The sequence below is a fragment of the Pseudomonas sp. M2(2023) genome, assembly GCF_030263955.1.
Lineage (GTDB): Bacteria > Pseudomonadota > Gammaproteobacteria > Pseudomonadales > Pseudomonadaceae > Aquipseudomonas > Aquipseudomonas asiatica.
Map to the genome: position 1 here is coordinate 3,863,789 of NZ_CP127114.1, position 113,840 is coordinate 3,977,628.

At 62.9% G+C, this 113,840-nt stretch carries 107 protein-coding genes, 1 other RNA gene and 2 pseudogenes (2 of these 110 running past the window's edge); 55 read left to right on the forward strand and 55 right to left on the reverse strand.

Annotated features, from left to right (window positions below; all coding sequences use genetic code 11):
- Positions 1-2,212, reverse strand: partial view of a non-ribosomal peptide synthetase gene (locus QN085_RS17790; protein ID WP_196184028.1) — the beginning only. Its footprint begins 10,742 nt before the window's first position; the window shows 2,212 of its 12,954 coding nt (coding positions 1-2,212); its start codon is at positions 2,210-2,212; the stop codon falls past the left edge of the window.
- A gap of 342 nt (positions 2,213-2,554) precedes the next feature.
- On the opposite strand from QN085_RS17790, the gene QN085_RS17795 reads away from it, so the two are divergent.
- On the forward strand, positions 2,555-3,085 hold the full coding sequence (locus QN085_RS17795; protein ID WP_015271130.1) for an RNA polymerase factor sigma-70: 531 nt from the start codon (positions 2,555-2,557) through the stop codon (positions 3,083-3,085).
- A gap of 119 nt (positions 3,086-3,204) precedes the next feature.
- Here QN085_RS17795 and QN085_RS17800 read toward each other — a convergent pair whose 3' ends face one another.
- Together QN085_RS17800 and QN085_RS17805 are read right to left on the reverse strand one after the other, a co-directional pair.
- The gene (locus tag QN085_RS17800; protein ID WP_023661033.1) at positions 3,205-4,218 is read right to left on the reverse strand and encodes a GNAT family N-acetyltransferase; all 1,014 of its coding nucleotides are present in this window, start codon (positions 4,216-4,218) and stop codon (positions 3,205-3,207) included.
- A 63-nt stretch (positions 4,219-4,281) separates the two neighbouring features.
- Entirely contained in the window at positions 4,282-5,082 is an 801-nt protein-coding gene (locus tag QN085_RS17805) for a substrate-binding periplasmic protein (RefSeq protein WP_023661032.1), read from the reverse strand.
- A 172-nt stretch (positions 5,083-5,254) separates the two neighbouring features.
- On the opposite strand from QN085_RS17805, the gene QN085_RS17810 reads away from it, so the two are divergent.
- Both QN085_RS17810 and ppnP read left to right on the forward strand, forming a co-directional pair.
- On the forward strand, positions 5,255-5,806 hold the full coding sequence (locus tag QN085_RS17810) for a 3'-5' exonuclease (RefSeq protein ID WP_003259919.1): 552 nt from the start codon (positions 5,255-5,257) through the stop codon (positions 5,804-5,806).
- Between the two features lie 74 nt (positions 5,807-5,880).
- Entirely contained in the window at positions 5,881-6,165 is a 285-nt protein-coding gene (gene ppnP, locus QN085_RS17815) for a pyrimidine/purine nucleoside phosphorylase (RefSeq protein WP_013973489.1), read from the forward strand.
- Positions 6,166-6,278: 113 nt separating this feature from the next.
- Here ppnP and QN085_RS17820 read toward each other — a convergent pair whose 3' ends face one another.
- Positions 6,279-6,971, reverse strand: a complete 693-nt coding sequence (locus QN085_RS17820; RefSeq protein WP_031324423.1) for an alpha/beta family hydrolase — start codon at positions 6,969-6,971, stop codon at positions 6,279-6,281.
- Between the two features lie 50 nt (positions 6,972-7,021).
- Between QN085_RS17820 and ccoN (QN085_RS17825) the strand changes: the two genes are divergently transcribed.
- The 16 genes from ccoN (QN085_RS17825) to QN085_RS17900 all read left to right on the forward strand — a co-directional run bounded on the left by ccoN (QN085_RS17825) (position 7,022) and on the right by QN085_RS17900 (position 22,719).
- The gene (gene ccoN / locus QN085_RS17825) at positions 7,022-8,446 is read left to right on the forward strand and encodes a cytochrome-c oxidase, cbb3-type subunit I (protein WP_013973491.1); all 1,425 of its coding nucleotides are present in this window, start codon (positions 7,022-7,024) and stop codon (positions 8,444-8,446) included.
- Between the two features lie 13 nt (positions 8,447-8,459).
- Complete coding sequence (gene ccoO, locus QN085_RS17830) at positions 8,460-9,068, forward strand: cytochrome-c oxidase, cbb3-type subunit II (RefSeq protein WP_013973492.1); 609 nt, start codon at positions 8,460-8,462, stop codon at positions 9,066-9,068.
- A gap of 5 nt (positions 9,069-9,073) precedes the next feature.
- On the forward strand, positions 9,074-9,268 hold the full coding sequence (locus tag QN085_RS17835) for a cbb3-type cytochrome oxidase subunit 3 (RefSeq protein WP_023661030.1): 195 nt from the start codon (positions 9,074-9,076) through the stop codon (positions 9,266-9,268).
- Positions 9,265-10,206, forward strand: a complete 942-nt coding sequence (gene ccoP, locus QN085_RS17840; protein ID WP_041505751.1) for a cytochrome-c oxidase, cbb3-type subunit III — start codon at positions 9,265-9,267, stop codon at positions 10,204-10,206. Before QN085_RS17835 ends, ccoP (QN085_RS17840) begins: the two co-directional genes overlap by 4 nt.
- A 443-nt stretch (positions 10,207-10,649) precedes the next feature.
- A complete protein-coding gene (gene ccoN, locus QN085_RS17845) occupies positions 10,650-12,092 on the forward strand; it encodes a cytochrome-c oxidase, cbb3-type subunit I (RefSeq protein ID WP_015271137.1) in 1,443 nt (480 codons plus the stop codon).
- Positions 12,092-12,700, forward strand: coding sequence for a cytochrome-c oxidase, cbb3-type subunit II (gene ccoO, locus QN085_RS17850; protein ID WP_013973496.1), 609 nt, complete (start codon positions 12,092-12,094; stop codon positions 12,698-12,700). The genes ccoN (QN085_RS17845) and ccoO (QN085_RS17850) overlap by 1 nt, the downstream gene beginning before the upstream one ends.
- 5 nt (positions 12,701-12,705) lie before the next feature.
- Positions 12,706-12,903 carry a CcoQ/FixQ family Cbb3-type cytochrome c oxidase assembly chaperone gene (locus QN085_RS17855; RefSeq protein ID WP_015271138.1) on the forward strand — a complete coding sequence of 66 codons (198 nt, stop codon included), beginning with the start codon at positions 12,706-12,708 and terminating at the stop codon, positions 12,901-12,903.
- Entirely contained in the window at positions 12,900-13,880 is a 981-nt protein-coding gene (ccoP, locus tag QN085_RS17860) for a cytochrome-c oxidase, cbb3-type subunit III (RefSeq protein WP_038410021.1), read from the forward strand. The genes QN085_RS17855 and ccoP (QN085_RS17860) overlap by 4 nt, the downstream gene beginning before the upstream one ends.
- A gap of 321 nt (positions 13,881-14,201) precedes the next feature.
- The gene (gene ccoG, locus QN085_RS17865) at positions 14,202-15,617 is read left to right on the forward strand and encodes a cytochrome c oxidase accessory protein CcoG (RefSeq protein WP_015271140.1); all 1,416 of its coding nucleotides are present in this window, start codon (positions 14,202-14,204) and stop codon (positions 15,615-15,617) included.
- A gap of 15 nt (positions 15,618-15,632) precedes the next feature.
- The gene (locus QN085_RS17870) at positions 15,633-16,157 is read left to right on the forward strand and encodes a FixH family protein (RefSeq protein ID WP_003259657.1); all 525 of its coding nucleotides are present in this window, start codon (positions 15,633-15,635) and stop codon (positions 16,155-16,157) included.
- A 155-nt stretch (positions 16,158-16,312) separates the two neighbouring features.
- On the forward strand, positions 16,313-18,787 hold the full coding sequence (locus tag QN085_RS17875) for a heavy metal translocating P-type ATPase (protein WP_024087433.1): 2,475 nt from the start codon (positions 16,313-16,315) through the stop codon (positions 18,785-18,787).
- Positions 18,766-18,981, forward strand: coding sequence for a cbb3-type cytochrome oxidase assembly protein CcoS (ccoS, locus tag QN085_RS17880; RefSeq protein WP_013973501.1), 216 nt, complete (start codon positions 18,766-18,768; stop codon positions 18,979-18,981). Before QN085_RS17875 ends, ccoS begins: the two co-directional genes overlap by 22 nt.
- Entirely contained in the window at positions 18,974-19,657 is a 684-nt protein-coding gene (locus QN085_RS17885; protein WP_013973502.1) for a sulfite exporter TauE/SafE family protein, read from the forward strand. The genes ccoS and QN085_RS17885 overlap by 8 nt, the downstream gene beginning before the upstream one ends.
- Positions 19,658-19,814: 157 nt before the next feature.
- Positions 19,815-21,197: an oxygen-independent coproporphyrinogen III oxidase gene (gene hemN / locus QN085_RS17890; RefSeq protein WP_013973503.1), complete on the forward strand. Its 1,383-nt coding sequence runs from the start codon at positions 19,815-19,817 to the stop codon at positions 21,195-21,197.
- 184 nt (positions 21,198-21,381) lie between these two features.
- Complete coding sequence (gene fnrA, locus QN085_RS17895; protein WP_015271145.1) at positions 21,382-22,116, forward strand: Crp/Fnr family transcriptional regulator FnrA; 735 nt, start codon at positions 21,382-21,384, stop codon at positions 22,114-22,116.
- Between the two features lie 54 nt (positions 22,117-22,170).
- Positions 22,171-22,719 (forward strand): adenine phosphoribosyltransferase, encoded by a 549-nt coding sequence (locus QN085_RS17900; RefSeq protein WP_009683910.1) that lies wholly within the window; start codon positions 22,171-22,173, stop codon positions 22,717-22,719.
- Between the two features lie 141 nt (positions 22,720-22,860).
- Here QN085_RS17900 and recR read toward each other — a convergent pair whose 3' ends face one another.
- From recR to QN085_RS17925, 5 genes are all read right to left on the reverse strand, one after another.
- Complete coding sequence (gene recR / locus QN085_RS17905; RefSeq protein ID WP_003259670.1) at positions 22,861-23,463, reverse strand: recombination mediator RecR; 603 nt, start codon at positions 23,461-23,463, stop codon at positions 22,861-22,863.
- Between the two features lie 293 nt (positions 23,464-23,756).
- Positions 23,757-24,092: a YbaB/EbfC family nucleoid-associated protein gene (locus QN085_RS17910; RefSeq protein ID WP_003259671.1), complete on the reverse strand. Its 336-nt coding sequence runs from the start codon at positions 24,090-24,092 to the stop codon at positions 23,757-23,759.
- Positions 24,093-24,156: 64 nt separating this feature from the next.
- Positions 24,157-26,229: a DNA polymerase III subunit gamma/tau gene (dnaX, locus tag QN085_RS17915; protein ID WP_013973506.1), complete on the reverse strand. Its 2,073-nt coding sequence runs from the start codon at positions 26,227-26,229 to the stop codon at positions 24,157-24,159.
- Positions 26,230-26,344: 115 nt separating this feature from the next.
- Positions 26,345-27,244, reverse strand: coding sequence for an EamA family transporter (locus tag QN085_RS17920; RefSeq protein ID WP_023661283.1), 900 nt, complete (start codon positions 27,242-27,244; stop codon positions 26,345-26,347).
- Positions 27,245-27,364: 120 nt separating this feature from the next.
- On the reverse strand, positions 27,365-27,865 hold the full coding sequence (locus QN085_RS17925; RefSeq protein WP_023661284.1) for a DUF2938 domain-containing protein: 501 nt from the start codon (positions 27,863-27,865) through the stop codon (positions 27,365-27,367).
- 82 nt (positions 27,866-27,947) lie between these two features.
- Here QN085_RS17925 and QN085_RS17930 point away from each other — a divergent pair, with 82 nt between their 5' ends.
- Entirely contained in the window at positions 27,948-28,370 is a 423-nt protein-coding gene (locus QN085_RS17930; RefSeq protein ID WP_023661285.1) for a helix-turn-helix domain-containing protein, read from the forward strand.
- Between the two features lie 55 nt (positions 28,371-28,425).
- Here QN085_RS17930 and QN085_RS26035 read toward each other — a convergent pair whose 3' ends face one another.
- Positions 28,426-28,665 (reverse strand): pirin family protein, encoded by a 240-nt coding sequence (locus QN085_RS26035; protein WP_372241122.1) that lies wholly within the window; start codon positions 28,663-28,665, stop codon positions 28,426-28,428.
- Positions 28,666-28,685: 20 nt separating this feature from the next.
- Positions 28,686-28,817 (reverse strand): annotated as a pseudogene (locus QN085_RS26040) (pirin family protein); the annotation flags it as partial.
- Between the two features lie 282 nt (positions 28,818-29,099).
- On the opposite strand from QN085_RS26040, the gene QN085_RS17940 reads away from it, so the two are divergent.
- The 4 genes from QN085_RS17940 to QN085_RS17955 all read left to right on the forward strand — a co-directional run bounded on the left by QN085_RS17940 (position 29,100) and on the right by QN085_RS17955 (position 30,982).
- The gene (locus tag QN085_RS17940; protein ID WP_013973511.1) at positions 29,100-29,426 is read left to right on the forward strand and encodes a hypothetical protein; all 327 of its coding nucleotides are present in this window, start codon (positions 29,100-29,102) and stop codon (positions 29,424-29,426) included.
- 242 nt (positions 29,427-29,668) lie between these two features.
- Positions 29,669-29,923: a Pathogenicity locus gene (locus QN085_RS17945; RefSeq protein ID WP_023661286.1), complete on the forward strand. Its 255-nt coding sequence runs from the start codon at positions 29,669-29,671 to the stop codon at positions 29,921-29,923.
- The gene (locus QN085_RS17950; protein WP_041505749.1) at positions 29,916-30,629 is read left to right on the forward strand and encodes a helix-turn-helix transcriptional regulator; all 714 of its coding nucleotides are present in this window, start codon (positions 29,916-29,918) and stop codon (positions 30,627-30,629) included. The genes QN085_RS17945 and QN085_RS17950 overlap by 8 nt, the downstream gene beginning before the upstream one ends.
- 44 nt (positions 30,630-30,673) lie before the next feature.
- Positions 30,674-30,982: a hypothetical protein gene (locus QN085_RS17955; protein ID WP_023661288.1), complete on the forward strand. Its 309-nt coding sequence runs from the start codon at positions 30,674-30,676 to the stop codon at positions 30,980-30,982.
- 274 nt (positions 30,983-31,256) lie between these two features.
- On the opposite strand, the gene ffs is transcribed toward QN085_RS17955, so the two are convergent.
- The 5 genes from ffs to QN085_RS17980 form a co-directional block, all read right to left on the reverse strand.
- An RNA gene (gene ffs, locus QN085_RS17960) (signal recognition particle sRNA small type) lies at positions 31,257-31,353 on the reverse strand.
- Between the two features lie 329 nt (positions 31,354-31,682).
- The gene (ligA, locus tag QN085_RS17965; RefSeq protein WP_041505748.1) at positions 31,683-34,013 is read right to left on the reverse strand and encodes an NAD-dependent DNA ligase LigA; all 2,331 of its coding nucleotides are present in this window, start codon (positions 34,011-34,013) and stop codon (positions 31,683-31,685) included.
- Between the two features lie 238 nt (positions 34,014-34,251).
- Positions 34,252-35,142, reverse strand: a complete 891-nt coding sequence (zipA, locus tag QN085_RS17970) for a cell division protein ZipA (RefSeq protein ID WP_015271153.1) — start codon at positions 35,140-35,142, stop codon at positions 34,252-34,254.
- 205 nt (positions 35,143-35,347) lie between these two features.
- Positions 35,348-38,836 (reverse strand): chromosome segregation protein SMC, encoded by a 3,489-nt coding sequence (smc, locus tag QN085_RS17975; protein ID WP_013973521.1) that lies wholly within the window; start codon positions 38,834-38,836, stop codon positions 35,348-35,350.
- A gap of 3 nt (positions 38,837-38,839) precedes the next feature.
- Positions 38,840-39,499: a GntR family transcriptional regulator gene (locus QN085_RS17980; RefSeq protein WP_013973522.1), complete on the reverse strand. Its 660-nt coding sequence runs from the start codon at positions 39,497-39,499 to the stop codon at positions 38,840-38,842.
- A 268-nt stretch (positions 39,500-39,767) separates the two neighbouring features.
- On the opposite strand from QN085_RS17980, the gene xdhA reads away from it, so the two are divergent.
- The 4 genes from xdhA to guaD all read left to right on the forward strand — a co-directional run bounded on the left by xdhA (position 39,768) and on the right by guaD (position 45,893).
- Positions 39,768-41,222, forward strand: a complete 1,455-nt coding sequence (gene xdhA / locus QN085_RS17985) for a xanthine dehydrogenase small subunit (RefSeq protein ID WP_013973523.1) — start codon at positions 39,768-39,770, stop codon at positions 41,220-41,222.
- Complete coding sequence (gene xdhB / locus QN085_RS17990; protein WP_041505746.1) at positions 41,215-43,614, forward strand: xanthine dehydrogenase molybdopterin binding subunit; 2,400 nt, start codon at positions 41,215-41,217, stop codon at positions 43,612-43,614. The genes xdhA and xdhB overlap by 8 nt, the downstream gene beginning before the upstream one ends.
- A 118-nt stretch (positions 43,615-43,732) precedes the next feature.
- Positions 43,733-44,578 (forward strand): xanthine dehydrogenase accessory protein XdhC, encoded by an 846-nt coding sequence (gene xdhC / locus QN085_RS17995; protein WP_013973525.1) that lies wholly within the window; start codon positions 43,733-43,735, stop codon positions 44,576-44,578.
- A 10-nt stretch (positions 44,579-44,588) separates the two neighbouring features.
- The gene (gene guaD, locus QN085_RS18000) at positions 44,589-45,893 is read left to right on the forward strand and encodes a guanine deaminase (RefSeq protein ID WP_013973526.1); all 1,305 of its coding nucleotides are present in this window, start codon (positions 44,589-44,591) and stop codon (positions 45,891-45,893) included.
- On the opposite strand, the gene aqpZ is transcribed toward guaD, so the two are convergent.
- Both aqpZ and QN085_RS18010 read right to left on the reverse strand, forming a co-directional pair.
- A complete protein-coding gene (aqpZ, locus tag QN085_RS18005; RefSeq protein ID WP_013973527.1) occupies positions 45,890-46,588 on the reverse strand; it encodes an aquaporin Z in 699 nt (232 codons plus the stop codon). The two genes, guaD and aqpZ, sit on opposite strands and share 4 nt — an antisense overlap.
- Before the next feature lie 232 nt (positions 46,589-46,820).
- Entirely contained in the window at positions 46,821-47,576 is a 756-nt protein-coding gene (locus QN085_RS18010) for a GntR family transcriptional regulator (protein WP_003259493.1), read from the reverse strand.
- Between the two features lie 282 nt (positions 47,577-47,858).
- On the opposite strand from QN085_RS18010, the gene QN085_RS18015 reads away from it, so the two are divergent.
- Positions 47,859-49,208: an NCS2 family permease gene (locus QN085_RS18015; protein WP_013973528.1), complete on the forward strand. Its 1,350-nt coding sequence runs from the start codon at positions 47,859-47,861 to the stop codon at positions 49,206-49,208.
- A gap of 485 nt (positions 49,209-49,693) precedes the next feature.
- Here QN085_RS18015 and QN085_RS18020 read toward each other — a convergent pair.
- Positions 49,694-49,936 (reverse strand): annotated as a pseudogene (locus QN085_RS18020) (RHS repeat-associated core domain-containing protein); the annotation flags it as partial.
- A 179-nt stretch (positions 49,937-50,115) separates the two neighbouring features.
- Positions 50,116-50,469, reverse strand: coding sequence for a hydroxyisourate hydrolase (gene uraH / locus QN085_RS18025; protein ID WP_003259496.1), 354 nt, complete (start codon positions 50,467-50,469; stop codon positions 50,116-50,118).
- A gap of 398 nt (positions 50,470-50,867) precedes the next feature.
- On the opposite strand from uraH, the gene puuE reads away from it, so the two are divergent.
- The 7 genes from puuE (at position 50,868) to QN085_RS18060 (ending at position 57,879) form a co-directional block, all read left to right on the forward strand.
- Positions 50,868-51,794, forward strand: coding sequence for an allantoinase PuuE (puuE, locus tag QN085_RS18030; RefSeq protein ID WP_013973531.1), 927 nt, complete (start codon positions 50,868-50,870; stop codon positions 51,792-51,794).
- Entirely contained in the window at positions 51,794-52,309 is a 516-nt protein-coding gene (gene uraD / locus QN085_RS18035; protein ID WP_013973532.1) for a 2-oxo-4-hydroxy-4-carboxy-5-ureidoimidazoline decarboxylase, read from the forward strand. The genes puuE and uraD overlap by 1 nt, the downstream gene beginning before the upstream one ends.
- 56 nt (positions 52,310-52,365) lie before the next feature.
- On the forward strand, positions 52,366-52,869 hold the full coding sequence (locus QN085_RS18040) for an ureidoglycolate lyase (RefSeq protein ID WP_003259500.1): 504 nt from the start codon (positions 52,366-52,368) through the stop codon (positions 52,867-52,869).
- A 59-nt stretch (positions 52,870-52,928) separates the two neighbouring features.
- Complete coding sequence (locus tag QN085_RS18045; RefSeq protein ID WP_013973534.1) at positions 52,929-54,257, forward strand: urate hydroxylase PuuD; 1,329 nt, start codon at positions 52,929-52,931, stop codon at positions 54,255-54,257.
- Between the two features lie 209 nt (positions 54,258-54,466).
- Entirely contained in the window at positions 54,467-55,822 is a 1,356-nt protein-coding gene (locus tag QN085_RS18050; protein ID WP_013973535.1) for a nucleobase:cation symporter-2 family protein, read from the forward strand.
- A gap of 137 nt (positions 55,823-55,959) precedes the next feature.
- On the forward strand, positions 55,960-56,745 hold the full coding sequence (locus QN085_RS18055) for an outer membrane protein OmpK (RefSeq protein WP_013973536.1): 786 nt from the start codon (positions 55,960-55,962) through the stop codon (positions 56,743-56,745).
- Between the two features lie 351 nt (positions 56,746-57,096).
- The gene (locus QN085_RS18060; RefSeq protein ID WP_003259506.1) at positions 57,097-57,879 is read left to right on the forward strand and encodes an outer membrane protein OmpK; all 783 of its coding nucleotides are present in this window, start codon (positions 57,097-57,099) and stop codon (positions 57,877-57,879) included.
- Positions 57,880-58,017: 138 nt separating this feature from the next.
- Here the strand turns inward: QN085_RS18060 and QN085_RS18065 are convergent, their stop codons facing one another.
- The gene (locus QN085_RS18065; protein ID WP_038410029.1) at positions 58,018-58,932 is read right to left on the reverse strand and encodes a DUF808 domain-containing protein; all 915 of its coding nucleotides are present in this window, start codon (positions 58,930-58,932) and stop codon (positions 58,018-58,020) included.
- Positions 58,933-59,064: 132 nt separating this feature from the next.
- On the opposite strand from QN085_RS18065, the gene QN085_RS18070 reads away from it, so the two are divergent.
- Complete coding sequence (locus QN085_RS18070; RefSeq protein WP_013973538.1) at positions 59,065-59,676, forward strand: TetR/AcrR family transcriptional regulator; 612 nt, start codon at positions 59,065-59,067, stop codon at positions 59,674-59,676.
- A 122-nt stretch (positions 59,677-59,798) separates the two neighbouring features.
- On the opposite strand, the gene QN085_RS18075 is transcribed toward QN085_RS18070, so the two are convergent.
- On the reverse strand, positions 59,799-60,239 hold the full coding sequence (locus QN085_RS18075; RefSeq protein ID WP_013973539.1) for a GlcG/HbpS family heme-binding protein: 441 nt from the start codon (positions 60,237-60,239) through the stop codon (positions 59,799-59,801).
- Positions 60,240-60,496: 257 nt separating this feature from the next.
- Between QN085_RS18075 and gcl the strand changes: the two genes are divergently transcribed.
- From gcl to QN085_RS18115, 8 genes are all read left to right on the forward strand, one after another.
- Positions 60,497-62,272, forward strand: a complete 1,776-nt coding sequence (gcl, locus tag QN085_RS18080; RefSeq protein ID WP_023660951.1) for a glyoxylate carboligase — start codon at positions 60,497-60,499, stop codon at positions 62,270-62,272.
- A 68-nt stretch (positions 62,273-62,340) separates the two neighbouring features.
- Complete coding sequence (gene hyi / locus QN085_RS18085; protein WP_003259508.1) at positions 62,341-63,123, forward strand: hydroxypyruvate isomerase; 783 nt, start codon at positions 62,341-62,343, stop codon at positions 63,121-63,123.
- A 180-nt stretch (positions 63,124-63,303) separates the two neighbouring features.
- Positions 63,304-64,197: a 2-hydroxy-3-oxopropionate reductase gene (locus tag QN085_RS18090; RefSeq protein ID WP_003259509.1), complete on the forward strand. Its 894-nt coding sequence runs from the start codon at positions 63,304-63,306 to the stop codon at positions 64,195-64,197.
- Positions 64,198-64,440: 243 nt separating this feature from the next.
- On the forward strand, positions 64,441-65,715 hold the full coding sequence (locus QN085_RS18095; protein ID WP_039614445.1) for a glycerate kinase type-2 family protein: 1,275 nt from the start codon (positions 64,441-64,443) through the stop codon (positions 65,713-65,715).
- Entirely contained in the window at positions 65,712-67,127 is a 1,416-nt protein-coding gene (gene pyk, locus QN085_RS18100) for a pyruvate kinase (protein WP_013973542.1), read from the forward strand. Before QN085_RS18095 ends, pyk begins: the two co-directional genes overlap by 4 nt.
- A gap of 187 nt (positions 67,128-67,314) precedes the next feature.
- Positions 67,315-68,187, forward strand: a complete 873-nt coding sequence (locus QN085_RS18105; RefSeq protein ID WP_039614447.1) for an urea transporter — start codon at positions 67,315-67,317, stop codon at positions 68,185-68,187.
- A 45-nt stretch (positions 68,188-68,232) separates the two neighbouring features.
- A complete protein-coding gene (locus QN085_RS18110) occupies positions 68,233-69,054 on the forward strand; it encodes an ion transporter (RefSeq protein ID WP_013973544.1) in 822 nt (273 codons plus the stop codon).
- A gap of 217 nt (positions 69,055-69,271) precedes the next feature.
- The gene (locus QN085_RS18115; protein WP_023661740.1) at positions 69,272-70,273 is read left to right on the forward strand and encodes a sulfate ABC transporter substrate-binding protein; all 1,002 of its coding nucleotides are present in this window, start codon (positions 69,272-69,274) and stop codon (positions 70,271-70,273) included.
- Between the two features lie 124 nt (positions 70,274-70,397).
- On the opposite strand, the gene QN085_RS18120 is transcribed toward QN085_RS18115, so the two are convergent.
- Both QN085_RS18120 and QN085_RS18125 read right to left on the reverse strand, forming a co-directional pair.
- Entirely contained in the window at positions 70,398-71,324 is a 927-nt protein-coding gene (locus tag QN085_RS18120) for a class I SAM-dependent methyltransferase (protein ID WP_031324626.1), read from the reverse strand.
- Positions 71,325-71,472: 148 nt separating this feature from the next.
- Entirely contained in the window at positions 71,473-72,366 is an 894-nt protein-coding gene (locus tag QN085_RS18125) for a DMT family transporter (RefSeq protein WP_023661016.1), read from the reverse strand.
- Positions 72,367-72,500: 134 nt separating this feature from the next.
- Between QN085_RS18125 and QN085_RS18130 the strand changes: the two genes are divergently transcribed.
- The 3 genes from QN085_RS18130 to QN085_RS18140 all read left to right on the forward strand — a co-directional run bounded on the left by QN085_RS18130 (position 72,501) and on the right by QN085_RS18140 (position 75,773).
- Entirely contained in the window at positions 72,501-72,938 is a 438-nt protein-coding gene (locus tag QN085_RS18130; RefSeq protein ID WP_003260363.1) for an Lrp/AsnC family transcriptional regulator, read from the forward strand.
- Positions 72,939-73,495: 557 nt separating this feature from the next.
- Positions 73,496-75,028, forward strand: a complete 1,533-nt coding sequence (locus tag QN085_RS18135; RefSeq protein ID WP_013973549.1) for an NCS1 family nucleobase:cation symporter-1 — start codon at positions 73,496-73,498, stop codon at positions 75,026-75,028.
- A gap of 16 nt (positions 75,029-75,044) precedes the next feature.
- A complete protein-coding gene (locus QN085_RS18140) occupies positions 75,045-75,773 on the forward strand; it encodes an aspartate/glutamate racemase family protein (RefSeq protein WP_013973550.1) in 729 nt (242 codons plus the stop codon).
- A 203-nt stretch (positions 75,774-75,976) separates the two neighbouring features.
- Here QN085_RS18140 and QN085_RS18145 read toward each other — a convergent pair whose 3' ends face one another.
- The 17 genes from QN085_RS18145 to ccmA all read right to left on the reverse strand — a co-directional run bounded on the left by QN085_RS18145 (position 75,977) and on the right by ccmA (position 88,675).
- Positions 75,977-76,636, reverse strand: coding sequence for a hypothetical protein (locus QN085_RS18145; RefSeq protein ID WP_013973551.1), 660 nt, complete (start codon positions 76,634-76,636; stop codon positions 75,977-75,979).
- A gap of 238 nt (positions 76,637-76,874) precedes the next feature.
- Positions 76,875-77,381 carry a hypothetical protein gene (locus tag QN085_RS18150; RefSeq protein ID WP_023661660.1) on the reverse strand — a complete coding sequence of 169 codons (507 nt, stop codon included), beginning with the start codon at positions 77,379-77,381 and terminating at the stop codon, positions 76,875-76,877.
- 289 nt (positions 77,382-77,670) lie between these two features.
- Positions 77,671-78,009, reverse strand: coding sequence for an FKBP-type peptidyl-prolyl cis-trans isomerase (locus QN085_RS18155; protein ID WP_013973553.1), 339 nt, complete (start codon positions 78,007-78,009; stop codon positions 77,671-77,673).
- Between the two features lie 112 nt (positions 78,010-78,121).
- Positions 78,122-78,529, reverse strand: a complete 408-nt coding sequence (locus tag QN085_RS18160; RefSeq protein ID WP_024087448.1) for a GFA family protein — start codon at positions 78,527-78,529, stop codon at positions 78,122-78,124.
- Positions 78,530-78,622: 93 nt separating this feature from the next.
- Positions 78,623-79,411, reverse strand: coding sequence for a PhzF family phenazine biosynthesis protein (locus QN085_RS18165; protein WP_023661667.1), 789 nt, complete (start codon positions 79,409-79,411; stop codon positions 78,623-78,625).
- Positions 79,412-79,461: 50 nt separating this feature from the next.
- Positions 79,462-80,400 (reverse strand): 2-hydroxyacid dehydrogenase, encoded by a 939-nt coding sequence (locus QN085_RS18170; protein WP_013973556.1) that lies wholly within the window; start codon positions 80,398-80,400, stop codon positions 79,462-79,464.
- A 38-nt stretch (positions 80,401-80,438) separates the two neighbouring features.
- Positions 80,439-80,633: a hypothetical protein gene (locus QN085_RS18175; protein ID WP_285687689.1), complete on the reverse strand. Its 195-nt coding sequence runs from the start codon at positions 80,631-80,633 to the stop codon at positions 80,439-80,441.
- 690 nt (positions 80,634-81,323) lie between these two features.
- Complete coding sequence (locus QN085_RS18180; protein ID WP_013973557.1) at positions 81,324-81,740, reverse strand: hypothetical protein; 417 nt, start codon at positions 81,738-81,740, stop codon at positions 81,324-81,326.
- A gap of 12 nt (positions 81,741-81,752) precedes the next feature.
- Positions 81,753-82,943, reverse strand: coding sequence for a c-type cytochrome biogenesis protein CcmI (gene ccmI, locus QN085_RS18185; RefSeq protein ID WP_196184176.1), 1,191 nt, complete (start codon positions 82,941-82,943; stop codon positions 81,753-81,755).
- Positions 82,936-83,424: a cytochrome c-type biogenesis protein gene (locus QN085_RS18190; RefSeq protein ID WP_023663392.1), complete on the reverse strand. Its 489-nt coding sequence runs from the start codon at positions 83,422-83,424 to the stop codon at positions 82,936-82,938. Before QN085_RS18190 ends, ccmI begins: the two co-directional genes overlap by 8 nt.
- Positions 83,421-83,957 (reverse strand): DsbE family thiol:disulfide interchange protein, encoded by a 537-nt coding sequence (locus QN085_RS18195; RefSeq protein ID WP_023663391.1) that lies wholly within the window; start codon positions 83,955-83,957, stop codon positions 83,421-83,423. The genes QN085_RS18190 and QN085_RS18195 overlap by 4 nt, the downstream gene beginning before the upstream one ends.
- On the reverse strand, positions 83,954-85,927 hold the full coding sequence (locus tag QN085_RS18200) for a heme lyase CcmF/NrfE family subunit (RefSeq protein WP_015271186.1): 1,974 nt from the start codon (positions 85,925-85,927) through the stop codon (positions 83,954-83,956). The genes QN085_RS18195 and QN085_RS18200 overlap by 4 nt, the downstream gene beginning before the upstream one ends.
- Before the next feature lie 11 nt (positions 85,928-85,938).
- Positions 85,939-86,394 (reverse strand): cytochrome c maturation protein CcmE, encoded by a 456-nt coding sequence (gene ccmE, locus QN085_RS18205; RefSeq protein WP_015271187.1) that lies wholly within the window; start codon positions 86,392-86,394, stop codon positions 85,939-85,941.
- A complete protein-coding gene (ccmD, locus tag QN085_RS18210) occupies positions 86,391-86,567 on the reverse strand; it encodes a heme exporter protein CcmD (protein WP_013973562.1) in 177 nt (58 codons plus the stop codon). The genes ccmE and ccmD overlap by 4 nt, the downstream gene beginning before the upstream one ends.
- Complete coding sequence (locus QN085_RS18215) at positions 86,564-87,331, reverse strand: heme ABC transporter permease (RefSeq protein ID WP_012273476.1); 768 nt, start codon at positions 87,329-87,331, stop codon at positions 86,564-86,566. The genes ccmD and QN085_RS18215 overlap by 4 nt, the downstream gene beginning before the upstream one ends.
- Positions 87,332-87,377: 46 nt before the next feature.
- Entirely contained in the window at positions 87,378-88,055 is a 678-nt protein-coding gene (ccmB, locus tag QN085_RS18220) for a heme exporter protein CcmB (RefSeq protein ID WP_013973563.1), read from the reverse strand.
- Positions 88,043-88,675: a cytochrome c biogenesis heme-transporting ATPase CcmA gene (gene ccmA, locus QN085_RS18225; RefSeq protein ID WP_013973564.1), complete on the reverse strand. Its 633-nt coding sequence runs from the start codon at positions 88,673-88,675 to the stop codon at positions 88,043-88,045. Before ccmA ends, ccmB begins: the two co-directional genes overlap by 13 nt.
- 407 nt (positions 88,676-89,082) lie before the next feature.
- On the opposite strand from ccmA, the gene QN085_RS18230 reads away from it, so the two are divergent.
- From QN085_RS18230 to QN085_RS18245, 4 genes are all read left to right on the forward strand, one after another.
- Entirely contained in the window at positions 89,083-91,950 is a 2,868-nt protein-coding gene (locus QN085_RS18230; RefSeq protein WP_023662348.1) for a dermonecrotic toxin domain-containing protein, read from the forward strand.
- Positions 91,951-92,127: 177 nt separating this feature from the next.
- The gene (gene fliK / locus QN085_RS18235) at positions 92,128-93,684 is read left to right on the forward strand and encodes a flagellar hook-length control protein FliK (RefSeq protein WP_013973566.1); all 1,557 of its coding nucleotides are present in this window, start codon (positions 92,128-92,130) and stop codon (positions 93,682-93,684) included.
- Positions 93,681-94,022, forward strand: coding sequence for an EscU/YscU/HrcU family type III secretion system export apparatus switch protein (locus QN085_RS18240; RefSeq protein ID WP_013973567.1), 342 nt, complete (start codon positions 93,681-93,683; stop codon positions 94,020-94,022). The genes fliK and QN085_RS18240 overlap by 4 nt, the downstream gene beginning before the upstream one ends.
- Positions 94,023-94,112: 90 nt before the next feature.
- Positions 94,113-95,084, forward strand: a complete 972-nt coding sequence (locus QN085_RS18245; RefSeq protein WP_023663289.1) for a GlxA family transcriptional regulator — start codon at positions 94,113-94,115, stop codon at positions 95,082-95,084.
- A gap of 10 nt (positions 95,085-95,094) precedes the next feature.
- On the opposite strand, the gene QN085_RS18250 is transcribed toward QN085_RS18245, so the two are convergent.
- The 6 genes from QN085_RS18250 to QN085_RS18275 all read right to left on the reverse strand — a co-directional run bounded on the left by QN085_RS18250 (position 95,095) and on the right by QN085_RS18275 (position 100,255).
- Positions 95,095-96,009, reverse strand: a complete 915-nt coding sequence (locus QN085_RS18250; protein WP_285687702.1) for a dienelactone hydrolase family protein — start codon at positions 96,007-96,009, stop codon at positions 95,095-95,097.
- An 83-nt stretch (positions 96,010-96,092) separates the two neighbouring features.
- Positions 96,093-96,320 (reverse strand): hypothetical protein, encoded by a 228-nt coding sequence (locus tag QN085_RS18255; protein ID WP_023663288.1) that lies wholly within the window; start codon positions 96,318-96,320, stop codon positions 96,093-96,095.
- The gene (locus QN085_RS18260) at positions 96,313-97,578 is read right to left on the reverse strand and encodes an aminotransferase class I/II-fold pyridoxal phosphate-dependent enzyme (RefSeq protein WP_023663287.1); all 1,266 of its coding nucleotides are present in this window, start codon (positions 97,576-97,578) and stop codon (positions 96,313-96,315) included. Before QN085_RS18260 ends, QN085_RS18255 begins: the two co-directional genes overlap by 8 nt.
- A gap of 50 nt (positions 97,579-97,628) precedes the next feature.
- A complete protein-coding gene (locus tag QN085_RS18265; RefSeq protein WP_024087451.1) occupies positions 97,629-98,858 on the reverse strand; it encodes an MFS transporter in 1,230 nt (409 codons plus the stop codon).
- Between the two features lie 23 nt (positions 98,859-98,881).
- Positions 98,882-99,604: an iron-containing redox enzyme family protein gene (locus QN085_RS18270; RefSeq protein ID WP_023663286.1), complete on the reverse strand. Its 723-nt coding sequence runs from the start codon at positions 99,602-99,604 to the stop codon at positions 98,882-98,884.
- 75 nt (positions 99,605-99,679) lie between these two features.
- Entirely contained in the window at positions 99,680-100,255 is a 576-nt protein-coding gene (locus tag QN085_RS18275) for a GNAT family N-acetyltransferase (protein WP_013973573.1), read from the reverse strand.
- 234 nt (positions 100,256-100,489) lie between these two features.
- On the opposite strand from QN085_RS18275, the gene QN085_RS18280 reads away from it, so the two are divergent.
- From QN085_RS18280 to QN085_RS18290, 3 genes are read left to right on the forward strand one after another with little or no spacing between them, the layout of a single operon-like run.
- On the forward strand, positions 100,490-103,243 hold the full coding sequence (locus QN085_RS18280) for a dermonecrotic toxin domain-containing protein (RefSeq protein ID WP_023663285.1): 2,754 nt from the start codon (positions 100,490-100,492) through the stop codon (positions 103,241-103,243).
- A complete protein-coding gene (locus QN085_RS18285; protein ID WP_285687708.1) occupies positions 103,240-104,364 on the forward strand; it encodes a dermonecrotic toxin domain-containing protein in 1,125 nt (374 codons plus the stop codon). Before QN085_RS18280 ends, QN085_RS18285 begins: the two co-directional genes overlap by 4 nt.
- Before the next feature lie 54 nt (positions 104,365-104,418).
- Complete coding sequence (locus QN085_RS18290; RefSeq protein WP_285687710.1) at positions 104,419-106,104, forward strand: glycosyltransferase; 1,686 nt, start codon at positions 104,419-104,421, stop codon at positions 106,102-106,104.
- A 56-nt stretch (positions 106,105-106,160) separates the two neighbouring features.
- Here QN085_RS18290 and QN085_RS18295 read toward each other — a convergent pair whose 3' ends face one another.
- The 8 genes from QN085_RS18295 to QN085_RS18330 form a co-directional block, all read right to left on the reverse strand.
- Entirely contained in the window at positions 106,161-106,556 is a 396-nt protein-coding gene (locus tag QN085_RS18295) for a DUF2802 domain-containing protein (RefSeq protein ID WP_023663283.1), read from the reverse strand.
- Between the two features lies 1 nt (position 106,557).
- Positions 106,558-107,037, reverse strand: coding sequence for a chemotaxis protein CheW (locus tag QN085_RS18300; protein ID WP_003254393.1), 480 nt, complete (start codon positions 107,035-107,037; stop codon positions 106,558-106,560).
- Positions 107,038-107,078: 41 nt separating this feature from the next.
- A complete protein-coding gene (locus QN085_RS18305) occupies positions 107,079-107,972 on the reverse strand; it encodes a CheW domain-containing protein (RefSeq protein ID WP_196184029.1) in 894 nt (297 codons plus the stop codon).
- A complete protein-coding gene (locus QN085_RS18310; RefSeq protein ID WP_024087454.1) occupies positions 107,972-108,760 on the reverse strand; it encodes a ParA family protein in 789 nt (262 codons plus the stop codon). Before QN085_RS18310 ends, QN085_RS18305 begins: the two co-directional genes overlap by 1 nt.
- Positions 108,761-108,974: 214 nt before the next feature.
- The gene (gene motD, locus QN085_RS18315; RefSeq protein ID WP_013973579.1) at positions 108,975-109,832 is read right to left on the reverse strand and encodes a flagellar motor protein MotD; all 858 of its coding nucleotides are present in this window, start codon (positions 109,830-109,832) and stop codon (positions 108,975-108,977) included.
- 3 nt (positions 109,833-109,835) lie between these two features.
- Positions 109,836-110,576 carry a flagellar motor protein gene (locus tag QN085_RS18320; protein WP_013973580.1) on the reverse strand — a complete coding sequence of 247 codons (741 nt, stop codon included), beginning with the start codon at positions 110,574-110,576 and terminating at the stop codon, positions 109,836-109,838.
- On the reverse strand, positions 110,576-111,715 hold the full coding sequence (locus QN085_RS18325) for a protein-glutamate methylesterase/protein-glutamine glutaminase (protein ID WP_013973581.1): 1,140 nt from the start codon (positions 111,713-111,715) through the stop codon (positions 110,576-110,578). The genes QN085_RS18320 and QN085_RS18325 overlap by 1 nt, the downstream gene beginning before the upstream one ends.
- A 46-nt stretch (positions 111,716-111,761) precedes the next feature.
- On the reverse strand, positions 111,762-113,840 hold the 3' portion of the coding sequence (locus QN085_RS18330; RefSeq protein ID WP_013973582.1) for a chemotaxis protein CheA. Its footprint extends 156 nt past the window's final position; only the last 2,079 of its 2,235 coding nucleotides appear in the window; the start codon falls outside the window, past its right edge; it ends in the stop codon at positions 111,762-111,764.

Consider the following 113,840-nt stretch of genomic DNA (forward strand, 5'->3'; position numbering starts at 1 on the left):
CCTGGCCGTTCTCTTCGGCAAACAGGGTGCGCAGCGATTCATGGCGCGCCACCAGCGCCTGGAAGGCTGTTTCCAGGGCGTTTTCGTCCAGCTCACCGCGCAACTGCAGGCCGGCCGGAATGTTGTAGGCCGCCGACTGCGGGTCCAACTGCCACAGCAACCACAGGCGGTTTTGCGCCAGCGACTGGGGCAGCGCCTGGGTGCGTTCCAGTGTAGCGATGGCACCGACCCGGTCACCGCCTTCGGCGATGATCGCGGCCACGGCCTTGGCGTAATCAGCCAGTATCGGCGCTTCGAACAGGGTGCGCAGGCCCAGCTCGATGCCCAGTTCATCGGCCAGGCGTGCGGTGGCGTGGGTGGCGGCGATGGAGTTGCCGCCCAGCAGCAGGAAGTGGTCGTCCGCCGCCACCGCCTCGACCTTGAGGATGTCGCGCCACACACCGGCGATGCGTGCCTGCAGTTCATCGCCTTCGCCCACTGAAGCAACGGGCTCGCCCACCTCAGGGAAGCGGGCATAGCAGTCCAGGCTGCCATCGTCCATGCGCAGGCGGCAGGCCGAACGCTGCAGCTTGCCGCTGGAGGTCTTGGGTAGCGCCCCCGGGTTCAGCAGCAGGACCACGGCCGGGGCCTGGCGGCAGGCGTCGGCAACCACCTGGCGCAGGGTCTTGATCAGCTCCTGGGGCTTGATCGCCTTCTGCACGTTGCGGCTGATTTCCACCGCCACGCCAATACCCTCCTCGCCTTGCTGCTCGACGGCGAACACTGCCACCCGGCCTTTGCGCAGCACCTCCACTTCGCGCTCGAGGGTCTTTTCCAGGTCCTGCGGGTACAGGTTCTGCCCGCGCACGATCAGCATGTCCTTCAGGCGACCGGTGACGAACACTTCCCCTTCGCGCATGAAGCCCAGGTCGCCGGTACGCAGCCAGGTCTGGCCGCCCATCTCGACGAAGGTGCGGGCGCTGGCCTCGGGGTTGCGCCAGTAGCCCAGGGCGATGCTCGGGCCGGCGGCCCAGATCTCGCCCACCTGGTTGTCGCCTAGTACTTGCAGGCGTTGTGGTTCGACAATGCGCACGGCATGCCCGGGCTGCGGGTAGCCACAGCTCATCAGCACACTGCCCTTGCCTGGCTCCGCACGGTTGGCGGCGAAGGCTTCGGCGTCCAGCTCCAGCGCGGCGATGCCCTGGCCACGGCGGCTGCCGCTGACGAACAGGGTCGCCTCGGCCAGGCCGTAGCTGGCGAAGAAGCTCTGCGGGTCGAAGCCGCAGGCCTGGAACTTGTCGGCAAAGGCCGCCAGGCTGTCCTGGCGGATCGGCTCGGAGCCAGAATAGGCCACCCGCCAGCGGCTGAGGTCGAGCCCGGCCAGGGAGGCCTCGCTGACCCGCTCGCTGCACAACCGGTAGGCGAAGTCGGGGCCGCCGCTGATGGTGCCGCCGTACTCGCTGATGGCCTGCAACCAGCGCAGCGGCCGGGCCAGGAAGTAGCCCGGCGACATCAGCACACAGGGCACGCCGCTGAAGATCGGCTGCAGCAGGCCGCCGATCAGGCCCATGTCGTGGTACAGCGGCAGCCAGCTGACGATCACGTCGTCGGGGTTGAGGTCGATGCCAAAGCCTTGGCGGATCAGTTGTTCGTTGGCCACCAGGTTGCCATGGCTGACCTGCACGCCCTTGGGCAGTGCCGTGGAGCCGGAGGTGTATTGCAGGAAGGCGATGTCATCACCCTTGAGCGCGGGTTCGCGCCAGTTTGCAGCCAGTGCCGGGTCCAGGCCATCCACCGCCAGCAGTTCGGGGGCGTTGGCCGCTGTCAGGGCTTCCAGGCCCTGCAGGCTGTCGTGCAGGGCCGCGACAGTCAGCAGCAGGCGCGGCTCGGCGTCGTCGATGATCGACAGTAAGCGCTGCTGGTGGTGCTGGCGCGCGGACTCCGGCGGGTAGGCCGGCACCGCAATCACACCGGCATACAGGCAGCCGAAGAATGCCGCCACATAGTCTGGCCCGCTGGGGAACAACAGCACTGCGCGGTCGCCGAAACCGGCCCGGCTTTGCAAGGCAGCAGCGATGGTGCGTGCGCGCTGGTCGAGGTCCCGGTAGCTGAGCACGGCCTGCTCGCCGGGAGCGTCGGCCAGAAAGCGCAAGGCGACTTTGTCCGGGGTCTGCACGGCGCGCTGCGCCAGGGCCTGGACCAGCGAGAGCGGGAGTTCGAAGGCGTCCGTCATGGGGTGTTCCTGCCAGTGTCTGGTTGGGTCGGGCCGGCTGCTGCGCGAACGTGGGCGCAGCGGCATGTGGCGGCCTGAGGTGTACACAGGGGACGGATGGGCGGGGGGAGAAATTAGCGGTGGTGAGGCTTTGGGGGCACGTGAGGGTTGCCAGGTGTTTGCCTTGAGAAATGTTGCGCCTGACATGCACCCAGCCATCTCTGCGCTTTAGAACTGAAATCACATGAAACCAATTACATTTCGCATTTGACAATCATTATCATTCTGAATAGCTTGTCGCCCGTCGTAGGAAGCTTCCCAAATTTGGGTGCGTCCTTTCCCCTCTGTGACAAGGTGATTTCCATGGCGGAACAACTATCCACAAGTAAGTGCGATTCACCATTACTGCAGGCCTTCGTCGACAACCGCAGCATTCTGGTCAAGATCGCTGCCCGCATCACCGGCTGCCGATCGCGCGCCGAAGATGTGGTGCAGGACGCCTTTTTCCGGCTCAGCGCGGCCCCGCAGATCACATCGTCGTTCAAGGCGCAGCTGAGCTACCTGTTCCAGATCGTGCGCAACCTGGCCATCGACCACTACCGCAAGCAGGCCATGGAGCTGAAATACTCCGGCAGCGAGGAGGAAGGCCTGAACGTGGTCGTGCAAAACGCCTCCCCCGAAGCCACCCACATCAACCTTGCCGCGCTGGATGACATTGCCGAGGCGCTGAACGAACTGCCCCAGCGCACCCGCTATGCCTTCGAGATGTACCGCCTGCATGGCGTGCCGCAGAAGGACATTGCCAAGGAGCTGGGAGTGTCGCCGACGCTGGTCAACTTCATGATCCGCGATGCGCTGGTGCATTGCCGCAAGACGGCCAGTCGGCAGGCCTGAACCTTCAAGGTTGCTGAGGGCGTGTGGGAGCGGGTTTACCCGCGACGGTGCCATGCACCATGTCGCATTCTTCGCGGGTAAACCCGCTCCCACAGGGCCGCACAGCGGCCCCCTGGCACTCAAGCCAATTTACACTTATCGAAGAACCGCTCCCGCCCCAGAATCATCAACGCCGCACGCTTGTGCGGGAAGTCGAACTCCTTGTCGCAATGGAAGCACTGGTCGTGCATGTAGCCGATCATCTTGCCGTTGTCGGCACGCGGCTCGGCCACCACCCGCTGGGTGCGTGGGTCATCCAGGAACAGGTAGTGCACCAGCGCCGATAGCCAGCTGGCCACCTTGTGCGGCCCGCGGTGGCTCTCCTCCCCCACCAGCATGTGGATGCCACGGTCGTAGTCATCGGCCGGGTAGAACGGCGCAATGCGGTCTTCCTTGGCCCAGTACGCCTCGAAGTAGGCAAACGGCTGGTCATCGAAGCAACCGATCAGCGTCAGGGCATGCGGGTCGGCCTCGAGCTTGCCCAGGTATTCGCGATGCTGCGCAAGGGTGCCACCCTCCTGCCAGAACGCCTCCACCCGCGGGTTGTTCTGCCAGCGGTTGAAGCGCTCCAGGTCATGCTCGATCTCCAAGGTACGCAGCGATACCCAACTGCCCAGGCGCGTATCGAAGCGCCGGTACACCTCGCCACGAGGCTTGGGCGCGCGGCGTGGGTGGCGCTTGCCGTTGCTGATCTGCATCTGCTGTGGGTAGGCGACGCTGGTCGACTCGCCCAGCCACGGCTGTGGCAGCTGCCAGAACAGCGCCCGCTCGCACAGGTATTGGCCAGGCTGCTCGCCGGCCAGCAGCAGGCCACTGGTCAATGCCTGAGGCAACGGCTCGGGCAGGTGCCAGGCAAGACGCTGGCAGGCCGCATCGCGGGCCAGCAGCCAATAACAGGCGGCCCACAAGGCCACATAGGGGCGCTCGGGGCACAGCCGCTCGAGGTGGACATGCAGAGAAGCACCCATCTCCAGGCGCAACTGGATCAACGCGCGGCCTTCGAGGGAGAGGCTCAGCCAGCTGTCACCCTCCTCGGCACTGAGGCTGCGCCAGCGTGGCGCTGACTGGGGCTGTGATGCGGCATCGAACGGCATGGGCTTGACTCGCGGCAATGAAGAAAAGGCTCACTGCTGAGAACGTTGCCGCATCACGGGAATTTAGTCGCGCGGGGCCGCCACCGTGATGCGGTATGGCTCGAAGATACGCGCCAGCTCACCACTGTCGCGCAGGGCACGCAGCAGCGCCGCGAACGATTGTTCACCGATGGGTGCCCCCGGGCGTAGCAAGGCGTAGTGATGATAGACCTGGTCAATGCGCTGCGAGGGCATCAACTGCTCCCGACTGGCCGGGTTGCGCGCCAGGAAATCGCTGAGGTAGGAACGCGTGACCAAGGCGATGTCGGCGCGGCCGGCCTGCACCATTAACAGGTTGCTGTCATGGGAATACGTCAGAGTCGCGTTGTAGGCGTTGCGCAGGTAGTCGGGGTCGGAGTTGAAGCCGGCGAACGCATAGTGGTAGCCGTTGAACAGCGCCAGGCGCTTGCCGCGCAGGTCGTCGAAGTAATGCGGGTCACGGCCATTGGCCTTGCGGGCGACGAACACCTCGGCATCTTCCAGGCCCATGTCCACGCTCTGGTGGGCAATATGCTGCCAGCCCCATGCCGGGTTCTCGAAAATGGCCATGTCGGTGCGGCCTTGCTGGAGGTCACCAAAACGCCGCTGGATGGAGGTGGGCACCACGACGAAGTGGTAGCGCTGCTGCGCGCGATTGAGCGCGTCGACCAACTGCCGCAGCAAACCGCTGTCGGCGCCCTGCTCCGGGCGTACCGTGTACGGAGGGAAATGCGCAGCGCCAATCTTTACCTCGACGGCATCGGCAGCCCATGCCGGCGCCGCCAGCCAGAACACGGCTAGCAGCATCAGGGAAGACAGGGCCTTCAGGCCGGTCGCTGGAGTCAAGACGGACACTCATCACGGTTCATGCCGGGGTCCGCCTAAGCTAGGCGTTTTCCGGGCCGGACACAACTGCCGGTTAGTGGCACTTTGCGCCAAAGCTGCGGGCAAACTGCCAGGGGATGCCGGATGCCCGGAGTTTCGCTACGCTCTAGCAGGATCTGCAAGGGAGCCTGGTATGGGCCACTGGTTGGTGATCGACCTGGAAGCCACCACCGACGATGGTGGGTGGCCGGTCACAGAGATGGAAGTCATTGAAATCGGCGCAAGCCTGGTTACCCGCGATGGCCGCGAGGTCGACCACTTCCAGCGCTTCGTGAAGCCTCGGCGACGGCCGCAGCTGACCCCGTTCTGCCGTGAGCTGACCCACATCAGCCAGGCCAGCGTGGACAGTGCCGCGTCGTTCCGCGAGGTATGGGCAAGCTTCGAGCGCTGGCTCGGGCACCACCGCGGGCAGCTTCAGGCCTGGGTCAGCTGGGGCGACTACGACCGCCAGCAGTTGCACCAGGAGTGGCAGCAGCATGGGCTGGACAGCCTGCTGCGGACCCTGCCGCACATCAACCTCAAGCAACGCTTCGCCAAGGCCCGCCACCTGCAGCGCCCCGCTGGGCTGAACGGTGCACTGCAGCTGGCCGGCATGCACTTTTGCGGGCAGCAGCACCGGGCCCTGGAAGATGCGCGCAATACCGCGCGGCTGCTGCCGTTGAGCCTGCCGGCAGACGCTACCTGAAAGCAGATGACGGGGCCGGTGGGCTTGGGCATACTGGCCAGCCGTTTTTCATCCCCCCTTTTCAGGAGTCGCCCATGTTCCAGGTCAACGAGTACTTCAACGGCACCGTCAAGTCGATCGCATTCGCTGGCGAAGAAGGCCCGGCCACTGTCGGTGTGATGGCCCCGGGCGAATACGAATTCGGCACTGCCAAGCGCGAAATCATGCACGTGGTTTCGGGTGCGCTGACCGTGAAGCTGCCAGGTAGCGACAACTGGGAAACCTTCAATGCGGGCGACAAGTTCAACGTGCCGGCTGACAGCAAGTTCCAGCTGCAGGTGAAGGTGGATACCGCTTACCTGTGCGAGTACCGCGACTAAGCGTCAGCCTGGTCCGGCCTCTTCGCGGGTAAACCCGCTCCCACAGGTCCACTACAAGCTTGCAGGCCTGTGCAGTACCTGTGGGAGCGGGCAAGCCCGCGAAGAATCCAGCACTATTGCGACAGGAATGCCGCAACCTTCTCAGCCGCCGCCTGCAAGTGCTGCTCATGACTGAACCCCGAGGCCTTCAGCGGCTTCAAGTCATGGTCCCCCGCCACCAGCCAGCTCACCTCGATCGCCGGCGATAACGCATACCCTGCCACCGCCTCGCGGTTACCCAGTGCATCCCGCTCGCCCTGCACGATCAATGTCGGCGTCTTCAATTCGGCCAGGTGCTCGACCCGTGGCTTTTCCGGTTTGCCCACCGCATAGAACGGATAGCCCAGGCACACCAGTGCATCCGCTTCCAGTTCATCGGCCAGCAGGCTGGCCATGCGCCCGCCCATGGATTTGCCACCCACCGCCAATTTGCCCGCGACCAAAGGTCGCACCTGCCGGTACACCTCGCGCCAGCATTCCAGCAACACCTTCTGCGGGTTCGGCGGCCGCTTGCCGCCGGCAACCCTGCGCTCGGCCATGTACGGGAACTCGAAGCGCACTACCGCTACCCCAAGCGCCGCAAGCCTTTGCGCCATTTCGTCCATGAACCCGCTGTCCATCGGCGCACCTGCGCCATGGGCCAGGATCAGGCAGCCCTTGTAGCCGTCCTTGCCCCGAACGTGCGGGGGATCGCAGCGCAAGCCTGGGACATTTCCGACCTTCGCCCATTGATCCCCGTCAATACCGGCACTTTGCCCATTAATCATGCTTGCCTCGCTGTAAAGCCTGCCAAATAACCGTGGATGGGAACCCATACATGAACACAACCAGCAGTACCGCCTATAACTACAAGGTGGTCCGCCAATTCGCCATCATGACGGTGGTGTGGGGAATCGTCGGGATGGGGCTCGGCGTCTTCATCGCCGCCCAGCTCGCCTGGCCCTCCCTCAACTTCGACCTCCCCTGGACCAGCTTCGGCCGCCTGCGCCCCCTGCATACCAATGCGGTGATCTTCGCCTTCGGCGGCTGCGCGCTGTTCGCCACCTCCTATTATTCGGTGCAACGCACCTGCCAGACCACCCTGTTCGCACCGGGCCTGGCCGCGTTCACCTTCTGGGGCTGGCAACTGGTGATTCTGCTGGCGGCCATCAGCCTGCCGCTGGGCTACACCAGCTCCAAGGAATACGCCGAACTGGAATGGCCGATCGACATCCTGATCACCATCGTCTGGGTGAGCTACGCCATCGTGTTCTTCGGCACGCTGATGAAGCGCAACACCAAGCACATCTACGTCGGTAACTGGTTCTTCGGCGGCTTCATCCTCACCGTGGCGATGCTGCACGTCGTCAACAACCTGGAACTGCCGGTCAGCCTGACCAAGTCCTACTCGGTCTATGCCGGTGCCACCGATGCCATGGTGCAGTGGTGGTATGGCCACAACGCCGTGGGCTTCTTCCTGACCGCAGGCTTCCTGGGGATGATGTACTACTACGTGCCCAAGCAGGCCGAACGCCCGGTGTATTCCTATCGCCTGTCGATCGTGCACTTCTGGGCGCTGATCACCCTGTACATCTGGGCCGGCCCGCACCACCTGCACTACACCGCCCTGCCCGACTGGGCGCAGTCGCTGGGCATGGTGATGTCGCTGATCCTGCTGGCACCAAGCTGGGGCGGCATGATCAACGGCATGATGACCCTGTCCGGCGCCTGGCACAAACTGCGCAGCGACCCGATCCTGCGTTTCCTGGTGGTGTCGCTGGCGTTCTACGGCATGTCCACCTTCGAAGGCCCGATGATGGCCATCAAGACGGTCAACGCCCTGTCCCACTACACCGACTGGACCATCGGCCACGTGCACGCCGGCGCCCTCGGCTGGGTGGCGATGATCTCGATCGGCGCGCTGTACCACACCATCCCGAAAGTGTTCGGCAAGGAGCGCATGTACAGCATCGGCCTGATCAACGCGCACTTCTGGCTGGCCACCATCGGCACCGTGCTGTACATCGCCTCGATGTGGGTCAACGGCATCGCCCAGGGCCTGATGTGGCGCGCGGTCAACAGCGACGGCACGCTCACCTACTCGTTCGTGGAAACCCTGGTGGCCAGCCACCCAGGCTTCATCGTGCGCTTCGTCGGCGGTGCGATCTTCCTCAGCGGCATGTTCCTGATGGCCTGGAACACCTGGCGCACCGTGCGTTCGCCGGCGCTCGATGTCGCCCCTGCGAACGCCCAGCTGGCTTGAGGAGACCTGCCTGATGAAACATGAAGTCATCGAGAAAAACGTCGGCCTGCTGGCCCTGCTGATGGTGTTCGCCGTCAGCATCGGCGGCCTGACCCAGATCGTCCCGTTGTTCTTCCAGGACGTCACCAACAAGCCGGTGGAAGGCATGAAGCCCTACACCGCGCTGCAGCTGGAAGGCCGCGATATTTACATCCGCGAAGGCTGCGTGGGCTGCCACTCGCAGATGATCCGCCCGTTCCGCGCCGAAACCGAGCGCTATGGCCACTACTCGGTGGCTGGTGAAAGCGTGTGGGACCATCCGTTCCTGTGGGGCTCCAAGCGTACCGGGCCGGACCTGGCCCGCGTCGGTGGCCGCTACTCGGACGACTGGCACCGTGCGCACCTGTACAACCCGCGCAACGTGGTACCGGAGTCGAAGATGCCGTCGTACCCATGGCTGGTCGCCCAGCAGGTCGACAACAGCCATACCGACACCAAGATGCGCACCCTGCGCACCCTGGGCGTGCCGTACACCGACGATGACATCGCCGGGGCCCGCGACGCGGTCAAGGGCAAGACCGAAATGGATGCCCTGGTCGCCTACCTGCAGGTGCTAGGCACCGCGATCAAGAACAAGAGGTGAATGCGATGGGAATGGACATCGGCATGATCCGCGGCCTGGGCACCCTGGTGGTGATGATCGCCTTCATCGGCCTCACCCTGTGGGTATTCAACCGCCGCCGCGACCGTGATTTCGCCGAAGCGCGCCTGCTGCCCTTCGTCGACGACCGCCTGCCCTCTGCCGGACAGGAACCTGCTGCAAAAAGGAGTAACGGGCAATGACCACCTTCTGGAGTACGTACATCTGCGTACTGACCATCGGTAGCCTGATTGGCCTGACCTGGCTGCTGCTCGCCACCCGCAAGGGCCAGAGCAACAACACCACCGACCAGACCATGGGCCACAGCTTCGACGGCATCGAGGAATACGACAACCCGCTGCCCAAGTGGTGGTTCTGGCTGTTCGTCGGCACCCTGGTGTTCTCGGTCGGCTACCTGATCCTCTACCCGGGCCTGGGCAACTGGAAGGGCATCCTGCCGGGCTATGAAAATGGCTGGACTGGCGCCAACGAATGGCAGAAGGAGATGGAGAAGGCTGACGCAAGATTCGGCCCGATCTTTGCCAAGTACGCCGCCATGCCCGTGGAAGAAGTGGCCAAGGACCCGCAGGCACTGAAGATGGGCAGCCGCCTGTTCGCCTCCAACTGCTCGGTTTGCCATGGCTCGGATGCCAAGGGTGCCTATGGTTTCCCCAACCTCACCGACAAGGACTGGCGCTGGGGCGGCGAAGCGGAAACCATCAAGGCGTCGATCATGAACGGTCGTCACGGCGTGATGCCGGCCTGGGCCGAAGTGATCGGCGAGCAGGGCGTGGCGGATGTGGCCGCGTTCGTGCTCACCAACCTCGATGGCCGCAGCCTGCCGGAAGGGGTCAAGGCTGACGCCGCCAAGGGCAAGGAGATCTTTGCCGGCAACTGCGTGGCCTGCCACGGACCTGAAGGCAAAGGCACCCCGGCCATGGGCGCACCAAACCTGACTCACCCGCAGGCGTTCATCTACGGATCGAGCTTTGCCCAGCTGCAGCAGACCATTCGCTATGGTCGCCAGGGTCAGATGCCGGCGCAGGCGGAGATCCAGGGCAACGACAAGGTGCACCTGCTGGCGGCGTATGTGTATAGCCTGTCGCAGGATCAAGCTTCGCCAGACCTGACTGCCAAGTAACACCCATTCGCGGGCTCGCCCGTTCCCACAGGTTAACCACAGATTTCAAGCATTGTGGTGAACCTGTGGGAGCGGGCAAGCCCGCGAAGGGCTGCAAAGCAGCCCCTCTCCTCGCTCTACCCCTCCTTGCACCCCCTCCGAACACAACTAAGCTTGTTGCCTCAGTGGGCCTCGCTCCGAAAGGAGCGAAGCAGACGCGGCGCGTAGCCTGTCGCCGTCCCGATAAAAAGCTTGACCGATCGATCAGAAAAAGGCGAAAAACGGTACACATTACAAATATTTATTTGTGTACAATCGTCCAGACCCGATCGCTGCGGGACATCAGTGAACGGGCTCGGGCACGGGTCGGCGTACCAAAGTTGCGTTGCGGTAACCCCGGTGGTTATCAATACTGGCGCCGATTTTTCGACCAACAAGAACATCAAAACCGTGGAACCTTAGCAATGAGCACAGCAATCAGTCCGACTGCTTATAACTATAAGGTCGTCCGCCAGTTCGCCATCATGACGGTGGTCTGGGGGATCCTTGGCATGGGCCTCGGCGTCTTCATCGCCTCGCAGCTGGTATGGCCGCAACTGAACCTGGACCTGCCCTGGACCAGCTTCGGCCGCCTGCGCCCGCTGCACACCAACCTGGTGATCTTCGCCTTCGGGGGCTGTGCGCTGTTCGGCACCAGCTACTACGTGGTGCAGCGCACCTGCCAGACCCGGCTGATCTCCGACAGCATGGCCGCCTTCACCTTCTGGGGTTGGCAGGCGGTGATCGTCGGGGCGCTGATCACCCTGCCGATGGGCTACACCACCACCAAGGAGTACGCCGAGCTCGAGTGGCCGCTGGCGATCCTGCTGGCCATCGTCTGGGTCACCTACGGGTTGGTGTTCTTCGGCACCATCGTCAAGCGCAAGACCAAGCATATCTATGTCGGCAACTGGTTCTACGGCGCCTTCATCGTGGTTACCGCGATGCTGCACATCGTCAACCACATCTCGCTGCCGGTAAGCCTGTTCAAGTCGTACTCGGCCTACTCCGGCGCCACCGACGCGATGATCCAGTGGTGGTACGGCCACAACGCCGTGGGCTTCTTCCTCACCACCGGCTTCCTGGGGATGATGTACTACTTCGTACCCAAGCAGGCCGAACGCCCGATCTACTCGTATCGCCTGTCTATCGTGCACTTCTGGGCACTGATCACCCTGTACATCTGGGCTGGCCCGCACCACCTGCACTACACCGCCCTGCCAGACTGGGCACAGTCGCTGGGCATGGTCATGTCGATCATCCTGCTGGCGCCAAGCTGGGGCGGCATGATCAACGGCATGATGACCCTGTCCGGTGCCTGGCACAAACTGCGCACCGACCCGATCCTTCGCTTCCTGGTGGTGTCGCTGGCGTTCTACGGCATGTCCACCTTCGAAGGCCCGATGATGGCCATCAAGACCGTGAACTCGCTGTCGCACTACACCGACTGGACCATCGGCCACGTGCACGCCGGCGCCCTCGGCTGGGTGGCGATGATCTCGATCGGCGCCGTGTACCACATGATCCCGCGCCTGTATGGCCGCGAGCAGATGCACAGCGTCGGCCTGATCAACGCGCACTTCTGGCTGGCCACCATCGGTACCGTGCTGTACATCGCCTCGATGTGGGTAAACGGCATCACCCAGGGCCTGATGTGGCGCGCCATCAACGACGACGGCACCCTCACCTACTCCTTCGTCGAAGCCCTGCAGGCCAGCCACCCTGGCTATATCGTCCGCGCCCTGGGCGGTGCGTTCTTCGCCACCGGCATGCTGCTGATGGCCTACAACGTGTTCCGTACCGTACGTGCCGCCAACCCGGCACAGGCTGAGGAAGCCGCCAAGATCGTCGTCGTGGGAGCGCACTGATGAAGCATGAAGCCGTCGAGAAGAACATAGGCCTGCTGGCCTTCTTCATGGTCATCGCCGTGAGCGTCGGTGGCCTGACCCAGATCGTCCCGCTGTTTTTCCAGGACGTCACCAACAAACCCGTGGAAGGCATGAAGCCGCGCACCGCGCTGGAGCTTGAAGGCCGCGATATCTACATCCGCGAAGGCTGCGTGGGCTGCCACTCGCAGATGATCCGCCCGTTCCGTGCCGAAACCGAGCGCTACGGCCACTACTCGGTGGCCGGCGAGAGCGTGTGGGACCACCCGTTCCTGTGGGGCTCCAAGCGTACCGGGCCGGACCTGGCGCGGGTCGGTGGCCGCTACTCCGATGACTGGCACCGTGCGCACCTGTACAACCCGCGCAACGTGGTACCGGAATCGAAGATGCCGTCGTACCCGTGGCTGGTCGAGCACAAGCTCGACGGCAAGGACACCGCGAAGAAGATGGAAGTGCTGCGCACCCTCGGCGTGCCGTACACCGACGCCGACATCGCCGGGGCCCGCGACGCGGTCAAGGGCAAGACCGAAATGGACGCCATCGTCGCGTACCTGCAGGGTCTTGGCACCATCATCAAGAGCAAACGGTGACGCTGATGGATATCGGGATGATTCGCGGCCTGGGCACCGTCGTGGTGATGGTGGCCTTCGTGGGCCTGGCGCTGTGGGTGTTCAACCCACGGCGCAAGAAGGACTTCGACGAAGCGACCCAACTGCCCTTCGCGGATGACCCCGAGGCCTGCCGCCACGTCGAGCAAGAGCACGCAAAAGCTTCTGGGAGCAAGAAACAATGACAACCTTCTGGAGTCTGTACGTTACCGTCCTGACCCTGGGCACCATCTTCTCGTTGACCTGGCTGCTGCTGTCGACCCGCAAGGGCCAGCGCGAAGAGGTCACCGACGAAACTGTCGGGCATGCCTTCGATGGCATCGAGGAGTACGACAACCCACTGCCGAAATGGTGGTTCTGGCTGTTCGTCGGTACCATCATCTTCGCCCTCGGCTACCTGGTGCTGTACCCGGGCCTGGGCAACTGGAAAGGCGTCCTGCCAGGCTACTCATACCTGGATAACGACAAGCAGACCGAGTTTTCCAACGGCCAGCCGGGCTGGACCGGCGTGCACGAGTGGGAAAAGGAAATGGCCAAGGCCGACGCCCGCTTCGGGCCGATCTTCGCCAAGTTCGCCGCCATGCCCATCACCGAGGTGGCCAAGGACCCGCAGGCCCTGAAGATGGGCGCACGGCTGTTCGCCTCCAACTGCTCGGTATGCCACGGCTCCGACGCCAAGGGTGCCTATGGTTTCCCCAATCTTACCGACAACGACTGGCGCTGGGGCGGCGAGCCGGACACCATCAAGGCAACCATCATGGGCGGCCGCCACGGCGTGATGCCGGCCTGGGCCGAAGTGATCGGCGAGCAGGGCGTGGCCGACGTGGCTGCGTTCGTGGTCAGCAAGCTCGATGGCCGCACGCTGCCAGAGGGCGTGAAAGCCGATGCCGAAAACGGTCAGAAGATCTTCGCCGCCAACTGCGTGGCCTGCCACGGGCCCGAGGGCAAGGGCACGCCAGCCATGGGCGCGCCGAACCTGACCCATCCGCAGGCGTTCATCTACGGCTCGAGCTTTGCCCAGTTGCAACAGACCATCCGCTACGGTCGCCAGGGGCAGATGCCGGCCCAGGAGCAGCTGCAAGGGAATGACAAGGTGCACTTGCTGGCGGCTTATGTGTACAGCCTGTCGCACCAGGACCAGGCACCGGCCAAAGCCGAGTAAGCAGGCCAGGCCTCTTCGCGGGTAAACCCGCTCCCACAGGTACTGCGCTCGCGTCAGGATCTGTGCGATCCCTGTGGGAGCGGGTTCACCCGCGAAGAGGCCGGTACTGAAAACACATTTGTTGCAGGCCCCATGACCTGGATCAATTGACACCTGCCATAACACGATTCATACCACGAACCCAACGCGACTAAAGGTCGCAGTGCAGCCCCATACTGCCATCAGCGGCGTATCATGGGCCGCAGAGCGCTAGCAGATTGCGCGAGACTGCGGCCGGCATGCACTGGCTGCGGCACTTCTCCACTGCCGTGGGACTTGATGATGAGCAAGCAAATTCCGGTACATGACGTCACCCCGCCTGCCAACAAAGGGAAGGATTCCGTCGACCTCTACGCCTCCCGGGAAAAGATCTACACCCGCGCTTTCACCGGCCTGTTCCGACGCCTGCGCATGGTCGGCGGGGCTGTGCTGTTCCTGCTGTACTTCGGCACGGTGTGGTTGAACTGGGGCGGCCACCAGGCCGTGTGGTGGAACCTGCCCGAACGCAAGTTCTACATCTTCGGCGCCACCATCTGGCCGCAAGACTTCATATTGCTCTCGGGCATTCTCATCGTGGCCGCCTTCGGCCTGTTCTTCATCACCGTGTTCGCCGGCCGGGTATGGTGCGGCTACACCTGCCCGCAAAGCGTGTGGACATGGATTTTCATGTGGTGCGAGAAGGTCACCGAGGGCGACCGCAACCAGCGCATGAAGCTCGACAAAGCCCCCATGAGCGGCAACAAGTTCCTGCGCAAGTTCGCCAAGCACAGCCTGTGGCTGCTGATCGGTTTCGTCACCGGCATGACCTTCGTCGGCTATTTCTCGCCGATCCGTGAACTGGCCATCGAATTCTTTACCGGCCAGGCCGACGGCTGGGCCTACTTCTGGGTCGGCTTCTTCACCCTCGCCACCTACGGCAACGCCGGCTGGCTGCGCGAGCAGGTGTGTGTGTACATGTGCCCCTACGCGCGCTTCCAGAGCGTGATGTTCGACAAAGACACGCTGATCGTTTCCTACGACCCGCGTCGTGGCGAAACCCGCGGCCCGCGCAAAAAGGACCTGGACTACAAGGCCGCGGGCCTGGGCGACTGCATCGACTGCACCATGTGCGTGCAGGTCTGCCCCACCGGCATCGATATCCGTGACGGCCTGCAGATCGAGTGCATCGGCTGCGCCGCGTGCATCGATGCCTGTGACAACATCATGGACAAGATGAATTACCCAAGGGGGCTGATCAGCTACACCACCGAGCACAACCTGTCCGGGCAGAAGACCCACATGCTGCGCCCGCGCCTGATCGGCTATGCCGTGGTACTGCTGGTGATGATGGTCGGCCTAGCCACCGCCTTCGCCACCCGTTCGCTGGTCGGTTTCGACGTCAGCAAGGACCGCGTGCTGTACCGCGAGAACGCCCAGGGCCGGATCGAGAACGTGTATAGCCTGAAGGTGATGAACAAGGACCAGCGTGACCACGTCTACGTGCTGGACGCCACCGGCCTGCCGGACCTGAAGCTTGAAGGCCAGCGCGAGATCCGCGTGGACGCTGGTGATATCGTCAGCCTGCCGGTGCAGCTGTCGATCGCGCCCGAGAAACTGCCATCGACCACCAACGAAATTACCTTCATCCTCAAGAGCGCCGATGACAGCGACGCCCAGGTTGAAGCCAAGAGCCGCTTCATCGGCCCACAGATCCGCTAAGAGAGATAACCCACAATGCCTGCCACCGCCGCCAGCCCCTGGTACAAGCACCTCTGGCCCTGGATCATCATCGGCATTCTCGCCACCTCGGTGTGCCTGAGCCTGACCATGGTCAGCATCGCCGTGCACAACCCGGACAACCTGGTGAACGACAACTACTACGAGGCTGGCAAGGGCATCAACCGCTCGCTGGACCGAGAACTGCTGGCGCAGACGCTGGGCCTGAAGGCCGGCGTGCACCTGGACGAGCTGACCGGCGAAGTGGACGTGCGCCTGACCGGCAACAGCGACCCGCAGAGCCTGGAGCTGAACCTGATCTCGCCAACCCAGCCGGAGAAAGACCGCAAGGTGCTGTTGAGCCGGGTCGAGGCTGGGCGCTATGTAGGGCAGCTGGAGGACAAGGTTGACGGGCGGCGCTTCGTTGAGCTGCTGGGTAGTGAAGGTGGCCAGGTTTGGCGCTTGTTCGAGGAAGAAAAGGTCGAGCATGGTGTGACCTTGCAGCTGGGTGATGAAGCACTGCAAGGTGCCGAGCACCAATAATCGCACCTCCGCCGCTCCTTGTACTTGTAGGAGCAGGTTTACCCGCGAATGCGTCTAACCTGAAAACATCATTGCCTGATCTGACGCATTCGCGGGTGAACCCGCTCCCACAGGTGCTGTGCCCAACCAGCCGATTTGTGTAAGGCAATGATGTGATGACCCAGCCCACCCCTTGCTACCACTGCGCAATGCCCGTCCCTGCCGGCAGCCGCTTCAACGCCGTGGTCCTCGGTGAGTCCCGGCAGTTCTGCTGCCCCGGCTGCCAGGCGGTGGCCGAGTCGATCGTCGCCGGTGGCCTGGAGCACTATTACCAGCATCGTAGCGACAACAGTGCCAACCCCGAGGCCCTGCCCAAACAACTGCAGGACGAGCTCGCCCTCTATGACCGCAGCGACTTACAGCAAACCTTCGTTCGCCATGCTGGCGACCTGGCCGAGACCACCCTGCTGGTCGAAGGCATCAGCTGCGCCGCCTGCGGCTGGCTGATCGAAAAGCACCTGCGCAACCTGCCCGGCGTCGCCGAGGCGCGTCTGAACCTGTCCAACCACCGCCTGCTGCTGAACTGGGATGACAAGCAACTGCCGCTCTCGCGCCTGCTCGCCGAGCTGCGCCAGATCGGCTACGCCGCCCACCCCTATCAGCCCGACCAGGCCGCCGAGCAACTGGCCCGCGAGAACCGCAGCGCCCTGCGCCGCCTTGGCGTGGCTGGGCTGCTGTGGTTCCAGGCGATGATGGCAACCATGGCCACCTGGCCGGAATTCAACATCGACCTGTCGCCCGAACTGCACACCATCCTGCGCTGGGTGGCGCTGTTTCTCACCATCCCCATCGTGTTCTACAGCTGCGCACCGTTCTTCAAGGGCGCGGCACGCGACCTGCGTACCCGCCACCTGACCATGGACGTTTCGGTGTCGCTGGCCATTGGCCTGGCCTTTGGCGCCGGCATCTGGACCGCCATCACCGGCAGCGGCGAGCTGTATTTCGACACCGTGGGCATGTTCGCGCTGTTCCTGCTCACTGGCCGTTACCTGGAGCGCCGCGCCCGCGAACGCACCGCCGCGGCCACTGCGCAGCTGGTCAACCTGCTGCCGGCCTCGTGCCTGCGCCTGGACGCCGTCGGCCGCAGCGAACGCATCCTGCTCAGCGAACTGCAGCGCGGTGACACGGTGCAGGTGCTGCCAGGCGCGGTAATCCCCGCCGACGGGCGCATCGTCGAAGGCCGCTCCAGCGTCGATGAATCGTTGCTGACCGGTGAATACCTGCCGCAACCACGGCGGGTCGGCGAGCGGGTCACGGGCGGTACCCTGAACGTCGAAAGCACCCTGAACGTGGAAGTCGAAGCCCTCGGCCACGACTCGCGGTTGTCGGCCATCGTCCGCCTGCTGGAACGCGCCCAGACCGAAAAACCCCGCCTGGCCGAAATCGCCGACCGGGCCTCGCAGTGGTTCCTGCTGTTCTCGCTGCTGGCCGCCGCGGCCATCGGCCTGTGGTGGTGGCACCTGGACCCGACGCGGGCGTTCTGGATCGTGCTGGCCATGTTGGTAGCGACCTGCCCCTGCGCGCTGTCCCTGGCCACGCCAACGGCGCTTACCGCAGCCACTGGTACGTTGCACAAGCTCGGCCTGCTGGTGACCCGTGGCCATGTGCTGGAAGGCCTGAACCAGATCGACACGGTGATTTTCGACAAGACCGGAACGCTGACCGAAGGCCGCCTGACCTTGCGCAGCATTCGACCGCTCGGCAGCCTGCCCGCCGACCGCTGCCTGGCCCTGGCCGCAGCGCTGGAGAACCGCTCCGAACACCCCATCGCCCGTGCCTTCGGCCGCACCGCCACGCCTGCTGACGACGTGCAGACCGTGCCGGGCCTGGGCCTGGAAGGGCTGGTCGACGGCCAGCGCCTGCGCATTGGCCAGGCCACCTTCGTCTGCGCCCTGAGCGGAGCGGAAATCCCTGGCGTGCCAGAGCCGCGCGGCCAGTGGCTGCTACTGGGCGACCGCCAGGGCCCACTGGCCTGGTTCGGCCTGGACGACCGCCTGCGCGACGATGCCCCTGCCCTGCTGGCAGCCTGCAAGGCCCGTGGCTGGCGCACGCTGCTGCTGTCGGGCGACAGCTCGCCGATGGTCGCCGAAGTGGCCGCGCAGCTGGGCATCGACCAGGCCATCGGCGGCCTGCGCCCGGACGACAAACTGGACCGGCTGAAGGCGCTGCAGGCGGCCGGGCGCAAGGTGCTGATGCTGGGTGACGGGGTCAACGACGTGCCGGTACTGGCCGCCGCGGACATCAGCATCGCCATGGGCAGCGCCACCGACCTGGCCAAGACCAGCGCCGACGCCGTGCTGCTGTCCAACCGCCTGCAGGCGCTGGTACAGGCCTTCGAGCTGGCCCGCCGCACCCGCCGCAACATCCTCGAGAACCTGCTGTGGGCGACCCTGTATAATGGCCTGATGTTGCCGTTCGCCGCGCTCGGCTGGATCACCCCGGTATGGGCAGCCATCGGCATGTCGGTCAGTTCGCTGATCGTGGTGCTCAATGCCCTGCGCCTGACCCGCCAGCCCCCGGCATCGGGTTTGCCATCGACCGAAGCGCCCCTGCCTGGGAGGAAGACGCCATGCCCGCCCTCTATGTCATGATTCCCGCGGCCCTGCTGCTGGTCGGCGTGGCCGTGTACATCTTCTTCTGGGCGGTGGACAGCGGCCAGTACGACGACCTGGAAAGCCCTGCCCACAGCATCCTGTTCGACGACCAGGACCCGCGCCATCAGGCGGCGGTGAAGCCTGACGACAGCAAGGCCGACACCGACAAGGAAAACCCGCCCCGTGCCTGACCTGCTGCCCCTGCTGGGCTCGGCGTTGATCCTCGGTTTGCTCGGCGGCGGCCACTGCCTGGGCATGTGCGGCGGCCTGATGGGCGCGCTGACCCTTGCCATCCCGCCTGAACAACGTGGTCGGCGCATGCGCCTGCTGCTCGCGTACAACCTTGGCCGCATTCTCAGTTATGCCTGTGCCGGCCTGCTGCTGGGCCTGGCCGGCTGGGCCGTGGCCAGCAGCCCGGCGGCGCTGGCACTGCGGGTGGTGGCGGCGCTGCTGTTGATCGCCATGGGGCTGTACCTGGCCGGCTGGTGGAGCGGGCTGACCCGCATCGAGGCGCTGGGCCGGGGACTGTGGCGGCATATTCAGCCAGTGGCGTCGCGCTTGCTACCGGTATCCAGCATGCCCCGGGCGTTGCTGCTGGGGGCCTTGTGGGGATGGTTGCCATGCGGGTTGGTGTACAGCACCTTGCTGTGGGCGGCCAGCCAGGGCAATGCCGGGTACAGCGCGGCGCTGATGCTGGCGTTCGGCGTGGGAACCTGGCCGGTGCTACTGGCCACGGGACTGGCGGCTGAGCGAGTAAACCGGTTGTTGAAACGGCGCAGTGTGCGGGTGGCTGGCGGGGTGCTGGTGATGCTGTTTGGGGTATGGACCCTGCCCGGGCCGCATCAGCATTGGTTGATGGGGCATTGATGGGGGCCGCCGTGCGGCCCTTTGCGGGCATGCCCGCTCCCACAGGGCCCTGCGAACGGCTGATAGCAGCCCCTATGCCCTTGATACAAATCAACACCGGTTCCTGCAGACAGCCATAGACTCCGGGGCACTGCTGCTCTTTCCGGGGACCACCCTCATGCTCGACGACCTACGTTGGGATACCGACCTGATCCGCCGCTACGACCTGGCCGGGCCACGCTACACCTCCTACCCGACCGCCGTGCAACTGCACAGCGAAGTGGGCTCGTTCGACCTGCTCCACGCCCTGCGCGAGAGCCGCCGGGCCGTGCGCCCGCTGTCGCTGTACGTGCACGTGCCGTTCTGCGCCAACATCTGCTACTACTGCGCCTGCAACAAGGTCATCACCAAAGACCGCGCCCGCGCTGCGCCCTACCTGCAGCGCCTGGAGCAGGAAATCCAGCTGATCGCCTGCCACCTCGATCCCAAGCAGCGTGTCGAGCAGTTGCACTTCGGCGGCGGCACGCCAACCTTCCTCAGCCATGTGGAACTGCGCCAGCTGATGGCCACCCTGCGCCAGCACTTCCACCTGCTGGACGACGACTCCGGCGACTACGGCATCGAGATCGACCCGCGCGAAGCCGACTGGTCGACCATGGGCCTGCTCCGCGAACTGGGCTTCAACCGCGTCAGCCTGGGCGTGCAGGACCTCGACCCAGCCGTGCAGCGCGCGGTCAACCGCCTGCAGAGCCTGGAGCAGACCCGCACCCTGATCGAAGCCGCGCGCACCCTGCAGTTCCGCTCGATCAACCTCGACCTGATCTACGGCCTGCCCAAGCAAACCCCGGAAGGCTTTGCCCGCACTGTCGAAGAAGTGATCCGCCTGCAACCCGACCGCCTGTCGGTGTTCAACTACGCCCACCTGCCCGAGCGCTTCATGCCGCAACGGCGCATCGACAGCAATGACCTGCCCAGCGCGGCCGCCAAGCTGGAGATGCTGCACGCCACCATCGACCAGCTGACCGCAGCCGGCTACCGCTACATCGGCATGGACCACTTCGCCCTGCCCGACGACGAGCTGGCCATCGCCCAGGAGGAAGGCACCCTGCAGCGCAACTTCCAGGGCTACACCACCCATGGGCACTGCGACCTGATCGGCCTGGGCGTGTCGGCCATCAGCCAGATCGGCGACCTGTACTGCCAGAACAGCAGCGACCTCAACACCTACCAGGACAGCCTGTCCAACGTCCAACTGGCCACCCAGCGCGGCCTGCTGTGCAACCACGACGACCGTATCCGCCGTGCAGTGATCCAGCAACTGATCTGCCATTTCGAGCTCGATTTCGAGCCGATCGAACAGGCATTCACCATTGATTTTCGCGGCTACTTCAACGACCTCTGGCCAGAACTGCTGACCTTGCAGCGCGACGGACTGATCCGCCTGGACGACAAAGGCATCCGCATCCTGCCGGCCGGCCGCCTGCTGGCGCGCTCGGTATGCATGGTGTTCGACGCTTACCTGGCGATGCACAACCGCCAGCGCTTCTCGCGGGTGATCTGAACCGAGTCGTTCAACCGCATGGACAAAGTTCCTTGCCAGGCACACCATGGGCACAGCGAAGGCCCCGGCGCACACCCGCCGGGGCCGGGCCAGCTCGCACCACAACAGCGCACGCTGGCCTACAACCTATGCCGTGAGTTACCCTTACGTCTTATGTGTGCTTTCCCACAAGGATCGAATGAAAATGTCCGAGCCAGTCAAACTGCGCCCACACAACCAGGCCCATTGCAAGGACTGCAGCCTGGCCCCCCTGTGCCTGCCTCTGTCGCTCAACCTGGAAGACATGGATGCACTGGATGAAATCGTCAAACGTGGGCGGCCGTTGAAAAAAGGCGAGTTCCTGTTCCGCCAGGGCGACAATTTCGGCTCGGTCTACGCGGTACGTTCCGGCGCGCTGAAAACCTTCAGCCTCAGCGACAGCGGCGAAGAGCAGATCACCGGCTTCCACCTGCCCAGCGAGCTGGTCGGCCTGTCGGGCATGGACACCGAAGCCTACCCGGTGTCGGCCCAGGCCCAGGAAACTACCTCGGTGTGCGAAATCCCGTTCGAACGTCTCGACGAGCTGTCGGTGCAGCTACCGCAGCTACGCCGCCAACTGATGCGGGTAATGAGCCGGGAAATCCGCGACGACCAGCAGATGATGCTGCTGCTGTCGAAAAAGACCGCTGACGAGCGTATTGCCACCTTCCTGGTCAACCTGTCGGCACGCTTCCGCGCCCGCGGCTATTCGGCCAACCAGTTCCGCCTGAGCATGTCGCGCAACGAAATCGGCAACTACTTGGGCCTGGCGGTGGAAACCGTGTCGCGGGTGTTCACCCGCTTCCAGCAGAATGGCCTGATCCGCGCCGAAGGCAAGGAAGTGCACATTCTCGACCCGATCCAGCTGTGCGCGCTGGCCGGCGGAGCAATGGAGGCCTGAGGCCGGCGTTTAGCGGGTATACTTGGGCATTCGTTTCCCAGGATACCCGCAACAATGCACAGCGACGCCTTCGACCTCAAAGCCCTGATCCGCCCGGTAGTGGACTTCCCCAAACCGGGTGTGATCTTCCGCGATATCACCCCGCTGTTCCAGTCGCCGCGCGGGCTGCGCTATGTGGCCGACCAGTTCATCGAACGCTATGTCGAAGCCGAGTTCAGCCACATCGGTGCCATGGATGCCCGGGGCTTCCTGATCGGCTCGATCATCGCACACCAACTGAACAAGCCGCTGATCCTGTTCCGCAAGCAGGGCAAGCTGCCGGCTGATGTGCTGAGCGAGGGTTACCAGACCGAGTACGGCGAAGCCTTCCTGGAAGTGCACGCCGACAGCCTGTGCGAAGGGGATTCGGTGTTGATCTTCGATGACTTGATTGCTACGGGCGGTACGCTGCTGGCAGCGGCCAACCTGGTGCGCCGGACCGGTGCGCAGGTGTTCGAGGCGGCAGCGATCATCGATCTGCCGGAGCTGGACGGGTCGCGCCGGCTGCAGGCGGCCGGGGTACCGACTTTCTGCCTGACCGAGTTTTCTCTTAGCGAGTACTGAGTTGGGTTTTGGGGCTGCTTTGCAGCCCATCGCGACACAAGGCCGCTCCTACAGAGACCGCGAATACCTGAATATTGCGCGGTGCCTGTAGGAGCGGCCTTGTGTCGCGATGGGCCGCAAAGCGGCCCCAACAATTCTGAATCAGAGCGAAATCGGCCGACGCCCCGCAAAGGCATGGGCCAAGGTCCCACCATCCACCAGCTCAAGCTCGCCGCCCAGCGGTACACCATGGGCAATCCGCGACGCCACCAGGCCCTTCTCGCTCAGCAACTGGGCAATGTAATGGGCCGTCGCCTCCCCTTCCACCGTCGGGTTGGTCGCCAGGATCACCTCGGTGAAGGTGCCCTGCTCCTCGATCCGCGCCATCAGCTGCGGAATCCCGATCGCCTCGGGCCCCAGCCCGTCCAGCGGCGACAAGTGGCCCTTGAGCACGAAGTAGCGGCCACGGTAGCCGGTCTGCTCTACTGCATACACATCGGTCGGCCCTTCGACCACACACAACTGGGTATCGTCACGGCGCGTGTCGGCGCATTGCGGGCACAGCTCCTGCTCGGTCAGGGTACGGCACTGACGGCAATGCCCAACCCCTTCCATGGCCTGGGTCAAGGCCTGTGCCAGGCGCAGGCCGCCGCTGCGGTCACGCTCGAGCAGTTGCAGGGCCATGCGCTGGGCGGTTTTCTGGCCGACACCCGGGAGAATACGCAGGGCATCGATCAGTTGGCGGATGAGTGGGCTGAAGCTCATGGGAAAGGCCTGACAAATCAATAAGAGGCGGTTTATACCCAGCAGGGGCAGTGGCGTCAAATCAGCCATGCGACCTGCGCGGTCTGTTTTCTGTGGGAGCGGCCTTGTGTCGCGAAAGGGGCGCGAAGCGGCCGCGCGATTTCAGCTTCGCAGCGTGAATTGCCGGGGCTGCTGCGCAGCCCTTTCGCGACACAAGGCCGCTCCCACAAAAAAACAGACCGCGCCTGGGTTGAAATCTCTGTAAAAAAAACCGCCGCTGGTATCAGCGGCGGTTTTCGGTAACGCAAATGCCCTTAGAACGGCATCTTGAAGCCCGGCGGCAGCTGCATGCCGGCGGTCATGCTGCCCATCTTGTCCTGGCTGTTCTGCTCGACCTTGCGCACAGCGTCGTTCAGTGCCGCGGCAATCAGGTCTTCCAGCACTTCCTTGTCGTCTTCATCAGTCGACATCAGGCTCTGGTCGATGCTGACACGCTTGACGTCGTGACGACCGGTCATCACCACGCTCACCAGGCCACCACCGGACTGGCCGGTGACTTCGGCGTTGGCCAGCTCTTCCTGCATCTTCTGCATCTTTTCCTGCATCTGCTGGGCCTGCTTCATCAGGCCGGCCATGCCACCTTTCATCATGGGGGTATACCTCGATTGGGTCATGTGATGCGGCCCGGCACCGGGCCGGCCGCATGGTTATCCGTTACTGGCCCTGATTAACCAGGGCTTCTACAGGCTCAATAGTATCCTGCCGCACCTTGGCGCCGAACAACTTGATCATCTGCTGGATCAACGGATCCTGCTCGATCGAGGTGACCGCGTCCTGCTGGCGCTCGGCGCGTTTGCGCGCCGCTGCCTGGGCCGGGGTTTCCTGCTCGGGCAGGATCAGCTCGATGCGCAGGTTCAGCGTGCGCCCCAGGTGCTGGTTGAGCGCTTCGTTAAGGCGCCGTTGCTGGGTGGCGTTGAACAGCGCACCCTGGCCAGGGTCCAGGTGCAGCAGCCAGTCGTCGCCATCGACGGCAATCAATGTACAGTTTGCCGCGATGTTGCCTGTCATCCCGGATACAGGCAACTGTGGGAATAATTCCAGCCATTGCAGGGCCAGGCCGGTAGCCGGCTTGGCTGCGGGCAGCGGTACGGCTGCCGGCTTGGGTGCTTCTTCCTGGACGTGTTCGGCCAGTTCGTCCAGGTAGCTGAAGCCGACCGGGTCGCTTTCGCCGCCGTAATAGTCTTCGTCCAGTGGCGGTTCATCGTCGCGGTCCATGCCCACGGCGGCATAGGCGGACGGGTCGAAGGGTGGCTCGTCGTCGTGTGCCGGGGCGGCAGGTGCCGGCGTGGGCACAGCGGCCGGTGCAGGAGCCGGCGCAGGCTCGGCCACTACCGGTGCGGGCGTTGGCGCGGGCTCTTCCCATGGCAGGTCAACCACCTCTGCCACGGGTTCTGGTGCTGGCTCAGGTTCACTGACCGGGGCAGGCTCAGCTGCCACCACAGGCTCGACAACCGGCTGTGGCGCTGGTTCGACCGGTGCGGGCGCCTGCACTTGTTGCTCGGCAACCGGTGCAACCGGCGCCACGACAGCAGCGGCCGGCGGCGCCACGGCAACCGCCGGCGCTGCCACCGGTGTTGCAGGATCAGCTGTGGCCTGGCTGATCCCCACTGGCTTTAGTACCGGCTTCGGCGCGTCGTCGGTGTCAGCGGGGCGGAACGCGAGCATGCGCAGCAGGACCATTTCGAAGCCGCCGCGCGGGTCCGGCGCAAGTGGCAGGTCACGGCGGCCTATCAGGCCCATCTGGTAATAGAACTGCACGTCCTCGGCTGGCAATGCCGAGGCCAGCGCCAGCACCCGCTCACGGTCGCCCTGGCCGTTGTCCACCGCTTCCGGCAGCGCCTGGGCAATGGCCACGCGGTGCAGCACATTGAGCATCTCGGCCAGCACGCCAGCCCAGTCCGGGCCCTGCTCGGCCAGGTTGCGCACGGCCTCGAGCAAGGCCCGGGCATCGCCTTCGAGCAACGCCTGCAGCACCCCGTAGACTTGGCCATGATCAAGGCTGCCGAGCATGGCCCGCACATCGGCGGCCAGTACCTTGCCTTCGCCAAAGGCGATGGCCTGGTCGGTCAGGCTCATGGCGTCGCGCATCGAGCCATCGGCCGCGCGCCCCAGCAGCCACAGGGCATCCGGCTCGAACGGCACGTTCTCGGCGGCCAGAACATGGCTGAGGTGCTCGACCACCCGCTCCGGGCTCATGTTCTTCAGCGAGAACTGCAGACAGCGCGACAGGATGGTGGCCGGCAGTTTCTGCGGGTCAGTGGTGGCGAGGATGAACTTGACGTAGGGCGGTGGCTCTTCCAGCGTCTTGAGCAAGGCGTTGAACGAGTGAGTCGAGAGCATGTGCACTTCGTCGATCAGGTAGACCTTGAAGCGCCCACGACTCGGGGCGTACTGCACGTTATCGAGCAGTTCGCGGGTGTCCTCGACCTTGGTGCGGCTGGCGGCGTCGATCTCGATCAGGTCGACGAAACGGCCTTCGTCGATCTCCCGGCACACCGAACAGGTACCGCAGGGCGTTGAGGTGATGCCGGTTTCGCAGTTCAGGCACTTGGCGATGATACGGGCAATGGTCGTCTTGCCCACACCTCGGGTACCAGTGAACAGATAGGCATGGTGCAGGCGCTGGTTGTCCAAGGCATTGATCAAGGCCTTGAGCACATGGGTCTGGCCGACCATTTCGCGGAACGAGCGCGGACGCCATTTACGTGCAAGAACCTGATAACTCATCGAAAAACCATCGCAGCCTGATCGAGCGGAAGATCGCTAATGCTAGCGGAGCGGGGGCAAAATTGCACCCTGCGCAGGTGGTCCAAGCAATCGACAGGTGTGTATCAGCTTTCACTCAGGGCCTACGCGCGATGCGCCCGCCATACGTCGAGAACCCGTGGCCACAGAAAAATATCATGATGCCGAACAAGATCAGGCAGATGGCCAGCCATTGCCCGGCACTCATCTGCTCGTCAAAGAACAGCCAGGAAGTGGCAAGGCCGGATACCGGTATCAGCAACGACAAGGGCGCAACGTGGGTAGCCGGATATTTCTTCATCAGGTTGTTCCACACGCGATAACCCAGGATGGTCGTGATCAGGCTCTGGAAAAGCACGGAAAACAGGGTTGGCCACGCCAGGCCACCGCCTAGGACTTCGAACGCCGCCCATCCTTGCGAGGCAAGCGTGAGGAGCACAAGGACCGGCAGCGCGCACAAGCTCGACCAGACGATGAAGGCCGTCATTTGACCAGGGCGTTTGAGCTTGATCAAAAGATTGCACAAAGCCCAGGCGAGCGCAGCAAGCAGCACCAGAAGCAGGCCGACCACCGTTGACGACTGGCTGCTCGCCAACAGCATCAGGCCTAACCCGCATGCCGCGAAGACCATACCCCAGGAATGGGCGGCGGTGATACGCTCACGCAGAAAGACAGCGCTCAGCAGGATGGTGAAGAACGCACTGAACTGCAGGAATACCGAGGACATACCCGGACTCAAGCCTTGGTGCATGGCAAGATTGACCACCCACCAGATACCTACGGCGAACAGCACGCCATATACCGCCATGGCAGCTACTGAAACGCTGGCCGGACGCCGGATGAAAAAAACCAGCGGCACCGCACAGAAGGTGAAGCGTAACAGCGTCAACAAATAGGGATCGAGCTCTCGCAAGCCAAGTTCGATGACACTGTAGTTGCCACCCCACAGGACCGTCACCAGAAGACCAATGGTCAAGTCACGCCTGCTCATTTTCATGCCTGCTCTCCAAGATTAGCAGGCACCACTCTATTTTCGTCACAGCAGGGTAGATGTAGGCGCACTCGACTCGGCTTGTGAGAAACCTACTCGGCGTGAATACAAGCGCTGGTGGTGATGTCAGCAGGCTGATTGCGCGCTCGCCAGCAAACCCGCACTCAAGAACATCCCCACGCCAAACACAAAATGCGTGGCCAGGCTCTTCAGGCAGTTGCGCACAGGCGTCGGCGTCCTCGACACAAAGAACCCCGCGCCCATCGCCGGCTGCATGAAGCACAAAGGCGCCACGACCGTCACCACACCAACAACCAGCGCGGGCAACAATGTAGGTGCCAGCAACCAGCCCTCCCCCACGATCACGACCAGCAGCATCGCGAACAGCACGCCGATGGCGTAATGAATCCCCCACCCCAACGCCAGCTCATGCCGCACCGGTTCCGCCTTGGCAATCGCCTGGTGCCGCACACGCCCGTGCAGCAAATGCCCCGCCCAACGCCCGACCATGGCGAAGTTCAGCGTGGCAACACCCATCCGCCTAAGCAGCAGCCCCCACAAGTCCATCACCATCGTGGCACCGATACCAATCGGCAAGGCAGCGGAAAACATCGCAGTAAGGGTCATTGAACAAGCCCTCCAAGATTGACGGTCATCACCATGCCGCGCAGCATAGAAGTTGAAGTCAACTTCAAGTCAAGGGCCCGAAATGGACATTGCCGACGTCGCCAAGCGCACAGGCGTACCCGCCTCGACGCTGCGCTACTACGAGAAGAAAGGCCTGCTCAAGTCACTCGCCGGGCCTGGCCAGCGGCGGCAGTTCGCAGCCGATGTTGCAGACCGGCTGGCGCTGATCGCCCTGGGCCAGGCTGCGGGGTTTTCGCTGGATGAAGTGGGGGCGATGCTGGTGGACCTGCAGGTCGACCGGCAGATGCTGATCGCCAAGGCCGACGAACTGGACGCACGAATCAGGCGCTTGCAGGCGATGAGCAAGGGCCTGCGGCATGCGGCGCAGTGCCCTGAGGAAGATCATCTGGAATGCCCGAAATTCCAGCGGCTGATGAAGCTGTCGGCGGCGGGGCATGGAAAGAAACAAGGCAGTTCAACAGTTGTCTTGAAGCGCCCAGATTGAATCATCACCCGACCGCATCGGCACGGTCGCGGCAGGAATGGAAGGCAGATGGCACCTAGCGGCGCCGGGCACATGCCTGCGTCTTGCAGCCCCCGAAAGATTGCTTTCTGGAAGGTGCCGACTCCTTTGCCCGAAGATCGAATACAAGCACCTGCGCATCCGTAGCGTGGCTGAACGTGACCGCCTGGGTTTCCGTCAGCTTCAATCCGTCGCCTTCCACAACACTTTCTCCGTTCACCCGGAGCTTGCCAGCGACAACATGGACATAGGCCTGTCGTCGCCCTGCGAGGGCCAGAGTATGCGACTCACCTTGCGATTTATGACGCGCAGATCGGAGAAACCGTTCTCTTGCGGGTTTCTACAGCTTCCAAACGAGAAGGAATGCCGGGATTTCAGCCACGGCAAACGGGTGGCACCCCGATCACCTGCCTTGCGGATCTCTTTCATGCTCACACCGAAATGCATTGCTTCAAAGAGAGCGCAGCTTAGAGAAGAGTATGATCGAAGAAAAACATCAGAAACTGGTCTAAACCATCGCTTAAACAGATTGAATAGACGCTGGGCTATCCTTGGCACCTGAGACCACACCTGCAACGCCCCTGATTCTGAAGCCCCGCGAGGCGCCTGTTAATCATCAAGATCAATGATAGGTAACATCGATATTCACCTATTTTCTATCAGCTAAATGAAATGGAGAATAGCGGCTGAACTCAAGCCTGGAACTGTCTGATGCGCTTTCTGCCTCTCGCTGCTGCCTCCTTCACTATCACTCTGCTGGCGGGGTGCGCATCCGCGCCTAACCAGCCGACAAAGGAACTGGTGACCGCGAAATCTCCTGAAGCTTTTTCCACCTGCGTCATGCAGAAGCTGCAAGAGAATCAGCAATCACCGAACGTCACCCATACGAGCCAAAGCTATCGCGTGGTTCTGAGCAGCCCTGTTGCGGCGGATAACGTGATCGAGACGTTCAAAGGGGACACGGGCGGGAAAGTCTACATTTATCAGCGGGGGCTCTTTTCAGAAGATCTCGTTCGCCTAGCTTCCCAATGTGCCTGAGGTGAGGGGAGCTCTCACCAAGTTGAAATTGTCGAGTTGGGCAAACGCAGGACGCCAGGACACGCGCATCAGCCAGTTGCAGCAGTCAGGCCAATGCCAACCCTCTGCAATCAGGTTTGTAAGCGTTTGCCGAACCCACCTTCCTGATGCCTACGCGTAGGGCGATGGAACCATATATTGAGATGCCATCTGCCGTCGGGCAAACTCCGGTTGCTTCATTGGCCGATAACAGGAGTTTACGGATGCCATTTCCACTGAAGGAACATAATGCTTTGTTGGCCCTAAAGGGCGTAGGGCCGGCCGTCATTGCTCGCCTTGAGCAGATGGGCATTGACTCGCTAGCTGTGCTCAGCAGAGCGAATGCTGGTGACATCCTGGCTCAGGCGTCGGCAGCAGTGGGATCGACTTGCTGGAAGAATAGCCCCCAAGCTCGGGCCGCCATTGACGCAGCCATTGAGCTTGCAAAGGACTCTCAGTTGAGCACACCAAGTGCGTAAAGCTGATCGTTTATTTCAGTTGGTAAATCTGATTCGAGTCCATCAGCCAATCTCTGCTGAACGACTGGCTAGCCGAATTGGCGTTTCCGTTCGCTCAATCTATCGATACATCGACGACCTTTCCTTCAGTGGAATCCCAATCTATGGTACCGCTGGCGTGGGGTATGCCTTGGATGCCGATTTTGAGATGCCGCCACTAACGTTGAACAGGCTCGAACTGGATGCACTGATGCTCGGGATGGAAATGCTTTCCGCTTGCGCCGATAACGATCTAAGTGCTGCTGCAAGGATGTTGTTGAGCAAAATCTCAGCGTCCATAGTCCATCATCAGGTTGACCCCAGCACGGCAAAAATCAGGGCACTTGGAACCACTCCTTCCTCGACGCGTGGCCATCTGGCAACCCTTCGAAATGCCATCGAAAACGCTCAGGCGCTGACGATAACTTATACCAGCTTGGATGATGCAGTTTCGCAACGCCTCATTTCCCCCCTTGGCCTTTTCTACTGGGGAGGAAAGTGGACGGTTGGAAGCTGGTGTAGTACCAGGGCAGCTTACCGCGATTTTCGGGTCGATCGCATAGCCTCCATCGCTATTGCTCAACAACCATCACCCGACAATCCTGCCCTTGATCTCCAAGCGTATATGAAGCACCAGGCAAGCCAGTGGAAAGCGATCACCACTACTGACACTACGCTGTCAGTATGAACCACTGATCATTGGGACTCCCTAATACATCGAAGGTCATCCCTATGCAGCACTCATCTCATGTACTCGAATTAGCCATTTTCAAGGTCAAACAGGAATGTGTTGCGCAAGTGCCGGTGCTCCGCGCAGGACTTCGTGAAACATTAAAGACCTTTCCTGGCTTGATTGAATACCGTGCCTACTGCCCTATGAGCGACGAACGAATCTTCGCGGATTTAGCAATGTGGGACAGTCTTGAGAACGCACAAAAAGTGGCAAAGGCGTTCAACGATGGAGATCCGAGATTCTCTGAGTATATGTACGCTATTGAAAACCTGACGTTCATGAGTCACCTCGTTCCAGAGATGAGTTGACCCCGGCGGACTGCCAGAGCAGGCAAGAGACACCGATGCCTTTGCTGTCAGGCATCGGTGTCGTCGCTTCCAGTGTAAGTGTTCTCAGATCACCTATTGCTACCCTGCCACCATGATTAGGTTCTTATAGCTTGAGGCCTGAGTCATCAGTTTTTCGTTGAGACGAGCTAACATGCCGTTTACGGTGCACCACTCAGGTGTACCTAAACGCTGTCACACTTCGAGATTTTAGGGCGAGAAATCCTTGAAAATTCAAGGACCTGAATGGAGGCGGCCCCACCAGCCACACCCCGGCACTCGATGTTCCCGCTATGGCTGCTCCCTTCCGGGCCTGACCAGGTTAACGGGTAATCAATGCGGGGGGACCGATGGGGCCACCACTACAAGGCTCGCTGAACAGCGAGTGGCGCCATTGTACCGGTCTTGGGGGCAGATACAACCTCTGGAGGAGAAAAAGTCATCATTTCTCAATGACTTGTCCAGGTCGGGGTGGCCTGGAGCTGGCAATTCGCGGGTGAACCCGCTCCTACAGGGTTAGCGCTGACAGCAAGACCAGCGCAGGACTTGTGGGAGCGGGCGTGTCGAGGCGTCGAACCGCCGCGAAGCAGGCGCCGCGATGGATGGCACGGGCTTCGCCCGTGTTCGCGGGCATGCCCGCTCCCACAAGGACCGCGCAAGCCACAGGGGATTGCGCAGGGCGTCAGACAGCGATGCCCTGTTCGCCCAGGAAGGTGACGAAGGCATCTTCATCAAGCACCTTCACGCCCAACTCACTGGCCTTGGCCAGCTTGGACCCCGCACCCGGCCCCGCCACCACGCAGTGGGTCTTGCCGGATACCGAACCCGCCACCTTGGCCCCCAGGCTTTCCAGCTTTTCCTTGGCGATATCACGGCTCATGCGCTCCAGGGTGCCGGTCAGCACCCAGGTCTGGCCGGCCAGCGGCAAGCCTTCGGCCACTTTCTTCTCGCTGCTCCAGTGCATGCCGAACGCCAGCAACTGTGCCTCGATGTCCCGGGCCAGCTTCTGGTTGGCTTCATCCTTGAAGAACTCGCGCACGGCTTCGGCCTGCTTGGCCGCCAGGGCCTGGCGCAGGTCGATACCATCGGCGGCGATGATCTTGTCCAGGCTGTCTAGCTTGGCCACCAGCTTCTCGGCACCGGTCGGGCCAACCGAGGCGATGTCGAGCTTGGCGATCATGCCGGCCAGGGTGGTGCTGGCGGCGAACTCGGCAGCCAGCTCGCCTTCGTCCTGCAGTTGCATGCCGCTGTCGAGCAACTGCTTGATGACCTTGCGGTTGTGCTCGTCCTCGAAGAAGTTGTGGATCTCGTACGCCACCTCCAGGCCGATGTCCGGCAGGTAGGTGAGCACCTGCGGCAGCGCCTGCTGCACCCGCGCCAGGCTGCCCAGCGAGCGGGCCAGCACCTTGGCGGTCTCCTCGCCTACGTCCGGGATGCCCAGGGCATAGATGAAACGTGCCAGGCCCGGGCGCTTGCTGGCTTCGATGGCATCCAGCAGCTTCTTGCTGGACACTTCGGCAAAGCCTTCCAGGCCGACGATCTGGTCGAATTCCAGCTTGTACAGGTCGGCCGGCGAACCGATCAGGCCTTCGTCCACCAGTTGCTCGACGCTCTTCTCGCCCAGGCCATCGATGTCCATGGCGCGGCGTGACACGTAGTGGATGATCGCCTGCTTGAGCTGGGCGCCACAGGCCAGGCGACCGACGCAGCGGTACACCGCCCCCTCGCTGGTGGTTTCCTTGCCCTTGCTACGCTTGACCAACTGGGTACGCTCGACCTGCGAGCCGCATACCGGGCACTCACTCGGCACCTGCACCGGGCGCGCATCTTCCGGGCGGCGCTCCAGCACCACCTGCATCACCTGCGGAATCACGTCACCGGCGCGGCGGATGATCACCGTGTCGCCAATGCGCAGGCCCAGGCGGGCGATTTCGTCCATGTTGTGCAGGGTGGCGTTGGACACGGTCACACCGGCCACCTTGACCGGCTTCAGGCGTGCCACGGGCGTTACCGCACCGGTGCGGCCGACCTGGAACTCGACATCCAGCACCTCGGTCAGCTCTTCCATGGCCGGGAACTTGTGGGCAATCGCCCAGCGGGGCTCACGGGCACGGAAGCCCAGTTCGCGCTGGGCGGCCAGGCTGTTGACCTTGAACACCACGCCGTCGATTTCGTAGGGCAGGCTGTTGCGTCGCTCGCCGATGTCGCGGTAGTAGGCCAGGCATTCTTCGATACCGGCGGCATGCTTGAGTTCGCGGCTGATCGGCAACCCCCACGCCTTGAGCTGTTCGAGGATGCCGATGTGGCTGTCGCCAATGCTCGCAGACACCTGGCCGACGCCATAGCAGCAGAACTCCAACGGGCGGCTGGCGGTGATTTTCGAGTCCAGCTGACGCAGGCTGCCGGCTGCGGCGTTGCGCGGGTTGGCGAAGGTCTTGCCGCCGGCTTCGGCCTGGGCGGCGTTGAGCCGGTCGAAACCGGCCTTGCTCATGTACACCTCGCCGCGCACCTCCAGCACCGCAGGCCATCCCTCGCCTTGCAGCCTGAGCGGGATGTTGCGCACGGTGCGTACGTTGGCACTGATGTCTTCGCCGGTGGTGCCGTCGCCACGGGTGGCGCCCTGTACGAGCAGACCGTCGCGGTACAGCAAGCTCACGGCCAGGCCGTCGAGCTTGGGCTCGCAGCTGTAGTCGACCGCACCGGGCTGGTCGAGGCCGTCTACCACGCGGCGGCCGAACTCACGCAGGTCGGCTTCTTCGAAAGCGTTGCCGAGGCTGAGCATGGGCACTTCGTGGCGGACCTGGCTGAACGCGGCCAGGGCTGCGCCACCGACACGCTGGGTGGGCGAGTCGGGGGTTACCAGGTGTGGGTATTCGGCTTCAAGCGCCTTGAGCTCGTTGAACAGGCGGTCGTATTCGGCATCGGGCACGCTTGGCTCATCGAGCACGTAGTAGCGGTAGTTGTGCTGGTCGAGCTCGGCACGCAGTTCGTGGATACGGGTTTCGGCGGTCATGGGATTTGTCTTCTCTTGCAAAGCAAAAGAGCAGCCTGGGGGTGGTGCCGGGGGTTTGAGGTATTTATTGCCTGTGCCGGCCTCTTCGCGGGTAAACCCGCTCCTACAGGGGCACCACAAACCTCAAGGGCTGTGGTGTCCCTGTAGGAGCGGGTTTACCCGCGAAGAGGCCGGCACAGTCGATAACAACACCCGAACCGACCAGCACGCCCTGAGGCTGCTCTTTCGTCTGGATCTGTCAGCGCTTCTGGGTCAGCGCACGGCGCTCGAACTCGACGATGCGCTGGCGATAGTGCTCGATGGTCTGGGCGGTCAGCACGCTGCGCTGGTCGTCCTTGAGCTCACCGTTCAGTTCGTGCGCCAGCTTGCGCGCCGCAGCCACCATCACGTCGAAGGCCTGCTTCGGATGACGCGGACCCGGCAGGCCGAGGAAGAAGCTCACCGCGCGGGTGCTGAAGTGGTCGATGTCGTCCAGGTCGAACACGCCGGGCTTGACGGCGTTGGCCATGGAGAACAGCACCTCGCCGTGACCGGCCATGCTTTCGTGACGGTGGAAGATGTCCATTTCGCCGAAACGCAGGCCGCTTTCCAGAATGTTCTGCAGCAGCGCCGGGCCCTTGAAGCCACCCTCGTCGCGGGAGATGACGCTGATCACCAGCACTTCCTCGGCCGGCGGCAGCTCCTTGACGCTGCTGCTGGCAGGCGCCGCACCGTTGCTGCGGGTATTTTCCGCGGCAAAGTCATCATCGCTGTCGGCAAACAGGTCGGGCTCGCGTGGCTCGGCACTCAGGTTCAGGTCGCCCTGCTGTGCATCCGCGGCAGCGGTGGCGCGCTTGCCGCGCTTGGCAGCCTTGGCCGGCTTGGGCTCGCGCTCGCGATCACGCGCAGAAGCACTGAGCGACGGCAGGTCGCTTTCATCCAGCTCAGGCTCCTTGTGGGTATCCAGCACCCGCGACGGGCCAAGCACTTCGGCATTGCCCTCTTCGTCCGGCAGGTTGGAATAACTGCGATCCAGACGGAATTTCAACTTGCCTTTCCCGCCGCGCATGCGGCGCCAGCCGTCGAAAAGAATCCCGGCAATGACAATGATGCCGATGACGATCAGCCACTCGCGCAGACCGATTTCCATGTAATCCCGTGCCTCTATAAAAATATGCTTGAAAACAAAGGGTTCAAAGCCCTTTAACACGTGGCGCCAACTCTATGTTCTGACAGGCGTTTTACCCACGCAAAAAACGAGTGACATTAAGCTAGCACGACCAAAGACAACTTTACACCGTCTGTCGCACATGGCGGGGGCATTTCGCTACGGAATATGCCCTTATCGTCGAGCATCAGGCATCGACCATGGCCATGGCCTCCTCCACGTCGACGGCAACCAGACGTGAACAGCCCGGTTCATGCATGGTCACCCCCATCAATTGATCCGCCATCTCCATGGCAATCTTGTTATGGGTGATGTAGATGAACTGCACGCTTTCACTCATTTCCTTGACCAGACGGGCGTAGCGCCCGACGTTGGCATCGTCCAGCGGCGCGTCGACTTCGTCGAGCATGCAGAACGGTGCGGGGTTCAACTTGAAGATGGCAAACACCAGCGCCAATGCGGTCAGTGCCTTCTCGCCGCCGGACAGCAGATGGATGGTGCTGTTCTTCTTGCCCGGTGGTCGCGCCATGATCGTTACCCCTGTATCGAGTAGATCTTCGCCCGTCAGTTCCAGATAAGCGCTGCCACCACCGAAAACTTTTGGGAAAAGTGCCTGTAATCCGGCATTTATCTGATCAAAGGTATCCTTGAAGCGGTTGCGGGTTTCCTTGTCGATCTTGCGAATGACGTTTTCCAGGGTCTCCAGGGCTTCGACCAGGTCGGCGTCCTGGGCGTCCAGGTAGCGCTTGCGCTCGGACTGCTGCTCGTACTCTTCGATGGCCGCCAGGTTGATCGCCCCCAGGCGCTGGATACGCGCCTCGAGCTGCTCCAGCTCCTGTTCGGTACCCTGCTCGCTGGCTTCGGCCTCGAGAGTGGCGAGCACACCTTGCAGGTCGTAGCCGTCGGCCAGCAACTGCTCCTGCAAGGTCTTGCGCCGCACATCCAGGCCCTGGCACTCCAGGCGCAGCTGCTCCAACTGGCCACGCAGCAATTGGGCCTGCTGCTCGGCCTGGGTACGACGCTTTTCGGCGTCACGCAGTTCGCGGTCGGCTTCGTCCATGTGCAGGCGGGCCTGGCGCATTTCCTCATCGACGCTCATGCGCCGCTCCAGCAGCTCTTCCAGCTTCAGGCGCAGTTCTTCCTGCGGGGCCTCACCCTCTTCCAGGTTCAGGCTCAGTTGCTCCTGGCGCTCGGTCAGGCGCGCGGCCTGCTGCTCCAGGCGCTCCAGTGCCTGCCGGGTGGAGTCGTGCTGGGCACGCAGCGAGCCCAGACGGACAGCCAGCTGGTGGGCGTGATCCTTGTGCTGGCGGGCCTCCTGGCGCACGCGATCGAGGCTTTCGCGCAAAGTGTCGCGGCGGGCCATCAACTGCTCGCGCTGCTCGGTGTCCTGGGCCATCAGCTCCAGGGCCTCCTGCAGCAGCAGGCGGGCTTCGCCCAGTTGCTCATGTTCCAGAGCGCGCTGCTCTTCCAGTTCGGCCAGCTCTTCCTGCAGGCGCCGGCGGCGCAGCTCGACCTGCTCGGCACGTGCGCGGCCAGCCGACAGGTTGGCCTTCAGCTCGCCATGCAGGCGGCTTTCTTCCTGGGTGCGACGGCGCAGTTGTTCCCGCTGCTCTTCAAGGTCCAGCTGCTGCTCGCGCAGGGCCTGCAGTTGCTGTTCCAACTGCTCCAGCGCCGCTTCCTGCTCCAATTGCTCCTGGCCGAGGCGCTCGATCTCCTGGCCGCGTGCCAGCAGGCCGCCTTCGGCTTCGCCGCCACGGCGCACCCGCAGGAAGTGTCGGCCAACCCAGTAGCCATCGCGGCTGACCAGGCTCTGGCCTTCGCCGAGCGAGGCGCGCTGCGCCAGTGCCTGGGCAAGGTCTCCCACGGGTTTGACCTGGCCCAGCCAGGGCGACAGGTCGACACGGCCTTCGACCTTTTCCAGCAGGCTGCCGGGCAGCGACGAGCCGGTACCGCTCGCCAGCAGCAAGCGCAACTCGCCCTGCTCCAGGCCGGCAAAATCCAGATTACTGAAGTCGTCCACCAGTACAGCCTGCAGGTCGGCGCCAAGCACGGTTTCTACCGCAAGCTCCCAGCCCGGCTCAACCCGCAACCCTTCAGCCAGCCGCGGCCGTTGCTCCAGGCCCTGGCCCTGGAGCCAGTCCGCAGCACCTGCACCGGGCTCCAGGGCAGCCTGCTGCAAGGCTTCGAGCGAGGCAAGGCGCCCGCCCAGGCGTTGCAGGTCGCCCTGCGCCTGCTGTTGGGCCTGGGTGGCCTGCTGCAGTTGCTCACGCGCGCCTTCCAGGCGCTCGACCACCTGCTCTTCGGACAACTGCAACTCTTCCAGCAACATTTCGCTACTGGCCAGCTGCTCGGCCAGTTCGAGCATGGCCGCATCCTGCGGGTCGCTGCCCAGCAGCTCGCGCTCCTCGCCCAGCTTGCGTTGGCGCTCGGCCTGGCGTTCCAGGCTGGCTTCCAGCTGCTGCAGACGCGCCTGCTGCACTTCGGCCTGGCGGCGCGGCTCGGCAGAACGGCTGTTGAAGCTGTCCCACTGTTCCTGCCAGCCGTGCATGCCCAGCTCGGCCTCTTCAAGGGCAGCGGCGGCTTCTTCGGCAGCGGCCAGGGTCATTTCCTGCTCGGGTTCGAGCATTGCCAGCTCTTCGCCCAAGGTAGCCAGCAGGGTGCGGTCGTGCCCGAGGTGCGACTCGGTTTCCAGGCGCGTGCGCTCGGCTTCCTTGAAGTCATCCTGCAACTGGCGCAGGCGCTGCTGGCCGTGCTGGATGCTCTGCTCGACCCGGGCGATGTCACCGGCCACCGAGTAGAAGCGGCCCTGCACCTGGTTGAAGCGCTCGGACAATTCGTGATGGCCATCGCGCAGGCGCTCGATGCTGGCATCGGCATTGCGCTGCTCGGCCACCAGCGCCTCATGGGACACATCCTGGTCGCCGATCACCGCCTCGCGCTGGCGCACCCGTTCGTCCAGATCACGCCAGCGCAAGGCCGACAGGCGCGCCTTCAACTGGCGTTCCTGGGCTTTGTATTCCCGGTACTTCTCGGCTGCCTGGGCCTGGCGGTGCAGGCGCTCCAGCTGGCGTTCCAGCTCTTCGCGCAGGTCGGTCAGGCGCGCAAGGTTTTCCTGGGTGCGGCGGATGCGGCTCTCGGTTTCCCGGCGGCGTTCCTTGTACTTGGAAATACCGGCGGCTTCCTCGATGAAGTTGCGCAGCTCCTCGGGCTTGGCCTCGATCAGCTTGGAGATCATGCCTTGCTCGATGATCGAGTAGCTGCGCGGCCCCAGGCCGGTGCCAAGGAAGATGTCGGTGATATCGCGCCGGCGGCACTTGGTACCGTTGAGGTAATAGCTGTTCTGCCCGTCGCGGGTGACCTTGCGGCGGATCGAGATCTCGGCGTAGGCGGCGTATTCGCCGACCAGGGTGGTTTCGCTGTTGTCGAACACCAGCTCGATGCTGGCCTGGCTGACCGGCTTGCGGCCACTGGAGCCGTTGAAGATGACATCGGTCATCGACTCGCCGCGCAGGTTCTTCGCCGAACTCTCGCCCATCACCCAGCGCACGGCATCGATGATGTTGGACTTGCCACAGCCGTTGGGGCCGACCACGGCCGCCATGTTGCTGGGGAAGTTGACCGTGGTGGGGTCGACGAACGACTTGAACCCGGCCAGGCGAATGCACTTCAGGCGCATCGGTCAGCCTCGGGCCAACGCCGCCAGCACCAGTTCGCAGCTGCGCTGGCCATAGGCGGTGAGCACCTCGCGAATGCGCGGCAGGTCACGGGCGATCACGGCGTCGAGCAGGCGGGCGAACAGGTCCAGATAGTCGATCATGCTGGCCTGGCGCTGGTCCAGCGACAGGTAGTAGGCACGGCTCATCGCCGGCTGCAGGTTTTCCACGGTTTCCTGCAGGAACGGGTTGTCGGCGAACGGGTAGGCCGCCCGCATGACTGCGAAGCTGTCGGCGACGAAGGCCTTGATGTCCAGCTGGTCATGGGCTCGCTGCAGGCGCTGCTGGATCTCCAGGAACGGGCGCAGGTCGGCATCGGTGCGCCATTTTTGCGCAACCGCGTTACCCAGCAGGATGTAGAACTCGCCCATCAGTGCACACAGGCTGCGCACACTGCGCTCGTCGAGCTCGGTCACATGGGCACCCCGGCGCGGCAGGATCGCCACCAGGTGGCGGCGTTCGAGGATCAGCAGCGCCTCGCGCACCGAGCCGCGGCTGACGTTGAGTGCCTGGGTGACCTTCTGCTCCTGGATACGCTCGCCTGGCGCCAGCTCGCCACGGATGATGCGTTCGGCCAGGTAATCGGCAATCTGCTCGGAGAGGCTGTCCGGGGCCTTGAACGTCATGGTTTTCCTTCAAAATCATTGAACTGGGCACAAGGAGCGGATTGTAGCGTACTTGGCCGCTGATCGCGCAGAGGGGCCTGGCGGTTTATTTGACCTGCAAGGCAACCACACGCCCGGCGCGATCTATGCTTGGAATATGGGCAATGTGTGCGGCCGGGCTTGGACATGAGCAATTTCTTGACCTTTGAGTCAGAAAAATATTGACCAGCTGGACAGCTCTTGCTTAGAGTCCGCCCAACAACAATAAAACCATTGCGAGGCCATCCCCGTGATCCAGTTTCTCGTAAACCAGGAGCTGCGTAGTGAGCATGCCCTGGACCCGAACATGACGGTGCTGCAGTACCTGCGCGAGCACCTGGGCAAACCTGGCACCAAGGAGGGCTGCGCCAGTGGTGACTGCGGTGCCTGCACCGTGGTGGTCGGCGAACTGACCCAGGACGACCAAGGCAACGACAGCATCCGCTACCGTAGCCTCAACTCGTGCCTGACCTTCGTCTCGTCGCTGCACGGCAAGCAACTGATCAGCGTCGAGGGTCTCAAGCACCAGGGCCAGCTGCACAGCGTGCAACAGGCCATGGCCGATTGCCATGGCTCGCAGTGCGGCTTCTGTACACCCGGCTTCGTCATGTCGCTGTTCGCCCTGCAGAAGAACAGCAGCGGCCCCGACCTGCACCAGGCCCAGGAAGCCCTGGCCGGCAACCTGTGCCGCTGCACCGGCTACCGGCCGATCCTCGACGCCGCCGAGCAGAGCTGCCGCCAGCCCTGCCGCGACCAGTTCGATGCCCAGCAGGCACAGACCATCAGCCGCCTCAAGGCCATTGCCCCAACCCAGACCGGCGAACTGAACAGTGGCGACAAGCGCTGCCTGGTACCACTGACCGTGGCCGACCTGGCCGACCTGTACAGCTCGCACCCCGAAGCGCGGCTGCTGGCCGGCGGTACCGACCTGGCACTGGAAGTCACCCAGTTCCACAAGACCTTGCCGGTGATGATCTACGTCGGCCATGTGGCCGAGCTCAAGCGCATCGAGAAAACCGCCAGCCATCTGGAAATTGGCGCCGCCACACCGCTCACCGACTGCTACGGTGCGCTGAACGAGGAATACCCGGACTTCGGTGCCCTGCTGCACCGCTTCGCCTCGCTGCAGATCCGCAACCAGGGCACCCTGGGCGGCAATATCGGCAACGCTTCGCCAATCGGTGACTCGCCACCCCTGCTGATTGCCCTGGATGCGCAGATCGTCCTGCGCCAGGGCGATCGCCAGCGGGTGATGCCACTGGAAGACTACTTCATCGACTACCGCATCACCGCCCGCCAGGACAGCGAGTTCATCGAGAAGATCATCGTGCCGCGCGCCACCAGCGATTGGGCGTTCCGCGCCTATAAAGTGTCCAAGCGCCTGGACGATGACATTTCTGCCGTATGCGGCGCCTTCAACCTGAGCATCGAAGACGGCGTGGTCAGCGGTGTGCGCATCGCCTTCGGCGGCATGGCGGCAGTCCCCAAACGGGCCCGTGCCTGCGAAGCGGCGCTGCGCGGCAAGCCGTGGAACCAGGCTGCCATCGAGCGCGCCTGCCAGGCCCTGGCCGAAGACTTCACCCCGCTCAGCGACTTCCGCGCCAGCAAGGAATACCGCCTGCTGACCGCCCAGAACCTGCTGCGCAAGTACTTCATCGAACAGCAAACGCCGTACATCGAAACCCGGGTGACCGCTTATGTCTAACCATCACGTAGCCAAGAGCCAGGCCGAGATGGCCGAACTGTTCAGCCAGGACCTGACCACCGGGGTCGGCCGCAGCGTCAAGCATGACAGCGCCGACAAGCATGTGTCCGGCGAGGCGGTGTACATCGACGACCGCCTGGAATTCCCCAACCAGCTGCACGTCTATGCGCGCACCGCCGACCGCGCCCACGCGCGCATCCTGCGCATCGACACCACGCCGTGCTATGCCTTCGAGGGCGTGCGCATCGCCATCACCCACGAAGACATCCCTGGCCTAAAGGACATCGGCCCGGTGGTAGCCGGCGACCCGCTGCTGGCCATCGACAAGGTCGAGTTCTTCGGCCAGCCGGTGCTCGCCGTGGCCGCCCGTGACCTCGATACCGCGCGCCGTGCGGCCATGGCCGCCATCGTCGAGTATGAAGACCTGGAGCCGGTGCTGGATGTGGTCGAAGCACTGCGCAAGAAGCACTTCGTGCTCGACAGCCACACCCACCAGCGTGGCGATTCCGTCGCTGCCCTGGCCAGTGCACCGCACCGCATCCAGGGCACCCTGCACATCGGTGGCCAGGAGCACTTCTACCTGGAAACGCAGATTTCCTCGGTGATGCCCACCGAAGACGGCGGCATGATCGTCTACTGCTCCACGCAAAACCCCACCGAAGTGCAGAAACTGGTCGCCGAAGTACTCGACGTGCCAATGAACAAGGTGGTGCTGGACATGCGCCGCATGGGTGGCGGTTTTGGTGGCAAGGAAACCCAGGCCGCCAGCCCGGCGTGCCTGTGCGCAGTGGTGGCGCGCCTGACCGGCCAGCCGACCAAGATGCGCCTGCCACGGGTCGAAGACATGACCATGACCGGCAAACGCCACCCGTTCTACGTCGAGTACGACGTGGGCTTCGACGACGACGGGCGCCTGCACGGCATCAACTTCGACCTGGCCGGCAACTGCGGCTACTCGCCCGACCTGTCCGGTTCGATCGTCGACCGCGCCATGTTCCACTCCGACAATGCCTACTACCTGGGCGATGCCACCGTGCACGGCCACCGCTGCAAGACCAACACAGCCTCCAACACTGCCTATCGCGGCTTTGGCGGCCCGCAGGGGATGGTCGCCATCGAGCAGGTGATGGACCACATCGCTCGCCACCTGGGCCGCGACCCGCTGGCGGTGCGCAAGGCCAACTACTACGGCAAGACCGAGCGCAACGTCACCCACTACTACCAGACCGTCGAGCACAACATGCTCGAAGAGATGACCGCCGAACTGGAAGCCAGCAGTGACTATGCCGAGCGCCGCGAGTCGATACGCCGCTTCAACGCCAACAGCCCGGTCCTGAAGAAGGGCCTGGCACTGACACCGGTCAAGTTCGGTATTTCGTTCACCGCCACCTTCCTCAACCAGGCCGGTGCGCTGATCCATATCTACACCGACGGCAGTATCCACCTGAACCATGGCGGCACCGAGATGGGCCAGGGCCTGAACACCAAGGTGGCACAGGTGGTGGCGCAGATCTTCCAGGTCGATTTCAGCCGTATCCAGATCACCGCCACCAATACTGACAAGGTGCCCAACACCTCACCGACCGCTGCCTCCAGTGGTGCCGACCTGAACGGCAAGGCAGCGCAGAACGCTGCGGAGATCCTCAAGAAACGCCTGACCGAGTTCGCCGCACGGCACTACCAGGTGACCGAGGAAGACGTCGAGTTCCGCAACGGCCATGTGCGCGTGCGCGACCAGATCGTCAGCTTCGAGCAGCTGGTGCAGCAGGCCTATTTTGCCCAAGTGTCGCTGTCCAGCACCGGTTTCTACCGCACGCCAAAGATCTACTACGACCGCAGCCAGGCACGTGGCCGGCCGTTCTACTACTTCGCCTTCGGCGCCGCCTGCGTGGAGGTGGTCGTCGACACCCTGACCGGCGAATACAAGATGCTGCGCGCCGACATCCTGCACGATGTGGGTGATTCGTTGAACCCGGCCATCGACATCGGCCAGGTGGAAGGCGGCTTCATCCAGGGCATGGGCTGGCTGACCACCGAAGAACTGGTGTGGAACGCCAAGGGCAAGCTGATGACCAACGGCCCGGCCAGCTACAAGATCCCGGCAGTGGCGGACATGCCGCTGGATTTGCGGGTAAAGCTGGTGGAAAACCGCAAGAACCCGGAGGACACGGTGTTCCATTCCAAGGCTGTGGGCGAACCACCGTTCATGCTCGGCATCGCCGCCTGGTGCGCGATCAAGGACGCCGTGGCCAGCATCGCCGACTACCGCGTGCAGCCACAGGTGGATGCGCCGGCGACGCCGGAGCGGGTGTTGTGGGGTTGCGAGCAGATGCGCAAGGCAGTGGCTGCAGCGCAACCTGCCGAGCCGGAGCTGGAAACCGTGTCTCACTGACAATGCAGGGCCCTGTGGGAGCGGGTTTACCCGCGAATGCGATAGTGGTTTCACCGCCGCATTCGCGGGTGAACCCGCTCCCACAGGGATCGCGACGCGACTATAGAGAGGTTGCATCATGCACCAATGGATCAACGCCCTCGCCGACCATCAGTCCCGTGGCGAAGCCTGCGTGCTGGTTACCATCATCGAGGAGCGCGGCTCGACCCCGCGCAATGCCGGCTCGAAAATGGTCGTCAGCGCCAGCGGCCTGTTCGACACCATCGGCGGCGGCCACCTGGAATACAAGGCCCTGCACATCGCCCGGCAAATGCTCGAAGAGCACCGCACCACCCCGCATCTGGAGCGCTTCAGCCTCGGTGCCAGCCTTGGCCAGTGCTGCGGCGGCGTCACTGTGCTGCTGTTCGAACCCATGGCCGCGGTGCAGGCGCAGATCGCGGTGTTCGGCGCGGGCCATGTCGGCCGGGCTCTGGTACCCTTGCTCGCCGCGCTGCCCTGCCGGGTGCGCTGGATCGATTCGCGCGAGCAGGAATTCCCTGCCCTGATCCCCGACGGGGTGACCAAGGTGGTCAGCGAGGAGCCGGTCGACGAAGTGGCAGACCTGCCGCCAGGCTGCTACTGCATCGTCATGACCCACAACCACCAGCTCGACCTGGAATTGACCGCCGCCATTCTCAAGCGCAACGACTTCACCTGGTTCGGCCTGATCGGCTCGAAGACCAAACGGGTCAAGTTCGAACACCGCCTGCGCGAGCGCGGCTATGACGAGGCCGTGATGTCGCGCATGCGCTGCCCGATGGGCCTGGCCGAGGTCAAGGGCAAGCTGCCCATCGAGATCGCCGTGTCCATCGCCGGTGAAATCATTGCCACCTACAACGCCTGCTTCGGCCAGCACGACGCTGCCGCCAATGCCGGCCCCATTGCCCAGTTGCTGCCGCCCTCCCGGCGCAGCCAAGCCATTTGACGAGTGTGTTATGACCGTTACCCGCAAAGCCTACCGTGCCGCCATCCTGCACAGCATCGCCGACCCGGCCGAGGTGGGCCTGGAGGCTTCCCATGAATACTTCGAGGACGGCCTGCTGGTGGTCGACAATGGCCGCATCAGCGCCGTAGGCCACGCCGCCGAACTGTTGCCGACCCTGGATGCCGATATCCCGGTCGAGCACTACCAGGACGCACTGATCACCCCAGGCTTCATCGACACCCATATCCATTTCCCGCAGACCGGCATGATCGGCTCCTACGGCGAACAGTTGCTGGACTGGCTGAATACCTACACCTTCCCCTGCGAAAAACAGTTCGCCGACAAGGAACACGCCGACCAAGTGGCGAAAATCTTCCTCAAGGAACTGCTGCGCAACGGCACCACCACCGCCCTGGTGTTCGGCAGCGTGCACCCGGAATCGGTCAATGCCCTGTTCGAAGAAGCCGAACGCCTGGACCTGCGCCTGATCGCCGGCAAGGTGATGATGGACCGCAACGCCCCGGATTACCTGACCGACACCGCAGAGTCCGGCTATGCCGAAAGCAAGGCGCTGATCGAGCGCTGGCACGGCAAAGGCCGCCTGCATTATGCAGTCACCCCGCGCTTCGCCCCGACCAGTACGCCTGAACAGCTGGCGCTGGCGGGCCAACTGCTCAAGGAGCACCCGGGCGTGTACATGCACACGCACCTGTCGGAGAACCTCAAGGAAATCGAGTGGGTCAAGTCGCTGTTCCCCGAGCAGAAGGGTTACCTCGACGTCTACGACCACTTCGAGCTGCTGGGCGAACGCTCGGTATTCGCCCATGGCGTGCACCTGTGCGATGACGAATGCCAGCGCCTGGCCGAAACCGGCTCGGCGGTGGCCTTCTGCCCCACCTCCAACCTGTTCCTCGGCAGCGGCCTGTTCAACCTGCCCCAGGCCGAGCGCTTCAAGGTCAATGTGGGCCTGGGCACTGACGTTGGCGCCGGCACCAGCTTCTCGCTGCTCAACACCCTGAACGAAGCGTACAAGGTGATGCAACTGCAGGGCGCACGCCTGCACCCGTACAAGTCACTGTACCTGGCCACGCTCGGCGGCGCCCGCGCGCTGCGCCTGGACGACCGCATCGGCAGCCTACGCCCGGGTAACGATGCCGACTTCGTGGTGCTGGACTACAAGGCCACGCCACTGCTGGACTACCGCATCCAGCAGTCCAACAGCATCGAGGAAACCCTGTTCGTGCTGACCACCCTAGGCGACGACCGCACCGTGCGTGAAACCTACGCCGCTGGGCGTTGCGTGCACCAGCGCTAAGGTTCTTTTGCCAGGCCCCGGTACAGTGCGCCGCCGATCGCAGCACCAATCAGCGGCGCCACCCAGAACAGCCACAGCTGTTGCAGGGCCCAGCCACCGACGAACAAGGCCGGCCCCGTGCTACGCGCGGGGTTGACCGAAGTATTGGTCACCGGGATAGAGATCAGGTGGATCAGGGTCAAAGCCAAACCGATGGCGATCGGCGCAAAACCCGCTGGCGCCCGGGCGTCGGTAGCGCCCATGATCACCACCAGGAACATCGCCGTCATCACCACTTCACTAACAAAGCCCGCCCCGAGCGTGTAGCCGCCAGGCGAGTGGTCGGCGTAGCCGTTCGAAGCCAATCCCGCAGACAGCTCGAAACCTGACTTGCCGCTGGCGATGAGGTAGATCACACCTGCCGCCAGAATGGCGCCGATCACCTGGGCGATCACGTAGGGCAGCAGCTCTTTGGCCGGAAAGCGCCCGCCCACCACCAGCCCGAACGACACGGCGGGGTTGAGGTGACAGCCGGAGATATGGCCGATGGCGAAGGCCATGGTCAGCACGGTCAGGCCGAAGGCGAAGGCGACGCCAAGTACACCGATGCCGATGGGCGAGCTGGCGGCGAGTACCGCACTGCCGCAGCCGCCAAGCACCAGCCAGAAGGTGCCGACCAGCTCGGCCCCCATGCGTTTACCGAGGGACATGCTCATGAGTCCATTCCTCAAGAAGTTGAACGCAACGAATGCGCAAGCCCAACTGCTTGATGAAGGTTTGCTCACAAGAATTTAGCAGACCTTTGATCAATGACCAGAAATGGCCGTGCTTCTTGTGGGAGCGGGTTTACCCGCGAAGAAGGCGACACGGTGAATGGCACCGGCTGCGCCGGTGTTCGCGGGTGAACCCGCTCCCACAACGGCGCACTACGCTCACTTGAGCAAACGATCAACCCTTGACCGATACCTTGGGCTTTTTCAGCAAGTGCGAGAACACCGCATGCAGATCGTCCGAGGCACTCTCCTCGTCCAGGTTCAGCTTGCTGTCGATGTGGTCCATGTGGTGCATCATCAGGCTCACCGCCTGCTCGGCATCGCGTGCCTCGATGGCATCGATCAGCTGCATGTGTTCGTCATACGAGCAATGCGAGCGGTTGCCGCTTTCGTACTGGGCAATGATCAGCGAGGTCTGCGACACCAGGCTGCGCTGGAAGCTGACCAGCGGCGCATTGCCCGCAGCCTCGGCCAGCTTGAGGTGGAATTCGCCGGAAAGACGAATGCCGGCACCACGGTCACCACGCGAGAAGCTGTCGCGCTCCTCCCGCACCATCTGCCGCAGCTCGTTGAGCTGCTCGAGGGTAGCGTGCTGCACGGCCAGTTCGGTAATGGCCCGTTCGACCATGCGCCTGGAGAAGAACACCTGACGGGCTTCTTCCACCGTAGGGCTGGCCACCACTGCGCCGCGGTTCGGCCGCAATAGCACCACGCTTTCATGGGCCAGCCGCGACAACGCGCGGCGAATGATGGTGCGGCTGACGCCGAAGATCTCGCCCAGCGCTTCCTCGCTCAACTTGGTACCCGGTGCCAGACGCTGCTCGAGGATTGCCTCGAAAATATGCGCGTAGACGATGTCGTCCTGGGTACCACTGCGGCCAGCCTTGCCGGTACGCGCAGGTTTCTTCAGAGGTTGCAGCTGTTCGTTCATGGGCTCTCGAGGCACGAAGGAAAGTATGGCGCCATTGTACACAGGCTGAGCCGTTTCTGCAGGTGGCCTTTTACCTATATAGCCGTTGTACGACGTATTGCGCACACAAAAGATAAAACATTATTTGCTTTATTTGTACACAAAAGCATAATCCACCGAGCAACTTCTTGACCCATAAGTCAACAAACCGGTCAGACGTCTGCCTTCCCTCGCGGAGCCGCCAAGTGCATTGCGCAGGCCCATGGTTCCAGAACAACAAGAAAGACTTGAGGAGTACTCGCTGTGGAAAGCCGCAAATCCGAAGCCCCTACGCTGGATCTTGCTCCACCGCTCGAAACGAGCTGGCTGGAGCGGATTTTCAAACTCAAGCAGCACGGCAGCACCGTCAGAACCGAAATGATCGCCGGCGTGACCACCTTCATCACCATGGCCTACATCATCTTCGTCAACCCCAACATCATGGCCGACGCAGGCATCGACCACGGTGCCGCCTTTGTCGCCACCTGCATCGCCGCCGCGCTGGGCTGCCTGTTGATGGGCCTGTACGCCAACTGGCCGGTGGGCCTGGCGCCGGGCATGGGGTTGAATGCCTTCTTTACCTACACCGTGGTTGGCACCATGGGCTACAACTGGGAAACGGCGCTGGGGGCAGTCTTTGTCTCGGGTGTGCTGTTCATGTTCCTGACCTTGTCGAAAGTGCGCGAATGGTTGCTCAACAGCATCCCGGTCAGCCTGCGCCATGCCATGGGGGCCGGCGTCGGATTGTTTCTCGGGCTGATCGGCCTGAAGACCGCCGGCATCATCGTCGACAGCCCGGCCACCCTGATCAAGCTGGGCTCGCTGCATGAGCCGGGGCCACTGCTGGCGGCGGTGTGCTTCCTGTTGATTGCCATCCTCAGCTACAAGCGGGTATTCGGCGCGATCCTGATCAGCATCATCGGCGTCACCCTGGCCGGCTGGGGCCTGGGCCTGGTGAAATTCGGCGGGGTGATGTCGATGCCGCCGAGCCTGGCACCGACCTGGATGGCCATGGATGTGGCTGGCGTATTCAACGTCAGCATGATCAGCGTGGTGCTGGCCTTCCTGTTCGTGCACATGTTCGACACCGCCGGCACGCTAATGGGCGTGGCGCAGCGAGCCAACCTGGTGGCACCGGACGGGCGTATCGAGAACTTGTCGAAGGCGCTGAAGGCTGACAGCGCTTCGAGTGTGTTCGGTGCCGTGGTCGGTGTGCCGCCGGTGACCAGTTATGTGGAAAGTGCTGCCGGTGTGGCCGCTGGTGGCCGTACCGGCCTGACGGCGGTGGTGGTCGGCCTGCTGTTCATTGCCGCCATGTTCTTCGCGCCATTGGCCGGAATGATTCCGGCCTATGCCACCGCGGGCGCACTGATCTACGTGGCAATGCTGATGATGGGCAGCATGGCGCATATCCACTGGGACGAAGCTACCGACAGCATTCCGGCGATCGTCACGGTGATCATGATGCCGCTGACTTTCTCGGTGGCCGACGGTATTGCCCTGGGCTTCATCAGCTATGTGGCATTGAAGGCAGGTACCGGCAAGTACAAGGAAATCTCCGCCAGCCTGTGGGTGCTGTGCGCAATCTTCATTGCCAAGTTCGTGTTCCTCTGAACCCTCCACATCCAAAAAGGGCGCTCCGGCGCCCTTCTCTTTTATTTAGCCGGTGCTGGTTTTTTCGCGAAGATGCCCGTTCGAGGGAGTTCAGCTGGCGTCACGCCTGAAGGAACGGTTTCCCGCACGCTTACAACCTCAAATGCCGCCGGCAAGATCGCTACTACATCAAATACATCCTTTTTATAACCTACACCGGGGACCAGATTAAGATCCTTGCGCACGAGTACCGGCAGGACAACACCATCGTCGTAGGCATTAGCGTATGTTTTGGCGTGTTCAGGGGTTGGCGCGACATAGAAGCCTTGCCCTTGGGCTCGCCTATGAGGCTCTGAATACACTGGCGATAGCCCCTTAGCCAATGAAGGAATATTTTTTCGGCTCGTCCCGTGCCAGCCAACCAGTTTTGTAAATACCCCCTTGTTAGCAACTGCAGCCAGAACCTCTACTCGCTTGGGCGGCTTTGCAACCCCCATCAGCATTTTCCAAAGGCTATGACCGCTTGGATCCTGGTAATTCACTGGGTCCCCCTGGCAGTAGGCATACGCGTTCAAGCCACCTTGATCGAACGGACTCAAGCTGTCCGGGCTGTTGAACCGCATCAAAGAGGGATTGAATGCTCGATAACCATTACCCAAGTGGTAATGCTCGGTGACTGGGTCCAGTTGTTCACCGTTGAAGCCGAGTACACCCTGATCAGGCAGATGGTAGCCATAGGGCGCATACGCATTTTTTGTGTCCATCAGGCCGGCTCCTCAACTTGGTAGCTGATCATCCCAGATGAACCAAAAAGAGAGTACTGGCAGAAATGTGAGTGATTTGAACTGATATAAAAAACGCAGACGAAAAAAAGCCCGCCAGTGTGAGAGCGGGCCAAAGGACCTACGAAGATTCTTCTAGCGACCAACTAGCTTCCACGATAGGTCGAATAGCTGTACGGCGAGATCAGCAGCGGCACGTGGTAGTGCTCCTGCTGCTCGTCGATGCCAAAGCGCAGCACGACAACATCCAGAAACGCCTGGGCCGGCAGCTGTACACCGCGAGCGCGGTAGTAGTCACCAGCGCTGAACTGCAGCTGGTAGACGCCGGTACGGTAGTCGTCACCCTGCAGCAGCGGCGCATCGACGCGGCCATCGCTGTTGGTCAGGGCGGTGTTCACCAGCTCCAACTGCTGGCCTTCGACACGGTACAGCTCGACCTTGATCGAGCTGCCCGGGCAGCCATGCGCGGCATCCAGTACGTGTGTGGTCAAACGTCCCATTGCTTGTCGCCTCTTGTTCAATCTGTGGGCAAAAAATACTCAGCCGTCGCACCAGCATAGCGCCTGCGGCAGGCGGGAATGACGTCATTAAGACATTCCGAGCCAAGATTGTACACAATTTTTTCAACCCATCTGTCGCCCGCAGCAAATCTTGCCACTGAGCGACCCACCGATCGCAAAGACAGGCCTGGTAACGACACCAACATCATTAGCTGACCAATCAGGCAGGTTTCTTGCACTGTTTTTCCAGGTCGCTACGAGGCGACAAAAGGGAAGAAATGCGGAAAAACAGGCTTACAAAAGATTTCAGAAGTTGTATACAATCAGCCCATCCGGTGGTGCGACATCCCGACGCGGTCCGCCCACCCCCGCACAAACGCACAAGAAGGAAGACTGCAGTGAGCGCTGACTACCCTCGCGACCTGATCGGTTACGGCAACAACCCTCCTCACCCGCAATGGCCGGGCAACGCTCGCATCGCGCTGTCTTTCGTCCTCAACTACGAGGAAGGTGGCGAACGCAACATCCTGCACGGTGACAAGGAGTCCGAAGCGTTCCTCTCGGAAATGGTCGCCGCCCAGCCACTGCAGGGCGTGCGCAACATGAGCATGGAATCGCTGTACGAGTACGGTAGCCGTGCCGGCGTGTGGCGCCTGCTGAAGCTGTTCAAGGACAGCGGCGTGCCGTTGACCATCTTCGCCGTGGCCATGGCCGCCCAGCGCCACCCCGACGTGATCCGTGCCATGGCCGAGGCCGGTCATGAAATCTGCAGCCACGGTTACCGCTGGATCGACTACCAGTACATGGACGAGGCCCAGGAGCGCGAGCACATGCTCGAAGCCATCCGCATCCTCACCGAAATCACCGGCGAGCGCCCGCTGGGCTGGTACACCGGCCGCACCGGCCCGAACACCCGTCGCCTGGTGATGGAGGAAGGCGGCTTCCTGTATGACAGCGACACCTACGACGACGACCTGCCCTACTGGGAGCCGAACAACCCTACCGGCAAGCCGCACCTGGTGATCCCCTACACCCTCGACACCAACGACATGCGCTTCACCCAGGTACAGGGCTTCAACTGCGGCGAGCAGTTCTTCCAGTACCTGAAGGACGCCTTCGATGTGCTGTACGCCGAGGGCGCCGAAGCACCGAAAATGCTGTCCATCGGCCTGCACTGCCGCCTGGTCGGCCGCCCGGCGCGCCTGGCCGCACTGAAGCGTTTCGTCGATTACGCAAAAAGCCATGACCAGGTCTGGTTCGCCCGTCGCGTGGACATCGCCCGCCACTGGCACGCCACCCACCCGTACAAGAAAGAGAACGCCTGATGACCGCCTTCAAGACCCTCAAGCCATCCGCCCTGGACCGCGACGCCTTCGTGAAGGCCTTCGCCGACATCTACGAGCATTCGCCGTGGGTAGCCGAAAAAGCCTATGACCTGGGCCAACTGGGCGAACTGGACGAGATCGAGGCGCTGCACCAGCGCATGAGCGACATCCTGCTCAGCGCCAACCACGCCGACCAGTTGGCGCTGATCAACGCTCACCCGGACCTGGCCGGCAAGGCCGCCATCCAGGGCGAGCTGACCGAATCGAGCACCAACGAGCAGGCCGGCGCCGGTATTCACCAGTGCACCGCCGAAGAGTTCGCCCGTTTCACCGAACTGAACGACGCCTACAAGGCCAAGTTCCAGTTCCCGTTCATCATGGCGGTAAAAGGCAGCAACCGGCACCAGATCCTCGCCTCCTTCGAAAAACGCATCCACAACGATGCCGATGCCGAATTCAAGGAAGCCCTGGCGCAGATCAACCTGATCGCCCTGTTCCGCCTGCTGCAGCTGTAAAGCCGCCGCAACGCTTGAGCCTTATCCAGAACAACGAACATAGAAGAGATATCCGCATGCGCACCCTGATGATCGAGCCCCTGACCAAAGAAGCCTTCGCCCCCTTCGGAGACGTTATCGAAACCGACGGCAGCGACCACTTCATGATCAACAACGGCTCGACCATGCGCTTCCACAAGCTCGCCACGGTCGAAACCGCCGAGCCTGAAGACAAGGCGATCATCAGCATCTTCCGCGCCGACGCGCTGGACATGCCGCTGACCGTGCGCATGCTGGAACGCCATCCGCTGGGCAGCCAGGCTTTCATCCCGCTGCTCGGCAACCCCTTTCTGATCGTGGTCGCGCCAGTTGGCGATGCACCTGTATCAGGTTTGGTCCGAGCCTTCCGCAGTAATGGCAGGCAGGGCGTTAATTACCATCGCGGCGTCTGGCACCACCCGGTGCTGACGATCGAAAAGCGGGATGACTTCCTGGTGGTTGATCGCAGTGGTTCCGGCAACAACTGCGACGAGCATTACTTCACCGAGGAACAGATGCTGGTCCTCAATCCCCACCAATAAGAAAAGGTCGGTCATTCAAGGGCATTGCCCGAGCGGGTGACCGGCAAGAGGTACATACTGTGGAAGCACACCTTCACGAATGGCTGAACCTGAGCATTCGCTGGGTTCACATGATCACCGGTGTCGCCTGGATCGGTGCATCGTTCTACTTCGTCTGGCTGGAGAACCACCTGAACCGAAGCAACCCGCGCGATGGGTTGTCGGGTGATCTCTGGGCAATTCACGGCGGTGGTATCTACCACCTGGAGAAATACAAGCTCGCCCCCCCGAAAATGCCCGAGAACCTGCACTGGTTCAAATGGGAGGCCTACTTCACCTGGATGTCCGGTATTGCCCTGCTGTGCGTGGTGTTCTACTGGAACCCGACCCTGTACCTGCTGGCCCCTGGCAGCACCTTGAGCGGTGCCGAAGGCGTGGCCATCGGTATCGGCTCGCTGATCGCCGGCTGGTTCATCTACGACTTCCTGTGCGACTCGCCTCTGGGCAAGAAGCCAGCGCTGCTCGGTGCAGTACTGTTCGTGCTGATCATCGCCGCATGCTGGGGCTTCAGCCTGGTGTTCAGCGGCCGTGGTGCGTACCTGCACACCGGCGCGATCATCGGCACCATCATGGTCGGCAACGTGTTCCGCATCATCATGCCGGCCCAGCGCCAGCTGGTTGCGGCGATCGAGAACAACCAGACCCCAGACCCGGTACTGCCGGCCAAGGGCCTGCTGCGCTCGCGCCACAACAACTACTTCACCCTGCCGGTGCTGTTCATCATGATCAGCAACCACTTCCCGAGCACCTACGGTAGCCAGTACAACTGGCTGATCCTGGCCGGTATCGCAGTAGCCGCGGTCCTGATCCGCCACTACTTCAACACCCGCCACGACAGCAACAAGTACGCCTGGACCCTGCCGGTCGGCGCCCTGGCGATGATCTGCCTGGCCTATGTCACCGGTCCGAAACCGATGGCCGTCAGCCCGGAGCAAGCTGCGGCGAAGGTCGAGTACCAGCCACTGCCCGCGACCGCTGTAGGTGGCAAGACCGCCGCCGAGCAACGCGCCGAAGACGCCGCCAAGGCTGCCGCAGCGCCTGCCGCGCCGGCCGAAGCCCCTGCCCAGGCCACCGCCCAGGCTGGCGGCGAGAGCTTCGACAAGATCCACAATGTCATCCAGGAACGCTGCACCGTGTGCCACTCGTCCAAGCCGACCAGCCCACTGTTCAGCGCCGCCCCTGCCGGCGTGATGTTCGACACCCCGCAGCAGATCCAGGCCCAGGCCGCGCGCATCCAGGCGCAAGCGGTCGCCAGCCAGATCATGCCGCTGGGCAACATTACCCAGATGACCACCGAAGAGCGCAAGCTCGTCGGTGACTGGATCGCCAAAGGCGCCCCGGTCAACTGAAACACAATTGTCGGGATAACACCGCCCCCTGTGGGAGCGGGTTCACCCGCGAAGAGGCCGGCACTCCCGGCCTCTGTTTCAAGACATATGCAACAAGCAAGCATCGAGCGTTCAGCGTCAGGCGGGAACCCCAGGCTCTCTTCATAGCGAGCCTGCCGCCTGAGGCCGGCGCTTGGATCCGAGAATAAAAACAAAACTCGAGGTGCTGCATGTCCGAGTCACGCAAGGCGTACATCCCTGTTGCGCCGCCGCGCGAGCCCTTGCCCCTGTTCCAACTGATCCTGGTTGGCCTGCAACACGTTCTGCTGATGTACGGCGGCGCGATCGCCGTGCCGTTGATCATCGGCCAGGCCGCCGGGTTGTCCCGTGAAGAAGTCGCTTTCCTGATCAACGCCGACCTGCTGGTCGCTGGCGTCGCCACCATCATCCAGTCCTTCGGTATCGGCCCGGTGGGCATCCGCATGCCGGTGATGATGGGTGCCAGTTTCGCTGCCGTCGGCAGCATGGTGGCCATGGCCGGCATGCCCGGCGTGGGCCTGCAGGGGATCTTCGGCGCGACCATTGCCGCCGGGTTCTTCGGCATGCTGATCGCGCCGTTCATGTCCAAGGTCGTCCGCTTCTTCCCGCCTCTGGTTACCGGTACGGTGATCACCTCGATTGGCCTGTCGCTGTTCCCGGTGGCAGTCAACTGGGCCGGTGGTGGCCAACAGGCAGATACCTTCGGCTCGCCGATCTACCTGCTGGTGGCCGGCCTGGTACTGGCGGTAATCCTGCTGATCAACCGTTTCATGCGCGGTTTCTGGGTCAACGTGTCGGTGCTGGTGGGCATGGGCCTGGGCTACATCCTGGCCGGCTCCATCGGCATGGTCGACCTGTCGGGCCTGAACGACGCACCGTGGCTGCAAGTGGTCACCCCACTGCACTTCGGCATGCCGACCTTCAGCCTGGCGCCGATCCTGTCCATGTGCCTGGTGGTGGTGATCATCTTCGTCGAGTCCACCGGCATGTTCCTGGCCCTGGGCAAGGTGACCGATCGTGAAGTTACCCCAGGGATGCTGCGTCGCGGCCTGCTGTGCGATGCCGGTGCGTCGTTCATTGCCGGCTTCTTCAACACCTTCACTCACTCCTCGTTCGCCCAGAACATCGGCCTGGTGCAGATGACCGGGGTGCGCTGCCGCTATGTCACCATCGTGGCCGGTGCACTGCTGATCCTGCTCAGCCTGCTGCCCAAGGCGGCCTTCCTGATTGCCTCGATCCCGCCAGCGGTACTGGGCGGCGCGTCCATCGCCATGTTCGGCATGGTCACCGCCACCGGGATCAAGATTCTCCAGGAGGCGGACATCGGCGACCGTCGCAACCAGCTGCTGGTTGCAGTGAGCGTCGGCTTCGGGTTGATCCCCGTGGTACGTCCGGAGTTCTTCGCCCAGATGCCCCAGTGGATGGAGCCCATCACCCACAGTGGCATCGCCATGGCCACGGTCAGTGCCCTGGTGTTGAACGTGCTGTTCAACATCCTTGGTGGTGCCGACCGCGCGGTGCACAACGAAGCCTGTCACCAACATTGAGCAAAGGGGGGCGGCGCGCTGCCGCCCCGCCTCGAATTCGCCGTAAACGCTACACCGTCGGCCCGCCGGAATGGGCCGTCCGGGGCGCCTGCGCGCCAAAAAAACCAAACAAAAACAATAAGTCCGGGAACCACAACATGAAACGCATCACCTCGTCCCTCTTGCTGGGCAGCAGCCTGCTGGCCACCCTCCCCGCCCACGCTGGTGAATGGCTGCAGTGGCATGGCGAAAGCCTGACCTACCTGTACGGCAAGGATTTCAAGGTCAACCCACGCATCCAGCAGACGGTGACCTTCGAGCACGCCAACAAATGGAAGTACGGCGATACCTTCATGTTCGTCGACAAGGTCTTCTACAACGGCAAGCCCGACCCGGGCAAAGGCGTCACCTCCTACTACGGTGAATTCAGCCCGCGCCTGTCGTTCGGCAAGATCTTCGACCAGAAGCTGGCGTTCGGCCCGATCAAGGATGTGCTGCTGGCCATGACCTACGAGCGTGGCGAGGGCGACAACGAGGCCTACCTGATCGGGCCCGGCTTCGACCTGAACATTCCCGGCTTCAACTACTTCACCCTCAACTTCTACCTGCGCAACACCGAAGGCAGCCGCCCCGGTGACAACGTCTGGCAGATCACCCCGGCCTTCTCGTACACCATTCCGGTGGGCAAATCCGACATTTTGATCGACGGTTACATGGACTGGGTGGTCGACAACGACCAGACCCGCCGTGGCACCTACCACGCCAACCTGCAGTTCAACCCACAGGTCAAGTACGACCTGGGCAAAGCCCTGAACCTGGGCGCCAAGCAGCTGTACGTGGGCATCGAGTACAGCTACTGGAAGGACAAGTACGGCATCGACAGCCAAGGCAATATCGACAGTAACCAGAGCGTCACCAGTGCCCTGATCAAGGTGCACTTCTAGAAAGCTGACCAAACGCACAAGTTTGTTCCACTCTGCTCCAGGACGGAGCACTTGAGGCAAGGCGCGCAAGCCAGTAATCTGCGCGCCCCCTCGATCAGGGCAGAACGGATTCTGCCTGCGTTTACTGACCGCTCAGTCAATGAATTCGGGCGGTTGGCCAACGTGTTGCCAGCCTGAAAGACCCTTTTCATCCGTTCAGAACGAAGTCGAGCAGGAAGGTTTTGCCAGCCCAGGAAAGTTGGCTCAACCCTTGCCAGACAGCTGTGGCCTATCGAAAAAAGCTGACTCAAAAGACAAAAAGCGCCAATAACGAGCGCTGACAACAGATCAATCAAGGGAGCGACATTCGCAATGCGTACCATCAACAGCCTGATCCTCGCCGGCGGCCTGCTGGCCTGTGGCACCACCTTCGGCGGCGACCTGCTGCAATGGCAGAACAACAGCCTGACCTACCTGTGGGGCAAGAACTTCAAGGTCAACCCGTCGATCCAGCAAACCGTGACCTTCGAGCACGCTGATGGCTGGAAGTACGGCGATAACTTCATCTTTGTCGACAAGATCTTCTACCAGGGCCAGAAAGATGAGGGCAACGGCCCGAACACCTACTACGGCGAAATCAGCCCGCGCCTGTCGTTCGGCAAGATCTTCGACCAGAAGATCGGGTTTGGCCCGGTCAAGGACGTACTGCTGGCGATGACCTACGAGTTCGGTGAAGGTGATACCGAGTCGTACCTGATCGGCCCTGGCTTCGACCTGGACATCCCGGGCTTCGACTACTTCCAGCTGAACTTCTACAACCGCACCACCGACGGCAGCCGCGCCGGCGACAACGTGTGGCAGATCACCCCGGTGTGGTCGTACACCATTCCGGTCGGTTCGTCCGATGTACTGATCGACGGCTTCATGGACTGGGTGGTGGACAACGACGAGAACCGCCGCGGCACCTATCAGGCCAACCTGCACTTCAACCCGCAGATCAAGTATGACCTGGGCAAGGCCTTGCACCTGGGCGAGAAGCAGCTGTATGTGGGTGTGGAGTACGACTACTGGAAGAACAAGTACGGCATCAAGGATTCCGATGCCTTCACCACGGACCAGAACACCATGAGCTTCCTGCTCAAGGTTCACTTCTGATCTGAGTACAGGGGCCGCCTTGCGGCCCATTCGCGGGTAAACCCGCTCCTACAGGGTCCGCACCGGATTCATGGCAGACGCTATACATGTGGGAGCGGGTTCACCCGCGAACCGGGGCGAAGCCCCGGCCAGGCAGCATCAACTGGCCGGCCGAACCGCTCGCCACAGTTTCCCCGCAATGCCCACCACGGCCAGCACCACAGCACCGGCCACAACTCCCACACCGCCGTTCAGCAGTGCCACGGTCAACGCCCCGCCACGCCCTTCGCTGAATGCCTCGATCGCATGATGCAGAGGTGCGATGCCATGCACCAGGATCCCGCCACCAACCAGGAACATGGCTGCCGTGCCGATCACCGACAGGCTCTTCATCATGTATGGCGCGGCACGCAGAATGCCGTTACCCACCGCCCTGGCCAGGCGTGATGCCTTGCGGGTCATCCACAGCCCCAGGTCATCGAGCTTGACGATACCGCCCACCAGCCCGTAGACGCCGATGGTCATGACCACCGCAATACCCGACAGCACGACGATCTGCTGGGTCAACGGCGAGTCGGCAACGATGCCCAGGGTGATGGCGATGATCTCTGCCGACAGGATGAAGTCGGTACGTACCGCGCCCTTGATCTTGGCTTTCTCGAACGCCACCAGGTCAACATTGGCATCGGCCACCGCCTCCTTGAGCGCTTCGTGCTCGGCGTCAGTTTCGGCCTTGCTGTGCAGGAACTTGTGCGCCAGCTTCTCGAAGCCCTCGAAGCAAAGGTAGGCACCGCCCAGCATCAGCAACGGCGTCACCGCCCAGGGAATGAACGCACTGATCAGCAGCGCTGCCGGCACCAGGATGGCCTTGTTCACCATCGAGCCCTTGGCTACTGCCCACACCACAGGGATCTCGCGCTCGGCACGTACCCCGGTGACCTGCTGGGCATTCAGCGCCAGGTCATCGCCCAGCACGCCTGCGGTCTTTTTCGCCGCCACCTTGGTCATCACCGAGACGTCATCGAGCACAGTGGCGATGTCGTCGATCAGTACCAGTAGACTGCTTCCTGCCATGTTTGCCTGCATCCAGAAGAGTAAGTGTCCAGGATTCTAGCCCAAAGCCGCTGCCTTGAGCGCCCGTCGAGCCCGGTGCTACCATGCCCGATCCCTCTTAGAGGTGGCCAGACACGAGGAAGATCCCTGACCATGAGCACCATTCGCGAGCGCAACAAGGAACTGATCCTGCGCGCGGCCAGCGAGGAATTCGCCGACAAGGGCTTCGCCGCCACCAAGACCAGCGATATCGCGGCCAAGGCCGGCCTGCCCAAGCCGAACGTGTATTACTACTTCAAATCCAAGGACAACCTCTACCGCGAGGTCCTGGAAAGCATCATCGCGCCGATCATGCAGGCGTCGACCCCGTTCAATGCCGACGGTGACCCGAAGGAAGTGCTGAGTGCGTACATCCGCTCGAAGATCCGCATTTCGCGCGACCTGCCGCATGCGTCCAAGGTGTTCGCCAGCGAGATCATGCACGGTGCCCCGCACCTGTCGCCGAACCAGGTAGCGCAGCTGAACGAGCAGGCGCGCCATAACATCGAGTGCATCCAGCGCTGGATCGACCGCGGGCAAATCGCCCATGTGGATGCGCATCACCTGATGTTCAGCATCTGGGCAGCGACCCAGACTTATGCCGATTTCGACTGGCAGATCTCTGCCGTGACCGGCAAGGCCAAGCTGGCCGACAGCGATTATGACGCGGCGGCGGAGACCATCATCCGCATGGTGCTCAAGGGCTGCGAGCCCGAGGTAGCCTGACCCCCGGCGCTGGCTTCTTCGCGGGTGAACCCGCTCCCACAGGGACACCACGAGCTTCAAGCCTGTGATGATCCTGTGGGAGCGGGTTCACCCGCGAATTGGCCGGAACAGACAACAGAGAATTAGGCTGCTACACCCGCATCCGCCTTCAACCCCACCTCCTCGATCGCACTGATCGCGCACTGCTCGTCGATATCCGACGTATCCCCGCTGATCCCTACCGCACCCAGCACCTTGCCGTCCTGATCACGCACCAGCACACCACCCGGCGCCGGCACCACCGGTCGCTCGCCCAACCCGTTCAGCGCGGCAAAAAATGCCGGCCGCTGCTGCGCGTCCAGCGCCAGCAGGCGCGACCCCTTGCCCAGGGCAATCGCCCCCCAGGCCTTGCCGGTAGCCACCTCCGGCCGGATCAGGCTGGCGCCATCCTCGCGCTGCAGCGCCAGCAAGTGGCCGCCGGCATCCAGCACCGCCACGGTCAGTGGCGCGGCGTTGATCTTGCGGCCCGCCGCCAGCGCGGCATTCACCAGGCTGACCGCGACTTTCAGGTTCAAAGCGTTCATGGAAAGGTCCTCTTCTTGTTGTGAGAAGCCCTGAGGGCAGGTGAAAAACCGATAGACCAATAGAACACAACTGAATCTTTTTTTGTATACAATAAATTGAAACGATCGTATGCGAGATTGCAAACGCTCGTTTTCACGGGCGCTTGAACGAAAGCGACCTCGTCCGACGAAAACCCGTTGACCTGAGCGGCCAGCCGTGAATACACTCTGGCACAAAGCAAGTTGTATACAATTACAAAATCGATGAGGCACAAACCATGAGCAAAATGAGAGCAATCGATGCAGCCGTTCTGGTCATGCGCCGTGAAGGTGTAGATACCGCGTTCGGCATCCCGGGGGCTGCCATCAACCCGTTGTACTCGGCCCTGAAGAAAGTCGGTGGCATCGATCACGTCCTCGCTCGTCACGTCGAAGGCGCCTCGCACATGGCCGAGGGTTACACCCGTGCCAACCCAGGCAACATCGGCGTGTGCATCGGCACCTCCGGCCCAGCCGGCACCGACATGGTCACCGGCCTGTACAGTGCCTCCGCCGACTCCATCCCGATCCTCTGCATCACCGGCCAGGCCCCACGTGCCCGCCTGCACAAGGAAGACTTCCAGGCCGTCGACATCACCAACATCGTCAAGCCGGTCACCAAGTGGGCCACCACCGTTCTGGAGCCAGGCCAGGTGCCTTACGCCTTCCAGAAGGCCTTCTATGAAATGCGCACCGGCCGCCCAGGCCCGGTACTGATCGACCTGCCGTTCGACGTGCAGATGGCCGAAATCGAATTCGACATCGACGCCTACGAACCGCTGCCAGTGCACAAGCCGTCCGCTACCCGCGTACAGGCCGAAAAAGCCCTGGCCCTGCTCAATGACGCCGAACGCCCGCTGCTGGTAGCCGGTGGCGGCATCATCAACGCCGACGCCAGCGACAAGCTGGTCGAGTTCGCCGAACTGACCGGTGTACCAGTGATTCCAACCCTGATGGGCTGGGGCACCATCCCGGACGACCACGCACAGATGGTCGGCATGGTCGGCCTGCAGACTTCGCACCGTTATGGCAACGCCACCCTGCTGAAATCCGACCTGGTGTTCGGTATCGGTAACCGTTGGGCCAACCGCCACACCGGTTCCGTCGACGTCTACACCGAAGGCCGCAAGTTCGTGCACGTGGACATCGAGCCGACCCAGATCGGCCGCGTGTTCACCCCGGACCTGGGTATCGTTTCCGACGCTGGCAAGGCACTGGACGTGTTCCTCGAAGTGGCTCGCGAGTGGAAAGCCGCTGGCAAGCTGAAGTGCCGCAAGGCCTGGCTGGAAGACTGCCAGGAGCGCAAGGCCACCCTGCAGCGCAAGACCCACTTCGACAACGTGCCGGTCAAGCCGCAGCGCGTATACGAAGAAATGAACCAGGTATTCGGCAAGGACACCTGCTACGTCAGCACCATCGGCCTGTCGCAGATCGCCGGCGCGCAGTTCCTGCACGTGTACAAGCCACGCCACTGGATCAACTGCGGCCAGGCCGGCCCGCTGGGCTGGACCATCCCTGCCGCCCTCGGTGTGGTCAAGGCCGATCCGAAGCGCAAGGTGGTCGCGCTGTCGGGTGACTACGACTTCCAGTTCATGATCGAAGAACTGGCGGTGGGCGCACAGTTCAACCTGCCGTACGTGCACGTGCTGGTGAACAACGCCTACCTGGGCCTGATCCGTCAGGCACAGCGTGGCTTCGACATGGATTACTGTGTACAACTGGCGTTCGAGAACATCAACTCGACCGACGCCGCCACCTACGGTGTCGACCATGTCGCCGTGGTCGAAGGCCTGGGCTGCAAGGCCATCCGTGTGTTCGAGCCGGCCGAGATCGCCCCTGCCCTGCTCAAGGCACAGAAGATGACCGAAGAGTTCCGCGTACCGGTGGTGGTCGAAGTGATTCTCGAACGTGTGACCAACATTTCCATGGGCACCGAGATCAACGCGGTCAACGAGTTCGAAGACCTGGCCCTGGTCGGCAACGACGCGCCAACCGCCATCTCGCTGCTGGACTGATCGCCTGACGCCCCCGTGCCGACCCCTACCTCAGGGCGCCGGGGGCCTTCATCGCTAGGAGACACAACATGCCTCGCTTCGCTGCCAACCTGTCCATGCTGTTTACCGAACAGGACTTCCTGGCCCGCTTCAAGGCTGCCGCCGATGCTGGTTTCAGCGGCGTAGAGTACCTCTTCCCGTACGATTTCAGCGCTGCCGAGATCAAGCAGCAGCTGGACGCCAACGGCCTGACCCAGGTGCTGTTCAACCTGCCGGCGGGCGATTGGGCCAAGGGTGAGCGCGGTATCACCTGCCACCCTGACCGCGTCGAGGAATTCCGCGCTGGTGTCGACAAGGCCATCGAATACGCCAAGGTGCTGGGCAACACCCAGGTCAACGCCCTGGCCGGCATTCGCCCACAAGGCCCGGACTGCGCCACCGTGCGCAAGACCTTCGTGGAAAACCTGCGCTACGCCGCCGACAAGCTGAAAGCCGCCGGGATCCGCCTGGTCATGGAAATGATCAACACCCGCGACATCCCAGGCTTCTACCTGAACACCACCAAACAGGCCCTGGAAATCCAGGCCGAGGTTGGCAGCGACAACCTGTTCCTGCAGTACGACATCTACCACATGCAGATCATGGAAGGTGACCTGGCTCGCACCATGGAAGCCAACCTGAAACTGATCAACCACATCCAGCTGGCCGACAACCCCGGCCGCAACGAGCCAGGCACCGGCGAGATCAACTACCGCTTCCTGTTCGAACACCTGGACCGCATCGGCTACCAGGGCTGGGTGGGCGCGGAGTACAAGCCGCTGACCACCACCGAAGCGGGCCTGGGCTGGCTGAAGACCCATAACGCAATCTAAGGCTGATCGGGTCCCGTGACACATGCCTGACCCTGTGGGAGCGGGTTCACCCGCGAATGCGATGTTGGCTTCACTGCCGCTTTCGCGGGTAAACCCGCTCCCACAGAGTTTTGTGTCCAACAAGGGGGCCTGTGCAGCCTGCTCCATCGAGATTCAACAAATACAACGAGGTAATCTCTCATGGCTAAAATCGGTTTCATCGGCACCGGCATCATGGGCAAGCCCATGGCTCAGAACCTGCAGAAAGCAGGTCACAGCATCTTCATTTCCACCCACCACGACGCTGCCCCGGCCGACCTGATCGCCGCCGGTGCCGTGGCCCTGGCCAACCCGAAGGAAGTTGCCCAGGAAGCCGAGTTCATCATCGTCATGGTCCCCGACACCCCGCAGGTCGAGAGCGTCCTGTTCGGTGACAACGGCGTGGCCGAAGGCGTGGGCCCGAACAAGGTCGTGATCGACATGAGCTCGATCTCCCCTACCGCTACCAAAGCCTTCGCCGAGAAGATCAAGGCTACCGGCGCTGCCTACCTGGACGCCCCGGTGTCCGGCGGCGAAGTCGGTGCCAAGGCCGCGACCCTGAGCATCATGGTCGGTGGCTGCCCGAAAGCCTTCGAGCGCACCCTGCCGCTGTTCGAAGCCATGGGCAAGAACATCACCCGCGTCGGTGGCAATGGCGACGGCCAGACCGCCAAGGTGGCCAACCAGATCATCGTTGCCCTGAACATCCAGGCCGTTGCCGAAGCCCTGCTGTTCGCCGCCAAGAATGGTGCCGACCCGGCCAAGGTACGTGAAGCCCTGATGGGCGGCTTCGCCTCGTCGAAGATCCTCGAAGTGCACGCCGAGCGCATGATCAAGGGCACCTTCGACCCAGGCTTCCGCATCAACCTGCACCAGAAGGACCTGAACCTGGCCCTGCAAGGCGCCAAGGAACTGGGCATCAACCTGCCCAACACCTCCAATGCACAGCAAGTGTTCAACACCTGCCAGGCACTGGGCGGCGGCAACTGGGACCACTCGGCGCTGATCAAAGGCCTGGAGCACATGGCCAACTTCTCGATCCGCGACGACAAGTAAGTAATTTTTAGCCTTCACCGGCCTCTTCGCGGGTGAACCCGCTCCCACAGGATTTACGCCGTCTTCAGCCTCTGTGAAGTCCCTGTGGGAGCGGGTTTACCCGCGAAGAAGCCAACACCGTTGAACCTGCGACCACAGGTTCAACGGTGGCACCGAGCAACACCCGCCCCTGGTTCGGCCTGCACGGAGGCAGTTCCAGGGGCGTTTTTGATTCTGCAGAACAACAATAATTGGGAGCCTGCCATGTCGGTCGATCCGCAAAACCTTCTCCGCGAGCTGTTCGACACAGCCATCGCCGCCGCCCACCCCCGTCAAGTCCTCGAACCCTACCTGCCCGCCGACCGCAGCGGCCGGGTCATCGTCATCGGTGCCGGCAAGGCCGCAGCCGCCATGGCCGAAGTGGTCGAGAAGTGCTGGCAGGGCGAAGTCTCCGGGCTTGTTGTCACACGGTACGGTCACGGTGCCAACTGCCAGAAGATCGAGGTGGTCGAAGCCGCCCACCCGGTCCCCGATGCCGCCGGCCTGGCCGTGGCAAAACGCGTGTTGGAACTGGTCAGCAACCTCAGTGAAGACGACCGCGTCATCTTCTTGCTGTCCGGCGGTGGCTCAGCGCTGCTGGCCCTGCCCGCCGAAGGCCTGACCCTGGCCGACAAGCAGCAGATCAACAAGGCGCTGCTGAAATCCGGCGCCACCATCGGCGAGATGAACTGCGTGCGCAAGCACCTCTCGGCGATCAAGGGCGGCCGCCTGGCCAAGGCCTGCTGGCCGGCCACGGTGTACACCTATGCCATTTCCGATGTCCCGGGCGACCTCGCCACGGTGATCGCCTCCGGCCCTACCGTGGCCGACCCGAGCACCTCGGCCGATGCCCTGGCCATCCTCAAGCGCTACAACATCGAAGCGCCCAAGGCGGTTATCGACTGGCTCAACAACCCCGCCTCGGAAACCGTCAAGGCCGATGACCCAGCCCTGGCCCGCAGCCACTTCCAGCTGATCGCCAAGCCCCAGCAGTCGCTCGAAGCCGCCGCGGTCAAAGCCCGCCAGGCCGGGTTCAGTCCGCTGATCCTCGGCGACCTGGAAGGCGAATCACGCGAAGTGGCCAAGGTGCACGCCGGTATCGCCCGGCAGATCGTCCAGCACGGCCAGCCGCTGAAAGCGCCCTGCGTGATCCTGTCCGGCGGCGAAACCACCGTGACCGTGCGCGGCAATGGCCGTGGCGGGCGCAACGCCGAATTCCTGCTCAGCCTCACCGAAAGCCTGAAAGGCCTGCCGGGCGTGTACGCCCTGGCCGGTGACACCGACGGTATCGATGGCTCGGAAGAGAACGCCGGCGCCTTCATGACCCCCGCCAGCTACGCCCGCGCCGAAGCCTTGGGCCTGTCGGCCAGCGACGAACTGGACAACAACAACGGCTACGGCTATTTCGCCGCCCTGGATGCGCTGATCGTCACCGAGCCGACCCGCACCAACGTCAACGACTTCCGCGCCATCCTGATCCTCGAGACTGCCCAATCATGACGCCTGATAAAAAAGTAAAGATCCTCGCCACCCTCGGCCCTGCGATCAAAGGCATCGACGACATCCGCCAACTGGTAGAAGCCGGCGTGAACATCTTCCGCCTCAACTTCAGCCACGGCGAGCACGCCGACCACGCCCTGCGCTACCAGTGGATCCGCGAAGTCGAGCAGCAACTGAACTACCCGCTGGGTATCCTCATGGACCTGCAGGGGCCGAAGCTGCGCGTCGGCCGCTTTGCCGACGGCAAGGTGCAGCTGCAACGCGGCCAGGCCCTGCGCCTGGACCTGGACAACACCCCGGGCGACAGCCGCCGGGTCAACCTGCCGCACCCTGAGATCATCGCCGCCCTCGAGCCGGGCATGGACCTGCTGCTGGACGACGGCAAGCTGCGCCTGCGCGTCACCGCCAAGCACAGCGACGCCATCGACACCGAAGTGCTGGCCGGTGGCGAGCTGTCCGATCGCAAGGGTGTCAACGTGCCGCAAGCGGTGCTCGACCTCTCCCCGCTCACCGAGAAAGACCGCCGCGACCTGGCCTTCGGCCTGGAACTGGGCGTGGACTGGGTGGCCCTGTCGTTCGTGCAGCGCCCCGAAGACATCACCGAAGCACGCCAGCTGATCGGTGACCGTGCCTACCTGATGGCGAAGATCGAAAAGCCATCGGCAGTCGAACAGCTGCAAGCCATCGCGGAACTTGCGGATGCAATCATGGTGGCCCGTGGCGACCTGGGCGTGGAAGTGCCGGCCGAAAGCGTGCCGCAGATCCAGAAACGCATCATCGGCACCTGCCGCCAACTGGGCAAACCGGTGGTGGTGGCCACGCAGATGCTCGAATCCATGCGTTTCTCGCCAGCGCCGACCCGCGCCGAAGTCACCGACGTGGCCAACGCCGTGGCCGAAGGTGCCGATGCGGTGATGCTGTCGGCCGAGACTGCCTCGGGTGAGTACCCGCTGGAAGCCGTGCAGATGATGAGCAAGATCATCCGCCAGGTGGAGAACGGCCCGGACTACCAGGCCCAGCTCGACGTTGGCCGGCCGAAGGCCGAGGCCACCGTGTCGGACGCTATCAGCTGCGCCATCCGCCGTATCAGCGGCATCCTGCCGGTGGCAGTGCTGGTCAACTACAGCGAGTCGGGCGCCTCGACCCTGCGCGCGGCACGCGAGCGGCCACGGGCACCGATCCTCAACCTCACCCCGAACCTGGCCACCGCGCGTCGCCTGAGCGTGGCGTGGGGCGTGCACTCGGTGGTCAACGACCGCCTGCGCCAGGTGGACGAAGTTGTATCCACCGCACTGGAAATTGCCCAGGCACAAGGCATGGCCAGCCGTGGCGACACGCTGCTGATCACCGCCGGTGTGCCTTTCGGCAAACCAGGGTCGACTAACACGCTGCGGATCGAGACCTTGATCTAAACCACCGCATCTCTCCTGTGGGAGCGGGCGTGCCCGCGAAGAGGCCAGCAGGGACAACGACGTTGCCTGAGCTGACGCATTCGCGGGCACGCCCGCTCCCACAGGGTCGGTGGTGTCACACACAACTGCGGAAAACCCGAGGCCCAAAGAGGCCCACCGCGCCCCATCAACCTCACTGACTGCCCCGATGTACACCAAAAATTTCGTCAACCCGTGCCCCGACTGGGCCACGGCGTTACTCAACGGCTTCAGCCAGGTGCTGCTGCTGCGCAACCCCCTGTGCGGCCTGTGCTGCCTGCTGGCCATCCTGCTGACCGCCCCCGGCCTGGTCGGTGGCGCCCTGCTCGGCGCCCTGGCCGGCCTGCTCACCGCCCAGGCTCGCGGCTACGACCGTGCCGACCGCCAAGCCGGCCTGTACAGCTACAACGGCGTGCTGATCGGCATCCTGATCAGCGCCGTGCTGCCCTGGTCGGTCATCCTGCCGCCACTGATCATCGCCGCTGGCGGCCTGTCCAGCATCATCACCCACCAGTGGCGCAAGCGCGGCGGCAAGCTGCTGATCGCCTACACCGCACCCTTCGTGCTGCTTGGCTGGGCCGTATTGCTGATCGCCAGCCCCTCGCCCAGCGGCTTCGTCGAAGCCCAGCCGCTGTACGCGTTGGCGCGCGGCGTGGGCCAGATCTTCCTGCTCGACCAGCCGCTGGCCGGCCTGCTGATCGTCATCGGCATGTTCATCGCAAACCCTTATGCCGCAATGTGGGCGGTGATCGGCTCGGCCATCGGGGGCGGCGTAGCGCTGCTCGCGGACCAGGCACAGGCAGCGTGGATGGGCCTTTACGGTTTCAACGCTGCGCTGGCGGCACTCGCGTTCAGTAGACAAGGTGAAAAGCCGTGGCTGACAGTGCTGGCCATCACCCTGGCCCTGCTACTGCAACCACTGTTCAAGCTGCTACCGGTGCCCGGCCTGACCGCGCCCTTCGTCGCCGCCTGCTGGCTGATGCACCTGGGTAATCATCTGGCCCAGCCCAGGCATCGTGACGCCAGCCGCTTGCACAGCTGAAATGCAGCCCCTAGGCTCAGCCCATCGCTTTTGTGGAACGAGCCAATGAACAACCCTGCGAGCCTGCGCGAGCAGCTCTACATCATCGTCTTCCAGACCGACACCGTAGCCGGCCGGCGCTTCGACAAGATCCTCCTGCTGATCATCCTGGCCAGCCTGGTGACGGTGATACTCGACAGCATCGACGAAGTGCACCAGGGCTACGCCGGCCTGCTGGCCGGCATCGAGTGGGGCTTTACCGCGATCTTCCTGGCCGAGTACCTCACCCGCCTGTACTGCTCGCCCAAGCCTTTGCGCTACGCATTCAGCTTTTATGGCCTGGTCGATCTGCTGGCGATCGTGCCGGGGATCATCGCGCTGTACTACAGCGACGCCCAGTACCTGCTGATCATCCGCGTGATACGGATGCTGCGGATCTTCCGTGTGCTCAAGCTCAGCCCCTACCTCAAGCAGGCCCATTACCTGATGGAGGCGCTGCGCGGCAGCAAGCAGAAGATCATCGTGTTCCTGGTGACGGTATCGACCCTGGTGACGGTGTTCGGCACCTTGATGTATGTGATCGAAGGGCCGGAGCATGGCTTCACCAGCATTCCCAAGGGCATCTACTGGGCCATCGTTACCCTGACCACGGTAGGCTTTGGCGACATCGTGCCGAAGACCCCGCTGGGGCAGGTGCTGTCGTCGCTGGTGATGATTACCGGTTATTCGATCATCGCAGTACCGACCGGCATCTTTACCGCCGAGCTGGCCAATGCCATGCGCGGGGAGCAGTTGCAGCATGATTGCCCGACTTGCAGCAAGAAAAGCCATGAGCATGGCGCGGCGTTCTGTTCGCGGTGCGGGAATGTGCTGTTTCCCAAACAATGATTCCGCCTGTTCCGGCCCTATCGCCGACAAGCCCGCTCCCACAGGATCACAACAGGCCCAAACCCTGCGCGGTCCCTGTAGGAGCGGGCTTGCCCGCGAAGAGGCCAGCACAGGCAGGAGCATAAACAAAGTCGTTTTTGTTCTTTAACCCGCGCAAACCCACCCGCTATAGTCGCTGGCAATCTGCCCCAATAACCTTCAAGAACAAGGAAGCAACGTGAAAAAACTCTTCACCGCCTCGCTGCTCGCCGCAGGCCTTGCCTTGGGCAATTTCGCCCAGGCTGCCCCCACCCTGCTCAACGTTTCCTACGACGTGATGCGCGACTTCTACAAGGATTACAACCCGGCCTTCCAGAAGCACTGGGAAGCAGAGCACAACGAGAAGGTCAACGTGCAGATGTCCTTCGGCGGCTCGAGCAAGCAGGCGCGAGCGGTGATCGATGGCCTGCCGGCCGATGTCATCACCATGAACATGGCCACCGACATCAACGCCCTGGCCGACAACGGCAAGCTGGTGCCGGACAACTGGGTCAGCCGCCTGCCGAACAACAGCGCGCCATTCACCTCGGCCACTGTGTTCATCGTGCGCAAGGGTAACCCCAAGGCGCTGAAAGACTGGCCCGACCTGCTCAAGGATGGCGTGCAGGTAATCGTGCCCAACCCAAAGACCTCGGGTAACGGCCGCTACACCTACCTGTCGGCCTGGGGTTATGTGCTCAAGCAAGGCGGTGATGAAAACAAGGCCAAGGACTTTGTCGGCAAGCTGTTCAAGCAGGCGCCGGTGCTGGACACCGGTGGCCGCGCCGCCACCACCACCTTCATGACCAACCAGATCGGCGACGTGCTGGTGACCTTCGAGAACGAAGCCGAAATGATCGCCCGCGAGTTCGGCCGCGACCAGTTCGAAGTGGTCTACCCGAGCGTGTCGGCCGAAGCCGAGCCACCGGTCACCGTGGTCGACAAGGTAGTGGCGAAGAAAGGCACCCAGGCCGCGGCCGAGGAATACCTGAAGTACCTGTGGTCGCCAGCCGCCCAGGAAATCGCCGCACAGAACTACCTGCGCCCGCGTGATGCGACGGTACTGGCCAAGTACACCGACCGCTTCCCGAAAGTGGACTTCCTGTCGGTGGAGAAGACCTTTGGTGACTGGCGCACCGTGCAGAAGACCCACTTCAATGATGGTGGGGTGTTTGACCAGATCTACACCAACAATCAGTAATTGATGTAAGCCTTACCGGCCTCTTCGCGGCTAAAGCCGCTCCCACAGGAACCCCACAGCCCTCAGGTTTTGCGCGGTACCTGTGGGAGCGGGTTTACCCGCGAAGAGGCCAGCAAGGGCAACATCAGACCTGACGGAATACCAGGGCCTTCAAGCCCCCCGCCGGGTCCACGTCAGGAAACTCCGGCGGGTTCTCCAGCCGCTCGACGAATTTCAGCGACGGCGCCTGCTCCGCCATCCCCTCGATCAGAAACTCTGGCCCGATGCCCGGGTCGTTCACGCATGCCAGCACCGTCCCGCCCTCACTCAACAACTCCGGCAAGCGCCGCAGGATCTTCGCGTAATCCTGGGTCAGCACAAAGCTGCCGCGCTGGAAGGTCGGCGGGTCGATGATGATCAGGTCATAAGGCCCGTACTTGCGCACCTTGCCCCACGACTTGAACAGCTCGTGCCCCAGGTACGCCACCCGCGACGCATCGTGGCTATTGAGGCGGTGGTTGTCGCGGCCCCGGGACAACGCCGACTTGGCCATGTCCAGGTTCACCACCTGCTCGGCGCCACCGGCAATCGCCGCCACCGAGAAACCGCAGGTGTAGGCGAACAGGTTCAGCACGCGCTTGCCCGCCGCCTGCTCGCGCACCCAGCGCCGACCATAGCGCATGTCGAGGAAAAGGCCATTGTTCTGCCGCACGCCCAGATCCAGCAGGTAGGTCAGCCCATCCTCGACCACCTCGCGCTGCTGGCACGGTTCGCCCAGCAGCCACTGGCCCGGGCTGTCGGGCAGGTAGCGATGCTGGAGAAGGATGGCTTGACCAGTCCACTGTGGACGCTCGGCGAGCGTGAGCAGCATGGATTCCAGTTCGGCCAGCTGGCCTTCCGCCGGCTCGCGGAACAGAGCGACCGATAGCACGCCTTGCAGCCAGTCCACGGTGACCTGCTCCAGGCCCGCCCAGCAGCGGCCGCGGCCGTGGAACAGGCGGCGGGTTTCCTGCGGGGCAGGGTCGAGGGCGGCGAGCAGGTGTTGCTCCAGAGTCTGGATCGGCGAAGTCATCATGGGTCGCAAGCTGGCAAAAGCGGCATTCTACCTTGCGGGCCCTTTCGCGGGTAAACCCGCTCCCACAGGTGCTGCACACGGTTCGGGCCTGTGATGATCCTGTGGGAGCGGGTTTACCCGCGAAAGGGCCCGCAAGACCATCTCATTACTCGGCCACAACCCGCGCTGGCCGGAACCACCACCCCTGCTGCATCCCCGCCGCCGCCAGCAGGATCAACGCCACCCCCAGCCACTGCAAGAGTGCCAGTCGGTGCCCGAACGCCACCCAGTCCACCAGAATCGCCGCAATCGGGTAGATGAACGACAGTGCCCCGGTCAGCGCCGTGGGCAAGCGCTGGATGGCGCTGTACAGCAACACATACATCAACCCGGTGTGCACCATGCCCAAGGTCACTAGGCTGGCCAGCGCCGGCACTTCACCCGGCAACCCGCCAAGCTTGACCCACGGCGCCAGCAACAGCACACCCGTGGCCACCTGGATCAGCGCGATCAGGTGCGGTGGCGTGCCACTCAGGCGCTTGATGATCAACGCCGCGATGGCATACAGGAAGGCCGCCCCCAGCGCCAGCGCAATGCCCAGCAAATAGTCCTCACCGCCACCCTGCCCCGCGCCATGGGCACTGACAATGGCCAGCATGCCGAGGAACGCCACGCTCAGCCAGGTAACTTTGGCCAGGGTGATCTTCTCGCCCAGGAACACCGCCGCCAGCCCCACCAACATGAACGGCTGTACGTTGTACACCGCCGTGCCGATGGCAATCGACGCCCGCGAGTAGGAGGCGAACAGCAGCACCCAGTTGCCGACAATGGCCACACCGCTGGCAATCGCCAGCAGGAACGCCGTGCGGCTGATCACGCCCGGCCGCAGGAAGCCGAACCCCGCGCAGATCGCCAGCAAGGTCACGGCACCGAACACGCAGCGCCAGAACACCACTTCGAGCACCGGCTGGCCTGACACCAGCACGAACCAGCCGATGGTCCCGGAAATCAGCATGGCGGCAACCATTTCCAGCGAGCCACGACGCAATGAACTGTCCATCTCAAACCTCCTGTTGACGATGGCAACAGTATGCAAAGGTTGCTGCCCGGCCTTCCAGCGCATAACGAAGGAAGATTGGCCAGTTTGCCTTTACTATCAAGGCAAATCACGCGAATAACCTGATTGAGGTGACCATGACCGATGCCATCGACCAACTGCTGATCAACGCGCTGATGGAAGACTCGCGCCGCTCGCTCAAGGCCCTGGCGCAAATCAGCGGGCTGTCTTCACCCAGCGTCAGCGAACGCCTTCGCCGGCTGGAGGAACGCGGCGTGTTGCGCGGCTACACCGTAGAGGTCGACCCGCGTGCCTTTGGCTACCAGCTGCAGGCCATCGTGCGCATCCGCCCGCTACCCGGGAAGCTGCAGGAGGTGGAACGGCAGATCATCGCCATTCCCGAATTCACCGAGTGCGACAAGGTAATCGGCGAAGACTGCTTCATTGCCCGCCTGCATGTTCGCTCGATGGAGCAACTGGACACCCTGCTCGACCGCCTCTATACGGTGGCCGAAACCAATACGGCGATCATCAAGAAGACACCGGTCAAGCGGCGGTTGCCGCCGATGGATTGAATCTGCCTGTGCGGGCCTCTTCGCGGGTAAACCCGCTTCCACAGGATTTCGACCGACCTGAATGCTACGGGGTACTTGTAGGAGCGGGTTCACCCGCGAAGAGGCCAGCACAGAAAAAAGCTGACTAATTTTTGTACACAAGAATGTCACCTTAAGTGCCATTTTTGTGTGCACTTTCCAAGATTGCGCCCCAATAGGTTACACACTTCCCACAAATTATTCTGACCAAACGATCAACTAAGTTACCTTCGCGAAATTTAAATCTGTTCATTTGGTCAACTTATACTCTCTTCATTTCATGAAGTTACAACTCAAAAATATAAGTTCAAAATGATGGCCAACTAAAGTTTGCTTTTTCCTTGGCATGGAACTCGCTTTTGTGTGTTCGTGTTTTGTATACAAACTAAGCAAAACATAAATACACAAGAACCCGCGACGCCGACCCAACATCGGCCGCCGCGCCCCAAACCCTGAGATGCCAACGCTGCACCGACGAGATGGCGAGCCCGTGCGCATGCCCGCTCATCGCAGTCCACGTGCATCAGGAGCCCGCCGGAATGAGTACCAGCTTCGACCTTGCCCCTGAACTATCCGTCGCCAGCACCCACCCCGCGTCCACTCTCGCCGGCAGCCAGCCGGAACTTGCCCTGAGCCCGCGCCTGCATAACCGCGACCTCGCTCCGACGCGCATCGAAGGCCGCCGCTGGGGCGGCTACAGCATCTTTGCGCTGTGGACCAACGATGTGCACAACATTGCCAACTACTCGTTCGCCATGGGCTTGTTCGCCCTCGGCCTGGGTGGCTGGCAGATCCTGCTGTCGCTGGCCATCGGCGCGGCGCTGGTGTACTTCTTCATGAACCTGTCCGGCTACATGGGGCAGAAGACCGGCGTACCATTCCCGGTCATCAGCCGCATCGCCTTCGGCATCCATGGTGCGCAGATTCCGGCGCTGATTCGTGCGGTCATCGCCATCGCCTGGTTCGGCATCCAGACCTACCTGGCTTCGGTGGTGCTGCGCGTGCTGCTCACCGCTGTATGGCCGCAAATGGCAGCCTACGACCACGACAGCATCCTCGGCCTGTCGAGCCTGGGCTGGGTGTGCTTCGTGTCGATCTGGCTGGTACAGCTGGTGATCCTGGCCTATGGCATGGAGATGGTGCGCCGCTACGAGGCCTTTGCCGGCCCGGTGATCCTGCTGACCGTCGCCGCCCTGGCGGTGTTCATGTACTTCAAGGCCGACGCCCGCATCGCCTGGTCGGTTGCCGAACCGCTGACCGGCTACGAGATGTGGCGCAACATATTTGCCGGCGGCGCGCTGTGGCTGGCGATCTACGGCACCCTGGTGCTGAACTTCTGTGACTTCGCCCGCTCCTCGCCATGCCGCAAGACCATCCGCGTCGGCAACTTCTGGGGCCTGCCGGTGAACATCCTGGTATTCGCCGTGATCACCGTGGTGCTGTGCGGCGCGCAGTTCCAGATCAACGGCCAGATCATCGACAGCCCTACCCAGATCGTCGCCGCCATCCCCAGCACAGCGTACCTGGTACTGGGCTGCCTGGCCTTCCTGATCGTCACCGTGGCGGTGAACATCATGGCCAACTTCGTCGCCCCGGCCTTCGTCCTCAGCAACCTGGCACCGCGTCACCTGAACTTCCGCCGCGCCGGGCTGATCAGCGCCACCCTGGCAGTGCTGATCCTGCCGTGGAACCTGTACAACAGCCCGCTGGTGATCGTGTATTTCCTGTCCGGCCTGGGTGCCCTGCTCGGCCCGCTGTACGGGGTGATCATGTCCGACTACTGGTTGCTGCGCAAAGGCTGCATCAACGTGCCGCAGCTTTACAGCGAAGACCCGGCCGGCGCCTACCACTACACCAAGGGCATCAACCTGCGCGCGGTGGCCGCCTTCGTGCCGGCCGCACTGCTGGCCATCGTCCTGGCCCTGGTGCCCAACTTCCATGGCGTGGCGCCGTTCTCCTGGCTGATCGGTGCCGGCATCGCCGCCGCCCTGTACCTGCTGATCGCCCCACGCAAACGCCAATACCACGACGTCAGCGGCGAATGCATCGCCGTTGACCACAGCAGCCATTGACCAGGGAGGACTACCCATGCGCATTCTGATCGCCAACGTCAACACCACAGAAGCCATCACCGAAGCCATTGCCGAACAGGCCCGTGCGGTGGCAGCGCCCGGCACGGAAATCATCGGCCTCACCCCATGGTTCGGTGCCGAGTCGGTGGAAGGCAACTTCGAAAGCTACCTGGCCGCCATCGCGGTGATGGACCGGGTGCTGGCCTACGAAGGCCCTTATGATGCCGTGATACAGGCGGGTTACGGCGAACATGGCCGCGAAGGCTTGCAGGAACTGCTGAACGTGCCGGTGGTGGACATCACCGATGCAGCCGCCAGCACGGCGATGTACCTGGGCCATGCCTACTCGGTGGTGACCACCCTGGACCGCACCGTGCCGCTGATCGAAGACCGCCTGAAGCTCTCCGGCCTGTATGACCGCTGCGCATCGGTGCGGGCCAGCGGGCTGGCGGTGCTGGAGCTTGAAGCCGACCCACAGCGCGCCGTGGAGGCGATTGTCGAGCAGGCGGAACGCGCGGTGGCTGACGACAAGGCCGAGGTGATCTGCCTGGGTTGCGGCGGCATGGCCGGGCTGGACGAGCAGATCCGCCAGCGCACCGGCGTGCCGGTGGTCGACGGCGTGAGCGCGGCGGTAACCATGGCCGAATCGCTGGTGCGCATGGGCTTGAGTACCTCCAAGGTCCGTACCTATGCCACGCCACGGGTGAAGAAAGTGGTGGGTTGGCCGATGCGGTTCGGGCGTTAGGAGTCTTTCGCCTGTCCTGGCCTCTTCGCGGGTAAACCCGCTCCCACAGGGACCGCATTGCTCTCAAGGCCTGCGCAGTACTTGTGGGAGCGGGTTTACCCGCGAAGAGGCCGGTCCTGTCGAAGCATCATTCTGGTCAACCGCTGTGTACACAACTTCATCGTCACTCTGTACAGGCTTCCCGGCAGAACAGTACCAGCGGATCAGGTCGGGCAGCTATGCGCACCATCATTCAGGCCCTGACGCACATTGCGGCTGAGCAGGCTGGCCTTGCCGTCGTGCCAGGTCAGGGTCAGGACGTAGAGGGTGTCGAAGTCGTCGCCGCTCCAGTCCTCGGTGATCACCCGCTTTTCACCGAGGGCCTTGCCAGCCACGGCATTGATCAGGTCAGGGAGGTAGCCATGCGACCAGGCGGTGTACACGGTCGCGTTACGGTACTTGTCGCGCAGCAGCTCTTCGGCCAGCGCGTCGGTGTCGTTGGCGCCATAGTCGATGTTTACCGGCAGGCCCAGGCGAATGGCGCTGGGGGTGATGGTCATCAGCGGGCGAATGTAGCTGTAGCTTTGGTCCTTGCTGCCTTCCTCGACATGCCGCGAGGGGTTGGCAGCGAACACGTAGTCGGCCTTGCCAAAGCGCTCGGGCAGCACGGTAGCCAGGTCCAACGCACGGTTGAGGCCCTGGCAGTTCAACTGGCCCAGCCCCTCGCCCGGCTTCTCGGCGTGGCGCAGGAACACAAGGGTCTGGGTGCCATCCACCGGTTGCGCCCGGCTTTCGACAACTTCCAGCGCCAGCGGTACGGCTATGGTTGCAAGCGTCAGGCTCAGCAACCAGTGACGACGACGGAAGAATGTTGGCAACTTCATCAAAACAGGCCCATGTGGCAGAAAGAATCGGGTAGACCCGCCACATCACCCCGCCAACAGCACCGCGGGGCATCCTTGTAGTGAATGCCGTCCTTGGCAACGAGTCAGGGTGAGAGTGCCCTGAACCCGTTTGGTTCCTCCCTGGAGGTGGATGCCGTTCCCTAGGCAAGGCTTAGATTAGAGGATGGGTGTTGCTGAAATGTGTCCGTTCGTTACTCGTTGCTCTCGCTGATTACCGTTACGGTGGCCCGGCTGCTTGTTCCATAGAGACAGAGTCGAGAATGGTTACATCAAATACCTGCTCGATAACCTGCTTTGGGCCTTGATTCAGACTCCAGGTGAAGAACACCAGAAAGCCCAGCAAAAACACGAAGAGAATCGAGCCCACGAGACTTTGTGCCAAACCCAACCAAAATCCTGGCTTGGCCTGCCTGACTTCGCTGCTTGCTTTATCGAAATAGTACTGTTCAAGCTCCACTGCTTGCGCCGCGATCGAGGCATCAAGAAAGCCCTGAGCAAGCTGGCTGGCCTGATTGCGGTAGCTCTCGATCTGCGAGGGGCTGTTGCTGACATCATGGAAAGGGGCCAAGTCTTCATCCTTCGGCTCCCGGTCATGCTTTATCTTGAAAGCCTGGATAAACTCGATTTTCTGCCTCTTGTACAACGAATAGGCAATGATACCGAGTGTATCTTGCTCATTCTCCACAAGCACCGAGTATATGTGGTTGTAACAGCCATCGGCCATATGGCTCTTACCCTTTGCGCAGGCGGGAATACGCAGCCTCGAATGCTGCCTTCAGTTCCGAACGGGTCTTTCGGGAGTTGGTAACCACACTCGCCAGTTCGCGTGGTAACGAGATTTCCATTCGCGCGCCTGATGCCACCAACAGCGCGTTCGCTTTGCGTACCACCCGTGAGGAAAAATGCGATTTCATGGATAGGCTACCCTCTTCACTCAGTGAGTCTGCAAGGTTAGCCATACCCGGGCGGCACCTCAATCAGACACTGGCCGACAGCGCGTGTAGTCCTTTTCCTCAATCCTCCCGTGTCAGCACTTCCAGCAATTCGATCTCGAAGGTCAAATCCGAATTCGGCGGAATCGCCCCCACGCTGCGTTCGCCATAGCCCAGGTGCGCCGGTACCAGCAACTTGCGCTTGCCGCCAACGCGCATACCCATCAGGCCTTGATCCCACCCCTTGATTACCCGACCAGTGCCGATCACGCACTGGAACGGCTTGCCGCGCGACCAGGACGAGTCGAACTCGCTGCCGTCGGCCAGCCAGCCGGTGTACTGGGTGGTGATCAGGGCGCCTTTGACGGCGGCTTTGCCATCCCCCTCCACAAGGTCGATGATCTGCAGTTCTTGGCTCATGGGGCATACTCCAACGCTGGAAACAAAGCCGCCCTTTTCTCAGGAATGCACCGGTTTGGCAAGTTCGCGTGGCGTTTCGTGCTGGCGCATCGATCACAGCACGCCGCCTGAATCAGCCGAGCTGCTCGAAGGCTTCCTGGCCAGTCAGTTCCTTGGTCTGGTTGGCGAAGCAATACCAGGCGGGTTTCTGTTCGACGAAGATCTGCAAGTCGAAATGCCATTCCTGGTCGCCGTCGAGCAGGCCGACCGGCACGGCGTGGAAGTCATTGGCCTTGAGCCGGTAGTACAGGTGCGTGCCGCACTGGCCGCAGAAGCCGCGCTGGGCCCAATCGGAAGACTCATAAACGCTGGGTGCGCGCCCTTCGATCACCGGTGGCTGGCTACAATGCACCACCAGCAATGGGCCGCCGGTCCATTTGCGGCACATGCTGCAGTGGCAGGCGCTGATATCGGTATTGTCGACGGTGACCTTGAGCCGGGTGGCGCCGCACAGGCAGGTGCCGTGTTTTTCCAGGGTCATGGCTGGCTCCTTCAGCGGAAGATGGGCCAGCAAGTATAGATGCCTGTACCGGCCTCATCGCCGGCACAGGCAGCACAAGACAGTTGCCCGAGGTCAGATGTACACCGTACCGCGCAGGTACAACGCCGCCCGCCCGCTGATGATCACCCGGCCATTACCCGGCACTTCGCACTGCAGCTGCCCTTTGCGCCCCCCACCCTGCTCGCAGCTCAGCACGCTCCTACCCAGCCGCTCTGCCCATATCGGCGCCAGCGAGGTGTGCGCCGAGCCAGTCACCGGGTCTTCGTTCACGCCGACCCGTGGGCCGAACCAGCGGGTGACGAAATCAAAGCCACGGCCTGCTGCGGTAACGGCGATACCGCGCACATCGAAAGCCGACAGGGCAACGAAATCCGGCTTCAGGGTGTCGAGCAACAGGGCGTCATCGATCACCACCACATAGTCGTCACTGCGGTACAGCGCCTGTGCCTGGCCAAGGCCCAGCGCCTGCAACAGGCCCGGCAGCATGTCCACGGCGACCGGCTGCTTGGCCGGGAAGTCCATGGCCAGCAGCCCGTCGGCGTTACGGCTGACCCGCAGCTCGCCACTGCGGGTGTTGAAACGCAGCACCTGCACCTGCTCGCCCAGCTGTTCGAACAGCACATAGGCCGAGGCCAGGGTGGCATGGCCGCACAGGTCGACTTCCACGGTCGGGGTGAACCAGCGCAGGTCGAAGGTTTCGCCGTTGCGCACGAAGTAGGCGGTTTCCGACAGGTTGTTCTCTTCGGCAATGCGCTGCAGCACGTCGTCCGGCAGCCAGCTTTGCAGCGGGATCACTGCCGCCGGGTTGCCCCCGAACGGTTCGGCGGAAAACGCATCGACCTGGAAGATTTCAAGTTGCATGCACACACTCCTTGTTGCCCGATCGCTGCCAGGCAGATGTATGAAAATGGTTACTGGCGTACCGGGGTCAACACGGCTTCGCCGGCAAAGAACGCCTGCAGGTTGCGCAGCACCAGGGTCACCGTGTCGCGCGCCGCCTCCGGCGACTGGCCGGCCACGTGGGGGGTGAGCACGGTGTTGCCAAGGGCCTTGAGGGCATCGGGTACAGCCGGCTCGTCGTCGAACACATCCAGTGCCGCACCAGCCAGTTGGCCATGCTGCAGCGCGGCCACCAGGGCCTGGGTGTCGACCACGCTGGCACGGGCGATGTTCACCAGGTAGCTCTCGGCCCCCAGGGCCTCGAGCACCTGCGCATCGACCAGATGGCGAGTATTGGCACCGCCGGGGGTGGCCACAACCAGGATGTCGACGGCATCGGCCAGGTGCTGCGGGCTGTCGTACCAGGTGTACGGCACATCCTGGCGCGGCGTGCGGCTGTGGTAGCTGACGGGCATGGCGAAGCCCAGATGGGCGCGCCTGGCGATGGCCAGGCCCACCGCACCAAGGCCGAGAATGCCCAGGCGCTTGCCACTCACCGAGGGGCTGATCACCCGGTTCCATTCGCCCCGGCGGATACTGGCATCGGCGCGGGGAATGTCGCGCAACAGCGCCAGCAGCAGGGCGAGGGTGTGGTCGGCGACTGCCTCGGCATTGGCCCCGGCGCCGTTGGTAACCGTGATGCCGCGCGCAGCGGCGGCGGCCAGGTCGACCTGCTCGTAGCCGGCACCGATCACGCAGATGATCTGCAGTTTGGACAGCGTGTGGATTTCGCTGGCAGTCAGGCCCAGCGGGCCGCGGGTGAGCACGGCATCGATTTCATGGCCATGGCGCTGGATGGCCTGGGCCCGCAGTTGCGGCGAAGGGGCGCGGATCAAACGGTAGCCGGCCTGCTCCAGCATGGGCAGGTAATCATCGACGGTTTCCACCAGCACCAGGACTGTCTTGTGCATGCCACCTCCGGGTCAGTTCGAGGCGACATTATGCGGAGTCACCGGCCAGTACAGTCAACCGAAATAAAGAAGTGAAACTGCACTGTTCTGCTCTGCTCTGCTCTGCTCTTGATCTTGATCTTGATCTTGATCTTGATCTTGATCTTGATCTTGATCTTGATCTTGATCTTGATCTTGATCTTCGCGACTTCAGGAGGCCGAGCAGAGGTCTTGCGGAGGGAGGTGACGGGCATGGATGCCCGTCAAGCGCTGAGGCCCCATGGATGGGGCCTGCAGCGCGTACTCCCGGGAGCAAGACCGGCGCGAGGGAACCCCGGAGCGCAGCGCAGGGGCCGGATGATGGGAGCGCAGCGTTTTTTGGTTACTTTTTGCCGCGTTTGGCAAAAAGTGACTCGCCGTAAGGGCGAAAAGGTGAGTATGCGTCGCCATCGTAAAAGGACTATGCGCGATATCAAGACCAGTACTTTTCCGCTCTTCGCTCTTCGCTCTTCCCTCTTCGCTCTTCGCTCTTCGCTCTTCCCTCTTCGCTCTTCGCTCTTCGCTCTTCCCTCTTCGCTCTTCGCTCTTCGCTCTTCGCTTTCAAGCGTGGGCATCAACAACAAGGTCAACATTCATTTTCGAAGGTGGCGCTTATTCACCTTTCCGCCCTTACGGCGGGTCACTTTTTGTCAAACGCGACAAAAAGTAACCAAAAAACGCTGGCTCCTATCATCCGGCCCCTACGCTGCGCTCCGGGGTCCCCTCGCTACGGGCCTGCTCCCGGGAGTACGCGCTGCAGGCCCCATCCATGGGGCCTCAGCGCTTGACGGGCATCCATGCCCGTCACCTCCCTCCGCAGTCCCTTCGCTCGGCCTCCTGAAGTCGCAATCGGCGGCGCCTGGACTACCGCGCGCTTAAAAGCAACGGCAACGGCAACGTTGCAATTATTGGGCGAACGCACGCCCCAGACCACCCGGCACACCGCTGCTGTCAGTCTCCTGCCACGGTCCATCCGGGCTCAGCGACCAGCTCCAGCCGTTGTTGAAGCGGTAGTAGGTCCGCTGGCGGTAGAAGGTATTGGGCTTCTTCTCCAGCACATACACACCCAGCTTAGGGTCCCAATGGCTTGCCCCGCCAGGCGGCGGCGCGAAGCTGGCCGAGGTGCGAGGCATCGGCTTGGGCGTGGCCGCAGGCTTGCTCGGCGCGGGGGCCGGCTGCCTGTCCGGCAAGGGCTTGACCGCCGGCCCCGGCGGCGGCAGGCGCTCGATCGGTGGTTCGGGCTGCTCGTACGGCTCATGCACCGTACACGCAGACAAACCCAGGGCCAGGGTGATCAGGGTCAGGCGGACGATGCTGTGCATGGCATTGCTCTCTTACGGGTCGGGGCTGTCGATGGTCAGGTGCTGGATGGCCTGGGTGGCGCTGGGCAATGGCGTGCCCTGGCCAATCCACTCGCCATGGGTTGGCTGGCCAGCGCGTGATACACGTGCAACGAGTTGGACTTCGGCAAAGTCCGACAGTTTCATCTGTGGCATCATGGCGTCAGCATCGGACAATTCCACCTCGATCGGCAACTGCGCCACGGTCACCCGCTTGGCCGCCAGCGGCATGGGTGGGCCATTGCTGGCGCGGGCGAAGATGAATACCGTGTCGTCCGCCTTGACCTTGTCCTTCAACGCCGCAGCCAGTTCCACGCGCACCTTCAAGCGAGCCGCCACGGGCGCCGCAGACTGCCCCGGCGAACCACCCAGGCGCTCGGCGGCGCGGTCGATGCCGCCCTGCAGCGCCGCACGCGAGGTATCACCTTCCGGCAGCTGCGCCAGCAGGCGCTTCCAGTAATCGATGGCTTCCTGGTAACGCTCGCCCTCGAAGGCAGCGATACCACGCAGGCCCAGGCTGGTCACTTCGTTGGGGTCGGCTTTCAGCGCCTCGTCAGTCAGTGCCTGCAGCTGCGGGCTCCATTTCTTGTCGGCAGCGAAGTACAGCGCCTGTGCCCACTGCCCGAGCAATTCGGGCTGGCGACCGGCCAGGGCCACGGCGCGCTCGAAGGTATGCGCGGCATCGGCGGGGCGCTGCTCGGCCATGTAGGCTCGGCCCAGGAAGTACACGGCCTCGGCCGAATCCGGCTGGGCCTGCACCACCCGCTCCAGGCGGGCAGTCATTTCTTCCATCGATTTGGGCGCTTCGGCAAACTCCTGGGTCAGCTCAACCTTGTCGGCCGCGCCGAAATGCAGGTACAGCCCCAATGCCAGCAGCGGCACCAGCAGCGCCGCCAGCAACGGCAGGGCCTTGCCCAGGTGCCCCTGGCGCGGGGCCTCGGCACCTTCGGTATCCGCCAGCAGCTCACGGGCGGCCTCGTCACGGCCCTTGGCCATCTGCGGCTCGTCGAGCACGCCAGCGGCCTGCTGGGCAACCAGTTCGGCGACGCGCTCCTGGTACAGTGCCACGTTCAGGGCGGTGCGGTCTTCTTCCTGCTGGCGGCCACGGCCACGCAGGATCGGGATCAGCAGGAAGCTGAGGGCAGCGAGCAGCAGCAGGCCCGCGCTAAGCCAGAATTCAATCATGGGTCTGTTCTTTTTCCAGCAATTTGGCGAGACGCTCGCGTTCTTCGGCGGACAACTCATTGGCGCCCTGCACGGCCGCACTGCGGCGCCGGCGCACGATCAGCGCCAGCACCACGAAACCACCGGCAAGCAAAATCCCCGGGCCAAACCACAGCAGCCAGGTACGCCCGCTGAGCGCCGGCTTGTAGCGCACGAAGTCGCCATAGCGGTCGACCATGAAGTCGACGATCTGCTGGTTGCTCTTGCCCTCGCCGAGCATGCGGAAGATTTCCCGACGCAGGTCGGCGGCAATCGGCGCGTTGGAGTCGGCGATGTCCTGGTTCTGGCACTTGGGGCAGCGCAGCTCCTTGGTCAGCTGCTGGTACCGCTCACGCTCGGCATCATCACGGAACTGGTAGGTGTCGATGGCCGCCTTGGCCACGCCTGCCAGGGTCAACCCCATGAAGAGCCCCAGCACGGCAGCTGCCAGCCCCCGCTTCATGGCTTGGCCTCGTCGACCAGGCCCTGGTACAGCGGCGCCAGCTGCTCACGCCAGACCGTGGCATCGACCACGCCCACGTGCTTGTAGCGGATGATGCCCTTGGCATCGATCAGGAAGGTTTCCGGCGCGCCGTACACGCCCAGGTCCAGGCCCAGGCTGCCCTGCTCGTCACGAATGTCCAGCTGATACGGGTTGTGGAACTCGGCCAGCCACTTCAGGGCCGCCGCGTTGTCGTCCTTGTAGTTGACGCCGTGGATCACCACGCCCTGCTGGGCCAGCTGGTTCAGGTACGGGTGCTCTACCTTGCACGACGGGCACCAGGTGGCCCACACGTTGACCAGTGCCGGGCGGCCCCGCAAGTCGGCCTCGGTCAGGGTACGGTCGCCCTGGGTCGAGGCCAGGGAAAACGCCGGGAACGGCTTGCCGATCATTGCCGAGGGCAGCTCGTCGGGCTTGAGGAACAGCCCTTTGTAGAGGAACACCGCCACCAGCAGGAATACCGCCAGGGGGACTACCATGATCCAACGCTTCATGCAGCTGCTCCAGACACGCCCAGGGCATCACGCACCCGGGTCTTGACCTTGACGCGATAGCGCCGGTCGAGGGCCGCCAGCAACCCGCCCAGGCCTGTCAGCAGACCGCCCAGCCAGATCCAGCGGACGTAAGGCTTGATATGCACGCGTACCGCCCAGGCACCGTTCTCCAGCGGCTCGCCGAGGGCGACGTACAGGTCGCGGGTAAAACCGGCGTCGATGCCGGCTTCGGTCATCATCGACTGCTGCACGGTGTACAGGCGTTTCTCCGGGTGCAGGGTGGTCACTTCACGGCCATCGCGGCTGACCACCACGGTGCCCTTGTCGGAGATGAAATTCGGCCCTTCGAAATGCCGGGCACCCTGGAACAGGAAGTGGTAACCGCCCAGTTCCACGCTCTCGCCCGGCGCCATGCGCAGGTCGCGTTCGGCGCTGTTGTTGCTCGACAGCACCACGCCCAGCGCGCACACCGCCAGGCCCAGGTGCGCCAGCTGCATGCCCCAGTAGCTGCGACCCAGCCCGGGCAGGCCCTTGAGCAGGCCTTTGTGGCGGGTCTTGTCGAGAATGTCGCGCAGCCCGCCAAGCACCACCCAGGCGGCCAGGGCGAAGGCGGTCAGGGTCGGCCAGTCGAAGTCGTCGACGATAAAGCCCGCCACCGGCGCGAGGATGGCGCTGCCGAGCAGCACCGGGGTCATCATGCTGGCCAGCCATTTGCCGGGGGTGTCTTTCCAGCGCACCACCACGCCCACGCCCAGCACCACCATCAGCAGTGCCATCAGCGGCAGGAACAAGGCGTCGAAATACGGTGGGCCAACCGACAGCTTGGCCCCGGTCAGCGCATCGAGCACCAGCGGGTACAGGGTACCGAGCAGAATCATCGAGGCCGCCACTACCAGCACCAGGTTGTTGGCCAGCAGCAACGTCTCGCGCGACCACAGGGCAAAGCCGACCTGGCTCTTGACCACCGGTGCGCGCAGGGCGAACAGGGTGAGCGACCCACCGACCACGAACAGCAGGAAGATCAGGATGAAAATGCCCCGCGACGGGTCGGCGGCAAACGCGTGCACCGAGGTCAGCACACCGGAACGCACCAGGAAGGTACCCAGCAGGCTCAGCGAGAACGCGGCAATCGCCAGCAGCACGGTCCAGCTCTTGAACACCCCGCGCTTCTCGGTCACCGCCAGCGAGTGGATCAGCGCCGTACCCACCAGCCAGGGCATGAACGAGGCGTTTTCCACCGGGTCCCAGAACCACCAGCCACCCCAGCCCAGCTCATAGTAGGCCCACCACGAACCCAGGGTAATGCCAACCCCGAGGAAGGCCCAGGCAACGATGGTCCAGGGCCGCGACCAGCGCGCCCAGGCGGCGTCCAGGCGGCCACCGAGCAAGGCGGCGATGGCGAAGGCGAAGGCCACGGAGAACCCGACGTAGCCCATGTACAGCATCGGCGGGTGGACGATCAGGCCAAAGTCCTGCAACAGCGGGTTGAGGTCGCGGCCATCGGTCGGCACCTGCGGCAGCAGGCGCTGGAACGGGTTGGAGGTGATGATCAGGAAGCTCAGGAAGCCCACGCTGATCATGCCCATTACCGCCAGCACGCGGGCCAGCATCACCTGCGGCAACTGCCGCGAGAACACCGATACGGCGAAGGTCCAGCCGCCGAGGATCAGCGCCCACAGCAGCAGCGAACCTTCGTGGGCGCCCCACACGGCACTGAACTTGTAGTACCAGGGCAAGGCGCTGTTGGAGTTGCTGGCCACATAGGCGACCGAGAAATTGTCGGTCATGAAGGCATGGGTCAGGCAGGCGAAGGCAAAGGCCAGGAAGGCGAACTGGCCCCAGGCCGCCGGCCGCGCCAGGCTCATCCACAGGCTGTCGCCACGCCAGGCGCCCAGCAGCGGCACGCTGGCCTGCACGGCGGCAAAGCAGATGGCCAGGATCATCGCCAGCTGGCCGAGTTCGGGGATCACCAGCGCCGCGTTCATGGCCTGGCCTCCCCGCCGGTGGCGGCCTGGCCGCTTTCCTTCAGGGCCTTGGTGACCTCGGGCGGCATGTACTTCTCGTCGTGCTTGGCCAGTACTTCATCGGCCACCACCACGCCATCGGCGTTGAGCTTGCCGAGGGCGACGATGCCCTGCCCTTCGCGGAACAGGTCGGGGAGGATGCCACGGTAGGTGATCGGCACCGACTTGTTGAAGTCGGTGACCACGAAGCGCACGTCCAGCGAATCGGACGAACGCTGCACCGAACCTTTCTCGACCATGCCGCCGGCGCGGATGCGGGTGTCCAGCGGCGCTTCGCCGTTGGCGATCTGGGTCGGGGTGTAGAACAGGTTGATGTTCTGCTGCAATGCGCTCAAGGCAAAGCCGACGGCAACCCCGACGCCGACCAGCAGGCCGACGATGAGCAACAGGCGTTTCTTGCGCTGCGGATTCACTGGTTGTTCTCCCGGCGCAAACGGCGCGCCTCATCTTGCAGGTAGCGACGGCGGGCCAGCACGGGCGCGGCGACATTCAGCGCCAGCACTGCCAGGCAGATGCCATAGGCCGTCCACACGTACAGGCCATGGTGGCCCATGGCGAGAAAGTCACCGAAAGTGGCGAAACTCATTGTGCGGCCCTCCGCCCCAGGCTGTTCAATACTTCGTCCTTGACCCAACTGGCGCGCGCTTCGCGCTTGAGCACTTCAAGGCGCATGCGCAGCAACAGCACCGCGCCAAAGAAGCAGTAGAAGCCCAGCGCCGTGCACAGCAGCGGCAACCACATTTCTGCGGGCATCGCCGGCTTTTCGGTGAGGGTGAAAGTGGCGCCCTGGTGCAGGGTGTTCCACCACTCCACCGAGTACTTGATGATCGGGATGTTCACCACGCCGACGATCGCCAGTACCGCACAGGCCTTGGCTGCACTGTCACGATTACTGATTGCCTGGCCCAGCGCAATAATGCCGAAGTACAGGAACAACAGGATGAGCATGGACGTCAGTCGGGCATCCCAGACCCACCAGCTTCCCCAGGTGGGCTTGCCCCAGATGGCCCCGGTGACCAGCGCCACCGCGGTCATCCAGGCGCCGATGGGGGCGGCGCATTGCAAGGCGACGTCGGCCAGTTTCATCTTCCATACCAGCCCCACCACCCCGGCCACTGCCAGCAGCACGTAGCAGGACTGCGCCAGCATCGCCGCCGGCACGTGGATGTAGATGATGCGGAAGCTGTTGCCTTGCTGGTAGTCCTGGGGGGCGAAGGCCAGGCCCCAGGTGATGCCGACCAGCAGCAGGAGCACGGCAGCGCCGGCAAGCCACGGCAGCATGCGGCCGCTGATGGCATAGAACCATTTGGGGGAGCCCAGCTTGTGGAACCACGTCCAGCTTATTTTCATCAGGGTACATCCAGGGTATTGGCCGGGCTTGAAAGCCCGGGACTCGTTATTCGCCGACGCTGATCTTCAGGCCGGCCGCTATCGCAAAGGGTGCCAGGGTCACGGCCAAGGCCGTCAGGCTGGCGAGCCAGAGCAGGTGGCCGGTTGCCGGCATATTCTGCAACGCCGCTTGCAACGCACCACTGCCCAGGATCAATACAGGGATATACAACGGCAGAATCAGCAATGCCAGCAGCAAACCGCCGCGTTTCAGACCGACTGTCAGCGCCGCGCCCACCGCCCCCAGCAGGCTCAGCACCGGCGTGCCCAGCAGCAGGGAACCGAGCAGCACCGGCAGGCAATGGCTCGGCAGCCCCAGCATCAGTGCCAGCAGCGGCGCCAACAATACCAGCGCCAGCCCGGAAAAGATCCAGTGCGCCAGCACCTTGGCCAGCACCAGCAGCGCCAACGGGTGCGGCGACAGCACCCACTGTTCCAGCGAGCCGTCCTCGAAATCGCTGCGGAACAGGCCGTCCAGCGACAACAGCACCGCCAGCAGTGCCGCCACCCAGACCAGGCCTGGCGACAAGGTTTGCAACAATTGGCTTTCCGGGCCGACTGCCAGCGGGAACAGTGCAACCACTATGGCGAAGAACACCAACGGGTTGGCCAGCTCGGCCGGGCGGCGGAACAGCAGGCGCGCTTCGCGGCGCAACAACAGGATGAATACGCTCATGCCGCCCATTGCCCCAGGTTCAGTTCACGGTAACCGGAGGGCTTGCGTTCCAGCGTGTGGTGGGTGGTCAGCACTACCGTGCCGCCCTGCTCGCAGTGGGCCGCCAGGTGCGCCTCGAGCTGCGCCACGCCCTGCTTGTCGAGGGCGGTGAAGGGTTCGTCGAGGATCCACAGCGGCGGGCTGGCCAGGTACAGCCGGGCCAGGGCCACGCGGCGCTGCTGGCCGGCAGACAGGGTGTGGCAGGGCACGTCTTCGAAACCACGCAGGCCGACGGCCGCCAGTGCCGCCCAGATCGCCTCGCGGCTGGCCGGCTGGTGCAGGGCGCACAGCCAGGTGAGGTTCTCCTCGGCGGTGAGCAGGTCCTTGATGCCCGCTGCATGGCCGATCCACAACAGGATGCTGGCCAGGGCGTGGCGCTGTTCGGCCAGTGGCTTGCCGCCCAGCAGGATCTGCCCGGCCGTCGGCTGCATCAGGCCGGCCAGCAAGCGCAGCAGGCTGGTCTTGCCGCTGCCGTTGGGGCCGCTGATCTGCAGCATGTCGCCGGGCCGCAGCTCGAAAGCGAGGTGCTCGAACAGCAGGCGCCAGTCGCGCTCGCAGGCCAGGCCCGCGGCTTGGAGGTGAAGGGTCACGGTTTCGCCTTATCTTTGTAGGGCTAGAGGTCGGCGTCGCCTGCTTCGCGGGTAAACCCGCTCCCACAGGTTCAACGCAGGGTTTGAAAGCTGCGCAAACCCTTGTAGGAGCGGGTTCACCCGCGAAGCAGGCGACGCCAACCTCTAGCCCTGTATCTCAAGTCGCCCCCTCGCTGCCGTTATACTGGCAACGACGGACGGCCGGCATTATTACACGCGCCGCCGCGCTGCCAAGAGGGCGGGTTCGACAGGTTGTATACAATCATGACTGAAATCAATAGTCTCGCCGCACAATCCCTCGCGGCGAGCATGCCCGGTGTACTGTCTCCCGGCCAATAAATACATACCTCCAGATCTGTCGCCCCGGGCTCGACCATGCCAACTCCTTCACATGGCAGGTCCAAGACATGACAACTCATTTGCACCCATCAGCGGCCCAACACACGCGCAAATACCTCACCCTGATTCCTCGTCCAGATCGAGTCGCCGCCGAAAAAATAAGGCAGTGGTACAAGACTCAGGAAACCGATCTCGATCCCGACACCACATTGGCAGTTACCTTGCACTACAAGCCCAACCCCGAGGGGGGCTGGCTAGCCCAAGTGGTTGAGCAAATTCCGCTCAGTCAGGCCCTGTTGTCCAAATGGCAAGATCAATCCAATAGCGTGGAGAACATTTCACTTGCCCCCCTTCTCCGCCCCACGGCCCTAGTCGCCCTTGACCTCATAGGCCTTTTCAAGGAATGGAGCCTTACGCAGGAAAGCTGGTCTCAGGCCTTTTCCGATGGTCACGTGCATATCGTCGATCGACTCCCCCCAGGCGGCCTCTTTGGCGAGATCGAAGACCATTTGGTGTATCAAGGGCTCTTCCGGAAGACCGAGCCCATGCAATACAACCGCCAGACGCAGATCATCACCGACACGCAAGCGTTTCAACAATTCATCTGGAATTTGAGCTTTCATGACGAGTTCATCACCCAATTGAACGACTATTGGCTGCACCAATTTGACGATTTCGCCATGCTGGCACGCGTAAACTTCATCGCCGCCTGCAACAAGCAGGTCGAGGAAGGTAGCCTGAGCCAAGCGGGGTGCGAGCTGGCCTGGCGCTCGGCCGGTATCGCCAACGAGGATGACTCGCAAACCGCGCATGACGGCCAGGTTGAGGCACGCATGCTCAACTTCTATGGCTATGTCGCTACGGATATTCCTTGCCTCACTGATCGGGCCTCAGGCCTGACCCTGCTCTATATACCTGGCAACTCTTCGCCAGTGCATGAGTTTGCCAACCAGGGCGCAATGAAAATCTGGTTGGTAGAGCAGTGCAAGGATGCCGAAAAGTGCAAGGCGTTGATGGCGCATTTCCGTCTCGAAGACCTGCAAAGCGGGCTTAGCTACTCAGGGTTGCAAGCCACGCTCGAAGGGTTGGGCAATTACCAGGGCACGCGCTACCTGTACATTGACAATCTGATCGTGCCAGCGCGCGGCTGGTCCCCCCAGTACATCAACTATAAGGTCGAGACCTACAGCCCGGTGATAGCGGGCAGCCTGTTCGACCATATCGCCTTGCGGCACAAACAGCGCAGCTACGAAGATGCACAGTTTTTGATCACCAGCAATAGCGACCTCATCAAGGCCAAATGGCGAGGTTATCTCAACCTTACGCTGACTCTGCTCGCGCCCCTGTCGCTTCTGGTGCCCGGGCTGGGATGGCTGGTTGCTGTTGGTGGCATCGCGCAGTTCGGCGTTGGGCTTGATGAAGTGATCAATGGCAGGAACCTGCAAGAGAAACTGGATGGCGTCACCAACATTGCATTCGGTGCACTGTGTGCCGCGCCGCTGCTCGGAGAGCTGAGAGCCGGCAGCCAACAACTGTTCCGGGCACAATACGACGGTTTTGTTGCCCCTCGCAGGATAAATGGCCAGATCGGCTACCCGCTCAGCCCAACCCGGCCACCAAGACCCCGCTGGGGTGGTAGAAACTTTCAGGCGTACTTCGAGCAGCCGGTGCCGGTCGAACCGCTCCCCCCTCATGCAGGCGAAACAGTAATCCGCCGGCAAACCACCCATGCGGGCATGGACACGCTGATAGATGTGCATAATCCGGAAACAGACTTTGTCTACGACCTGAATGCCGACGCGTTTGTCAGGTCAAGCGATGTGGGTGAAGCTGCACCCACCCGCTTCATCGCCGAGAACGCTAGGTTGCGCACATACCAACCGGCATTCAACGGCCCTCGCAACGTTAGCAACGCCATGCGCGAAAGCACGCTGCGCAGTCTCGGTATAGAACTCCCGCTCCCCGTCGAAGTGCCGAGGGTCACCCACGTAAATCAGCTGCCTATCCCCAAGAGAGTGATCCATCTATGGCCCAGCGGTGATCCCATCTCGCCGGCGTCGCTCGCGCATATCAGCCGCAATTCCAGGCTGCTCAACGAGAGCGGCTTTGCTCATGTTCTTTACCTGTCCAACGCAAACTATGACGCCTTCGTCATGAATAGCCGCGCCTTGGCCCGCGTCGCTCCCGACCTGCAGGTATTGCCCCTCGAACACCAAGGTTTCTACCGCGAAATGGGGTACTCCAAGCGCTATTACGATGCCGCCATGGAGGGACCGGAGCGCGGGTCCTCACACATAACCGCAGCCAATGACATATTGAAATACCATGCGCTCTATCACGAAGGCGGCTTGTACATGGATATCAACAATGACCTGCTGGCACCGTCTGATCATCCTGCGGCGGCAGGTATCGTCAATGCCCACGCACCCAGCGACTGGATCGGCAATGTGCCGTTGGAGGCATCGCCCGAGGGCCTATTGCTCGAGCAGCCGAGCTCCAACCCATTCAGAGGCGCGCATCAGCAATACAATACCAGCGTAATTGGCAGCCATCCCCGCAACCCGTCCTTGCGCAGGGTCATAGACGAAATGGAACGTCGGCTGGACACCCGCCCAGGATTCTTCAGCCAGAAACAGAACTGGCCGGCCCAAGGAGCCCGGGGCGCCAAGTACGCCACCTATGCCAAGGCGCTGAGTAACTTGACCGGTATTGAAATGTTCAATCACGTCGTTGACCGGGCCTTGCCTGCTTATCGGCAAATGAAACAGATATACAAGCTGCTCAGCTGCCCGCTGCTGGAGACACCTACGCTGCTGGGCGCGGACCTGAGGCCAGTGTCTGATGAAGAGCTGCAAGCCAGCCTCCAGTCACTGTTCCGCGTGAACCGAGTTGTGCGAGTGAACAACGGGTTCGCCTGGAGGAACCTGAATCACTGAGACAACGCTGGACGTGTGCCGGCCTGGGGCTCATAGCTCCAGGCCGGCACGCTTTCCGGGCTCCCGCCTCAAGTCGCTGTCAGCGCTGCCGTTATACTGGCAACAACGGGCGGACTGCATGACGACACGCAGCGCCACGCTGCGAACCAGGCGAGCTCGAAAGGTTGTAGACCCTACATGAGTGAAATCAACAGTCTCGGCGCACAAACCGCGATCAGCCCCCAGGCCATCAAGGCGGGCATGACCGGCGAACTGCTGCGCCTGACGCAACCGCAGCCCGGCTTGATGGCCCCCGGCGAGACCGCGCAGGCCGAGGTCATGTCGTTGCGCCAGGTGGGCCAGGACTTTCAGCTGGTGCTGCGGCTGATGCAGGCCAACGGCACCCAGACCCAGCTGCAAGCCAGCGCCAGCCAGCCCCTGCCCCAGGGTAGCCAGGTTACGGTCAGCCAGACCGAAAGCAACCGCCTGGCGATCATGCTGCAGCAGGCCAGCGCCAGCCAGGTCGCCACCCTCACTCAGCTGGACACCAGCAAGGTGCCGGTCGGCACCCTGCTGCAGGGCAAGGTCCTGACCAACCAGGCGCTGGCCCAGGCGCCCGGCCAGCCCGCCGTCTACCGGGCGCTGGTCAGCCTGCTGAACAGTGCCCAGGCCGGCGCAACCCTGAGCGTGGAAAGCCCGCGACCGCTGGCCGTCGGTAGCCTGCTCAGCGCGCTGGTGCAGGGCGACCAGTCGCTGCGTTTCGTACCGCTCAGCGGCCGCCAGGACCAGCTCAGCATTGCCCAACAGCTGCTGACCCAGCAAAACCGCCAGGCTTCGCTGCCCGGCCTGCTCAATGCCTTGCAACAGGTGGCCCACGACCCGGGCGCCGATGGCGAACTGCGAGCCAGCGCCGAACGCCTGCTGGCGGGCCTGCCAGAAGCCCGGCAACTGGGTGATGCCAAGGCAGTGGCCCAAGCCCTGAACAACAGCGGTACCTTTCTCGAAGCCAAACTGCTGGGCGGTCTCCCGGCCAGCGTCGCCACCGACCTCAAGGCGCACTTGCTGCGGCTGATCACCGTCGCGCCGGCCAGCATACCCGGGGCGCCCAACCTGGCGCCCGCCAGCCTGGCCGTAACCATGCCGGCCCTGGCCCGCAGCGCGCTGGGCATGCTCGAACGGGTCAGCCCCAAGCCGCAGCCGGGCGCATTCCCGCTGCCGTCGCGCCTGCTCAAGGCCATGGAAGACGAAGGCGACCTGCAACAACTGCTGCGCCTGGCCGCCGCTGCCGTGTCGCGCCTGCAAAGCCACGCCATGAGCAGCCTGCAACAAACCGGTACCCTGGAAAACGGCAACCTGCAGACCACCTGGCAAACCGAAGTGCCGATCCGTCACGGCCAGGAGTTCATCCCGTTGCAGGTCAAGCTGCAACGCGAGGAAACGCCACAACAGCAAGCCGACCGCCAGCAGGAATCAGCCGACCCGCTGCAAGCCCTGTGGCGTATCGAGCTGGCTTTCGACCTCTCGCCCCTTGGCCCGGTGCAGGTCCAGGCACAACTGAGCCAAGGCCGCCTGGGTGGCCAGCTTTGGGCGGAACGCGAGGCGACAGCCCGGCTGATCGACAGCCAGCTCGGCAGCTTGCGCGAACGCCTGTTGGCGCGGGGCCTGGATGTGGGTGATCTGGAATGCCATCCTGGTATCCCGCCACAAGGCCCGCGTACGCGGGTTGAACAACGCTGGGTGGATGAGAACGCATGACGCACCAACCTGCACGGCAGGCGATTGCCCTGTTCTACGACGGGCAGCAAGCCCCTACCCTCACCGCCAAGGGCGACGATGCGCTGGCCGAGGTCATCCTGGCATTGGCCCGCGAGCACGAGGTGCCGATCTACGAAAATGCCGAGCTGGTGCGCCTGCTGGCGCGCCTGGAGCTGGGGGACCAGATACCGGAGGCGCTGTACCTGACCATTGCCGAAATCATCGCCTTTGCCTGGCACCTGCGGGGCAAAGTGCCTGCGGGCTTCGATGACGAACCTGCCGCCCCAGGGCCTACCCCACCGCTGCTCGGAAGGCTGCCCGGAGGCGAAGGCGCCTGACCGCCATGGTATCCATGCAAATTGCCTTTTTGCGCCATGTTGGTAACGTGCCGTTCAAGGTCAGGCGATTGCGATGTAAGGAATACTGTAATGCGTACCATCTGGTTCTTGCTGCTCCCGGGCACCCACATCCTTGATCTAGGCGGCCCGCTACAAATCATGGCGAGCCTCGAAGAACTCCAGCTGGCACCGGTCAACGTACGTTGCATAGCCGCCAGACAACAGGTCAGCAGTTTTCAGGGCGTGACACTGAGTGGCCTGCACCAGTTGCCTGAGCGGCTCGCACCGCAGGACTTGCTGTTCGTGGTGGGCAACAAGCTCTCTGCGACACCCGCCGAAACAGCGATATTGACCGCCACCGCCCTGTGGCTGGCGAAGGTGGTCAGGCAAACGCCGGATATAAAGCTGTGCTCCATATGCACCGGTGCGTTCCTGCTGGGCGAAGCTGGCTTGCTGGATGGCCGACAGTGCACCACGCACCATCGTTACGTCGATTTGCTTCGAATGCGCTACCCAGCAGCCAAGGTGCTGGAGAACCGCCTGTTCGTCGAGGACGATGGCGTGTTCACCTCGGCAGGCGTGTCCAGCGGAACTGACCTGGCACTGCACATCGTCAGCCTGGAATTTGGCAAGGTCGTGGCCAACCAGGTGGCGCAGGAGCTGGTCATCTACCGGCGCCGCGCTGGCGAAGATGTGCAGCTGCGCGCGGCAGACCTGGCGCGCAATCACATCCACCCGTTGGTGCATGCGGCCCAGGACTACATCGATGCACACCTGGGCACCCACTTCAGCTTCGAACAACTGGCCAGCCAGTTCAATGTCAGCTACCGGCACCTGGCGCGACTGTTCCGCGACAATACCGGTCAAACGCTGCAGAGCTACCTGCGCACCCAACGCATCGACCTGGCCCGTGAGCTTTTGCGCAGCAGCCACCTCAACGTGGAACAGATTGCCGAACGTTGCGGCTACGGCAGCAGCCATGCCTTTCGCTTGGCATGGCGCCAGGAAATGCCGCAACCGCCCCTGCAGTTTCGCCACGCTCTCGCCCACGAGCGCGCCTAGATTTCGACTGCTACCGCTCGCTTATCGCAGTCGGGGCGAAGCTTTCGGTGAAAAACTTCACCACGGCCTGGCGCGAAGCGTCGCGCGCCGCCGGGTCAGGTGCCGAACGCCCCACGCCGCCCTGACCACGGTGCAGGAACGGGTCCTGATACTCCTGGGCGGCCTCCAGCCCGTTGAAACCGTGCTCTGCGCCGGGGTAAACCAGCACCTGCGCACGCGCCTGATCTTCGCTGGGCAGGTTTGAAATCAGCGCCGGGCAGGCACGCGGGTCATCGTCATACTGGTCGTTTTCGCCTACCAGCACCAGCAAGCGAGCCGGGGCCAGATGCTTGAAGGTATAACCTGGCACATGGTTGTAACCCCAGCACACGGGGTAAAACGCTGCCATCGAGATGGGGCGAATACCTGAGGCTTGCTCCAGCTCGTCGTTGATGGGCGCAGAGGCGGCGAGCATGGCCTGTACGCCCCCCCAGGAAAACCCGAGCACTCCCACGCGCTGGCCGTCGACGCCAGGCTGCTTGGCCAGGTAAGCCAGGGCGCCTGCCAGGTCCGGCAGGGTATCGTGCACGCGTGGCGGCCGCCCTTGTGCACCGCCAGTGAGCCTGCGCGCGCCCCACATGTCCAACTCCAGCGTTGCGATGCCGCGGGCATTGAGGTCACCGCCATGCAAGGGACCACGCGAATCCATACCCGCCGAGCCATGCAGGATGATCACAGCCGGTACCGGGCCCGCGGCCTTGGCCGGCAACGACAACACCGCCGGAACCCGAATCGGTATCGCCTTGCCGGCGGATGGCAGTGGCTGACTATAGAAAGAGACGAGCCGTTTGCTGACCGTGGCAACGGTGCCGCTATTGGTGGCAGCGACCTCAGCCCGAGCCGTTGCGAACTGAAGGGCACAGCCCAGCACCAAGCTGATGGTCATTACTTTGAACATCTGGTTACCCCTGAACGTCATGAGCGGGTGTTGAACCGGCACCCGATATAGAAAATTGGCGGCGCCCGGCATCAGCCACACATCGCCATTACTGCCAGGCCGTCGACATGCCATTGGGGGAATGCCAACGGGTCGAGCATCGCCATGCCCGCCATCACGCAACTCGCCAGCGCGAAAGCCACGGCATAGAAACGCACTTCCTTCGCGCAGGCCGTGCCATACACCGCGATCAATGCAAGGATCTGCACGCCCACGGCGAACACGCCAATGCCGAATCCTGAAGCGAGCAGTTCAGCCATTGAATACCGCGTTCCGGTTATGGCCGATCGGCGCTGCCATGGATGTTTGCAAGGACACGGCCTGGAAAGCCTGTTGCAGGTCGGCCTTGATATCGTCCACACGCTCCAGTCCGACGCACAACCTGATCAAACCATCCGAGATACCCGCCTGATGCCGCGCCTGTGCGTCCAGCCGCCCGTGTGTAGTTGTAGCTGGATGCGTGACCATGCTGCGGGTGTCGCCAATGTTGGTACAGCGCGCCACGCAACGCAGTTGGTCAATCCATTGCCAAGCTGCGGCCTGGCCCCCGACGATCTCGAAAGCCAACAGTCCGCCATGGCCGTCCTGCTGGCGGCATGCCAATGCATGCTGGGGGTGGTGCTCCAGGCCGGTGTAATGCACCGCGGTCACCAGCTCCTGATGGCTAAGCCAGCGGGCCAGCTCGAAGGCGCTCTGCTGTGCCCGCATCATCCTGACTTCGAGGGTTTCCAGGCTTTTGAGCAGCAGCCAGGCGTTGAACGGGCTGCAAGAAATGCCCAAGGTACGCAGAACACCCCGCAACACCTGCATCAGGCTTTGCGACCCCGTCACGACGCCCGCCAATGCACGCCCTTGGCCATCCATGTACTTGCCAGCGGAGTGGATGACCAAATCCGCTCCCAGTGTGTGTGGCCGCTGAAAAACCGGGGTCAGCAAGGTGTTGTCCACCACCAGCAACGCCCCTTTTTCATGTGCCAGCGAGCTTACCGCGCGGATATCACCGATTTTCAGCAGCGGATTGGAGGGCGACTCCAACACCACCAGACGGGTCCTGCCGTCGATTGCCGACTTCCACTGCGCCAGGTCTGTCAAATCGACGAACCGGGCCTCGATCCCGAAACGGGCCATGTAGTAGCTGAAGGCATTGACGGTAGTGCCGAACACGTCACGGCTGCAGACGATGTTGTCGCCTTGCTGGAGAAAGGCGTGACAAAGCGCGGTGAAAGCGCCCATGCCGGAAGCGAACGCCACTGCGCTTTCAGCGTTTTCCAACGCTGCCACACGGCTTTCAAACGCTTGAACGGTCGGGTTGGTGAAGCGGCTGTATACATTGCCCTGCTGTTGCCCGCTGAAGCGCTCGCAAGCCTCTTTCGCTGAAGCGAAGGTGTAGGCGGACGTCATGGCCAACGGCTCGCAGAACACATCGGTCAGGTCGCTGACCCGGTTAGCATGCAGTGCCCCAGTTGCATTGAAATCAGTTGCGTTGAAATCATCCAGGCCAATCACGGTCGATTGCATGGTTTTGCGCCTCCTTGTTTGCATTGAACAATGCGCAATTGATTGGTGGACTATTCAGGTTCAGCGAGTTGAGCAGCCAGGGTTTCGCTTGATGGGCGAACCGCTATCAGCCACAACGATGCCAGGGCAGCCACCGCCGTGGCCGTGGCCAGGCCGGCCAAGGTCAGCTGATAGCTTTGATGCCGGTCGAAATCCAGTGCGCCCAGCTGCGTGGCCACCAACGCGCCAAGTTGATGTACCAGGAACAGCATCCCGAACACCTTGCCTTTGATTTCGGCGCCATACAGCGCGAAGCAGAAGGCAGATGTGAGCACCACCGTTCCAAGGTAACTGGCGCCAAACAGCACAGCGAACACGTACGTTCCGAGGGGCCCGGGCGTGGTCAGCAGCACGATGACCGCAGCGGTTCGCAGCAGGTAAAACATCATCAGCAGCAGGCCCTTGTTGTAGCGGGTAGCCAACCAACCCGCGAGCAGGCCGCTGACCAGCTCCAGCACACCTAACAGGCTCAGGCCGCTGGCCTGCACCGAACTGGGCAGCGCCTCACCCTGCCAGAACGACACCAGATGAACATCGATGAACGCCATGGTGGCACCACAACTGGCGAAACTGAGGGCCAGCACGAAGAAGCGCGGGTCACGCAGCAGAAACATCACCGGATGCCTGACCTTTGCCGCCTGCGGGTCGGGCTTCAACGGCACGGTGCGGGATACCCAATACAGCGCCAGGCTCAAAGGCACCAGAAAGATCAGGCCAACCCAGGAGAACACCGACTGCCAGGGCACGCTCTGCTGCAGCATGATCCACAACGGCGACAGCACGATGAAGCCAATGGAGGTGCCGTTGGTGACGAATGCGAAAGCGAAGGCCTTGAACCGTTCAGCGACCAGGCGATCGACCAGAATACCCATGGGTACATAGGTCATCGCAGCGAGGGCAAAGGCGCCGAGCAGGCCGTACAACAGGGTGAACACCAGCAGGTGCGTGCCTGCGAATGTCACGCCCAGCAGCACCACCCCGCCGCTGACACTGCCCAGGGCCACCGTGCTCAAGGGCCCAACCCTGTCGCTCAGCCACCCCACCACGGGCGATACCAGGCCAATGGTCAGGACGAACAGCGATCCTGCGGTAGCCAAGGCTGCGCGCCCCTCGCCAAAGTGGGAGGCCAGGTCGACGAAGTAGACTTGGTACAACCCCTTCAAGGCGCTGGACAGAAACATCACCACGAAGCCGACGACCAGCACCGAGACGATCAAGGTAGAGCTGAATTTCTGTTTCATGGCCAATCCTTATCGTGTGGGCATTACACCGCCTCGGCTTGCGGAGCTCGGCAATACGCCTGGTACATGTTTTCGTACATCGCGTAGAACAGCTGGCAGGTGTGGTCTACAGCCTGCAACGCCTCTTCTTGCATCTGCGCCGTGCTGCACAACTGCGAGACAAGGTCCAAGCCTTCATTGACGTGGCCCACGTCTTCCTTCTGGTGCACCGAGAAGAACAGCAAGTCTTGTTCGGCCAGGCCATAGGCACGCCCCAGCAACACATGCCGTGCATCTCCAGCGACGGTCTCGAGGTTTTGCCCTTCGCTGGCGATCATCACTGCTGCCGCACCAATGTGATAACGCGCCGGGTCACGTACCGCCTGCAGGCGGAAATCGATCAGTTCCCAGGTGGCTGGCAGCGGCTGCTCGGCATCACGCTCGGCATCGCTGATGTCGAGCGCCCTCAGGAAATTCTGCATGAGCACGACATGGTTGTCGGTGCGGGAAAGCCGGCCGGTTTCTTCTTCGAAACAATTGGTGATCAGTGCCCGCTTGTGGGCAGGCAACGGGCAATGAAAGAACAAGTGCTCGACATAGGTCAGGAAGTACTTGGTGAGCTGATAGCCTTGCAACGCGACCTTGCGCAGCAGCGGCCTGTTGCCCTCAGGCGCAAGCAGTTCCTTGAATATCGGGTGGGACAGGGTCAGATGGTGGTGCAGTTTCTGCTCCAGCTGATCGCGAAAGGCTGCAGTAGATAAGGCCATTCAGGGTGTTCCTTGGGTGAGAGAGACAGGTGCCGTTGACCGCGATGGCCACAGGCAGAGTCGACGAAGGGCAACTCAGTCCAGGTTGAGTCGCAGCGCAAGGCTTTCCACGGGCTGGGCCATGTAATGGCCGCGATGCTTCACGCCATCGACACGTGCGTAGTCGTCCAGCACGCCGTAGGTCTGGAAGCCGAAGGTTTGCCATAACCGGTGTGCACGGGTGCCCTCGCGTACATCCAGGGTCAACAGCTCGATACCTTGGGCCTGGCACAGGCGCACGACTTCGCTGAAAGCCCGTGCCACCAGGCCGGTCCCGCGATAGGCCGGGTGCACCACGCCCTTGCTCAGGTCGGCAATATGCCGGCAGTTCGGCATGCTGCTGCGCGAAACAATGACCAGGCAGGCCGGCCCCGCCATTGCCTGGCCGAGCAGGACATGGGTATTGCCGCCATGGATGCGCTCTTGCAACGAGGCCGTGAATTCGACGCTCTGCCCGGCAGACATCTCATGCTCGTAACCCAGAACACCGCCATCGCCAACCGTGCTGTTGATCAGTTGCATGATGGCCGGCGCGGTATCGCTGTCGGCCTGACGCAACCACTGCAACTGTGGCTCGCCAGGGGCCACCTGCTTTGAAGAGAGGGTGTTCATTGCGTAAATCCCTTGTGCGTACAAGCTGGGATTTAAACGTTTAAGTGCGATGCCGGGTAAGAAGGGAACCGGACAGGAAGCGGAAGGATAGTGACATCCACGACCAAAATGCCATCAGCACCCGAGGGCCAGGGGGTGACGAGATCGGCCAGGCGCCGTACCGACATATCTACCACCGTCTTTTCGTGCCCCTGCTTCAACCTTGCCGGCTTCATCTCAGCGCAAGGTACCCCCATGCATTCGACTCGCATCAACGTGATGGGCACGCATTACGTTATAGACCACCTCGGCCATGTGCCTCGCCCCGATCGTGAAGCCAACCGCGCCATCCGCCAATGGCTCGCAAAGCAAGGCCATGACCTGGACCCGGACCAGCTCGACGTCGTTACCCTTCACTATTGCCCGGACGGCGCAGGTGGCCATCTGGCCGCAATCAGCCAGCGCACCAGCCTGACTCAGGCACTGCTGGGCAACTGGCAGGGTGAGTCTGCCAGTGACATGTTCGGCAAGCTGCTGCAAGCACCGTGGGCCGGTGCGTTACCCGCAGGCCCGATACGATTGGTGGGAACCCTCCCGCAACCCGTCTTCAATCACTACGGGGCGCCCTTCGAAGTATTCAACGGCCTATTTCGGCGCACTACCCCGCAACGCTACGACGCTTCCACCCATTTGCCGGTAAGCGCCGAAGCCTTCCAGCAGTTCATCAGCAACCTGGACTTCCAGCAGCCTTTCAAGGCGGCGCTGGATGTGTACTGGCGTGACCATCTGCACAGTCACAGGCTGGCGCTTAAGCTCAACTTCATCGCAGCCTGCAACAGACAGGTCAGCGAGGGCAGCCTCAGCGAGCCTGCACGGCAACTGGTCTGGCAAGCGGCCGGGCTGATGCCACGGCGTAACAGGCTGCGATGCAGTACCTTGAGCATCTACGGCTATGCAGCGACCGACCTGCTGTACCTGAACGACCCCGCCACCGACCTGACGGTGCTGTACGTACCTGGCAACAGCTCACCGTTGCTGACGTTCAGCAGCGAACGAGAATTGAAGGCCTGGGTCGGCGAACAATGCAAAGACCCGAACAAACGCCAGGCCCTGAAACAGCATTTTCGCCTGGCAGATTGCCCGCAAGGCCTCGACTTCAGCGGCCTGGACACTGCCATGGAGGGGCTGGGCGCCTACCCTGAACGGCACCTGCTGCCTCCCGAACACGGCTATTTCAACGACGACGGCACCTGGCCGCCGCAGACCTATGTCAACTATCGACCTACCAGGTACAACCCAAGGATCAAGGGCGACCTTTTCCAGGCATTGGCCGAGCGCCAGCGTCAGCGCAGCTACGACGACGCCGCGTTTCTGATCACGGCTGACAGCGAAGTCATCAAGGCCAGGTGGCGTGGCTACCTGGCCACTACGCTCAACCTGCTGGCGCCACTGTGCCTGGTGGTACCCGGCCTGGGGCCGCTGCTGGCCATCGGTGGCATCGCCCAGCTTGGCCTGGGGCTCGACCAGGCAATCAACGGCAAGTCACTGCAGCAACAGCAAGAAGGTATCGGCAACATCACCTGGGGCCTGTTCAACGCCTTGCCCCTGGCAGCAGGCGCTGCCGCAAGGGGCAAGGCATTGTTCGAATTCAAGGTCGAGGGTTTCGCGCCGCCGACGCGGCTGAATGAACAGATCGGCTACCCTCTGAGCCCACTCTCGCCACCGCGCTTTCCCGAGCCCGAGGGCGCAAGCTACTTCCATATCACCGACCCGATAGAGCCACTGCCTGACTGTGACCAGGCGGTTGCCGACGCAGTCATTCGTACGCCCCAGTACGATGGTGAGCCAGACACCCTGGCAGCGAACATCAAGGGCTACAACGCCAGAATGATCTACGACATGGAGCGGGATGTTTTCATTCGGGCCGAAGACCTGAACCAGGTCGACCCTGTAGGCTTCGTGGCGGTACCCGACAGCCGGAACCTGAGCCCCGCGCCGCAAGGGCGCGTGGTTACCCATGCAATGCGCAACCGCACCCTGCGGGCGCTGGGCGTGGACCTGCCATTGCCGCTACAGGTACCTGCCAGAGCGCCGGGCAGTTGGCCAATACCCAAACGCATCTCCTGCATCTGGGTCGGTGACCGGGTCATCGGCCCGGAGCTGCTGGCCAATCTGGGCCAGAACGCAGCGCAGTTGCAAGACAGCGAATACAGCATACGGTTGTTCCTTTCCAGCACTGCCCGGCACGCCTATGCCGAAAACCTGGAGCTGCTGGCCAGTCATGCTCCGGGCTTGCAAGTTCTGCCGCTGGAGGAGCAGGCCTTCTTCAGGGCTTTTCGACAAAGCAGATACTACGCGCAGTACGACGCTGCCCTGGATGGCAACGGCGGCGTTGCCAGCAACTATGCATCGGCATGCGATGTGCTGCGCTACCCGATGCTGCACCACGAAGGTGGCTTGTACATGGATGTCGATGACACCTTGCTCGCGCCAGGCGAGTACTCATTGATCATCGACGGGCAACCGGTAGGTCCCGCCGGTGAACCCATCGATCAGGTCGAACTGAGCACGGACGCCACAGGGCTGCTGCTGGTACCGCCCATGTCCAATGAAAAGATGAGCATGAACAGCCTCTACAATTCCAGCCTTATCGGCAGCCACCCCGGCAACCCCACGCTGGAGGCCATTTCCGAAGAGATGTGCGCACGCTACCAGCTCAATCGCGACTTCTACGACAGCAAGCCCAGCCTGGCTGAAGACCCGGGGAATTTCTATGAGTATGCCAGGCGCCTGAGCTACCTCACCGGCCCTGCCCTGCTCAGCGACGTGGTCGATCGGCAACTGCCGAGCCTGCGCATCCTGCGACAGCTCACCAATCTCTATGGGATGCCGCGCATCAATGCCTACCGGTTCGTCGATCTGCCACGCATGCGCGATTCCGTGCGTACGCTCCTGCCCCTGAACCGCTTCGCCACTGTCGGTGGCAACCATTCCTGGAGCCGAACATGAACCCGCGCCAACCTGTGGTCGGCGCAGCCGGCCAAGACTACGTCAAGGCAATGCTGGGTTCCGTGCCTCGCCCTGACCGCAGTGCCAGTGCAGCCATCCGCGAATGGGCCAGCCAGCAGCGGCTGGACGTGGAACCCGACAACACGCTTGCAGTGACCTTGCATTGCAAATTCGTTCCCAAGCGGGGCTGGCTGGCCAAGATCGTCCAACAAATGAGCCTGACCGAAGCGCTACTTGGCAACTGGCAGCAAAGCGGCTACTCCAAGGTTGCCGAGCAAACCGCGCAGTTGCTGCTAAGAGGCGGGACGGCCACCGTCGACCTGCTTGGTGTACTGCCAGAGCTTTCCCTGCCACACGGTCGAGCGCCCTGGGCCCAGGCCTTCAGCAATGGTCAGGTGACGATCGTCGATGAATTGCCAGGAAGTGGCCTGGACCACGACATCGATGTGCACACCGAATTCCATGGCCTTTTCCGCCAGACCGCACCCATGCGCTACGACGCCAGCACTTATGTGCAGTTCGACGCCGCGACCTTCCAGTCCTTCATCTGGCAACTCGACTTCCAGGGTGTATTCAAACGCCAGCTCGATGACTTCTGGGCCCATGCCGCCAGCCAGTACAGCGTCAGCGCGTGCATCGCATTCCTCGCTGCCTGCAACCGGCAGGCATTGCGGGGCAACCTCAGTGAACAGGGGCGCAGCCTGGCGTGGCGGGCGGCAGGCGTGGAACGCTGGCACCACGGCGCCAGCCTCAGTGCCAACGGGGTAGACGCCAGGCTGCTGAACATCAATGGCTACCCATCAAGCGACATCCTTTGCCTGAGCGATATGCGCAGCCGCCTGACCTTGCTGTACCTACCGGGCAATGCGGCGCCGTTGCATGAGTTCGCCAACCCGGGCGCGATGCGTGCGTGGCTTGCCAGGCAGTGCCGCGACGCCGACAAACGGGCGGCCCTGCTTGCCCACTTCCGGGCCTGCGATATTCCGGACAGGATTGGCCGGTCGGGGTTGCGTCGGGTACTTCAGGGCATGGGCGATTTCCCACCCCGCCAGATCATCCTGCCTGCAACCAGCGTGTATCGCCTGGCCAGGGTATGGAACCCGCATACCCTGATCAACTAAAAGGCGGACACCTTCAGCCCGCGCATCGAATACAACCTGTTCGAGGCATTTACGGTGGCACAACGTCAACGCAGCCAGGCTGACGCCGACTTCCTGATCACGCGGGACAGTGAAGTGACCAAGGCCGCATGGCGCCGCTATTTCTACCTGACCATGAACCTCGCCGCACCGTTTCTGCTGGTGGTCCCCGGACTGCTACCGCTGGCTGCTGTGGCGGGGGTCGCCCAATTTACAGTGGGCTTGGACCAGGCGCTGCACGCCAAGGATCCGGACCAACAGCTCGAAGGCGCCGAGCAAGCCGTGTTCGGTCTGCTGAACGCAGCCCCGGGGCTGGCGCGCGGGGTCAAGGCGACCAAGGCGCTGTTCGGCCGACGCCCTATTGGCTTCATCAAACCGGTGAGGCTCAACGGCCGCACAGGCTACCCGCTGAGCCCGGTTTCGCCGCCGCGCTGGCCTGGGCCTGCGATGACACCCTATTTCCAGGACTTGGCAGTAGCGGGTGACCAAGTGGCCACCACCTTGCCCGGCGCGGACTCACACGTTGCCCGCTGCGTAACGCGGCGCAAGGCATTCGGCACAGGTGACGAACTGATCGGCGATGCGGGGAATGGCCCACACCCGCTGTACTACGACGCCCGACAGGACAGTTTCGTGCTCAAGTACCCCAACGGCACACGCGGCGCCCAGCACTATGTGGCCAGCGCCGATCCGCTGCAGTCCTCGATCAGCCGACTGCTGCCCGATACGGACCCGTTGCGGGAAATCAGCCCGACATCGCGCTCGCGCACGCTGCGGGCACTGGGTATCGATCTGCAGCTGCCCGTCGACCTCGATGCACTGGGGACTGCACCAGGCATACCCGTCCCCAGACAGGTATTACACATCTGGCTGGGTGACAGGATGATCGCCGGTGATTACCTGGCTGCGCTCGACAACAACGTGCAGGCACTGCGCAACAGCGATTTCACGCTCAAACTCTACCTGTCCAACGCCAACCCTCAGGCATTCGAACGTAACATGACCCTGCTGCAGCCCCGCATCGACAGGGGATTGAAGGTTGCAGTACTGGAGCAGCAGACTTTCTATCATCAATTCGCGGCAAGTGAATACTTCGACCAGTACCAGGCTGCGCTGGAAGGGAATGGCGGTGTGGCGAGCAACTTCTCCTCGGCCTCGGACATCTTGCGCTACCGCGTCCTGCACAGCGAAGGCGGCATCTACCTGGATATTGACGACCATCTGCTGGTCGAGCCGGACGCAACCGGGCAGCTGCGGGCAAAGATCGACAGCGTACCGCTCACCACGCCCCTCGACGGGCTGCTGTTGAGGAGCCCGGTGTGCAATGCGCAATTGGGCATGTATACAAGCTACAACACCAGCATGATTGGTAGCCGCGCTGGTAATCCGGTGCTGAACGCCATTTCCGACGAGATCCTGGCGCGCTACCTCACCCCGGAGGGCCAGGCGTTCTACAAAGTCCCCAAACCTCCGCGACAGAATGCGGCGGCATTCCAGGCCTATACCGAAAGACTCAACAGACTAACCGGGCCCGCGGTGCTCAACCATGTGATCGACCAACGTCTACCTGAGCTCTACACCTTCAGGCAGGTGGCGGACCTGGCAAACATGCACACCCTGAACTACGACGCGCTGCTGGATGAAGCAGCACAACGGCGTGCAGAGCTGCGGTTGCTACCCCTGGAAGAGGTCGCAATGGCCGGAAACGCTCAGGGTTACTGACGGCCGGACGGGCTTGCGCGGCCGCTGTGCCTGGGGCCGCACAAGACTCATGGCAATCAGTTGCTGCGATGCAGCTTGCTCATCAGCTCTGCCTCGGCCTGGGTCAGGCCGCAGCTTTCGGTCAGCTCGGCCACGCTGGCGCCCATACCCACCAGCTTGGCCGCCTGGGTGAAGGTGACGTTGTGCGGGTCGCGCTGTTCCAGTTGCTGGATCTTGTCGGGCAGCGGCGCAACCGCCACGCGCAAGTCATGCAGCGCCTCGCCCATGCGCACGGTACCGTTCTGGTAATCATCCAGGCGCTTGGCCAGGTCCTTGATGCGCTGGTCACGCAGCGCGTCACCCGCTGCCTGCTGCGCAGCCAGCTCGCGCTGGCGCTTGCTGTAGTTGAGGAAAAACCACAGGCTCAGCGCCCAGACCAGCGCCAGGAAGATGACAGCAACCTCGAGGATCAACTCAGATGTTCTCCAGCTCGGACCACTCTTCCTCGGTCATCATCTTGTCCAGCTCGACCAGGATCAGCAGTTCGCCGTTCTTGTTGCACACGCCCTGGATGAACTTGGCCGACTCTTCGTTACCCACGTTCGGCGCGGTCTCGATCTCGGACTGGCGCAGGTAGACCACCTCGGCCACGCTGTCGACCAGGATACCGACCACTTGCTTGTCGGCCTCGATGATGACGATACGGGTGTTGTCGGTGACTTCAGTCGGCATAAGGCCAAAGCGCTGGCGGGTGTCGATCACGGTCACCACGTTGCCGCGCAGGTTGATGATGCCCAGCACGTAGCTTGGTGCACCCGGCACCGGGGCGATCTCGGTGTAGCGCAACACTTCCTGCACCTGCATCACGTTGATGCCGTAGGACTCATTGTCCAGACGGAAGGTAACCCATTGCAGGATCGGATCTTCGGAACCTTGTGCAGACGACTTTTTCATTCCCCTACCCTCAAAATCCGCCATAGGCGGTGTGTTCGGTGTCATTTCTGTTTGGCGTGCATCTGCTTGACCGCACCACTGGCGATCAGCTCGGCCAGTGCAGCGACGTCGAGCAGCGCACACATGTGTTCAATAACCGTGCCGGCCAGCCACGGGCGCTGGCCACGCTGGCTGCGCCACTTGATCTCGGACGGGTCCAGGCGCAGCGAGCGGCTGACCTGGTGTACGGCCAGCCCCCATTCGTAGCCCTGCACGGAAATCACGTACTGCAGGCCCTGGCGAAAATCATCGCGGTAGCGATCGGGCATCACCCAGCGCGCGGTGTCCAGCACCTTCAGGTTGCCGGCCTGGCAGGTCAGGATGCCGAGAAACCAATCCGGCTGGCCGAATAGTGGTGTCAGTTCCTGGCCGGCCAGGGTGTAGATCGAGCCCAGGCACACCAGCGGCACCGCCAGGGTCAGGCCCGCCACGTCGAACAGCAGGCATTCGAACGGCTCGGCGGCCCAGACCGGGCGGCCATCGACCGTGGCCGGGGGCACGGGTACCTGCGGCGCCGGCAGGTGTACGTCCACCAGCGGCACGGCCGCCTCCACGGTCTGCTCCTCGACCAGCACCGGGATGCTGGCCTCGGCCACCACCTCGCGCTCGACCACCGTCACTACCGGTGCCTCCACCGGCATCACCTGTGGCAGCACCGCCAGCCTGGGCTCGGCGAACGGCCGTGGTGCGGGGCTGACGGTTGCTTCGGCTGACGCCGGCCTGGCTTGCTGCAAGGCATCACGCACCTGCTCTTCGCGCACCGCTTCGGCGAACTCGTCCGCCGCCGCTGGCGCCTCGAACAGGTCTTCGGCTTCGGTGGCTTCCTGCAGCAGGCCGTCGAGGTACGACTGTAGGGCCATCTGTGGCCGCGTACTGGTTTGCCGGGGCTGGGTCATCAGGCCACCTGCGCCGTAGTCTTGTAGGTCAGCAGGTGCTTGAGCAGCGCCCTGTAGGCAACCAGACCGCGGCTCTTGCTATCGAATTGCGAGGGCGTGACGCCCTTGCGGCTGGCATCGCGCAGGCGCGTATCCACCGGGATATAGCCCTGCCACACATGCTGGCCGTAGGTGTCACGCAGCAGCTTGAGCGTGGCCAGCGAGGCCTGGGTGCGGCGGTCGAACAAGGTCGGCACGATCTGGTACGGCAGCGCCTGCTTGCGCGAGCGGTTGACCATGGCCAGGGTCCCGACCATGCGCTCCAGGCCCTTTACCGCGAGAAATTCGGTTTGCACCGGAATCACCAGCTGCTGGCTGGCTGCCAGGGCATTGACCATCAGCACACCGAGCAAGGGTGGGCTGTCGATCAGGGCATAGTCGAAATCCTGCCACAGCTGCGCCAGACTCTTGGCGATAACCAGGCCCAGGCCGTTCTGCCCCGGTGACTGGCGCTCCAGCACCGCCAGCGCGGTACTCGACGGCAACAGCGAGATGCGTTCGTCACTGGTAGGCAGCAGCAGTTGCCCGGGCAGGCCCTCGGGCACCGTGCCCTTGTGCAGGAACAGGTCGTAGCAGCTGTGCTCCAGGGCATCGGGGTTGTGCCCGAAATAGCTGGTCATCGAGCCGTGCGGGTCGAGGTCGACGACGACCACGCGCTTGCCGGCCTCGGCCAGCAGGCCGGCCAGGGCGATGGTAGTGGTGGTCTTGCCGACGCCACCTTTTTGATTGGCTACTGCCCAGACTCTCATCAAGCAAACTCTATCTATTGATTTGGCAGGGACACTGCTGGGGCAACTGTCTTGCTCAACATCGGAAAGCTGGCGCGATCAGTGTAGGAGCGGGTTTACCCGCGAACACCGGCGCAGCCGGTGCCATGCACCGTGTCACCTTCTTCGCGGGTGAACCCGCTCCCACAGAGGACCGCTACATTCAACTACTTGGCAGCGTCGGGGAATTGACGAATCACTGCCCCGCCACCGTTGCTGGCGTTGCCGGTGCACTTTGTGTGCCAGCCCGGCGCAATGCAGCATCCGGCGTGGCATTGGCACTGCCCGAGCCAGTCAGGCTGCGGCGCACTTCGAGGTTGCGCGAAATCACCAGCACCACGCGGCGATTGCGCGCACGGCCTTCGGCAGTGTCGTTGCTGGCAACCGGCTGGTACTCGCCATAGCCGACCGAGGCCATGCGTGCCGGGTTGACCCCTTCCATGGCCAGCAGGCGCACGATGCTTGCCGCCCGAGCCGAAGACAACTCCCAGTTGGTCGGGTACTGCGCAGTGCGGATCGGCAAGTTATCGGTAAAGCCTTCGACGTGAACCGGGTTGGCGAACGGCTTGAGAATGCCGGCCACTTTCTCGATGATCGCAAATGCCTTGTCGCTGGGCATGGCATCGCCGCTGCCGAACAGCAACGAGGAATTGAGCTCGATCTCGATCCACAGTTCATTGCCGCGCACAGTCATCTGGTCGCTCTTGATCAGGTCGCCAAAGGCATCGCGCACGTCATCGCTGATGGTTTTCAGCGGGTCAATACTGGTCGCCCCAAGGCCCGCATCGGTCTGCTCGCTGTCCTTCACCAACGGCTCGGCCGGGCGCACGCTCAGCGGCCGCTCTTCACCGATGGGGATCGGCTTCATGCTGCGCTCGGGGTCGTTGAACACCCCGAGCAAGGCCTGGGAAATGACCTTGTACTTGCCCTCGTTGATCGAGGAAATCGAGTACATCACCACGAAAAAGGCGAACAGCAGAGTAATGAAGTCGGCGTACGACACCAGCCAGCGTTCGTGGTTTTCGTGCTCCTCGGTATGACGACGGCGACGCATGGGTTACTCCATGAAGCCTTGCAGCTTCAGCTCGATCGAGCGCGGGTTCTCACCCTCGGCAATCGACAGCAGGCCCTCGAGCAGCATCTCGCGGTAGCGCGACTGGCGCATGACGATGGCCTTGAGCTTGCTGGCGATCGGCAGCAGCACCAGGTTGGCGCTGGCCACGCCGTAGATGGTCGCGACAAAGGCCACGGCAATGCCGTTGCCCAACTGCGACGGGTCGGCCAGGTTGCCCATCACGTGAATCAGGCCCATCACCGCACCGATGATGCCGATTGTCGGCGCGTAGCCGCCCATGCTCTCGAACACCTTCGCGGCCTGGATATCACGGCTTTCCTGGGTCAGGAAGTCGACTTCGAGGATGCTGCGGATGGCCTCCGGCTCGGCACCATCCACCAGCAGCTGCAGGCCCTTGCGCGCATAAGGGTCAGGCTCGCTGTCAGCCACCCCTTCCAGGCCCAGCAGGCCTTCCTTGCGCGCGGTCAGGCTCCAGTTGACGACGCGGTCGATCCCGCCCGCCAGGTCGACCCGTGGCGGAAACAGGATCCAGCGCAGAATCTGCAAGGCACGCTTGAACGACGACAGCGGCGACTGCAGCAAGGCCGCCGCCAGGGTGCCGCCCAGCACGATCAGTGCCGCCGGGCCATTGATCAGGGCGCCGACATGGCCGCCTTCGAGGAAGTTGCCACCGACGATGGCGACAAACGCGAGGATCAGGCCGATCAGGCTGAGCACGTCCATCAGACGCACGCCTCCACCAGGTGCTTGCCGATTTCGTCCAGGCTGTACACCGCGTCGGCCAGGTTGGCCTTGACGATGGCCATGGGCATGCCATAGATCACGCAGCTGGCTTCATCCTGGGCCCAGACCGTGCTGCCGCCCTGCTTGAGCAGGCGCGCCCCTTCACGACCATCGGCACCCATGCCGGTAAGCACCACCGACAGCACCTTGTCGCCATACGACTTGGCCGCCGAGCCGAAGGTGATGTCCACGCACGGTTTGTAGTTCAGACGCTCGTCACCGGGCAGGATTTTCACCGCGCCACGGCCGTCGATCATCATCTGCTTGCCACCTGGGGCCAGCAGGGCCAGCCCCGGGCGCAGCATGTCGCCGTCCTCGGCTTCCTTGACGCTGATGCGGCACAGCTTGTCCAGGCGCTCGGCAAAGGCCTTGGTGAACGCCGCCGGCATGTGCTGGATCAGTACGATCGGCGCCGGGAAGTTGGCCGGCAGCTGGGTCAGCACCCGCTGCAGGGCGACCGGGCCGCCCGTGGAGGTACCGATGGCCACCAGTTTGTATGGCTTGCGCTTGGGTGCCGGCGAATGCGCTGGCGCCGCTGCCGGGGCCGCTGCACGGGCAGGCGCAGGCGTGCGCGCCGCTGCCGGGCTGGCGAAACTGCTGGCAGCTGCGTGACCGCTGCCTGCTGGCGCGGGTACGGGTGCGGCAACCGGCGCATGGCTGGCGTAGCTGCCAAAACGGCGGTTGCTGCGGGAAATGGTATGCACCTTCTCGCACAGCAGTTGCTTGACCTTGTCGGGGTTGCGCGAGATGTCCTCGAAGTTCTTCGGCAGGTAATCCACCGCACCGGCATCCAGCGCATCGAGGGTGACACGGGCGCCTTCATGGGTCAGCGACGAGAACATCAACACCGGCGTCGGGCAGCGCTGCATGATGTGCCGCACCGCGGTGATGCCGTCCATCATGGGCATTTCGTAGTCCATGGTGATGACATCGGGCTTCAGCGCCAGCGCCTGGTCGATTGCTTCCTTGCCGTTGGTCGCGGTACCCACTACCTGGATCGTCGGATCCGCCGAGAGGATTTCCGAGACGCGGCGGCGGAAGAAACCGGAATCATCCACCACCAGGACCTTGACTGCCATAAACACTCCATTAGGCGGCGCAACCCGCCAGGGTGCGCCACCGAAATCAAATACGCCGCGCGGCGTAACGCTTGAGCATGCTCGGGACGTCGAGAATCAACGCGATGCGACCGTCGCCGGTGATGGTGGCCCCGGACATGCCCGGGGTGCCCTGCAGCATCTTGCCCAGCGGCTTGATTACCACTTCTTCCTGGCCAACCAGTTGATCGACGACAAAGCCGATGCGCTGGGTGCCGACCGACAGGATCACCACGTGGCCCTCGTGCTGCTCTTCGTGCACCTGGCCCTGGACCAGCCAGCGCTTGAGGTAGAACAGCGGCAGCGCCTTGTCGCGTACGATCACCACTTCCTGGCCGTCGACCACGTTGGTGCGCGACAGGTCGAGGTGGAAAATCTCGTTGACGTTGACCAGCGGGAAGGCAAACGCCTGGTTGCCCAGCATCACCATCAGGGTGGGCATGATCGCCAGGGTCAGCGGCACTTTGATGACGATCTTCGAGCCTTGGCCCTTGGCCGAGAAGATGTTGATCGAGCCGTTGAGCTGGGAGATCTTGGTCTTCACCACGTCCATGCCCACACCACGACCGGACACGTCGGAAATCTCGGTCTTGGTCGAGAAGCCCGGGGCGAAGATCAGGTTGTAGCAGTCCGACTCGCTCAGGCGCTCGGCGGCATCCTTGTCCATCAGGCCCTTTTCCACGGCCTTGGCGCGCAGGATGTTAGGGTCCATGCCCTTGCCGTCGTCGGAGATCGACAGCAGGATGTGGTCGCCTTCCTGCTCGGCCGACAGCACCACGCGGCCGGTACGCGCCTTGCCGGAGGCTTCACGCTCCTCGGGCATCTCCACGCCATGGTCGACGGCATTGCGCACCAGGTGCACCAACGGGTCGGCCAGGGCCTCGACCAGGTTCTTGTCGAGGTCGGTCTCTTCGCCGACCAGCTCCAGGTTGATTTCTTTCTTGAGCTGGCGGGCCAGGTCACGCACCAGGCGCGGGAAGCGGCCGAAGACTTTCTTGATCGGCTGCATGCGGGTTTTCATCACCGCGGTCTGCAGGTCGGCGGTGACCACGTCGAGGTTGGACACGGCCTTGGACATGGCCTCGTCACCGCTGTTAAGGCCCAGGCGCACCAGACGGTTACGCACCAGCACCAGTTCGCCGACCATGTTCATGATCTCGTCCAGGCGCGCGGTATCGACCCGCACAGTGGTTTCCGCTTCGCTGGCGCCATGCTTGTCGGCGGCCGGGGCAGGGGCGCGGGGTGCTGCAGCAGGTTTGCTGGCAGGCGCAGGAGCCGGGGCAGCAGCTGCTGCTGGCTTGGCCACGGGCTGGCTGTCGGCCTTGGCCGCTGCCGGCGCTTGCACCTTGGTTGCAGCCGGGGCTTCGACGGCGGCCACGTCGCCGCCAAACTTGCCTTTGCCGTGCAACTGGTCCAGCAGCGCCTCGAACTCGTGCTCGCTGATTTCATCGCTGGCTGCACTGGTGTCAGTTGCAGCAGGCGCCGGCGCCTTGGCAGCGGGCAAGGCATCGGCCTGGAAGGTACCCTTGCCATGCAACTGGTCCAGCAGTGATTCGAATTCGGCGTCGGTAATTTCGTCGCTGGCCACTTCCGGCGCGCTGGCAACCGGCTGCGCGGCAACCTCGGCGCTGAACTGGCCTTTGCCGTGCAACTGGTCGAGCAGCGACTCGAACTCGGCGTCGGTGATTTCGTCACCTTCACCGCTCACGGTCTCGCCCTGCATCTGCTCGTCGGCCGCAGCTTGCGCCTTGACCGCATCGAGCGAATCGAGCAGCTGTTCGAACTCGCTGTCGGTGATGTCCTGCTCCTCGGCAGGCGCTTCGGCAACCGGTGCCGGTGCTGCGGCGGCAGGCGCTTCAACGGCCACGGCGCCCCCCGGCTCGGCCAGGCGCGACAGCGCCGCCAAAAGCTCGGGGGTAGCCGGGGTCACTTCGGTGCGCTCGCGCACCTGGCCAAACATGCTGTTGACCGTATCCAGTGCCTCGAGCACCACATCCATCAGTTCCGCGTCGACCCGGCGCTCACCTTTGCGCAGGACATCGAACACGTTCTCGGCGATATGGCAGCACTCCACCAGCTCGTTCAGCTGAAGGAAGCCGGCGCCCCC

Bases quoted from the DNA above. Each gene is read 5' to 3' on its own strand.
- xdhB (WP_041505746.1), top strand. From the start codon at position 41,215: ATGTCTAACCATCACGTAGCCAAGAGCCAGGCCGAGATGGCCGAACTG.
- QN085_RS17855 (WP_015271138.1), top strand. From the start codon at position 12,706: ATGGATATCGGGATGATTCGCGGCCTGGGCACCGTCGTGGTGATGGTG.
- ccoS (WP_013973501.1), top strand. From the start codon at position 18,766: ATGCCCGCCCTCTATGTCATGATTCCCGCGGCCCTGCTGCTGGTCGGC.
- QN085_RS17875 (WP_024087433.1), top strand. From the start codon at position 16,313: ATGACCCAGCCCACCCCTTGCTACCACTGCGCAATGCCCGTCCCTGCC.
- QN085_RS18040 (WP_003259500.1), top strand. From the start codon at position 52,366: ATGCGCACCCTGATGATCGAGCCCCTGACCAAAGAAGCCTTCGCCCCC.
- recR (WP_003259670.1), bottom strand. From the start codon at position 23,463: ATGAGCTTCAGCCCACTCATCCGCCAACTGATCGATGCCCTGCGTATT.
- QN085_RS17910 (WP_003259671.1), bottom strand. From the start codon at position 24,092: ATGATGAAAGGTGGCATGGCCGGCCTGATGAAGCAGGCCCAGCAGATG.
- QN085_RS18215 (WP_012273476.1), bottom strand. From the start codon at position 87,331: ATGAAAATAAGCTGGACGTGGTTCCACAAGCTGGGCTCCCCCAAATGG.
- QN085_RS18155 (WP_013973553.1), bottom strand. From the start codon at position 78,009: ATGAGCCAAGAACTGCAGATCATCGACCTTGTGGAGGGGGATGGCAAA.
- QN085_RS18250 (WP_285687702.1), bottom strand. From the start codon at position 96,009: ATGACCATCAGCTTGGTGCTGGGCTGTGCCCTTCAGTTCGCAACGGCT.
- zipA (WP_015271153.1), bottom strand. From the start codon at position 35,142: ATGGAAATCGGTCTGCGCGAGTGGCTGATCGTCATCGGCATCATTGTC.
- QN085_RS18305 (WP_196184029.1), bottom strand. From the start codon at position 107,972: ATGACCCAGCCCCGGCAAACCAGTACGCGGCCACAGATGGCCCTACAG.
- QN085_RS18070 (WP_013973538.1), top strand. From the start codon at position 59,065: ATGAGCACCATTCGCGAGCGCAACAAGGAACTGATCCTGCGCGCGGCC.
- QN085_RS18175 (WP_285687689.1), bottom strand. From the start codon at position 80,633: ATGCCCGTCACCTCCCTCCGCAAGACCTCTGCTCGGCCTCCTGAAGTC.
- QN085_RS18190 (WP_023663392.1), bottom strand. From the start codon at position 83,424: ATGAAGCGGGGGCTGGCAGCTGCCGTGCTGGGGCTCTTCATGGGGTTG.
- QN085_RS18150 (WP_023661660.1), bottom strand. From the start codon at position 77,381: ATGGCCGATGGCTGTTACAACCACATATACTCGGTGCTTGTGGAGAAT.
- QN085_RS18125 (WP_023661016.1), bottom strand. From the start codon at position 72,366: ATGGACAGTTCATTGCGTCGTGGCTCGCTGGAAATGGTTGCCGCCATG.
- ccmI (WP_196184176.1), bottom strand. From the start codon at position 82,943: ATGATTGAATTCTGGCTTAGCGCGGGCCTGCTGCTGCTCGCTGCCCTC.
- QN085_RS18145 (WP_013973551.1), bottom strand. From the start codon at position 76,636: ATGAAGTTGCCAACATTCTTCCGTCGTCGTCACTGGTTGCTGAGCCTG.
- QN085_RS18245 (WP_023663289.1), top strand. From the start codon at position 94,113: ATGCGTACCATCTGGTTCTTGCTGCTCCCGGGCACCCACATCCTTGAT.
- QN085_RS18265 (WP_024087451.1), bottom strand. From the start codon at position 98,858: ATGAAACAGAAATTCAGCTCTACCTTGATCGTCTCGGTGCTGGTCGTC.
- QN085_RS17945 (WP_023661286.1), top strand. From the start codon at position 29,669: ATGCCATTTCCACTGAAGGAACATAATGCTTTGTTGGCCCTAAAGGGC.
- QN085_RS17820 (WP_031324423.1), bottom strand. From the start codon at position 6,971: ATGATTAATGGGCAAAGTGCCGGTATTGACGGGGATCAATGGGCGAAG.
- QN085_RS17870 (WP_003259657.1), top strand. From the start codon at position 15,633: ATGCCTGCCACCGCCGCCAGCCCCTGGTACAAGCACCTCTGGCCCTGG.
- ccoG (WP_015271140.1), top strand. From the start codon at position 14,202: ATGAGCAAGCAAATTCCGGTACATGACGTCACCCCGCCTGCCAACAAA.
- QN085_RS18180 (WP_013973557.1), bottom strand. From the start codon at position 81,740: ATGCACAGCATCGTCCGCCTGACCCTGATCACCCTGGCCCTGGGTTTG.
- QN085_RS18160 (WP_024087448.1), bottom strand. From the start codon at position 78,529: ATGACCCTGGAAAAACACGGCACCTGCCTGTGCGGCGCCACCCGGCTC.
- QN085_RS18065 (WP_038410029.1), bottom strand. From the start codon at position 58,932: ATGGCAGGAAGCAGTCTACTGGTACTGATCGACGACATCGCCACTGTG.
- QN085_RS18285 (WP_285687708.1), top strand. From the start codon at position 103,240: ATGAACCCGCGCCAACCTGTGGTCGGCGCAGCCGGCCAAGACTACGTC.
- smc (WP_013973521.1), bottom strand. From the start codon at position 38,836: ATGCGCCTGAAGTGCATTCGCCTGGCCGGGTTCAAGTCGTTCGTCGAC.
- QN085_RS18060 (WP_003259506.1), top strand. From the start codon at position 57,097: ATGCGTACCATCAACAGCCTGATCCTCGCCGGCGGCCTGCTGGCCTGT.
- QN085_RS18310 (WP_024087454.1), bottom strand. From the start codon at position 108,760: ATGAGAGTCTGGGCAGTAGCCAATCAAAAAGGTGGCGTCGGCAAGACC.
- QN085_RS18130 (WP_003260363.1), top strand. From the start codon at position 72,501: ATGACCGATGCCATCGACCAACTGCTGATCAACGCGCTGATGGAAGAC.
- QN085_RS18300 (WP_003254393.1), bottom strand. From the start codon at position 107,037: ATGAAAAAGTCGTCTGCACAAGGTTCCGAAGATCCGATCCTGCAATGG.
- uraD (WP_013973532.1), top strand. From the start codon at position 51,794: ATGACCGCCTTCAAGACCCTCAAGCCATCCGCCCTGGACCGCGACGCC.
- QN085_RS17810 (WP_003259919.1), top strand. From the start codon at position 5,255: ATGGGCCACTGGTTGGTGATCGACCTGGAAGCCACCACCGACGATGGT.
- ccoP (WP_038410021.1), top strand. From the start codon at position 12,900: ATGACAACCTTCTGGAGTCTGTACGTTACCGTCCTGACCCTGGGCACC.
- dnaX (WP_013973506.1), bottom strand. From the start codon at position 26,229: ATGAGTTATCAGGTTCTTGCACGTAAATGGCGTCCGCGCTCGTTCCGC.
- QN085_RS17900 (WP_009683910.1), top strand. From the start codon at position 22,171: ATGCACAGCGACGCCTTCGACCTCAAAGCCCTGATCCGCCCGGTAGTG.
- QN085_RS18275 (WP_013973573.1), bottom strand. From the start codon at position 100,255: ATGAACACCCTCTCTTCAAAGCAGGTGGCCCCTGGCGAGCCACAGTTG.
- QN085_RS17800 (WP_023661033.1), bottom strand. From the start codon at position 4,218: ATGCCGTTCGATGCCGCATCACAGCCCCAGTCAGCGCCACGCTGGCGC.
- QN085_RS17925 (WP_023661284.1), bottom strand. From the start codon at position 27,865: ATGACCCTTACTGCGATGTTTTCCGCTGCCTTGCCGATTGGTATCGGT.
- QN085_RS17955 (WP_023661288.1), top strand. From the start codon at position 30,674: ATGCAGCACTCATCTCATGTACTCGAATTAGCCATTTTCAAGGTCAAA.
- uraH (WP_003259496.1), bottom strand. From the start codon at position 50,469: ATGGGACGTTTGACCACACACGTACTGGATGCCGCGCATGGCTGCCCG.
- QN085_RS18055 (WP_013973536.1), top strand. From the start codon at position 55,960: ATGAAACGCATCACCTCGTCCCTCTTGCTGGGCAGCAGCCTGCTGGCC.
- QN085_RS17930 (WP_023661285.1), top strand. From the start codon at position 27,948: ATGGACATTGCCGACGTCGCCAAGCGCACAGGCGTACCCGCCTCGACG.
- QN085_RS18260 (WP_023663287.1), bottom strand. From the start codon at position 97,578: ATGCAATCGACCGTGATTGGCCTGGATGATTTCAACGCAACTGATTTC.
- QN085_RS18050 (WP_013973535.1), top strand. From the start codon at position 54,467: ATGTCCGAGTCACGCAAGGCGTACATCCCTGTTGCGCCGCCGCGCGAG.
- ccmD (WP_013973562.1), bottom strand. From the start codon at position 86,567: ATGAGTTTCGCCACTTTCGGTGACTTTCTCGCCATGGGCCACCATGGC.
- fliK (WP_013973566.1), top strand. From the start codon at position 92,128: ATGAGTGAAATCAACAGTCTCGGCGCACAAACCGCGATCAGCCCCCAG.
- QN085_RS18320 (WP_013973580.1), bottom strand. From the start codon at position 110,576: ATGGACGTGCTCAGCCTGATCGGCCTGATCCTCGCGTTTGTCGCCATC.
- fnrA (WP_015271145.1), top strand. From the start codon at position 21,382: ATGTCCGAGCCAGTCAAACTGCGCCCACACAACCAGGCCCATTGCAAG.
- QN085_RS18325 (WP_013973581.1), bottom strand. From the start codon at position 111,715: ATGGCAGTCAAGGTCCTGGTGGTGGATGATTCCGGTTTCTTCCGCCGC.
- QN085_RS17795 (WP_015271130.1), top strand. From the start codon at position 2,555: ATGGCGGAACAACTATCCACAAGTAAGTGCGATTCACCATTACTGCAG.
- QN085_RS18010 (WP_003259493.1), bottom strand. From the start codon at position 47,576: ATGAACGAACAGCTGCAACCTCTGAAGAAACCTGCGCGTACCGGCAAG.
- QN085_RS18110 (WP_013973544.1), top strand. From the start codon at position 68,233: ATGAACAACCCTGCGAGCCTGCGCGAGCAGCTCTACATCATCGTCTTC.
- QN085_RS18165 (WP_023661667.1), bottom strand. From the start codon at position 79,411: ATGCAACTTGAAATCTTCCAGGTCGATGCGTTTTCCGCCGAACCGTTC.
- QN085_RS18240 (WP_013973567.1), top strand. From the start codon at position 93,681: ATGACGCACCAACCTGCACGGCAGGCGATTGCCCTGTTCTACGACGGG.
- QN085_RS17980 (WP_013973522.1), bottom strand. From the start codon at position 39,499: ATGACGTTCAAGGCCCCGGACAGCCTCTCCGAGCAGATTGCCGATTAC.
- QN085_RS18195 (WP_023663391.1), bottom strand. From the start codon at position 83,957: ATGAAGCGTTGGATCATGGTAGTCCCCCTGGCGGTATTCCTGCTGGTG.
- QN085_RS18280 (WP_023663285.1), top strand. From the start codon at position 100,490: ATGCATTCGACTCGCATCAACGTGATGGGCACGCATTACGTTATAGAC.
- ccmB (WP_013973563.1), bottom strand. From the start codon at position 88,055: ATGGGCGGCATGAGCGTATTCATCCTGTTGTTGCGCCGCGAAGCGCGC.
- pyk (WP_013973542.1), top strand. From the start codon at position 65,712: ATGACGCCTGATAAAAAAGTAAAGATCCTCGCCACCCTCGGCCCTGCG.
- motD (WP_013973579.1), bottom strand. From the start codon at position 109,832: ATGCGTCGCCGTCGTCATACCGAGGAGCACGAAAACCACGAACGCTGG.
- QN085_RS17940 (WP_013973511.1), top strand. From the start codon at position 29,100: ATGCGCTTTCTGCCTCTCGCTGCTGCCTCCTTCACTATCACTCTGCTG.
- QN085_RS18170 (WP_013973556.1), bottom strand. From the start codon at position 80,400: ATGCACAAGACAGTCCTGGTGCTGGTGGAAACCGTCGATGATTACCTG.
- QN085_RS18270 (WP_023663286.1), bottom strand. From the start codon at position 99,604: ATGGCCTTATCTACTGCAGCCTTTCGCGATCAGCTGGAGCAGAAACTG.
- gcl (WP_023660951.1), top strand. From the start codon at position 60,497: ATGAGCAAAATGAGAGCAATCGATGCAGCCGTTCTGGTCATGCGCCGT.
- QN085_RS17835 (WP_023661030.1), top strand. From the start codon at position 9,074: ATGGGAATGGACATCGGCATGATCCGCGGCCTGGGCACCCTGGTGGTG.
- ccoN (WP_015271137.1), top strand. From the start codon at position 10,650: ATGAGCACAGCAATCAGTCCGACTGCTTATAACTATAAGGTCGTCCGC.
- QN085_RS17920 (WP_023661283.1), bottom strand. From the start codon at position 27,244: ATGAAAATGAGCAGGCGTGACTTGACCATTGGTCTTCTGGTGACGGTC.
- ccoN (WP_013973491.1), top strand. From the start codon at position 7,022: ATGAACACAACCAGCAGTACCGCCTATAACTACAAGGTGGTCCGCCAA.
- QN085_RS18120 (WP_031324626.1), bottom strand. From the start codon at position 71,324: ATGACTTCGCCGATCCAGACTCTGGAGCAACACCTGCTCGCCGCCCTC.
- ligA (WP_041505748.1), bottom strand. From the start codon at position 34,013: ATGACCGCCGAAACCCGTATCCACGAACTGCGTGCCGAGCTCGACCAG.
- QN085_RS18230 (WP_023662348.1), top strand. From the start codon at position 89,083: ATGACAACTCATTTGCACCCATCAGCGGCCCAACACACGCGCAAATAC.
- QN085_RS18090 (WP_003259509.1), top strand. From the start codon at position 63,304: ATGGCTAAAATCGGTTTCATCGGCACCGGCATCATGGGCAAGCCCATG.
- QN085_RS18095 (WP_039614445.1), top strand. From the start codon at position 64,441: ATGTCGGTCGATCCGCAAAACCTTCTCCGCGAGCTGTTCGACACAGCC.
- QN085_RS18075 (WP_013973539.1), bottom strand. From the start codon at position 60,239: ATGAACGCTTTGAACCTGAAAGTCGCGGTCAGCCTGGTGAATGCCGCG.
- QN085_RS18140 (WP_013973550.1), top strand. From the start codon at position 75,045: ATGCGCATTCTGATCGCCAACGTCAACACCACAGAAGCCATCACCGAA.
- QN085_RS18255 (WP_023663288.1), bottom strand. From the start codon at position 96,320: ATGGCTGAACTGCTCGCTTCAGGATTCGGCATTGGCGTGTTCGCCGTG.
- xdhC (WP_013973525.1), top strand. From the start codon at position 43,733: ATGCACCAATGGATCAACGCCCTCGCCGACCATCAGTCCCGTGGCGAA.
- hyi (WP_003259508.1), top strand. From the start codon at position 62,341: ATGCCTCGCTTCGCTGCCAACCTGTCCATGCTGTTTACCGAACAGGAC.
- QN085_RS18135 (WP_013973549.1), top strand. From the start codon at position 73,496: ATGAGTACCAGCTTCGACCTTGCCCCTGAACTATCCGTCGCCAGCACC.
- guaD (WP_013973526.1), top strand. From the start codon at position 44,589: ATGACCGTTACCCGCAAAGCCTACCGTGCCGCCATCCTGCACAGCATC.
- ccoO (WP_013973492.1), top strand. From the start codon at position 8,460: ATGAAACATGAAGTCATCGAGAAAAACGTCGGCCTGCTGGCCCTGCTG.
- aqpZ (WP_013973527.1), bottom strand. From the start codon at position 46,588: ATGAGCATGTCCCTCGGTAAACGCATGGGGGCCGAGCTGGTCGGCACC.
- hemN (WP_013973503.1), top strand. From the start codon at position 19,815: ATGCTCGACGACCTACGTTGGGATACCGACCTGATCCGCCGCTACGAC.
- ccoP (WP_041505751.1), top strand. From the start codon at position 9,265: ATGACCACCTTCTGGAGTACGTACATCTGCGTACTGACCATCGGTAGC.
- ccoO (WP_013973496.1), top strand. From the start codon at position 12,092: ATGAAGCATGAAGCCGTCGAGAAGAACATAGGCCTGCTGGCCTTCTTC.
- QN085_RS18105 (WP_039614447.1), top strand. From the start codon at position 67,315: ATGTACACCAAAAATTTCGTCAACCCGTGCCCCGACTGGGCCACGGCG.
- ppnP (WP_013973489.1), top strand. From the start codon at position 5,881: ATGTTCCAGGTCAACGAGTACTTCAACGGCACCGTCAAGTCGATCGCA.